Origin of the sequence: Brevibacterium sp. UCMA 11752 (assembly GCF_021532235.1) — a bacterium.
Classification (GTDB): domain Bacteria; phylum Actinomycetota; class Actinomycetes; order Actinomycetales; family Brevibacteriaceae; genus Brevibacterium; species Brevibacterium antiquum.
Map to the genome: position 1 here is coordinate 977,349 of NZ_JACBOS010000003.1, position 115,343 is coordinate 1,092,691.

The following is a 115,343-nucleotide window of genomic DNA, read 5'->3' on the forward strand; positions in this document are numbered from 1 at the left end:
AGGACAACCAGCTTCCCGGCGCTCGGCAGCGCCGGGATCCCAGCCGGAGCTGTCGCGGCATCGGCTGGCCCGTCATTCTCGTTCTCGAGGCGCATCTGGTCCAGGGCATCGAAGAGTCTGCTGAGGTCGGGGGACTTGCCGATGCCGATGAGGGCGACGATCGTCGTGGCCGTCGCCATCTCGGCGAAGATGTCGAAGTCCTCGGTCAGACGTTTGCGCACGGCATGGCCGTCGAGTCCTGTCGAGGTGATGTCGATGGGCAGGCGGAAGGGGTCGATGTCGACGACATCGGCATGATTCATGAAGTCCCCGGAGAGCAGATTGTAATGCTCGGAGCCCTCGATCCGGGCACGGATCTGGCGGATGTTCTCCAGTGAATCCGAGATCGCGACATGTGAGTTCACGAGATCGCGGCGGGCGATGTCGATCGATGCCATCAGGTGGGCGTTTTCACTGGTCGAGGCCGTCATCATGAATGCACGGGCCAAGGCCGGCTCGAGACGGTTCGCAAATTCGGTATCGCCGAGGTGGAGCAGAGCTGACTGCGTGAACGATCCGGCAAGTTTGTGGGTACTCATGATCACGATGTCGGCGCCCAGCGTAACCGGGGATTCCGGCAGGTCGGGATGGAATCCGAAGTGCGCGCCCCATGCGGCGTCGATGATGAGGGCGGCTCCGGCTTCGTGAGCGACCTCGGCCAGTGCCCTGACATCGGCGACGGCACCGAAGTAGCTGGGCGTCACGAGGTAGACGGCGCTGACCTTTTCGGGGTGTGAGGCGATGGCTTGACGCAGTGAGTCCGGGGTGACTCCGTGGGCGATGCCGTTGACCTCGTCGACGTTGGGATAGACGAAACCGGGGTTGAGACCGGCCAGCACGATGCCGTCGATGAAGCTCGAATGGGCGCTGCGCTGGGTGACGACTCCCGTACCCAGGGTGCCGATCGCCAGTGCTGCCATACGATTGCCCTGCGAGGAGCCGTTGGTGAGGAACCAGGTGCGCCGTGCGCCCCAGGCCTCGGCGGCCAGCTGCAGGGCTTCGTCCTTCGGGGTGTCGACACCGAGGTCGATGCCGTCGAAGAGCGGGGGGATGTCCAGGGAGAGGGTGTGCTCGCCGAAGAACTCGGCCTGACCTGCAGAGATTCCCGTGGTGATGCCGCCGTGTCCGGGGGTGGACAAGAACAGCGAGTCACGTGCTGCCGCCGCCTGCAGCGCATCGGCATAGGGCGCGTGGGTCGTCGCGTTCCCCGGGAATGCCGGATGATCTGAGACGGAGGTCATGGGGGAATCCTGGTGCACGGTCATGAATCCAGATTAGGGAACGGACCCTTGCCGGGAGAATACCAAGTTTCCTAAACTGATGAATACCCAGTATTGATCTATTGCTCGGAGAATGATGGAAACTCTCGATACCAAAGGTCTCTCGGCACTGCGTGCGATCGCCGAGACAGGCTCGGTCGCAGCGGCGGCGACCACACTGGGGTGGAGTCAACCCACGGTGAACCATCATCTGCGCAATCTGGAGAGGACTCTGGGGTCGACGCTGATCGAGAGGAGTCCGCGCGGATCGCATCCGACGGTTGTGGGCAACCTCGTCGTCTCCCGAGCGATCGAGATCCTGGGACTGTGCGACCGCCTCGGCGACGAGGTGGCTCTGCGGCGCGAGGCCCAGGCCGTCCCGGTCAGGATCGGGGCTGTGCCGACGGTCGGTGCGCGAGTGATTCCGAAGCTGCACAACCAGCTGCAGAGACGACCGCGCTGGCAGGCCCACGACGAGATGGCCGCCGTGAACCCGGTCCCTGCAGAGACGACCACCGCTGCCCTCGACGTGACCATGGATGAGCATGCGAAGCTCGTCGCCAGGCTGGAGGCCGGAGACCTCGATCTGGCGCTGCTCGTCTCGACCGACATCGACAGAACCTGGATTCCCTCGACCCTGACCGCGAGGCACCTGTATTCGGAGCAGCTCTTCCTCTGCGTGCCGAAGTCCGTGGGCCCGATCGCCCTCGACGCCCACGGCATGCCCGACCTCACCTCACTCGTGTCCCAGACGTGGGCGTTCAGCATCGATCCCGGTGATGCCATCGACGAGGTGGTCAGGTCGTTCTGTGTCGCCGCCGGGTTCGAGCCTCGGGTGGGGATGAGGATGGATGACTATGCGGCGATCATTCGCATGATCGCAGCGGGGCTGGCGGTCGCGGTGATCCCTGATTCCTCTGTGCCGGAGGACCCGACGGTCGAGATCATCCCGATGCCGATGGACGCCTGCCGCCGCGACGTGCTCCTCGTGTCCCGTGCCCGGGCGGAGTCGAGTAAGAAGGTCTCGCGGCATGACCCGATCGTCGCCGCCCACAACGCCGCCATCGCCGAGGTGGTCGCCGACGTCGGGGTCGTCACCGCGCAGTGGCGGTGACGATCGTTGTGTGGTTGTGACTGGTCAGTGCGGCTGCCAGGCGTCTTCGATCGCGACCCTCTCGGTCACCTCGGCGGGCAGGGACTTTGAGGCCAGTGCCTCGATGGTCACCTGTTCGAGGACGTCGCGCAGGGCGAACCTGGCCGCGATCCACACCTGCTGGAGGGACTCGGCGGCATCGTCGTACTCGACGGCTTCCGGGCGCTGCCCGTAGATCGAGACCAGGGGGCCGTCGACGGCCCGGATGACGTCGGCGATGGTGGTGGCGCTCGCTGGCTTCGTCAGTTTCCAGCCCCCGGATTTGCCGCGGACGGAGGCCACGATCTCGACTCTGCGCAGGTCGGCGAGGATTGCCTGGAGGAATCCCTTGGGGATGCCCTGTCGCTTTCCCAGTTCGTCGGCGCTGATGGGTCCACCGTCGCTGACGTTGGCGATCTCGATCAGGGCGCGCAGCGCATAGTCGGATTTCGTGGTGACCCGCATGCCGTCATAGTAACAGCGGGTTCAGCTTCAGCTGCCCGCGGCGACCTCGACCGCGGCCTCCTGGGCGGCTTCTGCGCGCCGAGTTCTGCGCTCGTTCCGTACAGCCTGAACGATGAGGGCGATCCAGACGGCCGCGAGCACCACGAGGATGGTCGAGACGGTGGCGGTCGAGGCGCCGAGCGCCAGGGCGATGGTGCGTGCGTTGGTGAGGATGATGATTCCACCGGCTGCGATAGCGAGGACCCGAGCAGGCAGGATCTTGACCAGCCAGGCGGCGAAGGGGGCGGCGATGATTCCGCCGATCAGCAGGGCCGCCGCGATGGACCACTCGATGCCCGAGGAGCCGAGGGCGAACAGGAACCCGAGCGAGCCGCCGACCGCGACGACGAATTCGCTGGTGTCGATCGAGCCGACGACCTTGCGCGGCTCGAGCCGGCCAGAGGACAGGAGCGTGGTGGTTCCGACTGGCCCCCAGCCGCCTCCGCCGATGGAGTCGAGCGCACCGCCGATGAGACCGACGGGGACGAGGAGCTTCGGGCCCGGACGTCCCTTGAAGGTGGGGCGGCGGCCGCCGAGGGCGAGGAAGCGCCAGATCACATAGACGCCGAGGAGCAGCAGAATGCCCGAGATCCACGGAGTGGCCGCGTCACCGCTGAGGCCGGCGAGGAACGTGGCGCCGGCGAAGGCTCCGATGAAGCCGGGTACCGCGAGGATCGAGACCGTCTTCCAGTCGACATTGCCGAACTTGTGGTGCGAGATCCCCGAGACCAGCGAGGTGCCGATCTCGGAGAAGTGCACCGCCGCCGAGGCGGTCGCCGGGGCGATCCCGGCCGCGAGCAGCAGGGTTGTCGACGTCACCCCATAGGCCATGCCGAGGGAGCCGTCGATGAGTTGGGCAAGGAGCCCGACGAGTCCGAGGACGATGAGTTGGCGCATAGTGGTGACCTTTCAGCATGCCGACGATTGTTGAGCAATTCGATCGATGCCAACAATACCCACTAAGTCCATCGGATTACTAGACTATGAATTTCTGTGACGTTTCCGGACCTTTCGCGTCACAGTGCCAAGACCGCCGGAACGGTGAGGACGGCGACGTAGTACCCCATGAACTGGACGCCGGCGTGCATGCCGATCATGCGATTGAACAGGCCGCCGACCAGGCCCACGGTGATGGTCACACCGAGCGCGAGCAGCCCGCCTTCGTAGAGGCAGATGACGCAGATCAGCGCGGCGAAGCCTGCGATGATCGCCTCGTGGGAGACCGATTTCATCACCCAGGTAGCAGCGCGGTGGGCGTTTCTCATCACGAACGGATAGGCCACTGCAATCGCGATGACTGCGGCGATGACCGAGAAGAGGGCGAACTCACCGGTCGACAGCAGATCGTGCAGGTTGTTCGTCTCACCTGTCTCCGCGTCAAGGGTGTAGACGGGCGGAGCGTTGAACAGTGGTGCTGCCGGGCCCGCGGCCATGGGTGAGAGCGGAAGCCCGATGGCGATCAGCGGGATCAGGGTCTCGGCGATGTAGGTCGACTCGGTGGTTCCGTTTCTCACGGACACGACCGTTGTCAGCCGATGGAAGCCGTTCTTGATCCGGCTGCCGGCGATCTCACCCATGAGCACTGCCATGGCGACGGGTGAGAAGACGAAGGTTGCGCTGGTGATGACGGCCGAACCGCTGGTGTAGGCCAACTGCTTCCGGTCCAGGACTGTGAAAGGGTTCGGCAACCTTGCACCACCAGCAGGTCGGACGTCGGGAGCGAGGTCGAACTCCCGCTTGCCTGTCTGCGTCATCGATCGACGCCCTGCGGGAGACAGAGCAGAGAACAGATCATAGATGAGCGGGCCGGTCGCAATGCCCAGGAAGAAGGAGGTTGTGAAGGTCGCATCCTTCTGTTCGAGGATGAATGCCTGCAGCCCGACGATGATGAGGACGAAGGGAACCAGTGCGACGACTGCCGCCAGCTTTCCCTTCGAGGTATACGCGACGAGAATGGCCGCCACGATGAAGATCCACGGTGCTGCGGCACCGATGGCCTCAGCGAACGGAGTGAGGACCAGGGCGAAGAGAATCGACAGCGGAATCGCGATGATCACCGAGATGACGCCGCCCGAGATGGCCTTCTGCAGGGCGATATGAGGCACTCCGAGAGAACGGAGCAGCTGCGCTTCTCGCAGCATCGGCACTGCAGTGGTGTCGCCGGGTATCCCCAACAGCGTTGTGGGCACGGCGTGAGAGATGTGTTTGGAGATGATGGCTGCGAGGAAGAATGCGATGACACCGGCTGGAGGGACGCCGATGAGGATGACGAGCAGTGCCAGGGGTGCGACGATCGCTGTCTCGTCGGTGCCTGAGATGAGGCCGATTCCGGTGAAGAGCACTGCAGCCAGCAGAGCCATGCCGATTGCCCACAGGATCGGTTCGATGAGGTCCGCGCTCACAGCTGTGCACCCTTCGCTCGGTTCTCATGATTCTCGACCAGGGCGTCGAAGAGCCCGAGCGCTCGGATCTCCTCCTGCACTGCCGGTTTGAGATCGCGAGGGTCACCTAGGTCTCCGTACTCTTCGACGACTTCGTCGATGACTTCCTGCCGGTTGCGCGTGTCAGCCTCTGATTCAGTGATCACTCGTTTGGGTTTGAACAGGATTCCGGCGATCACGGCACCGACGATGCAGCCCACGATCCCGATCAGGAGGGCATAGGAGTGCCCCAGTTCCGGATCGCCGGTGGTCGTGAAGAAGTGGTCGGAGATGAGGAACGCCGGTACCGCCACCCCGATTCCGATGGCAATGCTGCCGACAAGGTGTTTCGAGTCGACGGTGTCATTCCAGACTTCGAGCAGCTGTGGCATCTTCGCCTACCTTCTGTTGATGAACGGTCTGTTGATGAATGGTGGTGCTACTGATTGACGATGGCCGCCGAGGTGGCCGAGGCCAGTGGCTTGTCGAGCTGCTGACCCAGCCACTGGCTTGTCTCTGCGACCGCGCGGATGTCGACTCCGGTCGAGATTCCCAGGCCCTGAAGCATCCACAGGAGATCCTCGGTTGCCAGGTTACCGGTCGCCGAACCCGCGAACGGGCAGCCTCCGACTCCACCGGCAGAAGCATCGAACTCACTCACTCCGAGCTGGAGGGCGGCGAAGACGTTTGCCAGCGCCTGACCGTAGGTGTTGTGAGTGTGCAGCGCGATCGCGTCGACGGGGACGCCGCTGTCGATCAGTGCCTGCAGGACAGCAGTCACGTGCCCAGGTGTTGCGGTGCCGATCGTATCTCCGAGCGAGATCGACGAGCAGCCGGCCTCCAGCAGCTGCGCAGCCGCGGTGACCACGCGTTGCGGATCCACTGGACCTTCCCAGGGATCGCCGAAGACCATGGACAGATACCCGCGGGCGTGCATCCCCGCCGAGGTGGCCGCCGCTGCCACATCAAGGTTGCGTGCCGTGGTCACCTCGAGGCTGTCGCCGAGGTTGGCCCGAGAGAACGATTCCGTGACACTGGCGAAGACGGCGACGTCCTTGGCCCCGGCCGCCTTGGCATCGTCGAGTCCGCGTCGGTTGGGAACGAGGACCGGATAGGAGATGTCCGAGTCGAGGTCGAGCTCGTCGAGAACTGAGCGGGTGTCGGCCATCTGCGGAACGGCCTTGGGGGACACGAAGCTGCCTGCTTCGATGCTTCTCAGACCGGCACCTGCCAGTCGGGAGATGAGCTGCGCACGCGTCTCGGCGGGCAGAGTGACTGATTCGGCTTGGAGGCCGTCGCGTGCGCTGACCTCGTAGACCCTGACCTGGGTCGGCAGCGTGTCATGGGTGAACACCTGAGGGAGTGAGTTCATCATTTCGATCCACCTGAGCGAAGCTCGGCGAGGATGGCCTGAACTCGGTCGAAGCGGAAGGCCTTCTCGTCGATGAGCCTCTTGACGATGGCCTTGGATTCCTCGGCAGTGGCGCCGGCAGACACGGCGAGGTTCTTCGCATGCAGCGACATGTGACCGCGCTGGACACCTTCGGTGGCAAGGACTCGCAGGGCCGCCAGATTCTGCGCCAGACCGGCGGCGACGATGATTTCGGCCAGATCCTTCGCCGTGCTCACCTCGGCGATCTGGAGTGCGGTGCGGGCCGCAGGGTGGACCTTCGTGGCACCACCCACGAGGCCGACGGGCATCGGCATCTCGAGGTTGCCGACGAGGTTGCCCTCGGCATTCTTCTCGAACGTGGACAGTGAGGTGTAACGACCGTCTATGAGGGCATGCGAATGGGCCCCGGCTTCCACGGCGCGAGTGTCATTGCCGGTGGCCAGGACAACGGCGGAGATGCCGTTCATGATGCCTTTGTTGTGTGTGGCGGCTCGGTACGGGTCGGCTGCGGCCAACTCATAGGCGTGGAGGATGTTGTCGACGACCTCGGCGCCTCCCAGCAGCTCCTTGTCGAAGACCGCGCGTGCTCGGCTCAGACGCAGATCGGCCTTATTCGTCAGGATTCGCAGGAGTGCGTCACCTTCGGCGATCGCCGCGAGGCTGCTTGAGACGGCCTCTGCCATGGTATTGACCGCATTGGCCCCCATGGCGTCGCGGACGTCGACGTGGAGGTGGACGACGACGTAGGTTGCCGACTTCGCCTCGACGAGGCGAACATCGAGGCCTTTGACGCCTCCGCCGACCTCGACGAGCTTAGGATCCTGAGCATTGGCCAGGTCGATGATCTCGTCCTGGCGTTCGAAGATGCGAGACCGGGCGGCATGGGGGTCTGCCACATTGATGAGCTGGATCTGCGCCTGCATGATCGGCTGAGTCGAGCTGGTGAAGAACCCACCCTGGGGGCGTGCCATTCGGGCGGCGTTGCTGGCGGCGGCGATGACCGAAGCCTCTTCGGTGGCCATGGGTACGAGGACATCTGTGCCGTTGATCGTGAAGTTGGTGGCGGTTCCCAAGGGCAGGGAGAAGACGCCGAAGACGTTCTCACTCAGGTTCGCGGCCTGTTCGGGGCCGAATGCAGTCGCATCGATCTGGGCGAACACCTCGGTGCCGAGCCCGGTTGCCTCGGCTACTGCCGTGCGACGATCGTTGACCGACATATTGCGGAAGTCGGCGATACGACTGTTCTCTGCCATTGTGTGTCTCCTGTCGAGTCTTCTTCGAGTCTGTCTTCTTCGAGTCTGCATCTGCCGACTGCGGCTGCCGAAAGCAGCCGAGCAGAGCCGGTCATATCGTTCGCGCAGAGTAATTCCGCGCAGGGTTCAGTCAAACACTTCGGGACTCGATCGCCTATGGCCGTTATGGCCATTGATATCTCCAGCCACTGGCTGGATCGGCCAGGGTAGGTGGCTCGTGCCTGGCTGCATTCAGATCTTCTGCTGGAGCTGATCCAGACGGAGTGCGACGTGGAGGCGGAACGCATATTCGGGTGCACGCCAATCGTTGTCGAGTACCGTGTCGATGCGCTCCAGTCGCAGCTTGACGGTGTTGACGTGAACCGAGAGAGCGGCGGCGGTGCGGCTGATGCTGCTGCTGTGGTCGAAGTATGTGCGCAGTGTCGTGACCAGATCGGCGGATTGTCTCCGGTCCCATCGTCGGAGGGGGCCGAGCATGCGCTCCATGAACTGTCCGACGTGTTCGGGGGTCGAGCCGAACATGGCTGTGTAGGGAGCGAAGTCCTCGGCAGGACACACGCCTCTGGTGATCGAGAGTGAATTGAGGACACGCACGCACGACCACAGCTCGTCCTCTGCGGTGCGCAGCTCCGAACGCTGAAAACCTGTGTCGGAGACGACGACCAGGCAGTTGCGCAGGACTTCTGAGGCTGTGAGCAGCTCTTCCAGCTGTGTCCGGGTTCGATGAGCCGAACGGGGCAGCAGCACTGTCAGCCCAGGGGAGCGCTGGGTCATGAGAATCCGCGGCTCGATCCGAGTCAGGTACGAGCCGATGCGGTCGAAGTCGTTGGGACCGGCTTGGACCACTATCAGCTGCCAGGGGCCGAGGAGGGTGAAGTTGCTGGAGCGTGCTCGCGCTCGCAGCTCGTCCAGACTTCTGGTGTCGGCGATCAGATCGACGGCCAGTTCGCCGCGCACACGGTTCTCGGCGTCGGCACGTGAGAGCTCGTTCATCTGGATGAGGGCCAGGGACTGTGCGGCCTGAGCGACGATGCTGTGGTCGCCGTCTTTCGGGTCGTTGTGGAAGCGCACGAACAGTCCGCTGTGCTGACGTCTGTTCGACGCCACCGAAGCGGCGATGAGCCGCTTGGCCTGAGCAATCTGTACGCTGCGCCCGGTGCGGCGACTGGTGTCTATGGCCGCATGGATGTCTTCTCGACTCAGGTCGAATTCGGCGAGGAACCCCTCGTCCGCTGGGAATTCGGGGGAGTCGAGGCTCCAGTTGTCGACGATGAGCACCTCGGCGCGGAGAGTTTCGGCGATGACGTTGGTGACGGCTGCTGCACCGTGGCCCTGCAGCACCAACTGGGTCAGCTGCTCTTCGACCTCGACGAGGCGCTGCAGGGTATTCGCTTTGGCCGCAGCCAGTTCTTCTGCGGCAGCTGACAGTGCGGCCGCCTCGGCGAGTTCGCCCATGAGTCGTGCGGTCTTGAGAATGACCGAGGCATGGTCTGCCAGGGCGGAGAGCAGAGTGATCTCATCTGCTCCGAAGTCATGGGGGTAGCGATTCGCCGCGAACAGGGCACCGAGTACTTCACCGTCGACGACCATCGGCACTCCGAGGAGCGACTCCATGCCTTCGGCCTTGACCGCTGAGTCCACACGCCGCTCATGAGGCAGCTGGGTCAGGTCATAGTCCGAGGTCCAGTGGGCGGCTCGGTCGCGGACGACCCGGCCTGCAAGTCCGACTCCCGGGGGCACCCGGAGAGCTGGGAGCTGGAGCGAGATCGCCCCGCGACTGGCTCTGACGTTGAGCTCGTCGGTTTCGGGGTTGTATTCGGAGAGGTAGGCGATGTCGCAGCCGATCAGCGACTTAGCTCGGTCGACGAGCTTCTGCAGAAGGCGCTTGGTGTCTCTGACCTGGATGAGCTCAGAGGCGCTTTCGAGCAGCGCGGCGCGTTCATGGTCCTTCTGGCGCCAGCGAACCATGGTGGTGGACAGATCCAGCAGCGAGTCGATGAGGGCCGACTGCCGCCCGAGTTCTGATTCCAACGAGCTGCGATCGACGGGGTTGCCCCGCGCGATCAGGTTGACTGCCTCTGCGACGGATTCCACCGCTACTGTCTCTGGCCCCGCGTCGCGCTCCGTCATGGGCCCATTATCTCAGCCTGGGTCACCAGATCACGTGCCCCGGCAACCTCACCCCGCTGCGGGGGACATCTCCTTGACGGTCGGCAGTTCGCAGGTGCTGCTCGCCTTCTGCTGGTACCCGGAGAGGAACTCGCCGAGGCGGTTGATCGATTCGTCCAGCACCTCGACGGAGGGCAGGGTGACGAGCCGGAAGTGGTCCGGGCGTGACCAGTTGAAGGCCGAGCCGTGGGAGACGAGGATCTTCTGCTCGCGCAGCAGATCGAGCGCGAACTGTTCATCATCGACGATGTCGAATTTCTCCACGTCGAGCTTCGCGAACATGTAGAGCGCGCCGCTGGCGCGATGCGCGGACACGCCGTCGATGGAGTTCAGCCCCTCGTGGGCCAGGTTCATCTGAGCACCGAGGCGACCCTGCGGAAGAACGAGGTCGTCAATCGACTGCTTGCCGCCCAGAGCCGCTTGGATCGCGTGCTGGGCCGGAACATTCGCGCACATGCGCATATTGGCCAGGAGCTTGATTCCCTCAAGGTAGCTCTTGGCCTCGGACAGCGGTCCGGTGATGGCCAGCCAGCCCGCCCGATAGCCGGCGATTCGATAGGCCTTCGAGAGTCCGGAGTAGGTCAGGCACAGCACATCGTCGCCGGTGAGAGTGGCCATGTTGACCATCTCGACATCGTCGTAGGTGATCTTCTCGTAGATCTCGTCGGCGAAGATGATGAGGTTGTGGCGACGTGCGATGTCGACGATCTTCTTCAGGGTCTCACGCGAATAGACGGCGCCGGTGGGGTTGTTCGGGTTGATGACGACGATGCCGCGGGTGTTCTCGGTGATCTTGGATTCGAGATCCTCGAGGTCGGGCTGCCAGGCTGTGGCTTCGTCACACAGGTAGTGCTTAGGCGTGCCGCCGGAGAGAGCGACCGATGCCGTCCACAGGGGGTAGTCCGGGCTGGGAACGAGGATCTCGTCGCCGGGGTTGCACAGCGCCTGCAGGGACAGGGTGATGAGTTCGCTGACTCCGTTGCCCAGGAACACCTCGGAGGTGTCCAGATTGTGGATGCCGCGGGTCTCGTAGTACTGGACCACGGCCCGGCGCCCGGAGAGGATTCCGCGCGAATCGGAATAGCCCTGCGCAACGGGAAGCTGCTTGACCATGTCATGGACGATCGCCTCGGGGGCTTCGAATCCGAAGGGGGCGGGGTTGCCGATGTTGAGCTTGAGGATGGTGTGGCCCTTGGCCTCCATCGCCTCGGCCTCTTCGAGGACGGGTCCCCGAATGTCATAGAGGACGTTGGCCAATTTCGACGACTGCCTGTACATGGGAACCGTGAGAACCTTTCGATGCGACGTTTGCTGATACCGCTACTACCACGCTATGGCCCTCGCCGAGGTGGTTCTGACCAATCAGAGGCCCGTTTCGTGAACCTTTGACGAGGTTTTCGGATTGTTTCCCAGACCTTTCGTCACACGGGTCACTTGATGTGGGCCGGTATCGAGGGGCGAATCCTCATACCTGCTGCCGGTCGCTGCGCAGCATGCCGAAGATGAGCGTGTCCGTCCATTCGCCCTTTGACCACCAGTCCTGCCGCAGGTGAGCCTCCTGTCGCATGCCGATGCGTGAAGCCATCCTCGCCGAGGCGGTGTTTCTGGCATCCATCTGAGCGACGACTCGATGGAGGCGATCGTGGGCGAAGGCGGCATTGAGCATGGCGATGGCGGCTTCGGTGGCGAATCCGTGGCCACTGGCCGCGGGATTGAGCACCCAGCCGATCTCGGCCTTTTCCGATGACTCTCCGTCGAACCAGATCGCGATGTCGCCGATGACGACCGAGCCTTCGATGCCCTCGAGCCCGTCCGCGGTTTCGATGACCAGTGCGAGTGCGCGAGCCTCGGTGTCCAGGCCGGTTCTCGGAATGCGCTTGGACACCTCGGTCCGCGCCACCTCGGCGGTCCACGGCTCGCAGAGGAGGAACCGCGCGACGTCTTCGCGGGAGTAGATGGGCAGCAGTGCCTCGGCGTCGGAGTCCCGATACGCACGCAGGTGCAGTCGGTCGGTGGACAGCGGCAGAGACAGCTCCTGCAGAGTCATGTCAATAACGAAATCACGTGTCTCGGGTGTGCGCAAGATTCGTTGGGCGTCAGAGAGCCCTTGGCAAGGTTTTCACATCGGTGACAAATGGCATCATCAGGCCCGACCGGCTGTGAGCCCTCCCCGCTAAGCTGAGGAGCATGGTCGAGTCAGAATCCGGGCCCCGCAGCAGGGGGCGTCCGCGGAAGGGGCAGAGCGGGGACACCCGGGCGATGATCGCCGAGGCGGCCGCCGCCGAATTCTCCGAAAAGGGATATGAGACGGCGAGCATGCGCGGCATCGCCCGCCGCGCCGAAGTCGATCCGGCGCTCGTCCACCACTATTTCGATACGAAAGCTGCCCTGTTCGCCGACGTCGTCAAGCTCCCGGTCCGGCCCGACAAGATCATCGCTGCTGCCCTCGATGCTCCACTTCCCGAGCTCGGTGCTTCGATTGCCCGCACGGTGCTGCTCGCGTGGGAGGACCCGAAGGTCAAACCCGTGGGTGTGACGATTCTGCGCTCGGTCGTCAACGGATCGGCGGCCGGAAAACTCGTCCGTCAGTTCCTCCTGCGCGAACTCATGTCCGCGATTGCCCAGCGCCTCGAGGATGTGGGCATTGAGGCCGTGTCGGCGCAGCAACGGGCCTCGATGGTGCTTTCTCAGATAGCCGGGGTGCTCATACTCAGGCATGTCGTCATGGCCGAACCCCTTGCCTCCAGCCCGATCGAGGAGGTCATTGCTCACGTCGTTCCTGCGGTGCAGGGTCATATCGAGGGACTCCGGGCAGGGCGCTGACAACGCAGATGGCCCTTGACGTGGGTGAGGTAGAGGCGTCTAATTCATCGTATGATGAATAATGCGATCGAGACGCACGGTCTGCGAATTTCTCGGGGTCGAACCACAGTCATCGACGGCCTCGATCTCAGGGTGCCCGGCGGAGCGATCGTCGGTCTGCTCGGCCCCAGCGGCAGCGGCAAGACGACTCTCATGCGGGCCGTCGTCGGGGTGCAGATCCTGGCCGGCGGATCGGTGAATGTCTTCGGTCAGAGCGCGGGGAGCGCATCGCTTCGGCACCGAGTCGGCTATATGACCCAGCAGGCCAGCATCTATGACGATCTGTCCGTGCGGCAGAACCTCCGGTACTTCGCTCGCGTTCAGGGTGCTCCTCGTTCGGACGTCGAAAGGGTCATCGATCGCACGGATCTGTCCGGGCAGGCCGATCGCTTGGCCAGGACCCTCTCCGGCGGGCAGGCCAGCCGGGTCTCACTGGCGGCAGCGATGCTCGGCTCGCCGGACCTCCTCGTACTCGACGAACCCACCGTCGGCCTCGACCCTGTGCTGCGTGGGGATCTGTGGGCTATCTTCCGCAGACTCGCCGAGGATGGGACGACTCTCCTCGTGTCGAGTCACGTGATGGACGAGGCGACTCGCTGCGATCGACTCCTGCTCATGCGCGAGGGCGATCTCATCGCGGACACGACCCCAGAGCAGCTTCTGACGACCACTGGTGCCGACACAGCCGAAGGCGCGTTTCTGCGGATCATCGAGTCCCACGACTCTGGACCGAGTCACTCGATCGGCGGTCGCGGTGGCCGTCTTGCCTCGCGATCAGGACGTCTGTCTCCCACACGTCTGCTTGCCGTGGGGAAGGGCCGGGTTCAGCGGAAGAAGGGGCCACAATGACTCCGATGCGAACCCTGGCCACAGCCGGACGCGTGCTGCTCCAAATCCGCAATGACCCACGCACCATCGCTCTGCTCCTCGTCGTACCCAGCCTCCTCATCGGGCTCGTGGCCTGGATCTTCGATGAGACCGAGGTATTCGCGACAATCGGCCCCGCGATGCTCGCGCTCTTTCCCTTCATCGTGATGTTCCTCGTCACGAGCATCTCCACTCTGCGCGAACGCCGCAGCGGCACGCTCGAACGGTTGCTGTCGATGCCCTTGGGCCGCGGTGACTTCATCCTCGGCTACACGCTCGCCTTCGGGATCCTCGCCGTGGTCCAGACTGCTGTCGCCGTCGCCTATGCCACGCTGGTGTGCGGTCTCGAGATCGAGGGATCCGTATGGATGCTCTTCGTCGTCGCGATCGCTGATGCTCTGTTGGGTACGTCGCTGGGACTGCTCGCAAGCGCCTTCGCCCGCACCGAATTCCAGGTTGTGCAGTTCATGCCGGCGCTCGTTTTTCCCCAGATCCTCCTCGGCGGCATCTTCCTGCCCCGTGATCAGCTGCCCGAGCTGCTCGAGACCATCGGCGATTGGTTGCCGCTCTCACACGCGATCGACGCGCTCACGGCAGTCGCGAGCGGCGATGAGGATTCCAGCTACATCTGGCTGCGCATCCTCTTCATCGGATGTTGGATTCTCGCCGCGATCATCATCGGCTCGCTGACGCTGCGACGGCGCACGCAGTAATGCGGGCGGAAATCACTTCGCAGCTGTGAGTCCCGCGATGCTCAGGCCGACTGCCGGTCGCTGCCGAGCATTCCGAACACGAGGGTGTCGGTCCATTCGGTCTCCAGCCCGATGCGGGGGATGCGCTTGGCGACCTCAGTTCGGGCCACCTCGGCGGTCCACGGTTCCAAGAGGAGGAATTCGGAGATGTCCTCACGTGACATCACGGGCAGCAGCGCCTCGGCGTCGGACTCTCGATACGCACGCAGGTGTAGGCGATCAGTGGTCGGTGGACCTGCCGCCGCAGATACCCGAACCGACAAAAGCACAGTGCAGGCGGTGGGCTTTTGCAGGTTCGGGTAGCTGCAGGCAGGGCACCCCCAATCAGCCCTTCGACCTGCTCAGTGCCTGCTTCCACGACACCTTCGGGCCAGACTGCAGAATGGAACGTTCGAAGATCCGGGTCGCCAGCAGCAGAGCCAGGATCGTGGTCACCGCAAGGATGAGGAGGGAGACCAGCGGCTCCCACCATTCGATCGTGCCGAGGAAGACGCGCATCGGGACCGCGACCGCTGCGGAGAAGGGGATGTATGACATCACCGCCATCACCGTCTCGTTGGATGAGAAGAGGATGACGGCCATATAGGGCAGGAAGATGAGCATCATGATCGGGCTGGACGTCGAGCCCAGGTCCTCCGTCCGGGAGACCATCGAAGCGGCCGCGGCGTAGAGGGAGGCGATCATGACGAAGCCGACGATGAAGAGCGGGATGAACCAGCCGATCGGTTCCGTGACCTTGCCGAGCACCAGGTCGTTTCCGCTGATGGCGGCCCCGAGGAGGACGGAGAGCGCAGTCAGGCCTATCTGTGCGAAGGCGAGGATCGAACACGCGAGAACCTTGCCGAACATCAGCACCCTCGCCGAGGTGGAGGCGAGCAGGATCTCTACGATCCGTGACTGCTTCTCCTCCACCACTGAGGAGGCGATGGTTGTCCCGAAGGTCACCGCCGACATGAAGAACACGAGCCCGAGGCCCAACCCGATCAGGTACGTGAGCCCCGGATCCGGAGCGTGCGGGTCGAGGAGTTCAACGGTGGGCACCTGACTGAGAGCGCCGGTCAGCGACTCGGGTGCGGAGCGTTCGGCGATGACGGTGACACCGACAGGGGACGCAGGGTCTTCGACGACGGCGGCCGCGACCTCTTCGGATGTCACCATGGTCCTCGCCTCATCCGTGCTGTCGACGGAGACGAGTTCGATCCCGTCGATTCCTTCAACAGCCTGCGCTCCCGCCGAGGTGACCGCCACCTTGTCCGTGGAGGAGAACAGTGAGGGCAGTGACCCGGAGACTGCCACGAGCGCTCCGAAGAGGACGATGCTCAGCAGCGTCGAGACCATGAAGGCCTTGGACTTCAGGCGGACCATGACCTCTCGTTCGATGACGAGACCGATGGCGGTGGTGAAGCTGGCACGCTGTGTCTGTGCTGTCGTCGCCAATCCGGATTTCTTGGGGGCGTTCGTGGCGGCAGAGCTCGTGTCGACGGAGTTCGAATCCTGTTGGGTGCTCATGCCTGCGTGACCTCCTGGAAGAGTCGGTTGAGAGCGACGGCGTGCGGGCCGAATGACTTCACTGAGGACACGGTGATGGCCTGGTGCAGGACCGCCTCGGCGATATCGGCGTTCGGTGCGGCGAAGCGCACCCAGTTGCCGTCGAATTCGACGACTCGGATGTCGGGGATCTCGCGCACCCAGCCCATGTCCGAATCGGTCTGCAGAATCCACTCAGGTGTGCTGCGCTGACGCCGCAGCTCATCGGCGGTGCCGCCCGCAACAAGCCGGCCGCCGTCGATGATGACGAGGTCGTCGACGAGGCGTTCGACCAGGTCGAGCTGGTGGCTGGAGAAGAGGACGGGTGCACCGGTGTCGGCGAAATCCTTGAGGACCTCGAGGGTGCGTTCGACGGCGACCGGGTCGAGTCCGGAGAAAGGCTCGTCGAGCACGAGGGCGCGCGGGCGGTGGATGAGCGCGGCAGCGATCTGGACCTTCTGCTGGTTGCCCAGGCTGACGGCCTCGAGGTTGTCGCTGGGTCTGCCGCCCAGGTCAAGCTGCTCGAGGAGTTCCAGTCCGCGACGACGGGCCGAATGGCGGCTGAGACCGTGGAAGCGCGCGAGGTAGATGAGCTGATCGATGATCGGCATCTTCGGGTAGAGGCCCCGCTCCTCGGGCATGTACCCGATCGCACTGCGATGTGCGGCGGTGATGGTTTCGCCGTCGACGGTGATGCGACCGGAGTCGGCAGCGAGTACGCCGAGGATGATGCGCATGGTCGTCGTCTTGCCGGATCCGTTGGAGCCCACGAATCCTGTCATCCTGCCCGAGCCGATGCTGAAGGACAGGTCGTGGAGAACCTGCTTGTCGCCGAAGCTGCGTGAAATCGAGTCCAAGGTGATCATGACTCAAACCTATGCGGTGCCGCGCCGATGCGAATCCGTCGTTCGGGCTATTTCGGCATCGGCAGTGTGGGGGAGGTCGAATTCTGACCCTGGGAAGAAGTCTGACACTGGGAATGAGACCTTTCAGCTCCCGACGAGTCCGTTCTCGTAGGCGAAGATGACGACGTGGATGCGGTCGCGGATGTCGAGCTTGGTCAGCAGGTTGGAGACATGTGTCTTGACGGTGGCCTCGCCGACGAAGAGCGTTCCTGCGATTTCGGAATTGCTCAGCCCCTTGGCCACGAGGTGGAGGACCTCGAGTTCCCGGTCGGTGAGGAGTTCCAGTTCGGGAGCTGCCGAGGTGGTGGTGACGGTGCTGCGGACGGAGCGTTCGATGACGCGTCGGGTCACCTCGGGAGACAGGAGCCCATCGCCGCCCGCCAGCGCGGTGACCGCGTCGATGAGCTGCTCCGCCTCGGCGGTCTTGAGCAGGAATCCGCTGGCACCAGCGGCCAGCGCCTGGAACAGGAAATCGTCGCGGTCGAAGGTGGTGAGCATGAGGACAGCGCCGGCCGCTCCTCGGCGCACGATCTCCGCGGTGGATTCGAGCCCGTCCATGACAGGCATCTGGACGTCCATGCAGATCACATCCGGCGCGAGCTCGAGCGCACGGTCGATCGCGACCTGACCGTTTTCAGCCTCCCCGACGACAACGATGCCGTCCTCGCTCTCGAGGATCGTGCGGAAGCCGGTGCGGACCATCGACTGGTCGTCGACGAGGAGGACTCGGATCACGGTTCAGGCCTTTGCTGTGGAGTCGGTGATGGAGGAAGCAGCTGGGTGCTCGGCGACGTCGGCATCGGGGTCGGCGAGGCTCCGAGGGTAGGGGATCTGTGCCCGTACAAGCCAGCCGCCACGGGACTTCGGACCGGCTTCGAGGGAGCCGCCCATGGCGCTCATCCGTTCGCGCATGCCGATGATGCCGAGGCCCAGGCCCGGTTGCTTCGCCGGAGGTTCGGAGTCGGGGTGCGATTCCTCGTGGAGCCCGCCGGGAGACCGGGTGTCGCTGATCTCGACTTCGAGATTGCTGGTGCCGTACCGCAGGCGGACATCCACCTCCGCGTGCGATCCCGCATAACGACGACAGTTGGTCAGGGACTCCTGGATCACCCGGTAGATCGACATCTCCGTGATCGGCGTCAGCGGTCTCGGCTCACCGATCGTGACAACGTCGACCTGCTGTCCCGATCGACGTGAGGCGTCGACGAGTTCGGGAATGTCGCCGAGGCCGGGGTTGCCCTTCGTGTTGTGCTCACCGGTGCTCGCGTCGTCCGTGTCCCGGAGGGTGTAGACGAGCGCACGCAGTTCATCGACGGTTTCTCGGGTGGAGGACTCGATGGTCTTGAGGGATTCTCGGGCCTTGTCGGGGTTCTTCTCGAGGCTGCGACGGGCGGCTGCGGCGTGGATGCCGACGCCGGTGATGTGGTGGGCGATGCCATCGTGGAGTTCACGAGCGATGCGCACCCGCTCAAGATCGAGAGCTTGGCTGGTCAGCTGCCGCTCTTGGGCGCGGACCTCTTCATTGGCTGCCCGGAGTTCAGACATGAGCTGTCGCTGCTTCCATGCCCGGTTGCCGAAGAGCCAGGCGCCGCCGAAGAATGCGACGTTGATGAGGAAGTTGACTCCCGAAGCTGCTGCGAATTGAAGGACTGTCATATCGCCCACCGCACCGAACTGCATGATCATCGACACGAACATATAGACGAATATCGCCACGCAGAGGAGGAGCCGGGAGACGAATGCTCTTCGGCGGTCAACCTGCCATGCGCCCACAGAGTACACGCCCATGAAGAGGATGAATTGCGCGGCTTGCGGCTCCATGGCACCGAGGACCTGGGCGGTGACGAAGACGACGGCCTGCGCCCAGGCGACCCAACTCGGGTATCGCCGCCGGAGGAACAGAGGAGCTGTGACGAGGATCGAACTCAGGCACAGTACCCACAGCGGAGCCTTGAAGGGCCATTGGCCAGTTGCCGAATAGAGCACTGCGAAGACGATCGACAGGGCGGCCAAGGCGATGACGATGTACCAATCGCCCCGCGTCGGCCTCAACGATGTCGCACTCTCTGTCATCACTCCAGCTTAGACAGCCGCACGTGCCAGCGGTATCCGTCGCTGTGGGGAACTGGTGCGTGCAGTCTCCGGCGCGGGGTGGAGGCGTGGCTGGTCAAGTTCGCTCGCCGATGCCTCCAAGCACCTCGGCGAAGGCCCTTGGCGTCTGCGGGACGCCTCCATGCCTACAGGCCGATCGCCACGATCGGATCGGTGGTCGGCTGGTCCGAACCGCCCTTGGGTTCCACAGTGACGCCGAACAGACTTCCTTTGGCGAAAGGCTCATCGGCGATGGTCACCGGTGCTTTCGTCATCAGCCCCACACTCTCGGGGCCCGCATCGCCGATCACCCACATCTGCAGGGATTTTCCTGATGGAGAGACTTCGACGTCGCGAGGACTGAGGCGAATGAGCTGTTCCTTCTCGGACGAGACCACAGTGACCGATCCGCCCTCGGGCAGCTCTGCAGTGCTGGTTTTCAGATCGCCGGCTTCCATGAGACGAGCGGAGTCGTCGAGCTGTTGTTGAGCAGCTGCCAGGTCGTCTTCCAGCTCGTTCTGCTTCTGCCAGGAACTCACTCCGACACCGGCGGCGACGATGACAGCGGCAGCGGCGGCAGCCATCGACACCCAGGGGCGGCGCTTCCGACGGTGTTCGGCCAGGTCGGCGGGCGGTGGCACGTCCGAGGACGGCTGGCTGTCTGTCTGCGATGCGGGTTGAGCCGGGGCGTTGAGCTGAGTCGGTGCAGAGGACTGAGCCTGCTGCTGTTCAGACTCAGCCTGATCCAAGCCCTGTGGGTTTGCGGCCGCATCCTCTTGAGCATGTGTGCTCGGGATGGCGAGAATAGCGTTCCGGGTGGCTGCGCTGATGGGTTCTGGGGCATCTGTGGCTGACGATTCAGACGCTTCTGCCTCGGATTCGGCCATGAGCGCCATGGTGTCGGCATATGCTGCGACCTCGGAACGGAAATCGGTGTCTGTGTCTGCGAGAGTCTGTGCCTCGGCAAGCTCAGCTTCGCTGAGTCCGCCCAGAGCCAGTCCGGCAGCCAGATAGTCACGATCGGTGTTCATCGACTTACCTCCAACTCTTCTCGCAGTTTCTTCATTCCGTCTCTTATTCGTGACTTGATGGTACCGAGGGGCACCTTGAGATTCTCTGAGATCTCAGCGTGGGTCAGGCCCTGGTAGAAGGCCATGACGATCGGTTGTGCCTGGTGATCGGGAAGGATCTGCAACGCCGTGACGGTTCTGTCTGCCTCGGATCGATCGATGACCGTCTGCTCGACCTGCTCCCCCTCTTCCGCCGACGACCTCAGGCCATCGGCGTAGTCGCGATTCTGCTGGGCCTGGACACTGCGTACGCAGTCGATTGCCCTTCTGCGGCACAGCGTGATCAGCCATGCCCTGCCAGTCCCGCGTTGCGGGTCGAACCCGGAGCACCGGGTCCACACTTCGGTGAAGCACTCCTGGAGCACCTCCTCGGCGAGCGATTGACTTCTCACGATCCGCAGGATCACGGCCATCAGGATTCGGGATTGTGCCACGAAGAGTTCCTCGAATGCGGACCTGTCACCGGTGGCGATCCTGAGCAGTTGGTCGCTGCTTGGGTCTGTTGCTGCGGTGATGGTGCCGTCTGACGCTCGGGCATTATTTCCCGGTGGCCCATAGGCTGGAGCCGAAGGATCATCTGAACTCATTGACCAATCATGTCATTTGATTGGCTTCTGTTCTTCAGTTGTCCACACATCGCGTGAAAAAGGTGGTGGCCAAGGACCGATCCGATTCGTTGGAGTCGGTCCTTGGCCATTGCCCCGTGAAGCCCAGATGTCACTTAGAGGGCATCATCACACTGTCGACCATGTACACGGTGGCGTTCGAGGTTGCGACTCCGCCGCAGACCAGGCCGGCATCGTCGAACTTGAGGTCGTCACCTTCGCCGGAGATCGTGACCTTCGAGCCTTCGACGGTCTCGTGCTCACCGGCGATCTCGTCGGGGGCCAGTTTTCCTGGGATGACGTGATAGGTGAGAACCTTGGTCAGCATGTCCGAATCCTTGGCCAGCGCATCCAGGTCGTCCTTGGGTACGTCGCCGAAGGCATCATCGGTGGGTGCGATGACGGTGAACTCGTCTCCATTGAGAGTGTCGACGAGGTCGACGTCGGGATTGAGCTTGCCCGAAACGGCCTTGGTCAGGGTCTTGAGCATCGGGTTGTTCGATGCCGCTGTGGCGACAGGATCCTGTGCCATTCCTTCGACCGATCCGCCGCCCTTGGGATTGGCCTCGGCGTAGGCGGCACAGTCCGGTCCGACGAGATCCCCGCCGGCCATGGCGTCGTCGCCCGACTCTTCCGATGCAGCAGGGCTTTCTGCAGTATCACTGGACTTGGTCTCGGTATCACCGGACTCGGAGTCGGAGCCCATGTCCGAGCAGCCGCTCAGAGCCATAAGACCGATCGCGCCAGCGGCCAGGATGGTGGTGGTGCGAGTGCGAAGCAGCGTTTTCATCGTTCTTCTCCTAATTGAGGTGGTGCATCAACGGTGGTGCGTATCAGCGCACAGCTTTGAAGTTGCCTTCATTGCTCGCTGTGTACCTGGTATTCGCAGCCCGTCTGGTTCTGGATGGGTGAAACTCAAAGATTCTGAGGAATTCTTTTTCACGGAGTCCTCTGTGATCTCCTCTGACCTGCGCAGATCGGCCCCAGTCTCCGCTTGAATGGAGAGTCTGGGGCCGTGGCGGTGTGGTCAGGTTCGTGACTGCGGATCGTTCTACTCGACACTGAACTGGATGTGGTGGTGACCGGTCGCGGAGTTGGGAATGGACTTCCTGCGCTTCGGAGTCTGGACGTTTCCGTCCTGATCGATCGCACGAACCGTGACGGTATGTAATCCGGAATCGACGTCGCTGAACCCCGTCTTCCACTGGCGCCAGGTATCGATGTTGACCTCGTCGCCGAGCTCTGCCGAGGTCCATTCACCGTCGTCGAGTTTCACATCGACTCGCTTGATGCCGCTGCGCTGCGCCCATGCCGTGCCAGCGACGGCCACATCACCGGCAGGCACCTTGGCCAACGGCTTCGGCACTTCGACCCTGGACGCGACGAGGATGGGCGCCTTGGCATCCCACCCCCGATCAGTCCAATAGGCGGTCTTCTCATCGAATCGAGTGACTTCGAGTTCGGTGACCCACTTGGTGGCTGAGACGAAACCGTAGAGTCCGGGAACGACGAGGCGGGCGGGGAAGCCGTGTTCGGGAGGAAGCGGACTGCCGTTCATTCCGACAGCCAGCAGGGAATCCCGGCCATCGGTGAGGGCTTCGATCGGTGTCGAGGCCGAAAACCCGTCGATCGAATGGGAAAGCACCATGTCTGCATCCTTGTTCGGATTCGCCCGGCGCAGCAGCTCACGCACCGGGTAACCCAACCAGGTGGCGTTGCCGACGAGGTCACCCCCGACGGGATTGGAGACGCAGGTGAGCGTGAGGTGGTGCTCGTCGAGAGGAAGGTCGAGCAGATCATCCATCGTCAAGGTCACCTCCGATTCGACCATCCCGTGGATCCTCAGCGACCATTCCTCGGGATCGATGACCGGAGGAGCCAACGCCGTGTCGATGCGATAGAAATCCTTGGGGTCCGTGACGAAGGGCGCAAGGCCCTTGACATCGGGATGCGCCGAGGTGGGGATCGGGGGAGCCTTCTTGGCAGGTGATGGCAGCACCAGTTTGGCCACCGCGGCTCCCGCATCCAGAGTCAATGCGGCCACAGTCTGTCCGGCCGCCATCGCAGCGGCGCCCACTGTCCCGATGATGCCGGTGATGATGAAGAAACGGCGACGAGACGGCTCTGAAGCCGGCATCTCGGTCGAGTCGGATGAGGAAGGTTCGGGCACAGACGAGCCAGTGGGACGGGCAGCTGCAGGGAACCTCCGGGGGGCTGCGGGAGCCGTCCCTTTCTCAGAGCGGCTCATTCCAAAGCTCATAAGGAGACGGAAGACGGCCAGGCCCAGTGCGAGCCCGATGAGCGTCGGGATGATGTCGACGACACTGGACTCGGGGCGGATGAGAATGACGATGATGGGAACCAGCCCGGCCACGCACAGCAGCGCCGTCGCCAGACGGAGCCGGTGAGAGGCCAGCCATCCGATGAGCCCTCCGAGCACCAGCGCGCCGAGACCTGTGGTGACAATGAGGAAGAGCTTGTCATTGGTGCCGAAGAGGTCGATGACAGGTTTGACGAGACCGGTCGGTGCCAGCGGAATGATCGTCTGACCCAATGCCAGCAGGGGGGCCGCCGGTGGACCGAACGCGCGGGCGATCAGGTCGGCGGCACCGAACAGGACAAGGGTGGCGACGATCCCAGCGAGGGCGGCGCGAAATGGTCTTCTCATGTACAGGTATTCGGAGCGGATGACGGTCCGGATGGGCGATCAGGACGCGAAGATTCGCTCCTGGGGTGCGTCTCGTTCACGAAATTGTCAGTTAACTTGCCGTCACGCTGACGTAGCATGGTGCAATGACTGAGAACCCAGGATACGCCGAGCCGCAGGCGCCAAGCGGAGACTCGGATGAACCAAGAAGCGCAAGTGCCCCCATCTATACGGCCAAGGTCGAGAACCTCGGCGGGACCTCGGGTGAAGTGCGAGTCGAAGATGGTATGACACTGTCGACGGCACCGACCTCTCATACCGATCAGGGCAGCAATCCGGAGCAGTTCCTTGCCATGGCCTGGAGCACCTGTCTCGGTGAGACACTCAAGGTTGTGTTGGCAGTTAACGACGTTGAAGCACAGTCCCGCGTTCGCGTTGAGGTCGACCTGCACGGTGAGTCCAACGCCGGGTTCCACTTCGTGCCCAGGGCCTATATCTCCATCGATGGTGTCTCTGCCGCAGACGCGGAGAAGTACGCGGGGCGGGCCCATGCCCGGTGCCCGATCTCGAAATTGCTCAAGGGGCAGGGCAGTCCAAGCGTCGAGATAGAGGAATACAAGAACCCGGACAACTTCCAGCTCAGCTGAGTCCGATTCCTGTACGGACGAGCACGGCACGCTCCACCTCGGCGCACTGATACTACAGTGGTGACCAGGCGCCGAGGTTGGAGAACCGGCGTCGGCAATGCTGACCGCAGGCCGATCGGCATTGGGTGCGCCGTTGATGGGCCGGAAGGGAAGTAAGTCGTGGACGTACAGGAAGCAGTCTTTCTCGCTCTCGACCTCACCGGAACCTTCGTCTTCGCGGTATCCGGAGTTCTGCTGGCCGCCAGACGCGGCTTCGACATCACTGGAGGCTTGGTCCTCGGGACGATGACCGGCATCGGTGGTGGCATGATCCGTGACGTCCTCCTCGATCGAGTGCCGAACGCGCTCGGTCAGCCGATCTACCTGGCCCCGCCCCTCATCGCCACCCTGCTCATCTACCTCATCGGCAAGCACGTCTCGCGGGCCCGGATCTGGATCGTGACCTTCGACGCGATCGGACTCGCCATCTTCAGTGTCACCGGTACGACGATCGCCCTCGGCGCCGGTGCGACCTATCCGGCGGCCCTGCTCATGGGGGCGCTCACGGCGTGCGGCGGCGGCCTCATGCGCGATGCTGTGGCCAGTGAGGATCCGGCGATCTTCACCGGCACCGACCTCTACCTGATCCCCGCCCTCTTCGGAGCCGGTGTCACACTCATCGCCGATGCGACGGGCATCCTCAACAACGTGGTGTCCCTGATCGTCGCCGGGCTCGCGTTCACCTTCCGAATGCTGGCCTGGAGGCTGCAGTGGCGGGTACCGCAGCCGATGCGGCAGTGGTCGTATCGGGAGACCGAACGGAAGATGAAGAGGCTGCCCTCGGTGTTCCGGAAGCCCGACTGAGGGCGCAGAGCCACCACAGATATAGACGCTGACCATCCTGCCTGCAAAGATGAGCTCATGAGCGAGAAGACAACGCAGAGTTGGACCGAGGATCCGGAGCCGCTGCTGCGGGCAGGCGAAGGATTTCGACTCGATGATGTTGATCCGCGTTCGACCCCGGGCTACGAAGGCAACAAGAAGTCCGGACGCAAGGACCTCAAAACCTGCATTCCTGAGCTCGATGACCTCCAGGAGCGACTCTTCGCAGCCCACCATGATGAGGAATCGGGGCCAGCGGTCCTCCTCGTCCTCCAAGCGATGGACACGGCAGGCAAGGGCGGAATCGTGCGCCACGTCGTCGGCTCCGTTGATCCGCAGGGCGTGGAGCTCGCTGCGTTCAAGGCGCCGACGAAGGAGGAGCTCTCCCATGATTTCCTGTGGCGCATCCGGCCACGCGTGCCGGGCCCCGGAATGATCGGCGTCTTCGATCGCTCCCACTACGAAGACGTGCTCATCGGCAAAGTCCGTGAGCTTGCCGATGGCAAAGAGATTGAGCGTCGTTACACAGCCATCAACACTTTCGAGGCAGAACTCGCCGAGGCGGGTGTGCGCATCATCAAGGTCATGCTCCACATCTCCCCGGATGAGCAGAAGGACCGGCTGATGGAGCGCCTGGACCGCCCGGATAAATACTGGAAGTACAACCCGGGTGACGTCGATGAACGTCTCCTGTGGCCCGACTATATGAAGGCTTATCAGGCGGTGTTCGAGCGCACCTCGACCGAGGCGGCTCCTTGGTACGTCGTCCCTGCTGACCGCAAATGGTACGCACGACTGGCGATCCAGCAGCTCCTGCTGAACGCGCTGCGGAACATCGACCCCCAGTGGCCGGCCGCGGACTTCGATATCGACGTCGAACGGGAACGGCTGGCCGAGAGCTGAGGCACGGGTTCTGGGAGCCCTCGGGCGCGGTGAGGCTCAGCTGCGGCCGGAGGTCAGTCGCGGCGGATGCTGAAGTCGACCTTCGTCTCCTGCTCGACCGTGCGGGAGACCGTGCAGTACTTGTCATGGGAGAGGCCGACGAGCCTCTCGATGCGAGAATCGGCCTTGCGACCCTCCTCGTCGTCGGGAAAGGCGAGGTCGAAGTCGAGGTGGACGTTGTCCACTCGGGAGGCACCGTCCTCGTCGATCTTGTCGGCCACGGCCGAGACGTCGAAGCGCGTCGGCTCCGTGTGCCTGCTGGTCACAGTGTCGACATCGATGGACGAACACCCGGCGACGGCTGCGAGCAGCAGCTCCACGGGTGTCATCAGGCCCTCACCGCGGCCGAATTCGATGCTCGCCCCACTCGGTGCGGTGGCCCGGTAGTGGTTCTCGGCGAGCCTGGTCAGTTCGATGCTGCGGGTGTCTTCACTCATGAACCCATGATGCCAGGAATCACGGCGCAGTGAAGTCGACCTCTGCTGATTCCTGCACTCGGGCACTGCGTCCGGGGCCCGATTCGAAGCCCCAGTAGAGATTCGTGTGGGAGACGACCATGTCCGGCGGCGGGGCACCCCAGTCACTGAGGTCCTCGGTCGTGTGGGCGTCCGAGACCAAGGTGACGTCGTATCCGCGGGCGAATCCGCCGTGGATCGTCGACCGGATGCATGCGTCGGACTGCGCACCTGTGACGACGAGGTGCCCGATGTCCTTGGCCGCGAGGACCTCCTCGAAGTCCGTGTCCTCGAAGGTGTTGCCATGGGTCTTCTCGACGATCGCCTCGCCCACTGCAGGCGTGAGCGCGTCGACGATCTGCCATTGCGGCGAATCCGGTGGCAGTTCCCCTGAAGAGTGTCTGACCCAGATGACTTCGGCCTCGGTGTCGCGGGCGCGCTGAACGAGATCGGAGATCGTTGCGATCACCTCGTCGGCATGCCAGTTCTCGGCGAAGACGCCGTTCTGGACATCGACGACGATGAGCGCGGTCCTCGGACGAGTGGACGCGAGCGATGTATCTCCGGCGGCGGCAACTGTGGACATGTGATCCTCCTTGATCACCTCGATTCTCCACCAAGGGGACATGCCCGCTCAAGGGCAGAGCCGCCTCGGCGAATAGGAATCGGGTTCCACGGTGCGGAAGCGGAAGGGGCGCCTGTGCACGTGGTGCCAGAATGGGCGGGTGAACGAGACACGAGACGGTTCGGCCGAGAACACCCCCAGTCCCCGCCGCTTCGGCGTGCTGCGCAGCTGGGCGACGGCTCCGTACCTGGTGGGAACGGGTCTGGCGATGATGGGCGACAACATCGAGCACGTCATCACGTACTGGGTGCTGTGGCAGAAGTTCGAGTCCCCGGCGCTCGTGGGATTCCAGCTCATCAGCCATTGGCTGCCGTTCCTCCTGCTCTCGGTCTACGCAGGATCCCTGGCCGAACGATTCGACTGCCGGCGCCTGATTCAGATCGGACAGGTCATGTTCATGGTCGTGTCCCTGTGCTGGGGCATCCTCTTCCTCACCGATTCGCTCCAGCTGTGGCAGGCATGCGTGCTGCTCGTCATCCACGGCCTGGCCGGATGCCTGTGGGGACCGGCCGAGCAGATGATGCTGCATGACTTCGTCGACCGCAAGGAGCTGCCGAGCGCGGTGCGAATGAATGCGACCTTCCGCAGCCTCGGTATCCTGTTCGGGCCCGTCGTCGGTTCGGCACTTCTGCTCGCTTTCGGCCCGACATGGGGCATCTTCATCAATATCGTCTTCTACCTTCCGCTGACGATCTTCCTGATGCGCACACCCTTCACCGGGCACATCAGGAGCGGGAGTCCGAACAAGACGCGTACGACTCTGGTGCAGTCGCTGCGAGTGCTCGTCGACGTTCGACACAACCGCTCCATCATCGGCATGCTGCTGCTGGCCGCACTGGCCTCGATCACGATCGGCGCCGTGCTGCAGACGGCGATGCCGGTCTTCGGCGGCCTCCTGACAGGCCCCGGCGGAGACAGTGACTTCACGTACGGGCTGCTGCTCTTCGCACTCGGCGCCGGCGGTGTGCTCGGCGGGTTCTTCCTCGAGGCCACGGGCTGGGTGCGACCGACCCCGGCGGCGGCAGCGATCGCCGCAGCCGGACTCGGTGCCAGCTCGATCGTCTTCGCGCTGACCTCGCACCTGTGGCTGGCGCTGACCGTCCTCGTGCTTGCGGGGGTCTGTAAGATCACCGCCGAGTCGACCGAGATGGCCATCATCCAACTCGAGGCGCCGCCCGAGATCCGCGGACGCGTCATCGGCTCCTACTCGATGTTCGGTCCCGGAATGCAGACGTTCTCCGGCGTGACCGTCGGCGTGCTCGGTACGATCGCGACGATCCCGCAGGCCGTGACGATCGGCGGCGCGGTCCTGGCGATCGGCGCAGTGGGAATCGGCGCATATGCGGTGGCCGGACGCGAGCGCCCGGTCGGCTGACCGCGCTTGCAGCAGGCCGAAGTTCAGGCGAGGAGCGGGACGGACTGAGCTCCGAGCTCCGAGCCTCGAGCCTCAGGTGACGGCGCCGCGGACCTTGTGCGCAGGAGCGTCCCAGATTCGGTTGTCGAGAATGTCGCGCAGGGCCTCGACCGTGTCCCAGACGTCGGTGAAGCCGAGGTAGAGCGGAGTCAGTCCGAACCGCAGAACCGAGGGTTCGCGATAGTCGCCGATGATTCCGCGCTCGATGAGCGCACTCATGATGGCGAAGCCCTCGGGGTGGGTGATCGAGACCTGTGAGCCTCGATGATCGTGCTCACGCGGGGTGACAAGCTCGACCGGGTGAGCGGCCAGGCGAGATTCGACGAGCTCGATGAAGAGATCGGACAGCTGCAGGGACTTCTGCCGCACCGCGGCCATATCGACCCTGCCGGCGATGTCGAGGCCCAGCTCGGCCACCGCCAGTGAGACGACGCCCTGCGTGCCGGTCAGGTAGCGGCGAATGCCAGCGGCCGGAGCATAGTCCGGCGACATCTCGAAGGGCCTCGCATGCCCCCACCAGCCCGAGAGCGGCTGCGTGAACCGGTTCTGCAGTGCCTCACAGACCCAGATGAAAGCGGGAGAGCCCGGCCCACCGTTGAGGAACTTGTAGGTGCACCCGATGGCCATGTCCGCACTCGACCCGGCCAGGTCGATCTCCAGGGCGCCTGCCGAATGGCACAGGTCCCAGATCACCATGGCCCCGCCGTCATGGATCGCCGAGGTGGTTGTGGCCATGTCGAAGAGCCGGCCGGTGCGGTAGTTCACGTGGGTGAGGACGACGAGAGCCACCTCGTCGGTCATCGTGTTCGGGAACCCGGCGGTCACCTCGGCGTCATCGACGAGACGCACCTCGTATCCGGCATCCAGCTGCTCGGCCAGGCCTTGAAGCATGTAGATGTCGGAGGGAAAGTTCTCTCGCTGAGTGAGGATGACCCGACGCTCGGGTGCATCTGCGGCCTGCATCTTCAGTGCGGCCGAGGCGGCCTTGAACAGGTTGATGGAGGTGGTGTCCGTGACGACGGTGCTGCCGGTCCCACCGCCGATGATGTCCGCAACCTTCTCGCCCAGCGTCGCCGGCAGATCGAACCACCCCGCGGTGTTCCAGGAGCGGATGAGCCCTGTGCCCCATTCGTCGGCGATGACCTCCTGAGCACGCTCGGCCGCGCCCTTCGTCCGCGGGCCGAGTGAGTTCCCGTCGAGGTAGATCGTGTCCGAGGGGAGGATGAACTCGTCCTTGAAGCCGCGCAGCGGATCCTCGGCATCGAGGCGTTCGCAGTCGGTGCGATCATGTGGGGCGCTGTGTTCGGGGCTCGTCATTGGTCACCTTCGTCGGAGCGTGCATGGGGCCGGTGCTGCTGGTTGCGGATCTCCTCACAGAATACTCAGATCACGGATATCATCGAACACATCCGAACAGAAGACGGAAACTGGGAGCGATTCTTGTGGTGAATTCGGAATTGATCATCGATCATCGTTCTGAAGCGAACGATTCCCACCTCGCCGAGGTGGACCTTGCGATTCTGCGCGAGCTCAGCTCCGATGCCCGGATCTCCAACAAGGATCTCGCCGCCCGAGTGGGATTGGCTCCGTCGACATGTTCGGGGCGCGTCAGTGCTCTGAGGTCGCGGGGGATCATCCGAGGATTTCATGCCCAGATCGACTTCGAAGCGCTCGGTCTGCACGTGTTCGGAATGATCTCGGTGCGGATGTCCCCGGTCGGGCGGTCGAAGATGAGCGACGTCATCGCTGGACTTCTCCGGGCACCAGAGACCCTCGACGTCTTCCAAGTCTCGGGGGAGCGAGACCTGCTTGTGCACATCGCCACCGCCCATCCGACCGGGTTGAATTCCTTCATCGCAGAGCATCTCTCAGATCCGAGGATCGCCCATACTCAGACGAGCCTCGTGTTCGGGCATCACTGCCCCTGAAGCACAGCAGCACCGTTCCTGAGACGAAAAGTCTCTGCTGTTGAGCACTGGCTATGCTGTGAGCGTGGAACCGGCAACCTGGACCTTCATCATCCTAGGTGCGGCGATGATCGCCTTCATCTCTTCAAAGGTGCCGCTTGCCGTCGTCGCCGGAGGCGTGGTCCTCGCACTGTGGGCCACCGGCGTGCGCAGCCTGCCCGAAGTGTTCGAGGGCTTCGCTGATCCGACCGTGGTCTTCATCGTCTCGCTGTTCATCGTCATCGAGTCGCTCGAGGCGTCGGGAATCACCGCCTGGCTCGCGAACTTCGTGGTCAACCGAGCCGGCACCAGCAGAACACGTCTGGTCCTCGTCATCGGCGTCGCCGCTGGGGTGCTCGGCGCGTTCATCAGCGTCAGCGGAACGGTCGGTGCCCTGCTCCCCGTGGTCGTCATCGTGACGAAGAAGGCGGGAATGCTGCCGTCGAAGATGCTCATTCCGCTCGCCTTCCTCGCCAGCGGCGGTTCGGTGCTCACACTCACCGCATCGCCGGTGAATATCGTCGTCTCACAGGCAGCCAGCGATCACGGAGGGCGCCAGTTCGGCTATTTCGAATTCGCCCTGGCTGGCATTCCTCTGGTCGTCATCACGATTCTCATCGTCCTCCTCGCCGGCGATCGGCTGCTTCCCGACAGAAGCCCGGAGTCGATTGCCTCACCGGATCCGACCGCCCATGCGAAGCGCCTCCGCGAGGACTATCGAATGGATGTGAGCGCTGGCGCGCTGTACACCGTCGAAGAGGGTGTCGCCGAGGTGCTCGTTGCTCCCCACTCCTCCCTGATCGGCCGTCATGTGCTGCCCGGCATGACCACACCAGATGACGGACTCGTCGTCCTCGGCGTTCGTCGTGGGGACCACGCCGGTCCGTTGGTGCGCGAGTCGGAGGAGACCGAGGAAGCGGAGGAGAGGTTCGAGCTTCGGGCGGGTGACGCCGTGCTCGTGCAGGGACCGTGGGCGGCGCTCGAACGGTATGCGGCTTCGCAGGATGTCATCGCGGTGACTCCGCCGCAGTCGCTGCAGCGTGCCGTGCCTCTGAGCCGGAAGTACAAGCGCACCCTCTTCATCTTCGCGGCGATGATACTGCTGCTGGTCACCGGGGTTGTGCCGACGGCGATCGCCACCATGCTCGCGGCCGGGGCACTGATCGTCACGAAGGTGGTGAGACTGCCGACGGTGTACAGGGCCGTTCCGTGGAGCATTGTCATCCTGGTCGGAGGAATGATTCCCCTGTCCCGTGCATTCGTCGACACCGGTTCCGCCGATATCGTCGCCGATCTCGTCCTGGGCAACCTCGGTGCGGCGTCGCCGTATCTGGCGCTCCTCGTCATCTGCGTGATCTCCATGGTGCTCGGACAATTCATGTCGAACCTGGCCACTGTGCTGGTCATGCTGCCGATCGCGATCGCCATTGCCGGGAGCACCGGGGCGAGCATCCAACCCTTCATGATGGGCTTGGCCGTATGCGGGGCAGCCTCCTTCATCACCCCGGTGGCGACTGCCGGCAACCTCATCGTCATGCGGGCCGGTGGTTACCATTTCGGCGACTACTGGAAACTGGGAGTGCCGCTGATGGTCGTCTATCTGGGGATCGCCGTCCTCTATGTCCCCCTCATCTGGCCCTTCTAGTTCGTTCGTCCTTGCCAGCCGATGTGTCGATATGCGTCGTCGTATGGCGGGGGTATGACGGTCTGAGTCGGAATCTGACGAGGGCGCTCCGGGAGATCGGTTGGGCTTCCTAGTCTGGGGACCACTCAATCGAAGGAGACGTCCCATGACCGTCACAACCGCCACCACCGCAGACTCCGCCGGTACCGCAGACTCCACCGCTGGTTCGACCGTCGCAATCAGACCCGAGGATCGGGCCGAGCGCCTCACCGCGGCTGGGCAGGCCTGGAACGAACGGATCGCCGCCTCGGCGAAGAACGCACAGCTGAACTTCTCCGCCAAGGGCAGCGCTCAGGGCTCCGTGTCCTCGGTCATCACGGCTGGAAAGCACACCTTCACCGTCGACGAGCCGGCGCCTTTGGCCGGTGACGATGTCGCACCGAATCCCGTGGAATATGCACTCGGTGCCCTCATCTCCTGCCAGATCGTCGTCTATCGGCTCTACGCGCACAACCTGGGACTGACGATCGAGAGCCTCGACGTCAGTGCAGAAGGCGACCTGGACGTCCGGGGGCTCTTCGGTGCCGATGACTCGGTGCGACCAGGACTCTCCGCAGTCCGTGTTGCCGTGGACATCACGGGTCCCGATAGCGATGACGCCTACCAGGAGCTGCAGAAGACCGTCGACGCTCACTGCCCCGTCTTCGACATCTTCACGAACCCGACGCCCATCGACGTCACCGTGACGAAGAAGAACTGAGCGCCACGACAGCTGATTCCACGTCAGCGGGTTGCCTTCCGACGAGGAACGCCCCAGATCTTCGTCAATTTTCCGACCACCGACCTCAATCGGGCGAAAGAGTTCTATGCCCCTCTGGGGGCCGAAGTCGTCCCCGAGTTCACCGATAAGCCGATCGCCGATCCGCATTCGACCGCGCAAGTGCTCACCGCTTTGAGCCGTGAGTCACGTGAAGATGTTGATGCCACGCGGGCAAAGGTTCTCGACGGTGGTGGCTCGGAGAACAAGGAACCGCAGGACAGGGCTGATCCCAGTTGCCGATAGCCGTCTGGCGGTCGTCAGGATCAGCCGGTGCTGGACTCCAGGACCTCGAGAACCCCGGGTCCATAGCGTTCGAGCTTCTTCAGGCCCACACCGCTGACCTGGCCGAGTTCGCTGATCGAGTTCGGTTTGGCTTCGACGATTCCGTACAGGGTGGCATCGGGGAACACGACGTAGGCGGGGACGCTCTGCTCTTTCGCCTGATCGGCACGCCAAGACCGCAGAGCCTCGAACAGGGCTGTGTCCGCGGTCCCGAGTTCGACTTCGGGGCCGCCTCGGCGCTTGGCTCCTGCTTTCTTGGATCCGGACTTCTTGACGGGGTCCACACGCAGAGACACTTCCACTTCGCTGCGCAGAACCGGGCCGGCGTCCTCACCGACGACGAGCACGCCGTAATCGCCGTGGGACTCCAGGAGACCGCGGGCGAGGACCTGGCGGACCACAGTCTTCCACTGCGCTTCACTGAGGTCTTCGCCGATTCCCCAGACACTGAGGCTTTCGTGATCGGCCGCGCGGGAGCGCTCATTGTCGTTGCCGCGCAGGACGTCGATGACCTGGCCCGAGCCGAACTTCTGGCCGCGTTCACGGTCGAGGCGGATGACGGCCGAGAGGAGTTTCTGTACCGCCACCGTTGCGTCCCAGGTCACTGGGGCAGTGATGCAGGTGTCGCAGTTGCCGCAGGGATCTGATTCCTCGTCGAAGTAGCGCAGCAGCTGCACGCGCCTGCAATCGACGGTCTCGCACAGGGCCAGCATGGAGTCGAGGTGCGACATCGCGCGCCGTTGGTAGGTGCGATCGCCGTCGCCCGACTCGATGAGCCGGCGTTGGGAGACGACATCGCCGAGACCGTAGACCATCCACGCATCGGCCGGCAGCCCGTCACGTCCGGCGCGACCGGTCTCCTGGTAGTAGCCTTCGACGCTGCGCGGCAGGTCGAGGTGGGCGACGAAGCGGACATCGGGTTTGTCGATACCCATGCCGAAGGCGATCGTCGCGACCATGACCACGCCGTCCTCGCGGAGGAACCTGGCCTGATGATCGGCGCGCACTTCGGACGGCAGCCCTGCGTGATAGGGCAGGGCGTTGATTCCTCGGGCCATGAGCGCCTCGGAGAGCTGTTCGACACCGCGCCGGGACAGACAGTAGACGATGCCCGAGTCACCGGAATGTTCGGTGGTGATGAAGTTGATGAGCTGAGAGCGGCCAGATTGCTTCGGCTCGATGCGATAGGTGATGTTCGGGCGGTCGAAGCTGGCGACGAAATGCTGGGCATCGCCGAGGTGAAGTCGCTCGGTGAGTTCGGCATGCGTGGCGGGAGTGGCCGTGGCGGTGAGTGCGATGCGTGGAACGTCAGGGAACCGTTCGGCCAGCACTCCCAAGCCCAAGTAGTCGCTGCGGAAGTCGTGGCCCCACTGTGAAACGCAGTGGGCTTCGTCGATTGCGAACAAAGCGACCTGTGCACGTTCGAGCAGCGCCATTGTGCGCGGCAGGACGAGGCGTTCAGGTGCCAGGTAGAGCAGATCGAGTTCACCGGCAAGGAGTGCGCGCTCGACGTTCTGCGCTTCCTCGAAGTCGAGGGTCGAGTTGAGGTAAGCCGCCCGCACACCAAGGTTCTCCAGGGCGGCGACCTGATCAGCCATGAGCGCGATCAGCGGAGAGATCACGACGCCAGCGCCGGGCCTGACGAGGCTCGGTATCTGATAGCAGAGAGACTTTCCACCGCCGGTGGGCATGAGCACGACCGCGTCACCACCGCCCACGATCTGATCAACGACCGCTTGCTGCTGACCCCGAAACTCGTCATAGCCGAAGACATCGTGGAGGACGTCGAGCGGGGAGGTTGTGGGTGCCGAGGTCATGCGCTCCAGCCTAGTGGACGGTGCTGACTCGGCCGAACTTCGTACGCGGAGCCCACGTGTGGTGTCGGTGCTTCGTCAGTGACAACAAGGTTGTGGGAACACACGGGTACAGAGGAAGTGGATGTGCACGGGTATGGACGCCGTGGGTAAACACGGGCATAGAGGACCACGCGCTGCAACGACGACTCTGACCACAGGCAAAGGAGGCCTTCACGGACATTCTTTGGGGTGGCCTGAGGACGTGTGGTGGGCGTCACGTCGAGTTTTCCGGTTTCGAGTTGCACGCACTGGTCGGCCTGGTCTAGAGTTGTATCTCGTTGCCCCGCAGAAAACGAACTCTTCGAGAACAGTTTTCACCCGGTATGACCAGCACAAACACAGTTTGAGCAGGTTGTTCACAGGTTGCGGATGGCAACGACAATTGAAACTGACACCCCCGGTGTACGCCGCCATTTTGTGATGGTGTGTGGTGACGGGTGAGTGTGTGTGGTTTGAGAATCCAATAGCGTATTTGTTTGAACAGATAGTGATGCCAGAAACATTTATTTTTCTGGTAAGACAATCACATGTTCACACACAAGTCACGGCCCCCTCACCGGGGTGGTGACGCCAGCGTGTGTGGACATGATTTTTTTAAGCTGACCGCGGTCACCCCGTGACCGTAGTGTTGGCTGTCTTGCTGGGATTCATTCGTAACATAATTTTTTTATGGAGAGTTTGATCCTGGCTCAGGACGAACGCTGGCTGCGTGCTTAACACATGCAAGTCGAACGCTGAAGCCCGCAGCTTGCTGTGGGTGGATGAGTGGCGAACGGGTGAGTAACACGTGAGTAACCTGCCCCCGACTTCGGGATAAGCCCGGGAAACTGGGTCTAATACCGGATATGACCAATACTCGCATGAGTGTTGGTGGAAAGTTTTTTCGGTTGGGGATGGGCTCGCGGCCTATCAGTTTGTTGGTGAGGTAATGGCTCACCAAGACGACGACGGGTAGCCGGCCTGAGAGGGCGACCGGCCACACTGGGACTGAGACACGGCCCAGACTCCTACGGGAGGCAGCAGTGGGGAATATTGCACAATGGGGGAAACCCTGATGCAGCGACGCAGCGTGCGGGATGACGGCCTTCGGGTTGTAAACCGCTTTCAGCAGGGAAGAAGCCCCTTGGGGTGACGGTACCTGCAGAAGAAGTACCGGCTAACTACGTGCCAGCAGCCGCGGTAATACGTAGGGTACAAGCGTTGTCCGGAATTATTGGGCGTAAAGAGCTCGTAGGTGGTTGGTCACGTCTGCTGTGGAAACGCAACGCTTAACGTTGCGCGTGCAGTGGGTACGGGCTGACTAGAGTGCAGTAGGGGAGTCTGGAATTCCTGGTGTAGCGGTGAAATGCGCAGATATCAGGAGGAACACCGGTGGCGAAGGCGGGACTCTGGGCTGTAACTGACACTGAGGAGCGAAAGCATGGGGAGCGAACAGGATTAGATACCCTGGTAGTCCATGCCGTAAACGTTGGGCACTAGGTGTGGGGGACATTCCACGTTCTCCGCGCCGTAGCTAACGCATTAAGTGCCCCGCCTGGGGAGTACGGTCGCAAGGCTAAAACTCAAAGGAATTGACGGGGGCCCGCACAAGCGGCGGAGCATGCGGATTAATTCGATGCAACGCGAAGAACCTTACCAAGGCTTGACATACACCAGACCGTCCTGGAAACAGGTCCTCCTCTTTGAGGTTGGTGTACAGGTGGTGCATGGTTGTCGTCAGCTCGTGTCGTGAGATGTTGGGTTAAGTCCCGCAACGAGCGCAACCCTCGTTCTATGTTGCCAGCACGTGATGGTGGGAACTCATAGGAGACTGCCGGGGTCAACTCGGAGGAAGGTGGGGATGACGTCAAATCATCATGCCCTTTATGTCTTGGGCTTCACGCATGCTACAATGGCTGGTACAGAGAGATGCGAGACCGCGAGGTTTTAGCGAATCCCTTAAAGCCAGTCTCAGTTCGGATCGTAGTCTGCAATTCGACTACGTGAAGTCGGAGTCGCTAGTAATCGCAGATCAGCAACGCTGCGGTGAATACGTTCCCGGGCCTTGTACACACCGCCCGTCAAGTCACGAAAGTCGGTAACACCCGAAGCCGGTGGCCCAACCCTTGTGGAGGGGGCCGTCTAAGGTGGGACTGGCAATTGGGACTAAGTCGTAACAAGGTAGCCGTACCGGAAGGTGCGGCTGGATCACCTCCTTTCTAAGGAGCACACATCAGAACCCCAACGCAGCGTCCATTCGTGATGCTGGTTGGGTAGCTCAAGGGTGGAACATCCCTATCTGGCTCGTCCACACAGCGGTCTTCGGGGTATGTGCCTCGTGTGAGCGTGTTGGTGGGTGGATATGAATGAATACGTTATTGGGTCCTGGAATCACAGGCCCCACACAAACACAGTCTTTGTGGTTGTGAGTGTGTGGTGTGGTGGTTTCATCTAACGGACCGACCCAGACCATAGTCACAGCGCTTCGTCGTTGTGGGTGTGGGTGGTGTTTGGTAGTGGTTTGAGAATCGTATAGTGGACGCGAGCATCAACAACACACCAGTGGTGTGTTGTTATGTAATGTGATTTTTCTTGTGAAATCCGAAAGTGTTTTTTTCGCGCACACAATCATCGACCATGAAAGTGGTTGGTATGAGTGTGTAAGAGCGCATGGTGGATGCCTTGGCATCAGGAGCCGATGAAGGACGTGGAAATCTGCGATAAGCCTCGGGGAGCCGATAAACGGGCTGTGATCCGAGGGTCTCCGAATGGGGAAACCCCGCCACATGAGAGTGTGGTGACCCGCATCTGAATATATAGGATGTGTGGAGGGAACGCGGGGAAGTGAAACATCTCAGTACCCGTAGGAAGAGAAAATAAAATATGATTCCGGGAGTAGTGGCGAGCGAAACTGGAAGAGCCTAAACCGTGTCAGTGTCAAGCGTGCTGGTGTTGCTGACGTGGTGTTGTGGGGTATGCGTGTCTCACCCAGCATGGTGGGGACGTTGATGTGTGTTGCGTGTAGTCGAAGCTGGTGGGAAACAGTACCGCAGTGGGTGAGAGTCCCGTAGACGAAACATGTGACCCCGACGTTGTGCATAACCCCGAGTAGCACGGTACTCGTGGAATGTCGTGTGAATCTGCCAGGACCACCTGGTAAGGCTAAATACTTCCTGATGACCGATAGCGGATAGTACCGTGAGGGAATGGTGAAAAGTACCCCGGGAGGGGAGTGAAATAGTACCTGAAACCATGTGCTTACAATCCGTCAGAGCCTCCTTGTTGGGGTGATGGCGTGCCTTTTGAAGAATGAGCCTGCGAGTTAGCGGTGCGTGGCGAGGTTAACCCGAGAGGGGTAGTCGTAGCGAAAGCGAGTCCGAATAGGGCGTATGAGTCGCGTGTCCTAGACCCGAAGCGGAGTGATCTAGCCATGGGCAGGGTGAAGCGTGTGTAAGAGCGCGTGGAGGCCCGCACCCACTTCAGTTGAAAATGGAGGGGATGACCTGTGGTTAGGGGTGAAAGGCCAATCAAACTCTGTGATAGCTGGTTCTCCCCGAAATGCATTTAGGTGCAGCGTTGCGTGGTTCTTGCCGGAGGTAGAGCTACTGGATGGCTGATGGGCCCCACCGGGTTACTGACGTCAACTAAACTCCGAATGCCGGTAAGGTTCAGCGTGGCAGTGAGACAGTGGGGGATAAGCTTCATTGTCGAGAGGGAAACAGCCCAGACCATCAACTAAGGCCCCTAAGCGTGTGCTAAGTGGGAAAGGATGTTCAGTTGCGAAGACAACCAGGAGGTTGGCTTAGAAGCAGCCATCCTTGAAAGAGTGCGTAATAGCTCACTGGTCAAGTGATTGAGCGCCGATAATGTAGCGGGGCTAAGTACACCGCCGAAGTTGTGGCAGCACCCCTGAAGCCGTAATGGTGGGGTGTTGGGTAGGGGAGCGTCGTGCTGGCAGTGAAGTCGCCGTGTGAACGAGTGGTGGAGCCGGTACGAGTGAGAATGCAGGCATGAGTAGCGAAAGACGGGTGAGAAACCCGTCCACCGGATGACCAAGGGTTCCAGGGCTAGGCTAATCCGCCCTGGGTAAGTCGGGACCTAAGGCGAGGCCGACAGGCGTAGTCGATGGACAACCAGTTGATATTCTGGTACCGACATTCAACCGTCAATACCAAAACACACGATACTAACTTTCTGGCTCGTCCTTTGCGTCTTCGGATGTGATGTTGGCGAGTTGGCAAGGACCTGAGTGTGGAGTCGGTAAGCGCGAGGTGTGACGCAGGAAGGTAGCCAGGCCACGCGATGGTAGTCGTGGTCTAAGGTCGTAGCACGTGGGGGTAGGTAAATCCGTCCCCACATTGAGTGTGAGAGCTGATGGGCGCCCCACTTTTGGTGGGGTGATCTGGTGATCCTATGCTGCCGAGAAAAGCATCGGCGTGAGGTTGTGTGTTGCCCGTACCCTATAACCGACACAGGTGGTCAGGTAGAGAATACTAAGGTGATCGAGAGAATCGTGGTTAAGGAACTCGGCAAAATGCCCCCGTAACTTCGGGAGAAGGGGGACCATCCCGGTGAACAGGACTTGCTCCTGGATGTGCTGGTGGTGGTCGCAGAGGCCAGAGAGAAGCGACTGTTTATTAAAAACACAGGTCCGTGCGAAGATGTAAGTCGATGTATACGGACTGACGCCTGCCCGGTGCTGGAAGGTTAAGAGGACTCGTTAACCCTTTAGGGGGTGAAGCGGAGAATTTAAGCCCCAGTAAACGGCGGTGGTAACTATAACCATCCTAAGGTAGCGAAATTCCTTGTCGGGTAAGTTCCGACCTGCACGAATGGCGTAACGACTTCTCTGCTGTCTCAACCACGAACTCGGCGAAATTGCATTACGAGTAAAGATGCTCGTTACGCGCAGCAGGACGGAAAGACCCCGAGACCTTCACTATAGTTTGGTATTGGGATTCGGTGTGGTTTGTGTAGGATAGGTGGGAGACTGTGAGGCCTCAACGCTAGTTGGGGTGGAGTCGTCAAGTGAAATACCACTCTGACTATACTGGATTTCTTAACTTCGGACCCTGATCGGGTTCAGGGACAGTGCCTGATGGGTAGTTTAACTGGGGCGGTTGCCTCCTAAAGAGTAACGGAGGCGCCCAAAGGTTCCCTCAGCCTGGTTGGCAATCAGGTGTCGAGTGTAAGTGCACAAGGGAGCTTGACTGTGAGACGGACGTGTCGAGCAGGAGCGAAAGCTGGGACTAGTGACCCGGCCATGGCTTGTGGAAGCGTGGTCGCTCAACGGATAAAAGGTACCTCGGGGATAACAGGCTGATCTTGCCCAAGAGTCCATATCGACGGCATGGTTTGGCACCTCGATGTCGGCTCGTCGCATCCTGGGGCTGTAGTCGGTCCCAAGGGTTGGGCTGTTCGCCCATTAAAGCGGTACGCGAGCTGGGTTTAGAACGTCGTGAGACAGTTCGGTCCCTATCCGCTGCGTGCGTAGGAAATTTGTGGAGGCCTGTCCTTAGTACGAGAGGACCGGGACGGACGAACCTCTGGTGTGCCAGTTGTACCGCCAGGTGCATGGCTGGTTGGCTACGTTCGGGAAGGATAACCGCTGAAAGCATCTAAGCGGGAAGCCTGCTTCGAGATGAGATTTCCAACCCCATTTTGGGGGTGAGGTGTCCTATAGATTATGGGTTTGATAGGCCGGGTATGGAAGCACTGTGAGGTGTGGAGTTGACTGGTACTAATACGCCGATCACTCATACAACCCTTTTGTTGGTTGGTGTGTGCGAGTAACGTTTACGGGTTTTATAAGACTTAACGGGTCATGTTGCATGATGGTGTTCGCGTTCGCTGTACGGTTCTTGGACCGCTACTACACTCTTCGAGCTTGGCTCAGGGGTGGTGGTGGTTTGTTGGTTTTGCGGTGGTGATAGTGGTGGGGAAACGCCCGGTTAACCGTTCCGATCCCGGTAGCTAAGCCCATTCGCGCTGATGGTACTGCAACTTGGTGGTTGTGGGAGAGTAAGTGACTGCCGCAATATTCTTAAGAGTCTGGGGTCATTCCACTTTCGGTGGGGTGGCCCCTTTCTCGTATTCATGGCCTTGTGTGTTTTCATGTGCGTGGGGTTGTGTTGGGGGTTGTCTCGTGTGTTGCGGGATGACCCCTTTTCATATTCACTGGCCCCATTGGGGTGTCCGGCAGGTGACAGATGGACCTTCACAGCCAGGGAGACACGGAACGTCCGTCCCTTGTCATTGCTGTGTCAGCTCCTCGCGTTACCCTGGAGGCCGAACTACCGAGCCGCGGGCTCATGGGCATGAAACTGAGGAGCAGAGTGGAAACGAACAGGCGCGCGATCATCAAGTCAGCAAGTCTGGTGGGCGGAGTCGCAGTCGTCGGCACCTCTGTAGGGCTCACCTCGGCGTGCACCTCGGAGGAGCCGGGCGACTCACAGTCCGACTCCGGCGCAGATGCCACCGTTGAGGCCAGCGAGGTTCCTGTCGGATCCGGAACCGTCGTCGATGAAACCTATGTCATCACCCAGCCGAAGGAGGGCGAGTTTCACGCCTTCTCTTCCGTCTGCACACACCAGGGCTGCCAGGTTCGCACCGTGACCGAAAAGGAGATCGTGTGCCCGTGTCATTCCTCGAGGTTCTCGACCACTTCAGGTGAGGTGACCGGCGGTCCCGCGACCGAGCCACTCGCCGAATATTCGGTGTCTGAAACCGGCGGGAAGCTGACGATCTCCGGCAGTTCCTGAACCGAGCGCACCTCACCTCTTGCGAGCGGCATCTTCGGTGATTTCGGTATTGCACGTTGCCGACCGTCCTAGCTCAGCAGCAATCCCGGTACCACCAGGGCACCGGAGACGGCGAGTGTGAGGACGCTCGAGACGCTGAGATTGGCGATCTCCGACCGATGCGTCTTCTCATTCGCTGCCCTCCACGAGAGGGTCGGCCACACTGTTGCCGCCAGATACACAGCGAAGACATAGCCGCCGAGGCTGAGCATCCAGACGTAGAAGAACCACGAGTTCCAGCCGCCGAAGTCGGCGATGAGCCGGACGAGCAGCAGCATGGCGACGGCAACGAGAAGATTGCTCAGCAGCATTGTTCGGGTTGTCGCTCGAGTCGCCCGGATAGCGGCGAAGGATCCCCACGCGACGACGACTGCGCTGGCGATCTGAGAGAAGAGTTCGGGATTCATGATCGATCTCCTGCCGACGAGATCAGATCGGCGGCATCGTCGACCCAGTTCGCCGAGTCGACGAGGACGACGATCCCCTCGTCCGATTCGGGGTCGAAACCGAAGTAGGACCGGTACCCGCCGGTCCCGCCGTTGTGCCAGGTGAGATTCGGACTGCGATCCTTCGTTGTGAACCAGGCCCAGCCGATGCGGTTGCCCTCGTCGTAGTCTTCGCGAGGTTCGATCGCCTCGGCGCCTGGAGCTGTCCCATCCATCGTCGCTCGCAGCCAGATGCTCATATCGTGCACTGTCGACCTGGCGGCGCCTGACGGGGCCGTCCCGCCCAGCGTCCAGGGAGCAGCCGGAAGCCCGGAGGCTGTGTACCCGTGGGGCAGTCCCTGCGCCGATTCGGGCACGTACGTGTTGTCCATCCCCAAGGGCTCGGTGATCCGGTCGCGAACGAGATCTCCGTAGCTGGATCCGGTGACCGTCGCGAGGGCCTGGCCGAGGATCCCGAAGGCGAAGTTCGAGTACTCCGTCTTCTTCTCACCCACGTCTGCATCCTTGAGCGAGCCGACGAGGTCCCTCGCGGACCCGCGATAGGGGTCGGTGTGGAGGTATCTCGAAATTAGGCTCGCAAGGCCGTCTCCGAAGTCCAGCGCCGGCTCCTGCTTGGGCAGACCCGAACGCTGCGTGGCGATCGAAGTCAGGGTCACCTCGGCGACATCACCTTCGAGATCGGGCCACACATCGCCAAGTCGGGTGTCCTCGTCGATCTCACCCCGCTCGATGGCGTCGGCGAAGAGCGCAGCTGTGAAGGTCTTCGTGATCGACCCGATCTCGAACTCGGTCTTCTCGTCAGCACCGACCCCACCCCAGGTGACCTCATCGCCGTTGACCTTCGCGGCCGCAACATGGTGCCAGTGCGCGCTGCCGAGGGTCTCTTCGACCTGTTTGACCAGACCGGCGTTGCCGGTGGTCTGGCCTTGGAATCCGCGCGGGAACGGTGTGATGACCACGAGGAGAGCCGCAGTGATCACAGCGGCGATGATTGCAGTGAGCCGTCGCTGAGGTATGGCCGGAATCCCGTGCGGGGGCGGGGTGCTCGTGTGCGAGGCGTTGGTACTGGTATCCATGTGCTGTCCTGTTCGACGGTCAGTGCGGTGTCAGTGGGTACCGATCAGGATGAGTGTGAGCAGGGGGATGATCTTCTGACCAGGGACCCTCCAGTGCCCGCGCCGAGAATTCTCGAGCCAGCCGGCCCCGGCGAGAGCGTGGACGTGGTGGTAGATCTGGCCGGTTGTGCCGAATCGGTCATCCTGGCCGAGCTGGGACACCGTGGTCGTGCCCTCGTAGACCGCCTGCAGGAGCTCAAGCCGGACGGGGTGTCCCAGTGCTGCCAGGGCAGGGGCCGCCTCGGCGAAGTTGAGGACTTCGAGTGCAGCCGAGGGCAGACCCATCTGCCAGGAGACCGGGGACTCGGCGCCGGGTGGGGTGGTGTGGCCGGTGTAGACGACACCACCCTCGTCTCCCGCATGGTCGAGGAGGCCGTTGAGAGCCCAGAAAGTATCGTCCTCGGCAGCTCGGGCCGGTCGTTGGCTTGGGGCAGAGTCGGATGCTGCCGCGGCAGGAGCAGCGGGTGCGACCGCAGCATTCTCCAGGTCGGCGACCTTGCGCTCGAGTTCTGCCAGACGAGCCTCGACTGGGCTCCTTGAATCATCCTTCGGTGGGGTGCTCATAGCCTCAGAATACAATTGATACGTAATTACGTAAAGACATGAATTGCTAGTGGCGAGCCCGGTACCAGACAGACTCAGGTGAGAGACCTAAACTGGTGGTGTGATGAGTACCGACGAACCGCGCACCGAGTCCACGCAACCGCGACCTGAAGCACTGCCCCAGGCCATCTCCGAGTCGAAAGCGCTCGGTGCTCCGATGGTCGTCCGCGGAATCCTCGGCGTCGCCTTCGGCTTCGCGACGGTCTTCTGGCCACGTGATGCGGCAAGCCCCAAGCACCTGTCGATGGGCGTCGACATCGTCGACATCCTGTCCATCAGCTACCTCGTGCTCTTCGCTCTCGCCCTTGTCTACCAAGCACTCCGCTCGCCGCTGAGCGTGCGCACAGCGGTCTACGGCCAAGCTGTCATCACGATCCCCGCGATCGTGTTCCTGTTCCTTGCAGACCAGCCCGCGGAACTGCGCGCGGCAATGAGCATCTGGGCCCTGCTCCACGGACTCATCGAGCTGTACAACTACCGTCAGCTCAAGTCCCACCCGATGGCCTCGGACTTCCTCATCGCGGCGGCCTGCCATGTGCTGCTCGGCGTGATCCTCATCTTCGGAGACGGATTCGGTGCGCTGTGGATCCTCGGCTTCACCGGTGTGGCCACGCTCATCGCCGGCGTCATCTTCATCATCGGCGGCTACTCGCGCATCAGCAAAGCCAAGCAGATCGCAGCCGGCGGCGAATCATTCGTCGATGGCCTCCCCGCAGCCGAGACTGATGATCCAACTGCTCCCGACACACCAGACACTCCCGACACACCAGACGCTCCTGACGACAAGAACTGACGATCGCGGCGCAGCCGCCGACAACCACGTCACCCGACGCCCCCAGCCGAACTCGAGAAGACCGAGGTGAGATGAGTACCGTCGAGCACGACTACGAGAATCTTTCCCCACTGACTCCCATCGCCGCCTCCGTCAGCTCCTCGGGCCTCCTGGGCGACCTAGCCGAAGCCAGCCGCGAACTCTCCCCGGAGCTCTTCCGCCGACTCTTCGAAGTCTCACGGTCACCCTCACTCCTCATCGCCACCGACTACGACGGCACCATTGCGCCGATCGTCGACCTCCCCGGCCAGGCCTTCCCGCTGGACTCCTCGGTCGACTCACTGCGCGCGCTCGCTCTGCTCCCGTCCACCTCGGCGGGGGTGATCTCCGGTCGCAGCCTCCGCGATCTCGCGGCGATGTCACGGCTGCCCCGGGAGGTCCACCTCTTCGGCTCCCACGGCGGAGAGACGGACACCGTCGCCATCGACACCCTCGACCCAGAGCAGCGCACGGCTCTCGACGGCCTCCGGCGAGACCTGTTCCAGACGCTGCCGACCACGATCATCGAACACAAGACCACCGGCGCGGCTGTCCACCTGCGCGGGCTCGACGAGGCAGAACGCCACAAGGTCGAATCTGCGGTGGATGAACTCGTCGACACTCATACGATCTTCCCGACTCGGGGCAAACAGGTCATCGACCTCTCGGTCGTCCCGTCGTCGAAGGCCGAGGCGCTGACCCGCCTGCGGGAGCAGACCGGGGCAGAGGTGGTCGTGTTCATCGGCGATGACACCGCGGACGAATTCGCCCTCGAAACGCTGGGGGAGGCTGACCTGGGGCTCAAGGTGGGCCGCGACCCTGCAGAGACGCACGCGGACTTCCCGATCACCTCCCCGGAGGAGGTCTCCGTCGTCCTCGCCGCGATCTACGAGCTGCGCAAATCCTGGCTGTTCGGCAGGCGCGCGACCCCGATCCACCGGCACAGTCTGCTGGGCAACGGGCAGTCGACGGCACTGGTCGACCCTTTCGGCAGCATCTGCTGGATGCCGCACCCGCTGCCGCACTCCTCGTCGATGTTCTCTGAAATCCTCGGCGCCGAGGCTGCCGGATTCTTCGCCGTCGACACCGAAGCCGGCACCGCCCCGCTGACACAGCGCTATCTCACCCACTCCACACTCCTGGAGACCCGCTGGCCGGGCCTGAATTGCATCGACTACCTCGCCCCGGTCGACGCCAACAGCGACGACACCATCGTCGTGCGCGTGCTCACCGGCGACACCGCCGCCAGGATCCGCTTCGCCCCACGACTGGACTACGCCACCGTGCCGACGCGCATGATCCGCAGCCATGACGGCGTGCAGCTGCTCGGCACCTCCGAGCCCATCTCCCTGATCGCGCCCGGGCTCGACTTCGAGATCAGTGAGACCGGACAGTCACACACCGCCGAGGCGGTTGTCGTGCCCTCTGACATGCCAGGTGGCGTCGTGGTCCTCGTTCTGGCCTGCGGCACCGGCACCGGCGATGCCCGCTACATGGCCACCGGCGGTGAGCACCATGTGCGCGAGCGCGCCCTGAACTTCTGGACCAACTGGGTCGACACCCTCAACATCCCCAGCCACCACCGCGAAGAGGTCATCCGCTCGGCGGTGACCCTGCGCGCGCTGTGCCACGAACCGACAGGAGGGGTGCTCGCGGCACCGACGACCTCCCTGCCCGAGGGCATCGGCGGCGTGCGCAACTGGGACTACCGCTACACTTGGCTGCGCGACGGATCGATGACCGTGCGCGCGCTGCTCTCCCTCGGGTCCACCGGTGAAGCCGAAGGATTCCTGTCCTGGCTGACGGGAATCCTGACCCGTACAGTGTCCCCCGAGCAACTCCACCCGCTCTACGCCGTCGACGGCTCAGCCCTGACCACCGAGGCGGTGCTGGCCCACCTGCCCGGATACGCGGGGTCCCGTCCTGTTCGGGTGGGCAACGCGGCCGAACACCAGGTCCAACTCGACGTCTTCGGCCCGGTCACCGAGCTCCTCAACGAACTCAGCGAGCACCTCGGCGATCTTCCGGATTCGTATTGGACACTGACGTGTCAGATGGTCGAAGCCGTGAGCAAACGGTGGTTCGAAGCCGATCACGGGATCTGGGAGGCCAGACGGCCGCCGAAGCACAACGTCTACACGCGTGTGATGTGCTGGGTGACCGTCGATCGGGCGCTGCAGATCGCCGAGCGCTTCGGCCGCGAACTTCCCGGTGCCTGGCGGCAGCTGCGCGAGGAGATCGCCCACGATGTGCTCGAGAACGGGTACAACGAAGAGGTCGGGGCCTTCACCGTTGCCTACGGTGAGACCGACCTCGACTCGGCGTGCCTGTTCGTGGGGCTCTCCGGTCTGCTGCCGGCCGACGACCCTCGCTTCGTCTCGACCGTCGATGCCATCGAGCGCGACCTGCGAGTGGGTCCGACGGTCTTCCGCTACCGCTACGACGATGGGCTGCCCGGTCTTGAGGGCGGCTTCCACATCTGCACGACCTGGCTCATCGAGGCCTTCATCAAGGTCGGACGCATCGACGACGCGTGGGACCTGTTCCGTCAGCTGGACAACCTGCTGGGGCCCACCGGACTGCTGGCCGAGGAATACGACCCGGTCGCGGAGATGCACCTGGGCAATCACCCGCAGGCCTACTCTCACCTGGGCTACATCCGCGTCGCGCAGATGCTCGACGCCTACCGCCCCAGCTGAGCACGGCATACGGTCACCGGCATCCGGCAACCGAGAAACGGGGCGAGTGTCAATACACGGGTGCAAGCGTGTATTTCTCGGCATGCAACTCGTGCCTCGCCGCAGGTGGCGTAGCCTCACTCGACGAGGAGGGTGACCACCTCGGCGATGCACGCGGGTCGCTCTTCGCCTTCGATCTCGATGACGTGCTTGAGGATGACTTGGGTGCCCTTGTCGCCGGGAATGACCTCGTTGACGCTGACTGTGCCGCGCAAGCGGGAGCCCACCGGCACCGGCTGAGCGAAGCGGACCTTGTTGAGGCCGTAGTTGACGCGGATGGACACGCCCTCGATGGTGAAGATTTCGGACGAGAACTTCGGAATCAGGGACAGGGTGAAGAAGCCGTGGACGATCGTCGAACCGTAGGGGCCCTCTGCCGCGCGCTGTTCGTCGATGTGGATCCACTGGTGATCGTCGGTGACATCGGCGAAGGTGTTGATCGCGGCCTGGTCGATCGTCGTCCACTCGGACGAGCCCAACTCGGTGCCGACGAGCGAGGTGATCTCAGCGATTCCATTGAGTGTGCGCATTCTTGGTTCTCCTTTGATCCGTGACGGTCGTGCATGATGGTCGTCAGTGGCGAGCGTCTTGCGTGTTCTTAGCGGACATTCGATTGAAGGAATGTCAGTACTTGGCACCTTACTTGTTCGCCTCGCACTTGGCACCGGTGTGTCCGGGATTCGGTAAGGACTCGCGATGGTGTGTCCGGATTTCGGTTAGGTTGGTGGCATGGAACCACTGACTCAGCCGCTCTCGCCCCGGTGGGTCGACCGGCCGGCAGACTACCGACACTTCGAATCAGCCTACTTCGTCGGTCATGGCAGCGAGACTTTCGACCGCTGCACGGAGGAGCTCCTGCATTGGGAGGTGAAGATCCGCAGCGGATTCGACATCGGTGTGCAGGCTTCGGAGGACGAAACGGGGTCTTTGAGCGCCGACACGGGGTCCTTGAGTGCGGACACAGGGTCTTTGAGTGCGGGCACAGGCGCCCCGCGGGTTCGCGCCGGTCAGGAGCCGACGATCTTCGTGCGGCTCGGGCCGTTCCGCTTGCCGGAGCCGGCACGCGTCATCGAGGTATTCGAGTCCGAGACACGACGTGGCTTCACCTACGGGACGAAACCCGGGCACCCGATCACCGGCGAGGAGTCATTCATCCTCATCCACGCTGACGATGATCGAGTCTTTCTCGTGCTGCGCTCCGTCTCACGAGCGGGAATGGGGATCTGGCGCTTCGGCGAACCCTTCGTCCGCCTCGCCCAAATCATCTACCGCAGGCGATACTCCCGCGCCCTGCGAGGATGAGGACCGCTATTCCCGCGGAGACGAGGCCCACGCAGCCTGGGCAACCGCCACTGTGCGTACCGTCATTGTTGGCTCGCGTTCGAAATTTCCCACGAAATCGCACGCAACTCCACAATGACGCAACTCCACAATCACGCAACTGCGCAATCACGCAACTCCACAATGACGCAACTCCACAATCACGCAACTGCGCAATCACGCAACTGCGCAACCACGCACCGACTGCTGCCTTCCAGAAGCTGTCCAACAGTGGCCAATCGGTGCCGTGGGCCCTGCGAAGCTGCCCTGCTGAGACCTCAGGCAGATTCGAGATACTGCTGGAGTGCTGAGTCCTGGGCCTCGGGGTCCGGGAAGATCGCCTCGGTGCGGGCACCGCCGGTGATCGGATCATTGCTGAAGATCAGGCGAATGCCCAGCAGACGGGCCTGCCCCTGTGCGATGACGAGTCCCAGGCCCATGCCGCCGCCACCGGCGGAGACGAAGCGGGTCGGGCCGGTGTTGACGATGTCGGGTGGGTAGCCGGACCCGGAGTCGGTGATCGTGATGCTCCGGGTGCTCGTCTCCAGGCGGATCGGGTCCCCGCCGTGCTTGATCGCGTTGACGAGCAGGTTGGTGATGATGCGTTCGAACCGCCGGACATCGGTGACCAGCGTCGAATTCAGAGCCGCGAACTGGGTGTCGATCTCGTGGCCGCCCAGAGCGCCGGAGGCCGTCATCGTGCCCAGCAGCGACTGGACCGTCTGGTCGATGTTGACGCGGGTGAACTCGGGATTCGCGCGACCCGCATCGAGGCGCGAGACTTCGAGCAGGTCTTCGACGAGAACCTGCATGCGCTTCACCCGATCCTTGACGAGCTCGGCAGGACGCGAATCCTCTTCGAGGAGGTTGGCCGCGTTGACGAGGCCGGTCAGCGGTGTCCGCATCTCGTGCGCCAGGTCCGCGGTGAAGCGCTGCTCGGAGTCGATGCGCTCAGTCAGTCGCGTCACGGCTGTGTCGACCGCCGAGGCGAAGGCCGCGACCTCCTGGTCAGTGTCGTCGACGACATCGGCGATCCTGATGCTCGTATCTCCGGCTGCGATCTTCCGTGCGGCCTGGGCGCCCAGAGTCAGCCTGCGTGAGATGCGCCCAGCCACGATGGAGCCGACTCCGCCGACGACCAGCGAGGAGCCGATCATTCCCACCAGCAGAGCCTGGTCGATGCGGCCGATGAGCTCCTGGCTGTCCTTGGTCGAAGCGCGCACGGAGATCACCACGGTGTGGGAGCCGACCTCCATCGGGGCGGCCGCCCACACGATCTCCTCACCGTCGACCTCGGAGCGCATCGTCACGCTCTGGTCCTTGAGCGCCTGGGCGCGCGCATCCTTCGGCAGGTCGGGGTCGTCGATGCGGGCGTTGAGGGTGAGCACTCCGGTTTCGGAGAAGATGGCGACGGAGTTCGCGAGCTGCTCGGTCACGGTCGAGCGCATGCGGTCATCCTCGGCGCGGGCCGCGGACTGGCGCAGCACGATGGAGCAGGAGAGCACGGCGATGATGACCGAGGCAACGATGAGAAGGGAGATCTTCCAGCGCAGTGACATGGAATCAGCCCGCGAAGCGGTATCCGAATCCGCGGACGGTCTCGATCATGTTGGCGCCGATCTTCTTCCGCAGGCGCTGGATATGGACGTCGACGACACGGGAGTCACCGGCCCATTCATAGCCCCAGACGGTGAAGGCGATCTTCTCACGGGAGTAGACGTGCTCGGGCTGTTCGGTCAGAAGCAGGAGGACTCGCAGCTCGGTGGGGGTGAGGTGGACTTCCTCGCCGTCGATCTCCACGGTCAGGCGACCAGTGTCGAGGACCAGGGAACCCAGCCGCGTCCGGAACGGGCCGAGCTCGCGGTCGGACTCGGCGCTGCCGTTGCTGTTCGCGCCCATACCCTTGTAGCCGCCCTGGCTGTAGCCGCCCTGGCCGGAGCCCGACTGCATGGCCGGGGAGCTGTCAGGGCGGGGAGGAACGGTGACATCGCCGCCGATCATCTGCTCGTTGCCGCTGTCGCTCATGTCCCCAGAGGTGAACTTTCCGCCCGCGCCCAGGAACGTGTCATCGGACTCGAGCTGGGCCTTGAGGCGTTCGCGGGTGTCCATGCCTGGGCTGGCTCCGAGCACCTCGGGGATTCCGTCCCCGGTGATCATGCCGCCGGGGCCGATCACGGTTTCGTGCTCCTCGTCCATCTCGGTGGTCGGGGAATAGCCGAGTTTGTCGGTGCCGGTGGTGATGAAGCGGCGGACGACAGCGCGGATGCGGGCGTTGAGCACCTGCATGTCGAACGGCTTGGTGAGATAGTCGTCGGCTCCGGCTTCGAGCGCCTGGACGATGTCGATCGCATCCGAGCGTGCGGAGATGATGATGATGGGAATGGTGGACCGCTCACGCACGGCCCGGCAGATGGATGCGCCGTTCATTGTGGGCAGCATGAGGTCGAGGAGCAGAACGTCGGCACCATGTGCAGCGACGAACTCGTACCCCTCACGACCGTCGGCGAATGCCGACACCGTGTAATCGAACCGTTCCAGGCCGATCTGGGTCGTCTCCCGGATGACCTCGTCATCCTCAACCAGAACAATATGCATTACGTTTCTCCATTAAGCCGCGTGAAGCGTTGACCCGGTTCAAACCTACCTTCATGCAGGCGGAAGACCTGCACCGACCAACCCGAAGGGCAGCAGGCATCGTCACCGTCGGCGTACATCGCCTCCTGCACCACCAGTGTCCCATTCTTACCTGGGCTGAGTTTCAGCTGGTTGCCGGTGGCGATCAGTTCAAGGCGTGGTTCGCCGTCCTTTTCGCTGATGACGGCGCCCGCAACGATCTCGCTCTTCTGCTGCGGATTGGCCACGGTGACGAGTTGGAACCTCTTATCGTCACTGAGGAAGGGCGTTGAGAATTTGAGGCATTCCTTGCAGTCGGCGACGACCTGCGCAGACTCTGTCGCCTTCCCCGTCACTGCGATTCCCGAAGCGTCGACGATGAGCTTGCGGATCTCCTTGAGCGAGAAGGGCTCGTCGGGTGGGCCCGAATCTTTGTTGGCAGGTTCGAACATTGAGGGGGATGTCTCACCTTCAGGTTCGACCCGCAATCCCCTGTCCGGACCGCATGCGGCCATGCCTGCCAGTGTGAGCGTCGCAAGGACGGTTGCGATCACTGTTCTGCTGATTGTGCGCGGGCGCGACTTCTGACCAGGGGTGACCTGGTTCGGGCTGAGCGCGCGCGACACCTCATCAGAGGGGCGCCGAATGGGGTTGGGCACGTAGACATTTTTGCTTGTTCTGCTCGGGTAGTCCACCTGAGCCGCGTTTCGGGCGAATCAGGAACGGTTGATTGCTCACCTCTTCTCCTGGCTGCTGAGCGACCTCGGTGCACCGATTCTCAGCTGAGGTCGGTACGCTGGGGGCATGGCAGCATCGAAGTCTGAGAAGAAGTCCACAAGCACCGTGTCCTACAAGGATGCGTTCAAAGTGGGGCTCGTCTGCGGCATCGCCGTTCTGATCCTGTCGATCATCGTCACCCGCGCCTGGCAGGACGGGACCGCGTTCGGATTCGCCTTCGTCTATGCTGGTGCCGCGTTCGTCCTGGTCAGCGCCTGCGCCTGCATTCTCAATTGGGTGATGCGCAATGACACCCAGAATGACGATCAGACCTACCCGATCCTCAAATGAGCACAGCGGTCCTCACGTAGCCCCTGCCAGCAGACATGACCCACGGTCAGCAGACATGACCCACGGTCAGCAGACATGACCCACGGTCAGCAGACATGACCCCATCCCAGCAGACATGACCCCTGTCGGCTGAGGCCCACCTCGGTGACGTAGGCTTTTTCCATGGAGATCTGGAACACAGAACTGACACCGTTGTCCTTCCTGCGCCGCTCTGCCGACGTCTTTCCCGACAAGCGCGCCGTGGTCTACAACGACCAGGAGATGACCTACCGCGAATTCGCCGCGGCCGTGGAGACCCGGGCGCATGCTCTGCGCGCAGCGGGCATCAAGCCCGGCGACCGAGTCGCCTACCTTATGCCCAACCTTCCAGAGGCACTCATCGCCGAATTCGCCGTGCCGCTGGCCGGTGCCGTGCTGGTGCCGATCAACACCCGGCTGGCCCCCGAAGAGGTCCGCTACATCTGCAACCACAGCCAGGCGAAGCTGCTGGTCGTGGACACGCAGCTGTGGCCCAGCGTCGCCCCCGTCATCGATGGCCTCGACACCGTCGAGCGCATCGTCGACGTCGAGGACACGACTATAGATTCCTCCGCCGAGGCGGTCCGCCCGGATTCGTCCTCACCCGTCGTGACCGGCCTGGACGAGTTCCTGTCCGGCGCCGAAGCTGACACCGAGGCACTCAGCTGGAGCGTCGAGGACGAGCGCGCGACGCTGTCGATCAACTACACCTCCGGCACGACAGGACGGCCCAAGGGTGTGATGTACACGCACCGGGGCGCCTATCTCAACGCTCTCGGCGAGGTCATCCACTCCGAACACGACGAGAAGAGCGTGTACCTGTGGACTCTGCCCATGTTCCACTGCAACGGCTGGTGCACGGGCTGGGCGCTGACCGCAGCCGGCGGCACCCAGGTGTGCCTGCGCGAGGTGCGCGGAGACGTGATCTGGGATCTCATCGATCGTCACACGGTCACCCACCTCAACGGTGCCCCGACCGTGATGAGCACGGTCATCAACGCCGAGCAGGCCCATTCCCTCGACCGGGCAGTGACAGCAACGATGGCAGGCGCCGCACCGAGCCCGACCCTCATCTGGCAGATGGAGGCACTGAACTTCGAGATCGTGCACGTCTACGGCCTCACGGAGACCTACGGCCCGTACACGGTGTGCGAGTGGCAGGATTCGTGGGATTCACTGGATGACAAGTCCCGAGCCAGGCTCCGCGCACGACAGGGTGTCGGCATGGTCCAGGCCGAACAGGCCCGCATCGTCGCCCTCGAGTCAGGTGACGAGCTCGTCGACGTTCCGGCCGACGGGCAGACGATCGGAGAGATCGTCATGCGCGGCAACAACGTGATGAAGGGCTACTTCCGCGATGAAGACGCCACCGCGAAGGCCTTCGCGGGCGGCTGGTTCCACTCCGGTGATTTGGGCGTGATGCACGAGGACGGCTACATCGAACTGCGTGATCGGTCGAAGGACATCATCGTCTCCGGCGGAGAGAACATCTCGACCGTCGAGATCGAACAGGCGATCTCCTCGCACCCGGCAGTCCTCGAAGTCGCAGTCATCGGAGTCCCCGACGACAAATGGGGCGAACGGCCGAAGGCATTCATCATCGTGCGTGAGGGACAGCCGGTCACCGAAGCAGAGGTCATCGACCATGTGCGCACGCAGATCGCGAAGTACAAGGCCCCGCGCGAGGTCGAAGTCGTCGAGGCCCTGCCCAAGACCTCGACCGGAAAGATCCAGAAGTTCGAACTCCGCAACCAGGAGTGGGGCGACCGGCCCTCACGAATCCAGGGCTGACGAGTGAGGGCCCTCGCCGCGGCGAACCGCGGCGAGGGCCCTCCGGGCGGGAAGTCCTACCTGAACTTCAGCAGCCGCAGGCTGTTGAGGACGACGAAGACCGAGGAGAACGCCATCGCGGCGCCGGCGATCATCGGGCTCAGCAGTCCGAACGCCGCGATCGGAACGGCAGCCGTGTTGTAGGCGAAGGCCCAGAACAGGTTGCCCTTGATCAGCCCCAGAGTCTTCCGGGACAGGCGGATCGCCTGCGGGATCTGACGCGGATCCGAGGCCACCATGGTGATGTCCGACGCCGCCATAGCCGCATCGGTGCCCGATCCCATCGCGATGCCCAGGTCGGCACCGGCCAGGGCCGCGGCGTCGTTGATGCCGTCACCGACCATGGCCACCGCCTGCCCCTGAGCCTGCAGCTCATTGACCACGGCGATCTTGCCTTCGGGGCGGACATCGGCACGGATCTCGGTGATGGAGAGCTTGCCCGCGACCACCTCGGCGGCTTGGGAATTGTCCCCGGTGAGGAGGACAGTGCTGATGCCGAGCGAGTGCAGTTCAAAGATCGCCTCGGCGGCACCGGCCTTGATCTCATCGGCGACGAAGGTCAGGCCCCGGAAGTCAGAGTCGATGGCCAGGGCGACGATCGTGGCGCCGGTGGGCACATCCGCGGCCGAGAACGAGACGTCGATCCCGCGCTCCCGGAGCAGATCCGGGCGCCCAGCGAGCACCTCGGCGCCATCGATTGTGGCCCGCAGTCCACCGCCGGGAATGTTCTCGAAATCATCCACCGCCGAGGCGGCCGATCGTTCCTGAGGCGTGCTCGCCTGCGCGATCGCCTGGGTGGCCGGCTGCGCCGCGACGATCGCGCGGGCCACGGGATGCTCGCTCTGTGACTCCAGTCGAGCCAGAACCGCGAAGTCCTCGTCACTGAGCTGAGTCGCCTGCAGGGACATGACGCCCGTGGTCAGGGTGCCCGTCTTGTCGAGGACGACCGTGTCGATCGAACGAGTCGACTCGAGTGCTTCGGGCCCGGAGACGAGGATGCCCAGTTGGGAACCGCGTCCGGACGAGACGGCCAGCGCAGTCGGCGTGGCCAGACCCAGCGCACAGGGGCAGGCGATGATGAGGACGGTCAGGGCTGCGTGCAGGCCCATCGCCCAGCCTCCGGTGATCAGTCCCCAGGCCAGGAGCGTGAGGGCGCTGATCGCGAAGACGATCGGCACGAACACCGCAGAGATCCGGTCGGCCAGGCGCTGGACGGCCGGTTTGCCCGTCTGCGCACGGCTGACCAGATCGGCCATGGCCGCCAGGGTCGTATCGGATCCTATTCGGGTGGCTCGGACCTCGAGCACACCCGAGGTGTTGATCGTGGCGCCGGTGACCGAGTCGCCGAGCCCGACCTCGACGGGAACGGATTCGCCGGTGAGCATGGCCTCATCGATTGCGGAGTGGCCGGCGATCACCTCGCCGTCGGTGGCGATCTTCTCGCCCGGACGGACGATGAAGACATCGTCGACGGTGAGCTCGTCGATCGGGACCTGGACTTCCGCCCGAGTGCCGTCGCTGCGATCGCGCAGCACGCTCGCGGATCTGGCACCCAGTCCCAGCAGCGCCTTGAGGGCGGCGGTGGCGCGGTTCTTCGCCCGGTCCTCGGTGAGCTTGCCGATGAGCAGGAACACTGTGATCGCGGCCGCGGCTTCGAACCACACGTGATAGTCGCCGGGGATCTGCCAGCCGTGACCCTCGGCCACCGCCCGACCCAAGGTGATGTAGGAGTAGAGGCTGGCGACGATGATTCCGACGCTGACCAGGGTGTCCATGGTCGTGGACCTGCCCCGTGCGGCCTTGAACGCTGCCGAGTGGAACGGCCACGCGCCCCAGGTCACCACGGGCAGGGCGAGGATCGCGACGATCCACTGCCAGCCGGGGAAGTGCCAGCTCATGACCATCGACACGGCCACGACCGGCACTGCGAGAATCAGGGATCCGAGGAACCGAGGCCGCAGATGCCTGGGATCGTAGTCGACGATCTCAGGTCCGCTCGCCGAGGTGGTCTTGACCGTGGCGCCGTAGCCGGCTTTCTCCACGGCGGCAGTGAGGTCCGCATCGGTGAGCTCGGATTCGACGACCACGTGCGCGGAATTGAGTGGGAGATTGACCTCCGCGCTGACTCCGTCCAACCGTGTCAGCTTCTTCTCGATGCGCGCCGAGCACGATGCGCAGGTCATTCCCGTGATGTCGAGATCGACCTCGCGTGACATCACTTCACCTCATAGCCGGCTTCATCGACGGCGGCGCTGATCGCACTGTCGTCGAGGTCCCTTTCGGAAGTGATGGTCACAGGGGAGTCCCCGCCGGCACTGAGTTCGACGGCGACGTCGGTGACTCCGGGCAGCGCCCCGAGCTCTTCCTTCACGGCTGCTTCGCAGTGGCCGCAGGTCATTCCGGTGACGTTGATGGTGGTTGTCGTCATGATGTGTCTCCTGTCTTCGCACGTCAACACCGGCAGGTTCGCCGATGATGTCGCCTCAGCTCTTGATGAGCCGGGCAATAGCGGCTGAAGCCTCTTCGATCTTCTTGCGGGCGGCGTCGTCATCCCCTGAGGATGCGGCGTCGACCACGCAATGAGCGATGTGCTCTTCTAAGAGGTTGATGGAGACCGCGTGCAGCGCGGCCGTTGCTGCGGAGACCTGGGTCAGGATGTCGATGCAGTACTTGTCGTCATCGATCATCTTTCCGATCCCACGGACCTGACCTTCGATCCGTTTCATCCGCTTCGCAAGGGCGTCCTTCTGCGGGGTATATCCATGGTGCTCAGTCATGACGATACTCTATACCCCCGTAGGGTATTGGTCAAGTACCGGGACTCCGCGCGCGCTCTGACATGGAGAGCCTCGGCCATTGTGCAATTGGTCTCACCGTGGGCACCGGGCGTCGCCTAGCTCCTACAATCGAATCATGCGTGTTGCCAGACTGTATCGATTCCCCGTCAAGGGGTTCCCTGCCGAAGAGATCTCAGAGGCGGATGTGCGCACGAAGCGAGGCATCATCGGCGACCGGGTCGCCGCATTCACCAACGGCAGCCTCGACGTCCCCGACGACAGCTGGCACAGATACTCTGCGTTCACCGTGCTCAAGAACAACACCGACCTGCAGAGATGGCAGGTGGCACTCGACCTCGCCGAGGTGCCTGAGGTGTCTGCGGCGACGGTGACCCTGACATCCCCGACCCAGGAGTCCACGACCTTCCGCACCGATGACCGGGACTCAAGGGCTGCCTCGGCGGACTTCCTCTCTGCCCGCATACCCCCGCAGGGTGACTTCCCTCGCGCACTGAGCGTCGCGGATCAGGGGATGTTCGACTCCAAGGCCTCGGGAATCTCGCTCATCAACCCGGCCACGGTCTCGGCGATCTCCCAGACCGCCGAGGGGCAGGCGGCCCTGGCGCCGGACGAAACCGAACTCGACCCGCTGCGCTTCCGCGGCAATGTCCTCGTCGAGGGACTCGCTCCCTTCGAGGAGTTCGCGCTCATCGGCAAGATCGTCCGCCTCGGCGGGGTGCGCCTGGCCATCACCCAGGCGATCGAACGCTGCCCGGCGACCACGGTCAACCCTGCCACCACCGAGGTTGACGTCAACGTCCCCCGGGTCCTGGCCTCGGCGTGCGGACACCTGCACTGCGGCATCTACGGCCGCATCCTCGAATCCGGCCTGGTCAGCACCGGTGATCAGATCGAGATCGAAGGCGAGGCCCCACGTGAGCTCGTCAAGACCGCGCGGACCCCGCGCTTCATGACGGTGCTGGGCAGCCAGCAGATCTGCAACGACATCGTCGAGGTCTCACTGCGCGATGACCAGGGCTGGATCCGCGAATTCGACGAACCCGGCACCAATCTGCGTGTCCACCTCGAACTGGGCGAACCGTTCTGGCGGACCTATACGATCACGGACGTGTCCGATGACATCGTCCGGGTCGCGGTGCGCACCCAGGGCAAGGGCTCCCGAGCGGTCGCAGAGCTCGCCGCCGGAGAGTCCATCCTCGCCTCCGGGCCGCACGGAACCATGACCGCCGACAGGGTCTTCGGCGGCACGACCGCGCTGGTCACGGCGGGCATCGGAATCACGCCGAGCCTCGGACTGATGCGCGGGGCGGAACTGTCCGGCACGGACAAGATCAGGCTCTTCCACGTCGACCGCGACCACCGGACGGCCTGCCTCTGGGACCGCCTGCAGAAGCGGGCCGAGTCTCGGGCGGTCCCGGTCGAGGCCCACCATCGTGACACCGCGAGCCAGGGCAGGCCGGGTCACGCAGACCTCGTCGACTGGCTGGCAGGCTGTGACAACGTCATGGTCTGCGGACCCGCCGATTTCACCCGCGCAGTGCTCGACGCCAGCGCCGAAGCCGGAGTCCCGGCAGTGCACCAGGAGATCTTCGCCTCTCCGCACACCGGCATGAGTGAGGTCATCGCCCAGTGCTCGCCCGCCGAGGTGACCCTGGAGAACTCGGGGACCAGCTTCCTCTGGGAGCCGCAGCAGGGGACCTTGCTCGAAGCACTGGAAGCACGCGGACTGCGTGCCGACAGCTCCTGCCGGGGCGGCTCGTGTGGAACCTGCGCCGTGTCCTTGGCCGCCGGGTCAGTCATCTACCCGGTGGAGCCCGCCGCGCGGATCACCGCCGACGAGGTGCTCGTGTGCTCCGCCGTCCCCTCCGGGCCCATCAGCCTCGGGATCTGATGGGCACCAGGATCTGAACAGCCTCGAGATCTGATGGGCACCAGCCTCGAACACTGATCGACTCGAGCTCCAGCCTCGGACACTGATCGGCCTCAGTCTCGGCGCAGTGGGTGGCAGAATGGAGCCATGCCTAAGGATCCGCGTGCCACATTGTCAGGAGGACTGACAAGACCAGTGGGACGTGTCAGCCGACGAATGAAGCTCGGTGTGGCCGGACGCATCATGTTCGCGAACTCGATCATGCTCGTGGGCATCATGGTGCTGACCACGAGCCTCCTCTACATCCAGCTCTCCCAGCTGAACCAGAAGCGCGAACAGGACCTGCTGCGCTCTGCGGCTGACAATATGTCGATCTCGCTGAGCCTCGTCGGGTCCGGTGAGACCAGTTCGGCCGATTTCATCGACCAGGACTCGCATGACAACGTCGAGACGATGCTCGGCAATGTCGTGAGCGAATACGACTTCGATGTGGCCGCAGTCGTCCCCATCGACTACCTTGTCACCTCTCCGTCCTTGGGTTCATCGAACCGGCAGGAGCGCAACGAAGCGAATATCGTGTCCTCGAACTCGGGCGATGTGCCCGATGACTCCATCGATCAGCTCGCCGCAGCAGTCGACGGTTCGCAGGTCTCCGACGGTGAGTCCATCGTCCGCTTCCTCGACGACGGCGGTCCCGGCGGGGGCACGATGTACGTCATCAGTCCGGTCTTCGCGAAACACCTCGGCGTCGATGAAGTCGGACCCAACACCGTCGTCGGTGCCGTCATCGTCGGCAACTCCGCCGATTCGGTGCGCGAGGGCTTCTTGGCCCAGAGTAACTGGCTCATCGGCATCGCCATCACGACTCTGGTCCTGGGCATCGCCGCCTCCTGGGCGACCTCCCGCGGCCTGCGCCGAGTCACCGGCGACTACGGGGCCACGGAGCTTCGCAACATGCTCGAGTTCTACTCTTCGGTGCTCAAGGCCGTATCTGAAGGCCTGCTGCTCGTCGACCGCTCGACGGGCATCGTCCTCATCAACGCCGATGCACGCGAACTCCTGGGGCTTCCCTCTGCCGGCGGGGGCTCCACAGGTGAGGAGATCCCAGGCACCGACGACCCAGTCGGGGCGACCTCGCCGATCGGCGGCATCGCGCTGCGTGACCTCCATCTGCCCGATGCCCTCATCGATCTGCTCTCGTCTGGTCGGTGGGCCCGCGATGAGATCCACTACACCGACGATCGGGTGCTCGTCGTCAACCAGCAGCCCACCGACGCCGTCAGCGACACCTGGGTCGTGACGATGCGCGACCACACCGAACTCGCCGAACTCTCCGGTGAACTCGTCTCCGTCCGATCGTTCTCCGACTCACTGCGCGCACAGACCCATGAATACGCGAACCGACTCCATATGGTCGTCTCCCTGCTGGAGACCGGACATGTCGACGAGGCGATCGATTTCGCGGCCAAGGACCTCGATGACCTCAACCGGGTCACCGGCGATGGCCAGATGAGCTTCGACCACCCCGTGCTCTCCGCGCTGCTGCTGTCGAAGATCGCCCAAGCCGCCGAGGTGGGCATCGACATGACGGTGGACACGGCGGGACTCTCGGGCCGCCTCGGCGGGGACGACCGTGACCTGGCGACCATCCTCGGCAACCTCATCGACAACGCATTCGACGCCCTGAGCAGGCAGGACGTGCTGTCTGAGCACAAGCGAGTGCATGTGCACCTGAGCGGGGCAGGCGGGGCAGGCGGCTTCACGATCGAGGTCAGCGACGATGGTCCGGGCATCGACGAAGAATACGTCGACGCGATCTTCGAGCGGGGCTGGTCGACCAAGCACGACGGCGTTGAGACCGACAAGGGACTCGGCCGTCAGGAGACCGGCACCCGTGGGGTCGGACTGTCACTGGTCGTCCAGGCGATCCGGCGCCTCGGCGGGGCCGTGGATGTGCAGGGCCGAGGTGAGGACTGCGACGATTTCCAGGGTGCTGTGCTCACGGTGTGGCTGCCCGACGGTGAGTACTTCGATCCCGGTGCGCTCGGCCAGACATCCGGGCACCCCGCCTCGGGTGCTGCGGCATCGAACCAGCCGCGGACGGGAAATCCGCCCACGGGACCGATCCAGATCGTGCGCGACGACCGCGACTGAGCTGCCGGCGGCCCGGCAGTCCGGCAGTCTGAGCTGCTCAGCGCGTGGCCGCCAGTGCTGGAAGACGTCCCAATGAATGAAACATTTCCGCGCCATCGCGTGGATCCGGCTTAGGCTGTGCAGGAATGCCGGGCTGGTGGCCACGTGTCAGCTGCTGAAGCGAAAACGAGTGGAGGAACTATGGACCAGGACATCGTCGTTTGCGAACCGCTGCGCACCGCGATCGGAGGATTCGGAGGACAGTTCCGCGACATCCCCGCCCACGAGCTCTCTGCAACCGTCGTCCGTGAGCTCATGTCCAGGACCGGACTCGATCCCGAACTCGTTGCCGACGTCATCATGGGGCAGGGCTACTCCACCTCCGAGGCACCCGCCATCGGCCGTGTTACCGCGCTCGATGCCGGCTTGCCCGTCACGGTTCCCGGTCGCCAGGTCGATCGCCGCTGCGGTTCGGGGCTGCAGGCCGTCATCGACGCCGCGATGATGGTCGGCTCGGGCAATGGCGACTTCGTCATCGCCGGTGGCGTCGAGTCGATGTCCCACGCACCCTTCTACAACGACACCATCCGTTGGGGAGTCCGCGGCGGCAACGCCGAATTCACCGACTCCCTGGGACGTGGTCGTACGACGCCAGGCGGGAAGAATTACCCCGTCGAAGGCGGCATGCTCGAGACCGCAGAGAACCTGCGCCGCGAGTACTCGATCGGCCGCGAAGAGCAGGACGAACTCGCATACATCTCACACCAGCGTGCAGGCGCAGCCGCCAAGGACGGACGCTTCGCCGAAGAGATCGTGCCGGTGACGATCCCCGGCACCCGCAAAGTCGCCGAACACCAGGTCGACGCCGATGAGCACATCCGTCCCGACACCAGCATCGACAAGCTCGCCAAGCTGCGCCCCATCCTGGGCAAGGGTGATGACCAGGCGACGGTCACCGCAGGAAACGCTTCGGGGCAGAACGACGGAGCTGCAGCGAGCATCGTCACTAACCGCGCCGCCGCCGAGGCGCAGGGGCTCAAGCCGCTCGGCCGTCTGGTCAGCTGGGCAGTGGCCGGCGTGCCGCCGAAGACCATGGGCATCGGCCCCGTCCCGGCCACCGCCAAGGCACTCGAGAAGGCCGGGCTGAGCTTGGCCGACATCGACCTCATCGAACTCAACGAGGCCTTCGCCGCCCAGGCGCTGTCGGTGACCCGCGAATGGAGCTTCGGCAAGGACGACTTCGACCGCCTCAACGTCAACGGCTCCGGAATCTCCCTGGGCCACCCGGTCGGTGCGACCGGCGGCCGGATCCTGGCGACGATGCTGCGCGAGATGGAGCGCCGCGACGCTCGCTACGGACTCGAGACCATGTGCATCGGCGGAGGCCAGGGCATCGCCGCAATCTTCGAGCGCGCCTGAGGCTCTGCCGCCGCCAGCGGCGTTCGGCACCGTCAACAGTCGGTAAATGGTGGTCGCCGAACGGCCAATATTCGACCACCATCTACCGACTGTTCGCTGAATAGCAGGCTGAGAGCTCACTCTGTCGGCTCCACTGCTCCTCCGGGCCATCCAGGCGGCGTTCCAGTCCTGTGTCACGGATGTGCCCAGGCTGTAACACGAACAGGGGCAGACCCGCAATGGCGACGGTTAGACTGGCGGCATGTCAGATACAACTGCGCCTGAGTCGAGCATCGGTGTGCTCGTGGTTGAGGACGAGGCAGTCGCCGCCCGAGCCCACGCGAAGTACATCGAGCGCATCGACGGCTATCACCTCGCCGGCGTGGCGAAGAACGCCACTCAGGCGATGGCTGCTCTGACCGGAAAGATCTACGGTCTCAATGCGGACTGCATCAACCTCGTCCTCCTCGACATGAACCTCCCCGATGGCCACGGACTGCAGGTCTGCCGGGCCATCCGCGGTCATCGCGTCGACGTCGACATCATCGCCGTCACCGCGGCCCGGGACATGCAGATCGTGCAGGAGGCACTGTCCTACGGTGTTGCCCAATACATCATCAAACCGTTCACCTTCCCGGTCTTCAAGTCCAAACTCGAGGCATACTCCTCCTTCCGCAACAGCCTCGGCGGGGACAGCACCGAGGGTGAGGTCACCCAGACCGACGTCGACACCGCAATCGCAGCACTGCGCACCCACACGGTGACTGCGACTGCCAAGGGCGTCCCGGATGCCGTGCAGTCCGAAGTGAAATCCGTCCTCGACGCCAAACCCGGACAGTCCGCCGCCGAGGTGGCCGAGGGGCTCGGTGTCTCCCGAGTGACCGCACGTCGGTACTTGGAGGCCATGGCCGACGCGGGCATGCTCGCCCGCCGACCCCGGTACGGAGCGGCCGGCCGGCCGGTGCTCGAATACACCGTCGTCACCGAGGACGCCTGAACCACCCCCTCGACACCCGGACCTCGATCCCCACCACCCTCGGAGCCCGGATTCGTACCCCGCGCGTTCACCCAAACGCGTGTTCACCCGCCTGCTAGTTCACCCACCCGCTCGCGCACCCGCCAAGTGGACTTACCGAGTGAGTGCATCGATGATTGACCTATGACAAAGAAGTCCACAACCTGGCTGTCCATCGCAATCGTCGTCGTGCTGCTGGTCGGCGCGGGCACCTTCGCCTTCTTCGCACTGCCCCTCAAAGCAGAGACCGCAGCCGAAGACGCCACCGCCGACCTCAACAGCGGGACCATCGAATCGAGTGTCTGGTCGGATGAGAAGACGGCGAAGAAGCTGCACGAACTGGTCCTCGGAACTGTCGCTCAGAGCATGAAGAAGCGCTCAGTCGAGCTCACAGGCACCGAGAAGCACGGTGACGACGTGATCGCGACACTGAAGTGGACATGGACGAACCAGGATGGAGAGCCCTGGGAATACAGCTCCGAGCTTCCTCTGCACAAGAAGGGTCTGCTCTGGTCAGCCGAGCTCACCCCCACGGTGCTTCACCCGGACCTCGACGACGGCCGAGTCCTCGTCTCGCAGAAGAGTCCCGGCGAACGCGGTGCGATCCTCGGTGAGGACGAGAAAGAGCTGATGGCCGAGGGGCCCGTCGTCGATATCGGCATCCACCCGGCCAAACTCAACGAAGCCGGGCGCGGCAACAGCGAAGGTGGCCAGGACACTCTCACCACGCTTCAGGACGAACTCGATATCGATCTCAAGGCGCTCAAGGAGCGCATCGACAAGGCCGAACCCGAGCAGTTCGTTCCCGTCATCACCTTGCGCGAGAGCGACTACAAAAAGGTCAAGGACACGATTCACTCCCTGCCCGGCACCGTCTTCAACTCGCACACTCAGCCGCTGAGCCGGAAGAAGGGATTCGCGGGTCCGACGCTGGGAACGGCCGGAGCCGCCAGCGCCGAGGAGGTCGAGGCCTCGGACGGAAAGCTCACCGGCGAGTCCGTCGTGGGCAAAAGCGGAATCCAGAAGGCCTTCGACGAAGACCTGAGCGGGCCAGGCAGCGAAGCGATCTACATCGCGGACGCCGAGAAGGACAGCGGCGACGAAGGCGCCGGCGAAGGCAGCGATTCCGACGAAGGCAAGGCCGCCGAGCCCGTGCTGATCCACGAATTCCCCGATCATGACGGCGAGGACATCACCACGACACTCAATGTCGGCGTGCAGGAGGCCGCAGACGAAGCGGCCGCGACAGGCAAGAAGCCCACGGCTCTCGTAGCGATCCGGCCCAGCGACGGTCACATCATCGCTGTGGCCAACCAAGATCCCGAAGGTGCCGCCTGGGACCGGGCACTGACAGGGCAGTACGCGCCCGGGTCGGTGTTCAAGGTCGCCTCGGGCCTCGCCCTGCTGGAGTCAGGAGTCGACGCGAAGACGACTCTCGACTGCCCGAAGACCACGACGGTTGATGGAAAGAGCTTCAAGAACGCCGAAGACCATGTCCTGGGCGAGGTGGCCTTCGAAGATGACTTCGCCGAATCCTGCAACACCGCGTTCGTCAATGCCGCGGAGAAGGTCTCGGCCTCGGACGTGGCGAAGGCGGCGTCGAGCCTGGGCATGGACGACGTTGATCTCGGAGTCGATGCGAAGATGGCGAGCATTCCCAGCGAAGACGACGCGGTGACGCACGCGGCGCAGATGATCGGTCAGGGCAAGGTCAATTCCAGCCCTCTCGCGGTGGCGGTGATGGCCGCCTCCGTGGCCGCAGGAGACACGGTCGATCCGCTCCTCATCGTCTCTGGCGAAAGCGAGGATGAGAGCGGCGGTGAAAGCGAGACGAAGAGCAGCCAGGCGATCGACGCCGATGCCGTCACGACGATGCAGAAGCTCATGCGCCGCGCCGTCACCGACGGGACCGCCGATGCGCTGAAGGACGTCCCCGGCGAACCGGTCCACGGCAAGACCGGCACCGCCGAATACGGTGGAGAGACCCCTCCGCGCACCCACTCCTGGTTCGCCGGGTATCAGGGCGATGTGGCCGTGGCCGTCCTCGTCGAGGACGGCGGATTCGGCGCCGAGGCGGCTGTGCCGGTGGCGAAGACGTTCTTCACAGAGCTCAACTGAGGAAGGACCTCACCCGAGCTGCCCAGAGGAAGGACCTCACTTCATCCGCAGGGCACGCATGACCTCGAAGGCCGTCGTCAACGTGCGAGCGAACCGAGACTGATCGATCGGGCCGAATGGGGCGATGGGAACCAGATTCTGCTCGGCGATGCTGTGCGTGTGCATGAACTGGTAGAGACCCTCAACGCCATGCCGATGGCCCATTCCTGAAGCCTTGACGCCGCCGGCAGGGGAATCGATCGACCCCCAGGCGGCGACGTATGCCTCATTGACATTGACCATCCCGGATTCGAGCTGCCGAGCTGTTTCGATCCCACGGGACTGGGAGTAGACGCTGGCATTGAGGCCGTATTCGGAAGCGTTGGCCCGTTTGATCGCCTCCGCGTCACTTCCCACCGGATACACGGCGACGACGGGCCCGAAGGTCTCCTCAGCAAACAGCTCGGCGTCCTCGGTGACATCGGTGAGCACGGTCGGCGAGTAGAAGTACGGGCCCAGCTCTGGGACCGGGTGGCCTCCTGCGATGATCTGAGCACCGCTGGCTCGTGCCTGTTCGACGTGCTCGCTGACCCGGGCAAGCTGCTTCGGTCCAGCCAAAGTCCCCATTCCGGGCCCATACGCGTAGTCGGCGCTGAGTTCGAGGTTCCGGGTCGCCTCGGCGAAATGGGCACAGAACTCGGGGTAGAGATCCTCATGGACATAGATGCGCTCGATGGACAGGCAGAGCTGACCGCCCGAGGAGAAGCACCCGCGAACCGCCCCATCCACGGCCGAGGGAAGATCGGCATCGGAGAGGATGAGCATCGGGTTCTTTCCGCCGAGTTCAAGGGCGGTCGGGAGCAGACGTCGAGCAGCCTCGGCGGCAATGGAGCGTCCCGCAGCGGTCGAGCCAGTGAAGGAGATCCCATCGGCACCGTCCATCAGGGCAGGGCCCACCTCTCTGCTGGGTCCGGGAACCAGCTGCCAGGCCTCCGCAGGCAGGCCGCAGGCAATGGCCAGACGACGCATGATGATGGCCGTCAGGGTTGTCTGGCTGTCAGGTTTGTGCACCACCGCGTTGCCGGCGGCCAGAGCCGCAAGAAGGTCGGTCGCGCCCAAAGTCAGCGGATAGTTCCAGGGGGTGATGAATCCGACGACGCCCAGGGGAGTGCGGGTGACCTCTGTGCGCGTGAGGACGGGAACGGCACCGCGGCGACGCTCCGGCCGCAGACGGGCGGGAGCAGTCACGCCATAGTGACGGCACACATTGTACGTATCGAGAACCTCGTCATAGGCGTGGATGCGGGCTTTGCCGGTCTCGTATTGGATGATGTCGAGGAGGAGATCCTCGTGCCGGCGCAATGCGGAATGCAGGCGCAGCAGCACTCGGGCGCGGTGCTCGGGGGACCGTGCGGCCCAGGCCTCGCCGGCGATGCGCGCAGTGGCATAGGCCCGTTCGATATCAGCCGGGGTGTTGATGGAGAAGCGGGGGAGTTCGAGGCCGGTGAACGGGTCGGGGCTGACCATGGGATCGCCGCTGCCCGACGCCTCGGCGTAGGGATCGCTGTCGAGGAATTCGCGGAGCCGATCGGTGACATGGGTGATTTGGTCCGAGGGGGTGGCGGTGCTGGTGGAGTTCGTGTGCATCATGCCTCCGTGTCGTCAGCGAATGGGTGGAATGCGGCCTGTGGAACCACTAACTTACGCTACAGTATCTTCATGGTCTCACGTGAACTGCGTCACGCCCTGAGTGGGGTCGAGGTCCCCGTCGCTGTGATCGATCTGGAGGCGTTCGACGCGAATGTCACCGCCTTGGCCCAGCGCGCTCAGGGCCTGCCGATCCGCGTCGCCACGAAGTCACTGCGCACTCCCGCTGCGATCGACCGCGCGCTCGCCCAACAGGGCTACTCGGGTGTCTTCGCCTATTCTCTGCCGGAGGCGCTGGTTCTGCACGCCCGCGGAGTCCGTGACATCCTCGTCGGCTATCCCACCGTGGACCGGCGCAGCCTCACCCAGATGTTCGCCGAGGCGGGGGCTGCGCAGAACATCACCCTGATGATCGACTGTCCCACCCATCTCGACATCATCGACAGTGCCCGCAAGGCTGCGGCTGCAGGCGGGACTGAGGTGGCCGGCAGCAGTGCGGCCAGCAGCGACGTGGCGGCCAGCAGCGACGTGGCGGCCGACATCGCGGCACAGACGGTGCGTGTGTGCCTCGACATCGATGCCTCGTACCGCCTCAGCGAGGGGGTGCTCGGCAGTCGGATCCACATCGGGGCCAGGCGCTCGCCGATCCGAGATTCGGCCTCGGCCGTCGATCTTGCCGAACATGTCATCGCTCGACCCGGCGCCGACCTCGTCGGGCTGATGTCCTACGAAGGACAGATCGCTGGGACCGCTGACGCTGGGGCAACGGTCAGGCAGGTGATGGTGCGCGCCATGCAGAAGCGCTCGAAAGCAGAGCTGAGGGTGAGGCGCTCAGGCGTCATCGACGCGGTACGTGAACTGACCAAGCTCGAATTCGTCAACGGCGGCGGCACCGGGTCCTTCGAGTCCAGTGCTGCCGAAGGCACGCTGACGGAACTGGCAGCCGGCTCAGGGCTCTTCTCCCCTGGACTCTTCGACGGCTACACCCACTTCCACCATGAGCCTGCCGCCTACTTCGCCACCCCCGTGGTGCGCCGGCCAGGACCCGGCTGGGTCACGGTGTTCAAGGGCGGTTTCATCGCCTCCGGCGTGCCCGGAGCGGACCGTGTCCCGACGATCGCCTGGCCGCAGGGACTTGACTACGCGGGCCTCGAAGGCGCGGGTGAAGTCCAGACCCCGCTCACCGGTCCCGGCACCGAGGACCTTCGCATCGGCGACCTGGTCTGGTTCCGGCATGCGAAGGCCGGTGAGCTCGCCGAGCACTTCAACGAATTCCTCGTCGTCTCCGGTTCGCAGGTCATCGACACCTGGTCGACCTACCGCGGACACGGGTGGGCGCTGTGAGCGGGGGCGCGATGAATGCTCGACGGCTGTTCCGGAACTGGTCCGGCCACGTCCACGCTCATCCGCACACCTTCCTCCGGCCCACCTCGGCGGGGGCGCTGGCCGAGGTCCTGACATCCGCGGCCGACGCCGGTCACCGTGTCCGACCAGTCGGTGCCGGGCACTCATTCACCCCCGTCGCCGCAGGTGACGACGTCATGATCAACCTCGACCACCTCAGCGGAATCATCACCGTCGACGAGGCGAGCGGGCGGGTGCGCTTCCACGCCGGCACCCGGCTGCGCGATATCCCGGCTCTGCTCGCGCCGTTCGGACTGGCCCTGGCCAACCAGGGCGACGTCAACCCGCAGGCGCTTGCCGGAGCGATCTCGACGAGCACGCACGGGACCGGGCTCGGCTTCACCGGATTCGCCGGAACTGTCACCGGTCTCTCGCTGATGGGCCCCGACGGTGCCGTCCGCAACCTGTCCGCGACGAGCGAGCCGGAGATCTTCGACCTGGCCCGCGTCGGGCTCGGCGTGCTGGGTATCGTCACGGAGATCGAGCTGCAGTGCGTGCCGGCCTTCGACCTCATCGCCGAGGAGCTCGTGACTGATTTTGACGAACTGCTGGCCGACCTCGCCCCGCGGATGCATGCGGCCGACCATTTCGAGTTCTACTGGTTCCCGCACACCGATACCGCTCTGACCAAGACGAACACCAGAGTCGGTCTGGGTGAGATCGGCCCGGGCCGCCTCGCCGAGGCGGGGGTGCGCAACCGGATACTCAACCTTTTGGACAAGGAGGTCGTGGAGAACGGTGCTCTGCGTCTTGCCGTCGAGCTCGGCGCCGCAGTGCCCAAACTGGTGCCGCACATCAGCCGGCTCGCCCAATCCGCGGTCTCGGACCGGACGTACCGGGCACCTGGATACGACGTCTTCGTGACACCTCGGCGGGTGCGGTTCAACGAGATGGAGTACGCGGTCCCCTTCGCATCCGGCGCCGAGGTGATCCGGGAGATCCGTGCCGCCATCGAGTCGAGAGGGTGGATGATCTCGTTCCCGATCGAGGTCCGATCTGCGGCGGCCGACGACGTTCCACTGTCGACGGCCTACGGGCGAGAGACGATGTACATCGCCGTGCACCGGTTCGTGAAGGAAGACTTCGCCGAGTACTTCCGTGTTGTCGAACAGATCTGCAGGCGCCATGGGGGTCGCCCGCACTGGGGCAAGATCCACAGTCTGGGCGCCGGTGATCTGCGTGAGCTCTATCCACGTTTCGAGGACTTCTGTGAGCTGCGGAGCCGGCTGGATCCGCAGGCGATGTTCGGAAACCGATTCACCGACTCCCTGTTCGGGCTGGACTCGCGCGCGGGCTGAGAATTTCCAAGCAACCTGACCACAGGGGCTCACCAGCAGTAAGGTGGGCAGGAGAATCTCGACGATCAGCCCTGGCCGCTGCCGTCGAGGGCTCAGGCCGCAGCATTTCCTAAGAAATGGAATCGTCGATGTCAGATTTCGAACCGCAGGCCCCATCGGACCCCGCAGCAAGCTCCAGCCCGCAGCAAGAGAAAGGGCGCCGCCGGTCCATGCTGGTCGCGGCCTTCGGCACCGTCGTCGAGTGGTACGACTTCTCGATCTTCTTCTACGTCGCGACCATTCTGACCACGGAATTCTTCGGTGACCAGACCGATTCGCTGCTGCTGACCCTCGGGGTCGGTGCCGCCGGATTCCTGTTCAGACCCCTCGGTGCCATGGTCTTCGGGCACCTCGGTGACAGAGTCGGCCGTAAGTCCGCACTGGTTGTCTCCGCTGTGCTCATGGCCGTCGCGATGCTCGGGATCGCCGTCATGCCCACCTACGACGCCATCGGCATCTGGGCCGGTGTCGGAATGGTCTTCTTCCGCTGCCTGTCCGGATTCTCCGTCGGTGCCGAATACACCGGAATCATGGTCTTCCTGATGGAATCGGCCGGCAGCAAGCGGCGCGGACTCGCCGCCAGTTGGGCCGCCGCCAACAGTGAGGTCGGAGCCCTGCTCGCTGTCGGCTCCGGCGCACTGCTGGCCAATACGCTCTCGGCCGAGGCAATGAGCTCCTGGGGCTGGAGAATCCTCTTCATCCTCGGTGCTCTGCTCGCTGCACTGATGGTTCCGCTGCGGCGAATGATGGAGGAGACAGACACCTTCAAACGACTGCAGGCCGCGGAGAAGAAGAAGCCCGCCGTCAAGCACACCCGGTCCCCGCTGCTCATCGCCTTCATCCAGCAGCCCCGCGCAATCCTCGTCGCGTTCCTCATCTCCTCGATCGGTTCGGTCAGCTACTTCCTCAACATCACCTACGTGCCGACCTATATCGAAGAGGTCTCGCAGGTGAAGAACTCCGGGTCCCTGGCACTGGGCACGATCGCCGCCGTCGTCGCGATCGTCATCACCCCGTTCTTCGGCATCGCCTCGGACCGGTTCGGACGGAAGAGGACTTTGGCCGTGCTGATGGTCGTCTTCATCCTCACCACCATCCCCGCATACGCGCTGTTGGCCGACGGGAACTCCGGGATCGCGATCTTCGGCGTGGCATTCCTTGCCGTACCTGCCGCCGGCTGGAGTGCTGTGGCGGCGGCCATGGTTCCCGAGCAGTTCACCGGCACCAGCCGCTTCTCCGGAATGGCCATCGGCTACAACGTGGCCACGGTCCTCTTCGGCGGACTCTCGCCGCTGATTGCGACCGCACTGATGTCCTCCACCGGTCTGACGCTGGCACCGGCGATCTATGCAACCGTCATCGTCGTGGTGGCAGGCGTTCCGACGCTGTTCCTGGCGCGCAATATGGCGGGCAGGCCTTTGGCAGAGGTCGATCGCGACAAGGATCTCGTCCCGGCGTGAGGTCAGTTCTGGGGGAGTCGATCCAGCAGCCAGGAGATGATCTCGGGCCAGGCTCTTTCGGCGACCGAGCGTCTCAGCAGGCCGTGATGACCGATTCGGGAGACCTCGAGTTCCTGCGGTGTGAAGGTGCGTCGTTCCACCTCGGCGAGGCGGGCATGGTCGAGGAGTGCGTCGACCTGCGCCGGTGATGCCCAGTTGTCGTCGCTGGTCCCGATAGCGAGCACCGGGGTGCGCAGGCGGGCCATCCGAGTGGAGGCTGCCAGGCTCGGATCGTCGAAGAAGTAGTCGGACATGCGCACCCACCGGCCCCATTCGAGCATGGCTGCGGTGGGGATGTCCTCGCCGAGGCCGAGACGTCTGCCGGGTGCGTAACCGACGAGCGGACTGACCAGGGGGCCGAGTACCCGGAGGATGAGACCGACCCGCAGTCGTTCGGCCAGTGGGTTGATGTCGCGCAGTGCCGCTCGCGCGGTGGCCACGGTGACGATCCCGTGCAGGTCTTCGGCGGCGTTTCCCAACAGCAGGGCATGACCGCCGAGGCTGTGCCCGAGAGCGACCTTCGGCAGTTGAGGGAATTCGTTCGCGGCCCAGGCGGAGACAGCATTCGCGTCCTGCTGCATCCAATCGCGCATCCGCAGCCGGGCGTGTTCTCGTGCCGGACCGGATGCCGCAACACCTCGCACATCGTAGGTGAGCACGGCCAGGCCGCGTGTGACTGCATAGTCGGCGAAATTCGTGTAGAAGCGGGCCGGCGTCGCCGTGGCGGAATGGATCGTGAGGAGCCCGACCGGGGGTTCCTGAGGCATCAGCAGTGTGCCGACGATGCAGCTCTGACGGCCGGATTCGCTGCCGTCGGGACTTCCGTCACCGGCGGCACCGGCGTGCGGACTGCCGGTGACCGGAATGCGCACGGAACTCATCATTGTGCTCGTCATGAGCACAAGGTTAGTGAAGATCAACCATATTATCTACCGTTCGGTAACAGTGAGTTCCGTGCACCGGGATCAGCCCTGTGTGCGGGCCCTCCAGTCGGCGACCTCTGATTCGGCCAGCTGCGCGGCGACGCCGACGTAGGTGGCCGGAGTCAGTGCGGTCAGCGCTTCGGTCTCTGCCTCGGGCAGTCCGAGACCCGCGACGAAGGACTGCAGGTCGGCCTGATCGATGCGCTTTCCCCGGGTGAGCTCCTTGAGCTTCTCGTAGGGGCTGTCCATGCCGGGTACGCCCTGCAGTCCGGCGGCGCGCATGACCGACTGGATTGCCTCTCCGAGGACTTCCCAGTTGGAGTCGAGGTCGGCGGCCAGGGCCTCTTCGTTGATCGCGAGCCGTTCGAGGCCCTTGACCAGGTTGTTCAGCGCCAGCACCGAATGTCCGTAGGCCACGCCGATGTTGCGCTGCGAGGTCGAGTCCGTGAGGTCCCTCTGCATCCGCGAGGTCACCAGGGTCGACGCGAGCGAGTCGAGCAGCGCGCAGGAGAGTTCGAGGTTCGCCTCAGCGTTCTCAAAGCGGATCGGGTTGACCTTGTGCGGCATCGTTGAGGATCCGGTGGAGCCGGCGACGGGAATCTGCTTGAAGTAGTTCATCGAGATGTAGGTCCACATGTCCGTCGCCAGGTTGTGGGCGATGCGGTTGAACCGTGCGATATCGGCGAAGAGCTCCGCATCCCAGTCGTGTGATTCGATCTGCGTGGTCAGCGGGTTGAAGGTCAGCCCCAGGCTGCCTTCGACGAAGGTCTTGGCCAGCTTCGGCCAATCCGCACCGGGCACGGCGGCCAGATGAGCCGAGTAGGTGCCGGTCGCGCCGTTGATCTTGCCGAGGAACTCGTTGCCTTCGATCCGCTCGTACTGGCGGCGCAGGCGGTGGATGAAGACCGCAAGCTCCTTGCCCATCGTCGTCGGCGTCGCCGGCTGGCCGTGGGTGTGGGAGAGCATCGGGACCTCGGCCAGCGCCGAGGCGGTGTCTGCCAATGAGTCGATGAGCGCCTTCGCACGGGGCAGCCACACATCGACGGTGGCGCCCTTGATGCCGAGAGCCCACGACAGATTGTTGATGTCCTCCGAGGTGCAGCAGAAGTGGACGAGCTCGCTGAGGTCCTCGGCTCCGAGGTCGACTAGCGCTTCTTTGATTGTGTACTCGACGGCCTTGACGTCGTGAACCGTGACGGCTTCATGGGCGGCGAGGGTGGCGATCGTCTCGGCATCGAAGTTCTGGGCGAAGGCACGCAGCCCGATGACCTCATCCTCGGTGAGGCGACGCACGCCCTCGATCACGGTGTTCTGCGCGAGGTGGATGAACCACTCGACCTCGACGATGATCCGGTTGCGGTTCAAGGCCGCCTCGGAGAGGTGATCGACGAGGTCAGCGGTGTCTTTGCGGTAGCGGCCATCGAGTGGTCCGAGAGCAATGGCGGGCGAGATGTCAGCAAGCGAAACGGTCGGCATGGCCCCATTTTCTCATGAGCCGGGCAAGGACGCGGAACCGACCACCAGGCGGTCGTTCCGAGGTCTGAGGTCCATGGTGCGACTCGTGCTCATGCAGCTGTGGATTCGGTCGTGACTTCGACGCCGGAGCCCTGTGGAGCGTCGACTGGTTTCCACAGGACGAAGTGAAGCGCTTCCGGTAGAAGATGCCGATTCGTACGGTGAAGGCCGACACCAATTCGGAGAGGAGGACGGCAGTGATCACCGATGAGCTGGCACTCAACCGGGACGGGTGGAGGCGGCGAGCAGACGAGCTGCGCAGCTTGGCGCAGACCTGTCGGACGGTAGAAGGGTGGGATTCCCCGGCAGGGCGGATGCTCACCGATCGTCTGCTGACATGTTCGGACTCGATCAGCATCCTCGCGGAGAGGGCCGACAAGCTCGCCGAAGCCTACGACCTGCACCTGCAGGTCGTCTCAGTGGGAGGTCGGATCCAGATATGAGCGGCAGGGTGAAGGCATCGGCACGGGTGGGCGCGTTCGCCGCTGGGCCGGGCAGGTCTGCCGTCGGGTCTGGTGGGTCTGGAGTGTCTGCCGTCGGGTCGGGCGGCAGGTGGTTCGCCGTCGACATCGCACGGATCATGGGACTGCCCGAGCGGTTGAGAACTCTCTGGCCCCACGAGCTGATGCCACGTACGGAGGCTGCCGAAACCACCTCGGCGGGGGTGAGGGCAATGGGCGTGACTCCGGACGCCGGAAGGGAGATCACGGAAACTGTGATGCTGGGGGAATCTGCAGGCAGGGACTCAAAACGTGGGCCCGATGTGCTCACTGCCTGGCTGACCGGGTTCACTGCCGAGCTCAATCTCACCCGTTCCCGGATCACCATCGTCATCAGCTCCGGGGATGAGACTGCCCATCTCGAGGTCTCTTTGTGTGATGACATCTGCCTGGCCATTCTGGTGCTGCACGGTGAGGGGTTCGAGGAGTTCGAAGGCTTCGAACTCCTCAGACGCCTCGAGCCCTCCGAGCTCGGTCGGGTCACCGAGGAACTGTGCTCTCTGGTTGAGAAGGACTGTGTGCTCACCCTGACCTATCTCAGCGAGGCCGAAGTCGCTGGGATGGAGTTCCTGCACAGGGTTGACGGGACCTGGGCCCGACCGACATTGGAACGCGATGGTGAGACGATCACAGTGGGGCCCGAACGCAGCCTCGAAGCCAATGCTGTACGAGTCCTGCTTGCGGCGACTCTGACGAGGCTGCAGACGACGACTGGCCGCCGGCCATGATCGCGACCCGAACTGCTGGCGGCCCGCAGCTGAAGATCGATGACCGGGCAGATTCCAGCGGAGACGATCTGCAGCGCATCTGCGGCTCCATCGGTGATCTGACCGCGGAAGGATCACTGGCCGACTTCGACCTGGCCACGCTCCTGACGCAGGTCCCCGCTCCGCTCACAGCGCTCAATCTCGACGCCGCCCGGATCGTCTACCTCCACCAGTCGGCGCGCGTGCTCATCGAACTCGAAGCCACCGTCCTCGCCGTCAGAGCCGCAGCCCTCGCCTACAGGCAGGCTGAGAAGGGCATCAGCGACACATTCGGCGGACTCCTCGACTATTTCGGATACGTCACCGGTCGCGTCATCGCGATCACTCTGCCCGTACTCATCCCGATCGGCATCGCGGTCGGGGCACCGATCTACCTGGGGGTGAAGTTACTCGACGCCACAGGCCTCGACGATGTCGTGGCCAAACACTTCGGCATCGACCTGAGGCAGACGAAGGCGGCGGCCAAGGAAGCCTTCGTAGCCCTGGTGTTCGAGAACTCCGATGCCTCCGGGGCCATCATCGAACACGTGCTGCCTGGAATCGTCGTCGGCTTCATGGGGCTGCCGCCGATGGTCCTGGCCGCCGAGGGGGACCACGCGCTGTGGCCACACGACTCTCCATCGATGACGGCGTGGATCCTGGGAGGTGCGAACATGTTCGGACTGCTCCTGCCCTCAGACGTGGAGGTGTGGAGAGCCAAGGGAATCACCCCGGCCGATGACGAACCGCCGCGCGACCTCGAGGACCTCTACGGCAGGGAGGCAGACCGCCACCGCGGCGCCGAATCCGGGCAGGTGCGGATCGAAGAGATCACATCGCCCGACGGGACCACCCGCTATATCGTCTACGTTCCCGCAACGACCGACTGGTCGCCCGAGCCCGGGCAGAACACCACCGATCTGACGACGAATGTGCAGGCGATGGCCGGCAACGACACCGTCATGGCGGAGATGGTCCGCCAGGCCATCGTCGATGCGAATATCGGTTCTGATGCCGAGGTCATGCTGGTGGGGTATTCGCAGGGTGGAATCACTGCCGGTTCCCTGGCCGCCGACCCGGCGTTCTTGGCCGATGTGAATGTCACCGCGCTCGTGACCGTGGGCGCTCCGATTTCAGACTTTCCTGTTGACGAGGGCATCGACGTTCTCTCGATCGAGCACGAACAGGACCTGGTGCCCGACCTCGACGGCAACGAGAACCCAGCCGAAGACCATTGGTCGACGATCACAGTCGACTACGATCCCGAGCAGCTGCGCCAGGCTCCGAACCTGAAGGGCAAGACCGATGCCGAACTCGATGAACTGTTCTCCTCCGCCGGGGCAGCGCATTCCTCGGCCGCCTACACCGCCTCGATCGGGCTGATGCTCGCAGGCGGCCATGCCGGTCTCAACCGGTTCACCGCGAAGAACTCAGGATTCTTCACCGGGGATCTCAAGCAGACGAGGGACTACCAGGGCAAACGCAGATGAACATGCCGCTGGCTGGGAGGGGGCCAGCGGCGACGAAGGGTGGGCACGGGACCCGGGGACCGCCTCGGCGATACTGAAGCCCCACCTCGGCGAAACCGGAGCCCACCTCGGCGCGGTAAGGCTCTGAAGTGCTCGGACGTGCGTTTGTCGGACGTTGGAGCAACTCTGCGACCATCGACAATTCGACATGGAAGCCTTTGGACGTGGACCACACGCCCGAATTTCGCATCCTAGGCTGAACCCGACCATAACAATTGGCGCTCGACGCACGTTGCCGATGTGGCATGCGGTCGGTGGATTCGGTATCGTGGTATCACCTGTGAATCACATCACTCGAGGGCGAGAACTCACACCAGAGGTCCCGTCCTCAGGACACCGTCCGCCACTGGTCACCTCCGGTGCGCTTGGACCTTGAACAAAGGAGAACTGGAATGACCTCCAACATTTCAGTGGGAACCGGGACTGCCCACAGTCAGTCATCGGAACCTCGGATGATCCAGATGCTCACCGAAGACGGCAATCGCGTCGAATCCGGTGAATATGACGCCTTCGCAGCAGAACTCACCGATGAGGATCTGCGCGGCTTCTACCGGGACATGGTCCTGGTGCGTCGCATCGATGCTGAGGGTGCGGCCCTGCAGCGCCAAGGACAGCTCGGCCTCTGGGCGCCGATGTTCGGTCAGGAAGCAGCCCAGATCGGAATGGGACGGGCGGCTCGGCCCCAAGACTTCGTCTTCCCCACCTACCGTGAGCACGGCCTCGCCTACACCCGCGGAGTCGAACCCGAAACCCTCCTCGGCATGTTCCGCGGCCAGGACCACGGCGGCTGGGACCCTCAGGAACACCGTTTCCACACGTACACGATCGTCATCGGTTCGCAGACCCTGCACGCCACCGGCTACGCCATGGGCGTGTCCATGGACGGCGACGTCGGCACCGGCGACCTGGAACGCGACACTGTGGCCATCGCCTGCTTCGGCGACGGAGCCACCTCACAGGGCGACGTCTCAGAAGCACTCACCTTCGCCGGAGCCTTCCACGCACCCGTGCTGTTCTTCTGCCAGAACAACCAGTGGGCCATCTCCGAACCCACCCACGTCCAGTCGGCGGCACCGCTGTGCAAGCGCGGCGAAGGATTCGGTGTACCCGGCCTGCGCGTCGACGGCAACGACATCATCGCGATGTACGCCGTGGCCCGGGCCAGCCTGGACTCGGTTCGCGCCGGCAACGGCCCAATGCTCATCGAAGCCTTCACCTACCGTCGCGGTGCCCACACCACGGCCGATGACCCGACGAAGTACCGTGATCGGGCAGAGGAAGAGATCTGGGAGGATCGCGACCCGCTCAAGCGGCTCAAGGCCTACCTCGACAACCACACCGAGACCGCAGACGAATTCTTCGCCGAGGTGGACGCCGAGGCTGATACTCTCGCCGCGCGCATCCGCCACAACTGCATGACCATGGAAGATCCCGATCCCGTCGAGATGTTCGCCCATGTCACCTCCGAACCTCACCCCCTCGTCGATGAGGAACGTGCGGAATTCCTCGCATACCAGGCCTCATTCGCCGATGCAGGTGAGGCCTGATGGAGAAACTTCCCCTGTCAAAGGCCATTACGGCCGGAATGCGCAAAGCCATGGAGGACGACCCGAAGGTCGTCCTCATCGGTGAGGACATCGGAAAGCTCGGCGGCGTCTTCCGCGTCACCGAGGGTCTGCAGAAGGACTTCGGTCCGCAGCGGGTCATCGATGCGCCGCTGGCCGAATCCGGAATCGTGGGAACCTCGATCGGCATGACGCTGCGCGGCTACCGCCCGGTCATCGAAATCCAGTTCGACGCATTCATCTTCCCGGCTTACGACCAGATCGTGACCCAGGTGGCCAAGCTCTACAACCGCACCCTGGGCAAAGAGAGAGTGCCGATCGTCATCCGTGTGCCCTACGGCGGCGGCATCGGTTCGCCCGAGCACCACTCGGAGAGCCCCGAGACGGTCTTCGCCCACCACGCAGGACTGCGCCTGGTCTCACCGTCGAACGCCCACGACGCCTACTGGATGATGCAGGAAGCGATCAAGAGCGACGACCCGGTGATGTTCTTCGAACCCAAGCGCCGCTACTGGCTGCGCGGAGATGTCGACACCGCGAACCGAGGCAGCCTGGGAATGCACGACGCCCGTGTCCTCTCCGAGGGCACCGACGTCACCCTGGTGGCCTACGGCCCGCTGATGCCCACGGCCAAGGACGTCGTCGCAGCCGCGGCCGACGAAGGCAAGAGCGTCGAACTCATCGACCTGCGCAGCCTGAGCCCGATCGACTTCGCCACGATTGAGAAGTCCGTGCAGAAGACCGGTCGCCTGGTCGTAGCGCATGAGGCGCCGAAGTTCCTGGGGCTCGGCTCCGAGATCGCGGCACGCCTGTCCGAGCGTTGCTTCTTCAACCTCGAAGCTCCGGTCATCCGAGTCGGTGGCTATCACACGCCGTACCCCGGCTCGCGGATGGAAGAGCACTATCTGCCTGACCTGGATCGCATCTTCGATGGTGTCGACCAGGCACTGGCCTACTGACTCAAGGAGAGTTGATATGTCTTTTGAATTTTCTCTTCCTGATGTCGGTGAGGGTCTGACAGAGGCCGACCTCGTGTCGTGGAAGGTCGCCGTCGGCGACACAGTCACCGTCAATCAGATCCTCGTCGAGATCGAGACGGCCAAGTCTCTGGTCGAACTGCCGAGCCCACAGGCCGGACCGATCGAGGCTCTGCTGGTCGATGAGGGCCAGACCATCGAGGTCGGAACACCGATTATCCGCTTCGGCGGCGGCGATCCTGCCGGCGCCTCCGAGCCCGCAGGAGCATCGTCACCTGCAGCAGGAGATGCACAGGCCTCGAGCGAAAGCGCAGGCGAAGCCGAAGGCGGCGCCACCCTGGTCGGCTACGGTGCCAAAGCAGCCTCGTCGAAACGCCGCCCCCGCAAGGGTGCAGGTGTTCCGGCACCGGCAAGCTCGGCCGCAGCACCAGAAGCTCCGGCGCCTGCGGCCCCGGCGCCCGCTGCGCCGGCGGCCCCTGCAGTGCCAGCGGCTCCGGCTGCTCCAGTTGCAGCGGCACCGGCTGAGGCCACGGCACCGGCAACCGCCTCGGCGGGCAAACCGCTGGCCAAGCCTCCCGTGCGCAAGCTCGCAAAGGATCTCGGCATCGACCTGGCTGCGGTCGTTCCGACCGGTTCCCGCGGTGAAGTCACCCGAGACGACGTCAAGGCCGCGGCCAGCGGCACCGGCGCGGCAGCCACCGCAGCGACAGGCTCGAACGTCGGGGGCGCAACCGCCTCGGCGGGGGCCGGCTCCGCTGACGGACTCGAAGAGCGGATCCCGTTCAAGGGCGTGGCGAAGATGATGGCCAAGGCCATGGTCGACTCCGCGTTCACGATGCCGCACGTCACCGAGTTCCTCGACGTCGACGTGACCGAGACGATGGCCTTCGTGCGTAAGCTCAAGTCCACGAAGTTCCTGGGCGAGGACATCAAGGTCTCTCCCTTGCTGCTCGTGGCCAAGGCGGTGGCCTGGGCTGTTGCCCGCAACCCGCGGATCAACTCGTGCCTCGAAGGCGAAGAGATCGTCGTCAAGAAGTACGTCAATCTCGGCATCGCCGCAGCCACCCCGCGTGGTCTGATCGTGCCGAACATCAAGGGTGCACACACGATGGGCCTGACCGATCTGGCTCAGGGCATTCAGGATCTGACTGCGCTGGCTCGTTCGGGCAAGACGCCTCCGGCCGACCAGTCAGGTGGCACGATCACCATCACGAACGTCGGCGTCTTCGGCGTCGACGCGGGCACTCCGATCATCAACCCGGGCGAAGCCGCGATCCTGGCCTTCGGGCAGATCCGGAAGAAGCCCTGGGTCGTCGGTGACGAGATCGTTCCACGTGACATCACGACGCTGTCGGTGAGTGCTGACCATCGTGTCGTCGATGGCGAGATCATCTCGAAGTTCCTCGCCGACGTCGGTCGCGGACTCGAGGATCCGACGCTGCTGCTGGCCTGAGAGGGCTGTGCTAGGGCAAGGACAGGTATGAAAGCCGCCTACGTCAATCACCTCGGCGAGGTCGACGAAATTCGGTACGGTGACCTCCCGGACCCCGCCCCGGGTCCCACCGACTATCTCGTCGAGGTGGCTGCGGCCAGCCTGAACCCCGTGGACACCCTGGTGCGCTCCGGACGGTTCCCCACCCTGGCCCCTCTGCCCTTCATCCTGGGCAGGGACCTGGTGGGGACCGTTGTCAGCGCGCCTGTGGGCGGGACTCTCCTGCTTGGTGAGACCGTGTGGTGCAGCAGTCTGGGCTACGACGGACGGCAGGGCACTTACTCCGACTACGCCGTCGTCCCCGCCGACCGGCTCTACCCGGCACCACCATCGGTGCATGCTGGGCCGGATAGGGCCGGCGGCGACGTCCATCGGCTCGTGGCGCTGGCCCACCCGGCGACGACTGCGTGGTTGGGGTGGTTCGAACACGGACGACTCGCCCCGGGCCAGAACGTCTTTGTGGGCGGGGGAGCAGGCAACGTCGGCACTGCCGCGATCCAATTGGCAGCGGCCCTCGGAACCACGATCATCGCCAGCAGCCACCCGCGTGACTTCGACGCGGTCAGAGCCGCCGGCGCCGAGGTTGTCTTTGACTACCGAGACCCTGACCTTGCAGAGGCCTGTGCGAAAGCGGTCCCGGAAGGGTTTGACCTGGTCTGGGACACCTCAGGGCACCACGACGGGCAATTTCTTGCTGCTGCGACTGCACCCGGCGGCCGAATCCTGGTCACCGCTGCCGCTGACGCGTCCACACCGCTGCCCTTGGGGCGGCTCTATACGAAAGATGTGTCGCTCATCGGCTTCGTCATGTCTCGTGCGAGTGCGGATCAGCTGGCCCGGGCGGCGAAGGGGCTGATGCCCGTCCTCGAGCCGGGGGCGCCAGGTGCATTGACGACTGCCGTCACTCAGGTGCTGGACTTGAGCGAGGCTGCCCGGGCCCACCGCATGATGGAAGCCGGCGAGGTTCGCGGTCGAATCGTGATTGCGGCCTGAGCCGAACGTCGGTGCCCAGGCGCCGTGTTCAGAGCCAGAGTCCTGTCCCGGAGCCCTACTTGTCGAGGTAGGCACTGTTGTCGGTGGGGCTTCCGTGGGTGACCAGACGTTTTGCGAGGCAGTGGTTGCGGTCCAAGCCCCAGGAGCGGCACTGATCGAGTGCGGGTTCGGGATCGCTGTAGGGGGTGTCGATGACGGTCACCCAGTAGTTGTCGTCCTTGTAGGAATCCCAGTCGCCGCTGCGGATGAGGATCGCACCCGGGTACTTGACGCGGTTGGCCTCGAACTCGTCGACGATGTCCTGTGCACTCCACGTCTTACCGTCGGCCTCCAGGCCGACGTCTTTCGCACTGACCTGCGTCACCCACTGCCCCTCGAGGTCATCGGCCTTCTCAGTGCCCTCCTTCGTGTAGGCCGACAGTGCCTCCTTCGGACTCGCTGTCGGCTGCACCAGGGTCTGGGAAGGGGAAGGAGAGGCAGATCCGGTCTCTTCGCCGCCGAAGTCGACGGGCACCGTTCCCGTCGACGGTGCCAGCCAGCGCACTCCGAAGTAGGCCAGGAGCGCGAGAATCATGACGATGGCGATGATGACGACGGTGATCTTGGCCCCGTTGCCCTTCTTCGGGGCCGGAGCCGGTTGGAGCGGGATCTGCCCGGAAGCCGGACCATCGGAGCCGTGTTCGGTGTGTCCCGAGTGTGCGGGCTGGTCACCCTTGTAACCGGAGCCCTCAGTCTGCCTGCGCGTACCGGTCTGACCCCGTTGTCCTGTCGCTGATGCTCCGGGGGAGCTCTGAGATTGTTCCTGGAATGGGGAAGCGCCCGCGGGGGCGAAGACATTGCGCGTGCGACTTTTGGATACGGGTACGTCGCCGGTGTGCTTCTCGAGATATTCGTAATAGGTCGAGTTGTCGAAGTCGGCAGCACTCTGGGCGGACTCGTGGCCCGGCGACGGGGTCGGACTGGCGCGTTCCGATTGGTCCTTCTGCCAGTCATCACTGGTCGCTGGACGGATTCGCGGCCTCGGTGGAACGTCGCTCATCGGTCCTCCTGAGTGCCAGATGTGGTGGCAATCATCTTCTTACCTTGGCACGTCATCGGCACGTGTTCAACACGAGCCAGAGCAGGATGCGTTGTCTGCTGGATGGCGCGCGCGAACATGCGTGCGAGATGAGTGTCAGATGGGAAGCGGCGTTGGGCCCGCGAATCCGGGCGCAGTGCGTTCTGAGGTCCTCAGCGGCAGCACGTCCAATGAGGTTCTGCGACACTGTTTCAGTGAATTTGCGGTGAGGGCCTGTTTCTCTCTAAGATTGTTATCTGTTGTGTCGTAGCAGTTCGATCACCGATTGATCTGCTCAGGCCAACATGGTGCTCACCCACCGCTGCACTCCAGCTTCGGCCAATCTCTCACAGGCTACGGCTTCAGCGCTGGTGAGACATCTCGCCCGAACGGGCAAACCTGTTTTGGCGTACACAATTTTCATTGCGAACGCCTCATGCCGGGCAGCAGCCTGGTCAGCGGTCGGACACCAGTCCGGCCGAGCAGCATTCGTGAAAATTTGTTGATGTCTTCCGACATCGGCGCAAGCGAGCGTGGATCCCACGCAGACCTGCTTGTTTCGAGAGTCGGTAACTTGTGAACTGGAGGAGAGTCATGGCAGCAAACTGCCAAGTAACCGGGGCCGTCCCTGGTTTCGGACACAATGTGTCCCACTCGAAACGAACCACCAAGCGTCGTTTCAACCCGAATATTCAGAAAAAGCGCTACTACGTTCCGTCTCTGCGTCGCAGCATCACCCTTAACCTGTCCGCCAAGGGCATCAAGGTGATCGATGTGCGCGGAATTGACGCCGTCGTCGGCGAACTCATTGCCAAGGGAGTGAAGCTCTGATGGCTAAAGCACAGGACATTCGTCCCATCATCAAGCTCAAGTCGACCGCTGGCTCCGGGTTCACCTATGTGACCCGCAAGAACCGCCGCAACAACCCGGATCGCATGGTACTCAAGAAGTATGATCCAGTTGTTCGCAAGCACGTCGATTTCCGAGAGGAGCGCTGAGCGCATATGGCTAAGAAGTCAAAGATCGCACGCGACAAGCAGCGTCGCGTCATTGTTGAGCGCTACGCGGAGCGTCGTGCGACGCTCAAGCGCCAGCTGACACACCCAGACAGCACCGACGAGCAGCGTGAAGAAGCACGCCTCGGACTGCAGAAGCTTCCTCGCGATGCCTCACCAGTGCGTGTGCGCAACCGCGACCAGGTGGATGGCCGTCCACGCGGCTACCTCCGCAAGTTCGGTCTCTCCCGTGTTCGCTTCCGCGAAATGGCACATAACGGCGAGTTGCCCGGCATCACGAAGTCAAGCTGGTAATCTCGAGGAAGTTCGTTATCGGAAAAACGGACCGGTAACCGACCGACTTGTCCTAAGGAGGACACTTTTATGGCTAAGAACCGCAGTGAGCTCGTAGCAGAAGTTGCAGAGAATTCCGGACTGACCCAGAAGCAGGTCTCGGACGTTCTTGACGGTGTCTTCGATGTCTTCTCAGACGTCGTCGGAAAGGGCGAAAAGCTCACCATCCCCGGATGGCTGTCTGTCGAGCGCACCGAACGTGCCGCTCGCAAGGGACGCAACCCGCAGACCGGTGAGGAGATCCAGATCAAGGCCGGCTACTCCGTGAAGCTGTCCGCTGGTTCGAAGCTGAAAGCTGCCGCTGGCAGCCCTAACTGAGCCTCGCGCATCAGCGTGGAATGACCCGGACCAATTGGTCCGGGTCATTTCTTGTCTCCTCGCCGAGATCCCGACCACGTCCGCGCCTCGCAATTGGCTCGGTCTCAGGCTCCGGCGATATCCTTGAACCATGAATGAAGCGGCGGTCTGCCACCAGTGAGCACTCAAGTCTTCGAATCGGTCACCCGATTCGCGTCTCGCGCGGCTGTTCCCCTCGTCGTCATCGGCGGCCTCGGTGTGGGTATGGCCGCGATGCTCTTCACCGGAGCAGCGGAGTCAACACTCCTCAACGACCCCGGCCCCTACGTGCGATTCGGTCTTCCGGCCGCGAAGTTCTTCTTCAACATTTCGATGGCACTGACTCTGGGCGCACTGATGTTCGCCCTCCTCATCCTGCCCCGCACACAGGGGCGAAGCCGGAACAGGAAGACGAGCCCCGCGGCCGCGAAGTCGGGCACTGCCGATGAGCTCCCATTCAATGCGCTCTGGGAGAAGACCCTGAAGATCGCCGAGGTGGCATCGGTGGTCTGGACGATCTCTGCAGTGGCCGTCCTCGTCCTCACCTTCGCCGACACCGTCGGCGCACAGGCCTACCTGGACTTCTCCAATCAGCTCGGTGTGTTCCTGACCCAGATCGCCTTCGGTCAGCTCTGGACACTCATCGTCGTCCTCATCGCCGTCGCCTCGACTCTGTGCTTCGGCACACGCAGCTACCTCGGCATCGCGGCGGCGGGCGTGCTCGGCGTCGGCGTGATGATCCCGTTGGCACTGATGGGACACTCCGCTGAAGCCTCCGGACACACCCAGGCCGTCAACAGCATCGGTCTGCACCTGCTGGGCGTGACCATCTGGTTGGGCGGCCTCTTCGTCATCGCACTCCTGGGCTCGGACCTTGCCCGCTCCAACCACCTGCGCAGTGCGATCGAACGCTATTCCTCGTTCGCACTCATCGCCTTCGCCCTCGTTGCCTTCTCCGGCGTGGTGAACTCGCTGTTGCGCGTGCACAGCCTCGCTGACGTCATGACTCCCTACGGGCAGGTGATCGTGGCGAAGGCCTTCGCCACGATTCTGCTCGGTCTCATCGGGTTCTGGCACCGTCAGTTCGTCATCCGCCGTCTGGGCACCGCAGCCTCGGCGACCAGGGAATTCTGGCGGCTCATCATCGTCGAGTTCGTCATCTTCGGCGCCACGATGGGCCTCGCGGTCGCTCTGTCGCGGTCCCAGCCCCCGGTCTCGCAGGAGCCGGTGGGTGACCCGTCGCCGGCTGAGATCCTCACCGGCGAGCCGCTTCCTCCGCCGCCGAGCTTTGCCCGATACTTCACCGAGTGGTCCCTGGACCCGCTGTGGGTCGTCGTGGCCGTGGGTCTGGCCACGGCCTACATCGTCGGCTTCGTCAATCTCCGGCGCCGAGGTGATTCCTGGCCGGTCCATCGCCTGATCTGCTGGTTGCTCGGCATGATCTTCCTCGTCTACGTCACCTCCGGCGGCGCCAGGGTCTACGGTGAGATCCAGTTCTCCGGACACATGATCCAGCACATGCTCCTGATCATGGTGGTGCCTCTGCCGATGGTGCTCGGTGCACCCATCACCATGCTCATGCGTGGAACGAAGGCTCGTACGGACGGTTCGCGTGGGATCCGCGAGTGGGTGCTGTGGCTCGTCCACACCCCGTATATGCGCTTCTTCGCGAACCCGATCTTCGCCAGCGTGAATTTCGCCGGTTCCCTCGTCATCTTCTACTACTCGGGCGTGATGAAGTACGCGCTCGAATGGCACCTCGGCCACGAGCTGATGATCATCCACTTCCTCGGCGCGGGCTATCTGTTCGCCCAGGCTCTCATCGGCATCGATCCCGGCGTGGAACGCCCGGGATATCCGCTGCGACTGCTCATGCTGCTCATCACGATGGCCTTCCATGCGTTCTTCGGGATCTCGATCATGAGCTCCGAAGTCCTCATCGAGGGCGACTGGTTCGGCAACATCGGCGCCGACTGGGGCTATTCGGCGATCGAAGACCAGCAGACGGGCGGCGGAATCGCCTGGGGCATCGGCGAATTCCCCACCCTGTTCATTGCGATCATGGTGGCCTTCCAGTGGTCGAAGTCCTCGGATCGAGAGGCTAAGCGCATCGACCGCAGCGAAGCGCGCACCGACGATGCGGAACTTCGCGCCTACAACGACATGCTCGCCAACATGGCCCAGCGCGACGCGAACAGTGGTCAGAGGAGCAGATGACTGCACACCTCGTGTGCGGGAATGTGCACAGATAATTCCCGGATTCGAGCCCCTTCTGCACCCAATCGCCTGCCGGATGGCGCAGACTGTTGCATGGATCATATTCATCCACAGCGTCACGCAACCCGCGCCGATGACGTGGACCTGAAGCCGCATTGCAGGGGCTTGCAGGTTCACCTCCGCACGGGTCGAGACGCCACAGCGAGTCGATCCGCGCATTCAACGGTGATGCGGATCGTGGAAATCAAGGAGAGTCATGAGTTCTTCGAACAATGCCGAGAGGAAGACGATACGCGCACAACTGCGCAAGGTCGTCGCCGCTTCGATGGCAGGAACCGTCGTCGAGTGGTACGAGTTCTTCCTCTACGGTTCGGCCGCCACCCTGGTGTTCAACCACATTCTGTTCCCACCGTCGGACGACCCTCTGACACCGATCCTGGCGGGCTTCGCCACCTACGCGGTCGGCTTCATCGCTCGACCCATCGGCGGCATCGTCTTCGGCCACTTCGGTGACAAATACGGACGCAAGAAGCTGCTGCAGCTGTCGATCGTCCTTGTCGGTGCGGCCACATTCCTCATGGGATGCCTGCCGACCTTCGACCAGATCGGGCCCTTCGCCCCGATTCTTCTGGTTCTTCTGCGGGTCGTCCAAGGGTTCGCAGTCGGCGGCGAATGGGGCGGAGCTGTTCTCCTCGTCGCCGAACACGCACCGAACAAGGAACGCGGCTTCTGGTCGTCCTTCCCGCAGTCAGGCGTGCCCTTGGGCAACCTGCTCGCGACCGGCGTGCTCTTCGTCCTCACTTCAACACTGACCGAAGAGCACTTCCTGTCGTGGGGTTGGCGTGTGGCCTTCTGGCTCTCAGCCATCATCGTGCTCATCGGCTACTACATCCGCACCCGTGTCTCCGACGCTCCGATCTTCGAACAGGTCCAGGCTGAGGAGATCGAAGAGGGCGTGGACTACGGAATCAAGGCCGTCTTCAAGCGCTACCCGCGTGAGGTCTTCGCCGCGATGGGCCTGCGCTTCGTCGAGAATATCCACTACTACCTCGTTGTGACCTTCTCAATCACCTACCTGGCGATCGCGGTCAAGATCGAAGCCGCAGAGATCCTCGGGCTCCTTCTCGGAGCCCACGCGATCCACGCCGTGCTCGTGCCCCTCGTTGGGGCGATGGCGGACAAGGTCGGGCGCAAGCTGCCATACGGCATCGGAATCGTGCTCACCGCTTCGTGGGGCTTCTTCGCCTTCCCGATGTACGACACCGGCAGCGGCGTGATGATCTTCCTCGCCTTGCTGCTGGGGCTCATCTTCCATGCACTGATGTATGCCGGACAGCCGGCGATCATGTCAGAGATGTTCCCTACCCGCATGCGCAACTCGGGTGTCTCGACCGGATACCAGGTCACGGCGATTGTGGCCGGATCGTTCGCTCCGATCATCGCCACTGCGCTGCTGCAGAAGTTCGACTCCTCGGTGCCGATCGCGTTCTACCTCCTAGCTGCCGCCATCATCTCGATGGTCGCGCTTCTGTTCACAAAGGAGACGAAGGGCATCGATCTGCGTTCACTGGACCAGGTGGACAAGGACCGCCGTCACGCGGTGAAGCGCTGATACTCACACCTCAGCACTCGAACGCACACCAGTGAGTTCGGAATTCGGGCGGTGCCGATGATCGTCGGCACTGCCCGAATTCATGACAGCGGACAACACAACAGCGGACAACACCGTCGAATTACGTCACGATCGAAGGGACTGCAATGGTCGATCTCAACAAGAAGCGCGCCCTGGTCACTGGGGGAGCCTCCGGTCTCGGCAAGGCGATGTGCGAAGCCTTCGCCGCAGCCGGAGCACACGTCATCGTCGCCGACGTCAACGCAGAATCTGCGGAAGCCGTAGCCAGCGACATCGGAGGAGAGGCGTGGGCGGTCAACCTCGCAGACACCTCGGCGCTGGATGGAGTCGACCTCGACGTCGACATCCTGGTCAACAACGCGGGCATCCAGCGGATCCACCCGATCACGGAATTCCCGCTCGACGAATGGCGACTCATCAACACGCTCATGCTCGAAGCGCCGTTCGTGCTGACCAAGGCAGCGCTGCCCGCGATGTACGCCAAGGGGTGGGGCAGAGTCATCAACCTCTCCTCGATCCACGGGCTGCGCGCCTCGGCAAACAAATCAGCTTACGTGGCGGCCAAGCACGGGCTCATGGGATTGACGAAGACGACCGCCTTGGAAGCCGGTCTGCACGGTGTGACCTGCAACGCGATCAACCCTGGTTATGTGATGACACCGATGGTCAAGGGTCAGATCGCCGATCAGGCGAAGACGAACGGCATCACCGAGGACGAGGTTCTCGAACAGGTCTTCCTCGGACATTCTGCCGTGCCGAAGCTTGCTGACCCCGGCGACATCGCCGCTCTGGCACTGTTCCTGGCCAGCGATGCTGCCGCCGTCATCAACGGCAGCGCACACAGTGTCGACGGTGGTTGGTCCGCCGCCTGAGGCCTGCGGAGGACTGAGATGCCGTGCAGAACCAGGCTCGGGGCAGCGTGAGTGCAGGCCCGATTCAGAGGACCTCGAGGACGCTGCGGACTCCTGCGTTGCGCAGGGATTCGTGGCGGACCGAGGCCCAGTAAGAGACCGGTTTCGAGAATTCCTCGGGCAGCACCTGCACGAGGCGACTGTTGCCCACGGCGAGGAAGTCGGGCAGGATCCCGATCCCGACTCCGTTCGACGTGGCGAGCACGTGCGCATGCACCGAGGTGGAGCGGAAGAACCCCTTGCCGCGCGGCAGCGCATTGCCCGCCTCGTCGAGGTCATCGACCTGGAGCGAGTTCTCGATGTAGTAGATGAGCCGGTGCTCGGCAAGATCATCAAGCGTCGTCGGCATCGTGTGGGACGCCAGGTACTCACGGGAGGCGTAGAGCTGGAGCCGATAGTCGCGGATGTGCTTCGCGACGCTGCGTGGTGCGTCCGGCCTGCCGACGACGACCTCGATATCGACACCCGAACGGTACTGCCGGGCCCGCTGCGTGGCAGTGATGAGTTCGAACTGCAGACCGGGATGGCTGCGTTGCAGCTGGGTCAGGGCCGGGACCGCGAATTCAAGGGCGAAGGCCTGCGGGCAGGCCAAACGGATTGTCCCTGACAGGGCGGAGCTGGCGTGGGCGTCGATGCGTCCCAGGGCAGACTCGATGTCCTCGGCCACGGGAAGCAGGTGACGTCCGGCAGCACTGAGCTCCCAGCCGTCGGGTGAGGCCACGAGCATGCGCTCGCCGTAGGCCTTCTCCAGGGCGGCGATGCGTCGGGAGACCGTCGTGTGGTTGAGGCCCAGGCTGTGCGCAGCGGCCGTGAACTTGCCCAGCCGAGCCACGGCAAGCAGCGTCAGCAGATCTTCGGGAGAGATCTGCGAACCGGATCCGCCTGGTGCATATGAAGCCATAGTGCTTCCATCCTATCTGCGTGCACGCACATATCTGGTGCGGAATATGTGATTCCGCGCGACAGGTGTTGGCCGAGCGACTGGCGTAATGTGAGTGGGAACACTGCAGCAGCTGCGGTACAGACACAGCAACATTTGAAGAACATGATGCGAGGAGGCATTTTATGTCGACAATTGGATGGGTCGGCCTGGGAAACATGGGTCGTCCGATGACAGCGAACCTGGTCAAGGCCGGTCACACTGTGAATGGCTTCGATCTCGTCGAGATCGCCGTCGAAGAGGCGGCCAAGCACGGGGTGAATCCTGTGAAGTCCATCGCCGAGGCGGTCGCCGGAGCCGACATCGTGTTCACGATGCTGCCCAAAGGTGAGCACGCCCGCGCCGTCTACCTCGAGGCCGACGGCGTGTTGGCCCACGCAGATACCAAGACACTCCTCGTGGACTCGTCAACGATCGACTTCGACTCCGCCCGCGCACTGCATGCAGAAGCGGCCAAAGCCGGCTTCCGTTTCGTCGACGGTCCCGTGTCCGGCGGCGTCACCGGTGCCGAGGCAGGCACGCTGACCTTCATGCTCGGCGGCACCGATGAGGAAGTGGCCGAGGCGAAGACGTTCATCGAGCCGATGGCCGGCAACATGTTCCACGCCGGTGGCGAAGCCGCGGGTCAGGCTGCCAAGATCGTCAACAACATGATGCTTTCGATCAGCCTGCAGGGTGTCGTCGAAGGGGCCGTGCTCGCTGATCGCTTCGGTCTCGACCCGAAGGTCTTCTATGACATCGCGACGGTCTCCTCCGGAGATTCCTGGCCTCTGCGCACCTGGTATCCGGTGCCGGGCGTGACGAAGACCGCGGCTTCGAACAACTCCTTCAAGCCCGGATTCGCCACGGCTCTCATGCACAAAGACGTCGGCCTCGCCCTCGCAGGCGCGGAGACTCAAGGTCTCGACCTGCCTGCAGCGCAGCTCGTCCACGCTCAGCTGCAGAAGCTCGTCGACGCGGGCCTCGAAGGGCTCGACACCTCGGCGCTGATCAAGAACATCGACGCCAAGGCCGAGGGCCTCCCCGAATAAGGACGCGCGGGCGATCCAGACACAATGCGGCTGCGATGGGCGCCGTTGCCATGGCAACAGCGACGGGCGCGGCAGCTGACAGCCTCGTTCCGCCGCACAGACACCAACGGTTGGTCAGTTCACTTCGATCCACGGGCGAACGTCGAAGTGAACTTACCAACCGTTTGCTGTGCACCAGGATGCGGTGCCCGCGACATCCGACTTCGACGGGTAGGACCTGCAACTCCGACGGGTAGGGCCTGCGTCTCCGATGGGTACGACCTGCAACTTCGACGGGTACATGTAAGACTTGAAGCATGAGTTCCCCAGGCACACCTGAATCACAGAACGCACCAGAATCATTGGCACCTGACGCCATCGCCTCCATCAGAGACAACCTCGACGAGGTGGCCACTCGTGCGGCGACCGCCGCCGAGGCGAGCGGTCGGACGAGTGATGATGTGAAGGTTCTGCTCGCGACCAAGACTCAACCGGCGGCGAAGATCCGAGTGGCCCTCGAACATGGGTTCACCCTCATCGGGGAGAACAAGGTGCAGGAGCTGGTCGGCAAGGCAGACGACTTGGCCGATCTGGACCATGAAGCCCACCTCATCGGTCCTCTGCAGAAGAACAAGGTCAATCACACCCTGCGCCATGCGCACTGCATCCAATCCGTCGACAATCTGGAACTGGCGGCGAAGATCAACAACCGTCTTGAGGTCCTCGACCAGACTGTGGACTTCTTCGTACAGGTCAACACCTCCCGGGAAGATTCGAAGTCCGGGATCGCGCCCGAGGAGACGGAGGCGCTCATCTCTGAACTCCGGGACCACACGCGGATGCGACTGCGTGGTCTGATGACGATCGGTCTGCCCGGACGTACACCGGAAGAGATCCGTCCCAGCTATGCTGACCTGCGAGAACTCAGCGAGAAGCTCATCGCCTCGGGTGCTATGTCAACCGACGCCACTGAGCTGTCCATGGGCATGAGCAACGACTTCGAGCTCGCAATCGCCGAGGGTGCGACCATGGTCCGCGTCGGTTCCAGTGTGTTCGGCGCCCGCGATTACACCTGAGGCAAGCAATGACCACACCTGAGGCAAGCGGCGACCACTCCTGAGACACCCACGGCTGACCGTCACGTTCGAGGACTGGGGCTTTGGTCACATGATGACACCAGGCCTCCCACCGCGGCGGTGAATCTGTGAAGATGGAGCTATGAACACCAGTCCGCAGGAATCCCAAGCGTCCGCGGCGCCTGCCGCCGCGCAGTCCCAGCAGGTCAAGGTGCGCGCACCCGAGCTCATCGGCCGCAGGTGGATGAACTCCGGCGGCAAGGAGCTGAGCCTGGCCGATCTACGCGGCAAGGTGATTCTGCTCGATTTCTGGACCTTCTGCTGCATCAACTGCCTCCACGTGCTCGACGAGCTGCGTCCGCTCGAGGAGAAGTACGCACAAGAGCTCGTCATCATCGGCGTCCACTCGCCGAAGTTCGAGTTCGAACGCACCGTCGAAGCCGTTGATCAGGCAGTCGAACGCTACCAGGTCGAACACCTCGTCCTCGACGATCCCGACCTCGTCACCTGGCAGGCATACACCGCCCGTGCCTGGCCCACGCTGGCCGTCATCGACCCAGAGGGCTACCTGGTCGCGACCCTGTCGGGCGAAGGTCACGGTGCCGGCCTCGGTGAGATCATCGAAGGACTCATCGAGGAGCACTCGGCGAAGGGCACACTGCACTCCGGCGACGGGCCCTACGTGCCGCCGCCAGCACCGGAGACCGAGCTGTTCTACCCCGGCAAGGTCACCCCATTGCCATCGGGCAATCTCCTCGTCGCCGATTCGGGACACCACAGCCTCGTCGAATACGATCCTTCGGGCCAGGAAATCATCCGGCGCATCGGCACCGGCGAACGCGGCGCAGGCGACGGCGATTTCGCGCAGGCGTCCTTCAGCGAACCCGGCGGCATCACCGTCCTTCCCGGGGACGTGGCGGCGAAGGTCGGCTACCACCTCGTCGTCGCCGACACCGTCAACCACACCTTGCGCGGCATCAACCTCGAGACCGAAACCGTGACGACGATCGCCGGCACCGGAGCTCAGCACATGGTCGGCGCGATCGACAACGTGGTCGGCACCCACGGCGAACTCGGCCGCTACGACGGCCCCGCCCTCGACGTGAAGCTGTCCTCACCGTGGGACGTCCTCTACGTCCCCTCCACCGCCGAGGTTGTTGTGGCGATGGCGGGCAATCACACCATCTGGTCGTTCAACCCCGAAGCCGGGTCGATCCGGCTGCTCTCGGGCACCATGAACGAGGGCCTGGCCGACGGTGATGCGGACAGCGCATGGTTCGCGCAGACATCGGGCCTCGACCTCACCTCCGATGGCGAGGTGCTCATCGCCGACTCGGAGACCTCGGCGATCCGACGTCTCGACCCGAACACCGGAACCGTGTCCACGCTCGTCGGTGAAGGACTCTTCGACTTCGGCTTCCGTGACGGTCCCGCCGCAGAGGCCAGACTGCAGCACCCCCTGGGAGTGCGGAGCCTGCCGGACGGATCGATCGCGATCGCCGACACCTACAACGGGGCGATCCGCCGCTATGACTTCACCACGAACGAGGTTTCGACTCTGGCCCGCGGCCTCCGCGAACCATCCGACATCTTCGTCCTCGACGCTTCCGGCTCCGCGCCGGCCGAGCTCCTCATCGTCGAATCAGCCTCGCACGCCCTGACCAGAGTGAAGCTGCCCAAGAACGCCCAACGAGTCGACGAGGGTGCGCTGACCAGCAAGCGCCCCTCGACCGAGATCTCCTCGGGCCCAGTGGCAGTGTCCGTGAGCTTCACTGTTCCAGCAGGTCAGAAACTTGATGACCGGTGGGGAGACCCCACGTATCTGCAGGTCTCGTCGACACCACCGGAGCTGATCGTCTCCGGCGACGGCGGCGCAGAAGGACTGAAGCGCGACATCGTCATCAACCCCGAACTCAAGTCAGGGGTCCTGCACGTGACCGCACGAGCCGCCGCCTGCGACGGCGAACCAGGCGGAGAGATCCCCCTGCACGCCGCGTGCCACCTCTACCAGCAGGACTGGGGCATTCCAGTCGACCTCGTCGCCGCAGCTCCGGCCGAACTCACCCTCGACCTCCGCGGAGCCTAAGGCCCGCCGCAGCCTGCTCGTCTTTGTGGACTTACGTTCAAAAATCGCGAACTTCTCGCACGCAAGTCCACAATGACGCGGGGCTCAGTTGCGACGGCTGCTCCGCGGGGCTCAGTTGCGACGGCTGCTGCGCGGGGCTCAGTTGCGACGGCTGCTGCGCGGGGCCTGAAGGACCAGTGGAGCCGTCGTAACAGCCCCGGGGCAGCTATTTCACGGTCACGTCGCCGAGGCGGCGGGGATCGAAGCGGACCTGCGAGGACTTGACGACGACGGAACCTCCCATTTCGAAGGAGAGCGTCTCGTCGAAGTCGTGCTCGGCCGCCGTGACGATGTCGCGATAGCGTCCCTGGATGCGCACCTCGACCGTGGACGGGGTCAGCTCGAGATCGTTGCCCGAGGCGGTCAGGCTGACCTCTGGTTCGCGAGCCAGTGACCACTTCACATCGCCGAGGATCTCGTTGTCCGTCTCGTAGCCGAACACGCAGTCCGAGGGGTAGAGGGTCTTCGACTTCACACATTTCGCCAGATGCTCGGTGACCTGCTCATCGACCGACTGCTCCAGCTTCGCCGTGGGCTCGGGCGAGAGCGCGATCTGGGCGGTGTCGGTCGGGGCGATCACCTCGGCGCGTTCGGGCTTCGACTTGAGGTAGGTCGCATCGAAGCCGACGAGGTAGGTGGCCGGGAACAGCACGGGTACCGTTCCGGCGGCGACTCCGTAGCCGTTGACCGTGGCCGTCGACGACCCCTCGACTTGCAGGTCGAGGGTCGGCCATTCCTTCTGCTCGATCGCCCACCGGTCGAACAGTCCTGCAGTCGCCGGCAGCTTGACCATCGACAGATCCACGGTCTGCGTCTGTGAGGACAGAACATAGCTCAGCGAGACCTTCGCATGGTCGCCGTCCATCGATACCGTCGTCGCCTCAGCGTCGCGCGGCAGGTCAGGGGCGGCAGAGAGCACATCATGATTGAGCGCCAGAGTCGACGATGGGGTGGGAGAGGCGAGATAGGAGAACGCACGCTCGGCGTTGGCGTCCTCGATCGCGGAAATATAGGCTTCAGCGGCGCGGGCAGGAGTGTAGACGGTGAGGTTGAGGAGGGGAACTGCTGCCACGGTGAGGACGATGACCAGGAGCGCCGCAATCAGAAGCTTGCGCGAAGTTCGCATTGCTTCTCCTGATTCGGTGGGGGATGAAGGAATTTCAGTGTAATGCCAATTGCCCGCCACCCGGCTCTATGAACGGCGAGGACGCGCGGGCGGGGGAGTCGGACGCGCGCCGGTGGGGTCATTCCACCGAGTACGCGTGCAGCGCCTGGGTGTCGACCTCGACGAAGACGTGGGTGCCGACCTTGACGTTGGCACGCAGGGCGGGGATTGACTCGCCGAGGCTGGGGTGGAGCACGCCGAATCCGCTCTCGCTGTCGGACACGCCAGCCAGATCCGCCAGGTCCACGTCGAGGGCGAGTCCCATCTCGGTGTCGACCGGCGACAGCTTCGCCTGCAGACAGGAGCCGTGATCGCGCAGTCCGATGACGACGGCTTCGAAAACCGTCGCCGAGGTGAACGCCGGGTCGTGTTCGTCCAAGGACAGGAGAGCACTGCGCCACCCGAGAGTGACGAAGACCTTCCCGTCGAGTTCGGTCCGAGCCTTCACCGCAGAGTGCCCGATCGACAGCCAGCCCTTGCGTGCCAGCCCGGAGTAGACGTTGACCCTGCTGAGTTCGGCCGGCAGGGAGCCCCTGGGCTCCGTGACGACCTGTTCCAAAGTGCCGAACGAGACGAGCTCGCCTTTTTCGATGTCGGCCACCCCCGCCTCGGCGACGGTGAAGTCGGTCAGTGTATTCGAGGTGAAGACGATCCCGCGGCCGTGCGCTGCGGCCAGATCGGCCAGACGACCGCGTAGGCCGGCGCGCACATGTCCGGGGACGGAAGCGAAGGGATCGATGAAGGTCAACCACGGCAAGCCGCTCGCCCAGGCCACGGCCAGGCCGAGTCTCGCACGCTCAGCGGCACCAAGTTCGCCGAACCGGCGCCTCAGGACGTCAGGGTTGACCCCGAACTCCGTGCACGCCAGAGCCAATGCCGCCTCCCCAGATCCGGCATTGGCTTCGCGAAGATATGTTCTGACCCACCTGCGCACACGTGTGAGACCAGACCGGAGCCCGGTCGGGAACCGCGGCGGAGGTGCGACGTCGGAGCGCGCAGCAACGGACAGCACCACCTCAGTGGTGCTGTCCGTGCTGCCCATGAGACCGAGCATTGTCCCTGCTCGGAGACGACCAAGATCGATCTGGTGTCTGCCGAGGTGCAGCCCCGCTAGGGACAATTCATCGTTCAACGGATCTTAGAACTCCGCAGGATCGTCGGAGGCGGTCATCCGCCGACGAGTGATGACGACGGCTGCGGCACCGACGACGAGGAGTCCGACCCCGAGTGCCAGTCCGGTCATCTCGGCACCGGTGCGGGGCAGGTCACTGCCGCTGTCGCTGCCGTTCTCCCTGCCCTCATCGACCGAGGTGCCGTTGGTGACGACGGTGAAGCTGCCGCCCTGTGCCTTGTCGAAGCTGTCGGCCTGGGCTGTGACGTTGTACGTTCCCAGCACAGCCTTGACCTTCGCCTGCACGCCGAAGGTCGCCTTGCCCTCGGAATCGGCTTCCTTGGTCATCGTGTAGCGATCGACCTTGCCCTGAGCATGCTCGACCGTGATCGTGATCTTCTCACCTGGCTGTGCGCCGGTGATGCCGAGCTTGATGCCCTCATTGAGGAAGTCTTCGGAGCTGATCTCGGTCGGGTCGATGATGAGCGCCTGGGTCGCGGTTGCCGCGGCCTTCTTCTCACCGTCATCGGTGCCGGGGCTGGCCGGAGCGGTCGTCTCCGACGGAGCGTCCGACTCCGGAGCTTCGGACCCGGCCTCGGTGGGAGCAGGAGCCTCCGACTTGTCTTCGGTCTCCGTCGGCTCGGGTGTCTCGGACTCCTTCTCGGTCGGCTCGGGAGTCTGAGTTTCGGTCTCCGTGGGCTTGGGAGCCTCGGATTCCGTCTCCGTCGGTTCCGGAGTCTTCGTCTCGGTCTCGGTCGGCTTCGGAGCAGCGGGCTGCCGGGCTTCCTTGGTCTCCGTGGGCTCTTCCGACTTGGTCTCGGTCGGAGTCGATGTCTCGGTCGGAGCCGACGTTTCGGATGGCTCATCGGTCGCGGTCTCGGACGGTTCTGGGGCCGGTCCGGTTGCAGGTGAGCAACCGGAGCCCTTGGCGTCCTCGTCGATGTCCGAGTCACTGGCCACGACCTCGAAGGAGACCTTCGAGGAGTCCTTCTCGGTCTTCTCATCGGTGAGGTAGAGCGAGTATTCGCCGGAAGGAACCTTGGCGTTGTCCGTGACGGAGAAGAAGTAGGTGCCGGACACCTTGCCCTTGTCGTCGACGGTCAGCTTGGTCTCCGGCGAGTACTTGGACCCGTCGGTACCGACGACCGTGACGGTCGCCTTGCTGTCGGGGGTGAATCCGGTACCGGAGAATCCGATGCCCTTTTTGCGATCCGCGATATCGGCCCGGGTGACCTGTGCCGCAGACAGTGTCGCCTGCGGGTCCGAACTGTCGGGAACCTTGGAATCTGGGTCGTTTGACTGCTGTGCACCTTCATGTGCACAGAGCGGGCCTGCCGGCACCGGAGCGGACTCTGTCGCTGCGAACGCGGGAGCGCCAGCAAGACCTGTCAATGCAACGGCTACTGCGGGGGCAAGCACAAGACGCGAGGTCTTCACAGTAATGCCTTTCGTTCGTTGTCAACCCACGAAAGACGATGGACTCCCGGCATTCCTTGGCTTAAGAAGAGGAAGGCACCATCGTGCGCGGGTTCGTACAGCTCCTAACTCTAAGGCATTCACGATCGGCTGTGGGGAGACACACGGGAGAAAACCAGCAAAAACACCACCGATCGTTATCAAGTCGTTACCAAACTCCGGTGTGTCGCGGAGTCTGTGAGCAATTTCGCCCCTTCGTGAGTGCTGCTCACTGCACTCCTGAGCCCTGGGCGACTACCATCGGATACGTGACTCTCCTTTCCGATCGCGACATTCGCGCCGAGCTCGACTCCGGACGCATCGCCCTCGACCCCTATGACCCTTCTCTGATCCAGCCAGCCAGCGTTGACGTGTGCCTGGATCGCTACTTCCGTCTGTTCGACAACCACAAATACCCGGTCATCGACCCGAGTCTCGATCAGCCCGAACTCACCCGCTTCGTCGAAGCAGCGCCAGGAGAGCCGTTCGTGCTGCATCCGGGCGAATTCGTGCTCGCCTCCACGCACGAGCTCGTCACACTGCCCGACGATGTGGCCGCGCGGCTGGAGGGCAAGTCGTCACTAGGACGCCTTGGGCTGCTGACCCATTCCACGGCAGGCTTCATCGATCCCGGGTTCAACGGTCATGTGACTCTCGAGCTTTCGAACGTCGCGACTCTGCCCATCACCCTGTGGCCGGGAATGAAGATCGGTCAGCTCTGCTTCTTCCGCCTCAGCTCGGTTGCGCTCAACCCCTACGGTTCGCAGGCCACCGGCAACCGCTATCAGGGGCAGCAGGGCCCCACGGCATCCCGTTCTCACCTCAACTTCTACCGGAGGGACATGTGACCACCCGCCGAGAGCTGCGGATGCAGCGGGAAGCCGCCGAGCGTGTCAGCGACACGGATGTCTCGGCGGACCTGCGCGGCTTTCATCTGCTTCTCCTCGACGAAGGGGTCGAGGTCTCCGATGTGCTCGCGCTCGTGCACAACAGGCTTCCCGACCTCGCGCCCCGCCTGGATGAAAGAGGCCAACTGAAGCTGAGTCGACACTCGCGTCTGAGTGAGGGAGTCGACCTCGATGCTGTCGCGATCGCCGCGCTCGAGGTTCCCGACTGGGCTCATCACGCAGTAGTCATCGACTGCCCTCGAGACCGCGAACCGGTCCCGCCGCCGGACTGGTTCAGCGACGCAGACGGACTCCATGAGGCGTTCCCGGCAGGGCTGCCCGACCGGGAAGAGGAGCGGATGCTCAGCCTCATCCTGGGCGTCGCATCACGCCTGCACACCGGTGTCCGCCTCGCGGATGAAGCGGGCCTGCCGACTCGGGTCATCGTGCCCGACCCGGAGGCGAAGATCGACCTCTATCTCTACTCGTCCTATTGGCTCGAGCCCGACGTGGCGCTGTCGCTCGTCCGCAAGCACGCTCCGCACGCCTTCCAGCAGGCGCTGCCGACACCCGACGAGGCAGTCCTGGCTCAGGCCACGATCGACGATCCCCTCTTCGATCCCTCGGCACCGGTCATCCTCGACGGCTATTCGCTCCTCGTCCCTCTCGGGGAGATCAGCGAGAAGGCAGGCATGATTGAGATTCGCGTATCGGAGGCTGACTGGGTGCCGCCGATCATCGGCAAGCATCTTCAGATGCCGCTGATCGAGTACCACGTGCACTGGATGGATACCGAGTCGAAGCGCTTCCAACCGGTCCAGACCCGTCGTTTCCGGCGAATGCGCAACAAGGTGGCCGGCCTCGTCGACAGCATCGGAGCAGAACTGCTCATCGGCTGTGACGGCACCGGCTTGGATGAGATGGGCTTCCTCGTCACGAGCAGCCAGCTCCGCAGCTGACGCAGGTTCCGGCTCGCCGCCCCCAGCTCGCCGCCCGCAGCCAAGTCGACTTCGCCGGCAGTGAACGTTCTGAATCGCGCAGAATTCGCGCAGAACCTGTGACAAATGGGCTTGGAACGGGCGTGGAATCTGAACAGAATGTGTTCATAATGACTGTTGCGACCGGCCTCGTTGATTGGGAGATACGCGGGGTGTCGTGAGAAAATACTGTTGAGCACTACATTCTGGCAAATCTTATATATGACGGAGGTGTCCGCCGGTGATAGTCATGACAGGAGCCTTTTTCGGGGCTGCTGTCATTGCGTACCCACTGGTCAGACGCCTCGGTCGCAACGGGTTCTTCTTCCTTGCGCTGGTGCCGTTCGCCGCGCTGATCTTCAGCCTGGCCCAGGTCCCCGATATCTTCGGGTCCGCAGGTTCGCCCTTGGTCGAGAGCATGAACTGGCTGCCGGCACTCGGCCTCGAGGGGATCTTCCGCCTCGACGAACTCTCCTGGATCATGAGTCTTCTGGTCACAGGCGTCGGTGCCCTCGTCTTCGTCTACTGTGCCCGCTACTTCCCGCCCGATGAGCCCGGCCTGGCCCGGTTCGCCGCAGTCTTCATGGCCTTCGCCGGAATGATGTACGGGCTCGTCGTCGCCGATGAGCTCCTCATGCTCTACCTGTTCTGGGAAGGCACCACGGTCTTCTCCTACCTCCTCATCGGCCATAGCCAATCCCGCCGTCGCTCGCGCCAGGCCGCACTGCAGGCCCTCATCGTCACCACGGCCGGCGGGCTGGCCATGCTCGTGGGCATGATCCTGCTGATGGCCGCGACCGGAACAGGCCAGATTTCCACACTCATGGAACGCGCCAGTCTCGGTCTGGACACCGGGCCCGTCATCGTCACGGCCGTGATCCTCATCCTCGTCGGTGCGGTCTCGAAGTCCGCGCTGATTCCCTTCCACTTCTGGCTCCCCGGCGCCATGGCAGCACCGACCCCGGTCAGCGCCTACCTGCACGCGGCGGCGATGGTCAAGGCCGGGATCTACCTCATCCTGCGTCTGGCACCGGGTTACCACGCACTGCCCGGATGGTCGGAGACCCTGCTCACGCTGGGTCTGCTCACGATGTTCATCGGCGGCTGGCAGGCCCTGAAGCAGACCGACCTCAAACTTCTGCTCGCCTTCGGCACGGTCTCCCAGCTCGGGTTCCTGACGACGATGGCCTCCTTCGGCACACCCGACATCACCAAGGCCGCGCTGGCGATGCTCATCGCGCACGCCCTGTTCAAGGCCTGCCTGTTCCTGTGCGTGGGCATCATCGACCATCGTGCCGGCACACGTGACCTGACGAAGCTCTCCGGAGGCTGGAAGGCATTCCCCGTCGTGGCCGTCTGCGCCACGATTGCCGCAGCCTCGATGTCCGGCCTGCCGCCGCTGCTGGGCTTCGTGGCCAAGGAGGCGGTCTATTCGACCCTGCTGGCCTCTGGGGACAAGGCATCGATCATTGCGCTGATCGGCGTCATGATCGGGTCGATGCTCACCGTGGCCTACTCGGCACGCTTCGTCTGGGGCGCGTTCTCGAGCAAAGCGGGCGTCGACGACATCGCCCGCCGCGATGAGAAGATCACGCTCATCATCTCCCCGGTCATGCTCACCGTGCTCACCGTGGCGTTGGGGCCGGCCGCCGGGCTCATCGACGGCTACTTCGGAGCCTGGACCTCGACGCTGCCGGTCATCGACCCCGGCGACGGCGACTACCACCTGGCCCTGTGGCACGGGCTCGAACCTGCACTGGCCCTGTCCGCGATCACGATCGCCGTCGGCCTGGGCCTCTTCTTCCTCCGCGACTCGTTTGCCAAGGTCCAGTCGACGCTGCCCTCGGGCCTGGACTTCCACGACCTCTACAGCAAGCTGATCAGCTGGATGGAGAGGTTGGCTCTGTGGGTCACCTCCCGCACCCAGCGCGGTTCGCTGCCGTTCTACCAGAGCGTGATCTACCTCGTCCTCGTGGCAGGCATCGGTCTGGCCGTGATCTCGAACGACACCTGGAACATCGATTTCAAACTCTTCGACACCCCGCTCGACTTCATCATCGCAGCGGTCCTCATCATCGTCGCGGTCGCAGCCACCCGCGCAAAGAAGCGTTTCACCGCCGTGGTCGTCACCGGAATCTCGGGCTATGCGATGGTCGCCTACTTCGCCTTCGTCGGGGCTCCGGACCTGGCCCTGACCCAGGTCCTCGTCGAGACCATCACCATCGTCGTCTTCGTCCTCGTCCTGCGCCGACTCCCGGCTCGGATCGGTCAGAGCACCGGACGCTTCACCCCGGCCTGGCGCGCCATCATCGGCGCCGCAGTCGGCGTGACCATGATGGTGGTCGTGCTCATCGCCGCCGGTGTGCGCATCAGCGACCCAGTCTCCGTGGACTTCGGTCAGCTCGCCTACGAACTCGGCCACGGTAAGAACATCGTCAACGTGACTCTCGTCGACATCCGCGTCTGGGACACCCTCGGTGAGATCTCGGTCCTCGTCGCTGCCGGCACCGGCATCGCCGGACTGATCTTCGTCCGCGGCCGTGAAGGACACCTCCACCGCTTCGTGTCCCGCCGTGACGGCACCGAGCTGCAGGGGCGGGTGCGCTTCCAGCCCGTCGCCGAGGAGATCGGGAACTTCCACGCCTCTCAGCGCGAGGACGTGACACAGCGGCGAGTCTCCTGGCTCATCGCCGGACGCACACTGGCCCCACGCAACCGATCCATCATCCTCGAAGTCACCGCCCGCCTCGTCTTCCACGCTGTCCTCATCTTCTCCCTCTACCTCCTCTTCGCCGGCCACAACGAACCCGGCGGCGGCTTCGCCGGTGGCCTCGTGGCCGGTCTGGCACTGGTCGTGCGCTACCTCGCCGGCGGTAAATTCGAACTCGCCGAGGCGGCCCGATTCACCCCCTCGGGCATGTTGGGGACCGGAATGATCATGGCCGTGCTCACCGGCGTCTCCGGGTGGATCTGGGGCGACACCGTGTTCAAATCCGTCTATCTCGAGGGCGACATTCCGGTGCTCGGGCACCTGTCGTTTGGAACCTCGACGTTCTTCGACATCGGCGTCTACCTCATCGTCGTCGGCCTCATGCTCGACATCCTCAGATCATTGGGCGCCGAGGTGGACCTGCACCAGGAGCGCGATGAGATGGTGCTGACCAACCGACTCAACCAGTCGTACAACCTTTCGGAGAACTTCAGCGCCGAGGCCGAGCACGATGCGGTCTCCTCGATCCTCGACCGTGTCAACCACCTCGACGTGGACAACGGCGCGGAAGGGGGACGGCTATGACTGTGCCCTTCATCATGGTGCTGGCGATGGGATTCCTCTTCGCCTGTGGCATCTACCTCATGCTCGAACGCTCCCTGACCCGTGTGCTGCTGGGCTTCATCCTCCTGGGCAACGGAGTCAACCTCCTCATCATCCTCACCGCAGGCAGGGGAGCTCCGCCGCTGACTGACGGGAAGAACCTGTCCACGGAGGGCATGTCGGATCCGCTGCCACAGGCGCTCATCCTCACGGCCATCGTCATCACGTTCGCGGTCACAGCGTTCCTGCTGGCCATGATCTACCGCTCCTGGCGATTGGTTCGCGCCGATTCGCTGCAGGACGACACCGCCGACCTGCAGGTGGCGATCACGAAGATGATCGACTCCGAGGCGGAGGCGAGCACGGACTACGACGACACCGAGTTCGGTGATGAGGCCGAAAGTCCGATCACCGGAGCCATCGACCTCGACGACGACGGCAAGCCCCACGAACGTGAAGACAACGAGGTCAGCGCGGACAGGGCCGAGAACAGCGCGGGCAAGGGCAGGGCCGGGGCCACCTCGGCGAACAAGGACGGCAGAGGTTCCGAAGGAACCGAGACGGAGGAGAAGAAATGATGGATCTCCTTCCCGTGCTTGTGCCGCTGCCCGTCCTCCTGCCCCTCCTCGGTGCAGGCTTGGCACTGGTCCTGTCGAAGCACTCGCGGGCACAGAACATCGTGTCGATTCTGATCCTCAGCGCGGTCATGATCATCTCCCTCATCATGCTCTTCGGCGTCGACGCCCACGGCCCGCAGGTCGTGGCGATCGGCGGGTGGGAGCCGCCCGCAGGGATCGTGCTCGTCGCCGACAGGCTCTCCTCGCTCATGCTCGTCGTATCCTCCCTGGTCATCTTGTGCGTGCTCGTCTACGCGCTCAACCAGGACGCCAACGACGATTCGAACGAGACCCCGATCTCCGTGTTCAACCCCAGCTATCTGGTGCTGTGCGCGGGTGTCGCCAACGCCTTCCTCGCCGGTGACCTCTTCAACCTCTACGTCGGCTTCGAGATGTTCCTCGTCGCCTCCTATGTGCTGCTGACACTGGGTGCCACGGCCGAGCGGATCCGGGCGGGCGTGACCTACGTCGTCGTCTCGCTCGTGTCCTCGATCATCTTCCTGGCAGCGATCGGCGTCATCTACTCGGCGACCGGAACAGTGAACATGGCCCAGCTGTCCGAGCGGCTGAGTGAACTGCCGCCTGATGTGCAGATGATCCTGCATGTCCTCCTGCTCATCGGCTTCGGCATCAAGGCTGCGATCTTCCCGCTGTCCTTCTGGCTGCCCGACTCCTATCCGACTGCTCCAGCTCCGGTCACGGCTGTGTTCGCGGGGCTGCTGACGAAGGTCGGCATCTATGCGATCATCCGCACCGAGACGCTGCTGTTCGCCGAGTCCTCTCTGCGAGTGCCTCTCCTGATAGCAGCAGCATTGACGATGGTGGTCGGAATCTTAGGCGCGATCGCCCAGTCGGAGATCAAGAGGATCGTGTCCTTCACCCTCGTATCCCACATCGGCTACATGCTCTTCGGTGTGGCGCTGGGGACCACTGTGGGGCTCTCTGCCGCCATCTACTACACGGTCCACCACATCATCGTCCAGACCGCGCTGTTCCTGGCCATAGGAATGGTGGAAATGCGAGGTGGGTCGACCTCGACCAGGTCTTTGGGTGGGCTCATGGTGCTCTCACCGGCGCTGTCGATCGTCTTCTTCATCCCTGCCCTCAACCTCTCCGGCATCCCGCCGTTCTCCGGGTTCATCGGCAAGGTCGCCCTCTTCGCCGCCGGCTTCTCCGACCACGACTGGCTCGCAGTCAGCCTCATCGTCGCCGGCACCGTGACCAGCCTGCTGACCCTCTACGTCATCGGGCGTACCTTCAACCTGGCCTTCTGGCGTGACCCCGCGGATGCGGAGGAGCCGAATGAAGAGCTCGTCGCAGAATTCGCCGAACGCAAGAAGGCCAAGCTCGCGGGCAAGCCCTGGAAATCGCAGATCGGCGTTCCGGGATCGATGTTCGCCGCCACCACCGTGGTCGTGGTTGCGTCGATCGTCCTCACGGTCTTCGCAGCCCCACTGTGGGATATGTCGGACCGTGCCGCGGAGAACCTGCAGTCGCCTGTCAACTATGTGACGACCGTGCTGGGCGGTGATGACTCATGAGCCCGAACAGGCCACCTCGGATGACGAAGGGACGAAGCTTCGTCCAGCAGCTCGTGCTGGTGTTCTTCCTCGTGGTGCTGTGGGTGATGCTCTGGGATGCGGTGTCGCTCATGCACATCATCACAGGTGTCGTCCTCTCCCTCGTCGTGACCCGCGTGTTCTATCTGCCGCCGGTGGTGCTCTCCGGCAGGTTCAACATCATCCACGCCCTCAACTACGGACTGTGGTTCCTCTATTCGCTCATCATCGCCTCCGTCGAGGTGGCTTGGTACGCATTCCGGCCCCGCGCGGTGGGCGCCGGATCGGTCATCGCCTGCGACCTGCGCACGAGTTCGGACCTTCTGATGACGCTCGTCGCCGACACCGCCAGCCTCATTCCCGGATCGATCATCGTCGACAGCGACCGGGCGCTGGGCGTCCTCTATCTGCATGTTCTCGACTGCGATTCCGAGGAGAAGGTCCTCAACGCGAAAGAGCTGGTCTACCATATCGAAGAGCTGCTCATCAAAGCTCTCGGCTCCCACCGTGACCTCGCTGCACTGAAGATCAACCCTGATCCGCTGGCCGACGAACGCGGAGGTGACCGATGAGCCAGATCGTCCTCGACACCCTCGTGGTCATGGTCTCGGTGCTGCTGGCCTCCTCGGCGATCATCGCCCTCTATCGCATCGTCCGTGGGCCCTCGATCCTCGATCGCATGATCGCCACCGACGTCGTGCTGGCCTCCATCATGTGCGGTTTGGGCGGGTTCATGGCCCTGTCCGGTCGCACGGACCTCCTGCCTGTGCTCATCGTGCTGGCGATGCTCGGGTTCGTGGGCTCCGTCAGCGTCTCCCGGTACGTGTCCAAGTCCGATTCCATGACCCCCGGCGCCGAGGTGGGCTCACTCAGTGACTTCTCCAGCTCGGACTGGCACATGCCCAAGGAATCAGCCGATGGCGCCGAGGGTCACCGTGACACCGAGAACCGCCAGCAGGCACAATCCCAGGTCGGTGAGGAGTGGCCCGATGACGTGGCCCGCGGAATCTCCGATGTCGCCGACGGGCCCGATGCGATCACCGTGCAGGAAGACGAAGAGCCAGTGACCGTGGGACTCGACCAGGGAACCGACCCCGGTGCCGTTGCCGACCCCAGCGCCGAACCCAGCGTCGATCCCGACGCCGACCCGGAGGCGCAGGGCGAGGGGATGGGAACGGGACCCGACTCGGGGCCCGGGGACTCCGACGACGGTGAGCGCACCGGACCGGAACCAGATGACGACGAAGGGGGACGCCGATGATCCTCGACATCATCTCTGCGGTGCTCATCCTCCTCGGCGGGGTGCTGTCGCTGGCTGCCGCGCTGGGTCTGCTGCGCTTCGGCGATCTCCTCTCACGCATGCACGCGAGTGCAAAGCCCCAGATCCTGGGGCTGCTGATGGTGGCTGTCGCGATTGCGATCCAGTACCCGGCATGGTCGACGGTGACGACGTTGGCGATCGTCATCTCGTTCCAGCTCGTCACGATCCCCGTGGCCACGCACATGGTCGGACGCGCCGGTTATCGCACCAAGCACCTGCGTCGTTCTATGCTGTACCGAGATGAGCTCGCCGAGGCGGTCGATCGGGCAGAGGCCAGAGAAGCCGCGTGGGAACGCAGAAAAGGAATCGGAACGGACCACAATGACGGTTGACACTCAGCACGAACCCCAGCCCTTGGTGCTGGTCGCCGATGACGAACCCGATGTCCTCGGCGCCGTCGTCCCCTTCCTCGAACGATCCGGTTTTCGGGTGCTCGCCGCCAGCGATGGCTTGCTGGCCCTCGACGAGATCCACCGGCACAATCCCGATGTCTGCGTCCTGGACGTGCTCATGCCCGGTGCCGATGGCAGACAGGTTCTGCGACGGCTGCGCCAGGAGGAGAACTGGGTCCCGGTTCTGCTGCTGACCCAGGTCGGAGAGGCCGTCGAGCGGGCGATGGCGCTCGAAGAGGGTGCCGACGACTACCTGAACAAGCCCTTCGACCCGCACGAGCTCGTGGCGCGCATCCGCGCGGTGCTGCGTCGGACCCGGACAGACGGGCCTCCCTTGGCCACTGCTCCGGTGCTGGCTTCGAGCTTCGGTCTGCGCGTCGATCGTGTGGGCAGGCGCGCCTGGATGGGCAATCGCGAACTTGTCATCACGCCCAAGGGCTTCACCCTGTTGGAATACCTCATGGTCCACAAGGACGAACTCATCGAACGGTCCCGTCTGCTTGAGATCCTGTGGGGCTTCGAAGAGGCCGTGGGCACACGTGCGGTGGATTCCCGTGTGGCCGAACTGCGCCGAGTCCTCGGGGAGGACGCCGCCGAACCTCGATGGATCGCCACCGTGCAGGGGCGGGGCTACAGATTCGTCGGTGAGGTCCGAGGCGAAGATGGTCAGAGATCCCCATGACGAACTTTCTGGTCTTCGAGATCCAGATCTGGCTGTTCCTGCTCCTGCTGTTCCTCGTGCTGGCAGGTTTGGCCGTCGGTGCCTTCTTCGCCTGGAGGTATCTGCGCAGACGTGAGGCCGCGTTGAAGGAGTCGATTGAGACGGCGGCGAGTGAGGACTCCCTGGCCAAACGCAATCGGATGCTCATCCGACTCGATCACGAGCTGAAGAATCCGCTGACCGCGCTGCGCACCTCGGCCGCGAGCATCCGCGACGTCGTCCGCGAGGGCGGCTCGATCAGTGAAGTCGAATCCTCAGCCAAACAGGTCGACATCTCCTCGCGCCGGGTCGCGCGACTCCTCGCAGACCTGCGCAAACTCGCCGACGTCGAGACCCGCATCATCGAATACTCCCGAGTCGATCTCGATCGGCTCATCCACCAGGCCGTCGAGGATGCATCGACGGCACCCGGCGCCGAAGACCGCATGATCGTGGCCACGGTCGCCCGTGCCCCCTGGCGTCTGCCCGACGTCGCCGGTGAGGAAGATCTGCTGCTCACAGCGATCCTCAATCTATTGGGCAATGCGCTCAAATACTCCTCTCAGGCCGAAGTCGTCGAACTGCGTGCCAATGAGCAGATCATCGACAGCCACCGCTGGGTCGTCGTCGAGGTGGCCGACACCGGCAGCGGCATTCCGCTGACCGAGCAGGAGCAGGTGTGGGACGAACTCTCACGCGGCTCGCGCGTTCGGGCAGTGGCTGGTTCCGGCATGGGACTGTCACTGGTGCGGGCGATTGTGACCCGTCACGGCGGTTCGGTGCAGCTGTTCAGCCAAGAAGGTGTGGGCACCTCGGTGCGTATGGTTCTGCCGGTCCTCGGCGACGCCGCGCAGGTGACGGTGCCGCCGATGGCCGATCAGGTCGGGCACGCCGCGGCCGGATCTCATCCGGTCCAGCCGGTGCAGCTTCCCGACTCGGGGCCGTCTCTCGGATTCCTGCCTCCTCGGCAGCCCAATGAGGCGGAGCTTCAGGGACGGATCCTGGGCACACCGCGAAGAACCTCGAAGCGACGCCTCGAGCGAGTCGACGGCAACCTCGTCCACCGGTCGACCGGAGAATCCCTGGGCGGCGGTTTCCCACCGGACTCTGGTCAGCACTCCCAGTTCAAGCCCGGCCCCGGCGTGGGCCGGACACCCGGAAACCCACAGGCAGCGCCGCAGTCTGGGCCGCAGCCTGGACCCCAGTCGGGGCCGGAGCAGGGTGCTGGCGGCCCGCAGTCGGGCCCGGTGCAGGCCTATGGAAGCCAGCCCGGTCCGCAGCAGTATTACGGCAGCCAGCCCGGGGGGCAGTTCGGCAGCCAGCCTGGACCGCAGCAAGCCTGGCAGCAGCAGCCGCCGCAGCCTCAGCAGCCACCGGCGCAGCCGCCTCAGACACAGCATCCGGATTCGGGACAGCAGCCACGCAGCCGCCGTGAGCTGCGGTCGAGGGACGAACGGTGATGACCCGCGCTGCGAAGGTGCGAACAGTCGTGGCAGGAGCGGCACTGTGCAGTCTTGCCCTCAGCGGTTGCTCGGCTCTGCAGATCCGCACCGCAGAACGGGACTCCGGTCCCGTCCGTGTGGCAGTGCAGAAGAAGGCCGGCGAGAACCCCACCACGGCACCTCCTGACGACGGAATCCCCGAGGGGATGAAGGAAGTCTCGGTCAACCTCGGCGCCGAATGCCCCGTCGACGTCAGCGTTGCGATGACAGATGACTGGGCCCAGGGATCGGCCACCGACGATTTCCACTCCTTTTCCCGCGGATCCTCCGTCGCCGACAGCGACACGATCCTCATCACCTGCAGCAAGGGCTACGACGAGTCTCCGCAGTCAGTCGTCGATGCGAAGAAGAAATACACGTTCGCGGAGCCGGACTCCTCGGTGATCTCTCAGCGCACGGGCAGCCTCGCGGCCGGATCCTACTGGTCTTACCAAGGTGTGCTCGGTCCGACGGAGATCTTCGCGATCAACCAGGAGCCGACAGTCATGTACGGGACCCGGATCGGATACCAGACAAATGGGCGCCTCGTCGACATCGGCGTCGAGATGCGCGCTCTCGAAACGGACACGGACGCGGCAGAGGAGTTCAAGCAGATGCTGCCCACGGTCACCATCGACGGCGCGAAGGTTCCCGCCCCGAGATTCAAATAGCAGTTTGCGGGCCCGAACATCGGCGATGATCCTAGGATGGTTCTATGACGATCAACGACGCTGTGACTGCTCTCCTCGATGCCCGCCGACTGCAAGGCCTCCTGACGAACCAGACCGGCCGTGTCATCGCCCAGTATTCCTTCCTCAACGACGAGGGCAGCAGCTACCTCTCCCACCTGGCAGATATCAGCGGTGAACGACCGCACCGAATCACCCGCGGCGATCAGTCCATCGGCCCGGCCGCCATCGGCGACTCGGGCACCGTCTACTTCGCGGCCAAGCGCACCGGCGAAGACGGCAAGGATGCCGAAAGCCCCAGCCTCTGGGCGCTGCCGGAGACCGGGGAAGCACGCAAGCTCGCCGATCATGACGGCGGATTCTCCCGAATCGAGGTCAAAGGCCACTCCATGATCGTGCAGTTCCCCGTCCACACCTGGGCTGCGAACGAGGACGAACACCAAGAATACAGTCAGGAACGCAGGAAATCGAAGGTCAGCGGAATCCTCCACACGGGTTTCCCCATCCGCCACTGGGATCATGACCTGGGCCCGGGACAGGAGACTCTCGCGGTCGCAGACCTGACCGAGATCACCGACGAATTCGACGAGGACCTCACCCCCGACGCTGCCGAATCCGAAACGACCACGTCCGACGGTGCCACGTCCAAAACCCCGACCGCCGAGGCCACCAGCTTCAGCGAAGATTCGACCACAGCCGCATCCACCGGACTCACTTTTCGCTATCTGCCGCTGCCGTCGGGACGACTCGTCGACTGGGCCGTTGACGAGGAAGCACAGTTCGTTCTCGTCCAGGTCGAGAAGCCGATCTCGGGTCAGCTCGAGGCCAGCGAGATCTGGCAGATCGACCTGCACAAACACAGTGCACCCCGCCTGCTGGTCGAGGCTGCCGCCGACCACGGTTTCGGCATCGACGCGATCAGCCCCAACGGGACCCATGCCCTGGTCACCCGCGAGCAGTTCTGGACGTCGAAGACGAACCTGTCCGCGACGCTCATGCTCCTCAACCTTGACACAGGGTCATTGGAGACAGTCTGGCCCGAAGCCGATCACTGGTTCGACCCCGTCTGGGCCGACGATTCGACGATCGTGGCAACCGCTGACGACCACGGACGCGGCAGTGTCTTCATCGGTGATGTCAACGACGAACAGCCTCGGCGTCTGGTGGGCGGTCCGGGGCAGAAATATGCCTTTGCAGGACTGCAGGTGCAGGGAATCACGGTCGTGGCGACCGCCTCGGCGATCGATGTCGCACCACTGCCCATCGCCATCGACCTGATCTCGGGTCAGATCAGCGAGCTTGCCAACCCGGCGAACGCCATCGACGGAGCAGGCTCCCTCACCGAGGTGGCCGCCGTTGGTGACGACGGCACCGAGGTGAGAGCCTGGTTGGCTCTGCCCGACGGGGAAGGTCCGTTCCCACTCGTCGTATTCGCCCACGGCGGGCCCTGGGGATCCTGGAACTCCTGGACGTATCGGTGGAACCCAGGACCGTTCGCGGCCGCCGGATATGCGGTGCTGCTGCCGGATCCGGCGATCTCCACCGGCTACGGCCAGTCGATGATCGACCGCGGTCAGCAGGAACTGGGCGGGGCACCCTTCACGGACATCCTCGCACTCACGGATGCGGCCATCGAACGCCCCGACATCGATGCCGAGCGCACCGCTCTGGCCGGCGGTTCCTACGGCGGGTACATGGCGAACTGGGTGGCCGGGCACACCAGCGAACGGTTCAGATGCATCATCACGCACGCCTCCCTGTGGAACACGACGTCGATGGGACGGACCACGGACAACGCCTCATGGGACGTGGCCATGCGGAAGCAGTCGGGGACGTATTCGCCGCACCTGTTCGCCGACCGGATCGAGGTGCCGATGCTCGTCATCCACGGTGACAAGGACTACCGGGTGCCCATCGGGCAGGGGCAGGAACTCTGGTACGACCTGCTGTCCCGGTCGAAGACACCGCTGGACGAGGAGGGGCACACTCAGCATCGCTTCCTGTACTTCCCCGACGAAGGTCACTGGGTGGCCGGTCGCGGCAATGCCGAGGTCTGGTATCGCACGGTCCTGGCGTTCCTCGACAGGCACGTCCTCGACGTCGACGCCCAACGTGCCCGCACCCTAGGGTGAAGGGGGACTCCGCAACGATGACGACCGACAACGACCGGGTGAATAGGGCGAGGTCCGCGGACACGATCATCCACAACGCCATCATCCTCGACGGCGATCCGGCTGGTTTCACCGTGGAAACGGCCGATGACTGGCTTGCCGAGGCCGGGGGAGTCGTCATTGCACGCGGCCGCGGTTCGGGCTGGCAGGACCTGAGCACCTCGGCGAGAGTGAGGACCATCGATGCCGAAGGCGCGTACCTGGCCCCCGGTTATGTCGACATCCACTGCCATGGGGCCGGCGGCTCAAGCGCCGAGGACGGGAATGACGGACTCGACGAGGTGCTCGCCGTCCACCGCCGGCACGGAACCCGGGCGCTCGCCCTGTCCTTCGTCTCGGACACGATCGAGGGTCTCTGTGACTCCCTGACGACCGGAGCCCGGCTCGTGAGGGAGAAGCCTAGTGTGCTCGGACTGCATGCCGAAGGTCCGTTCCTGTCCCCGGACTTCAAGGGTGCCCACGCACCCGAAGTGCTCACGGTTCCCACCCCCGAAGCGGTCGAATCGATCCTGACGGCTGCTGACGGAACGCTGGCCCAGATCACGATCGCCCCCGAACTGCCCGGTGCGCTCGACGCGATCTCACGGTTCACCTCGGCGGGGGTGAGAGTGGCCATCGGGCACACCGCAGCCGGATACGAGGAAGCGGCCCGTGCCTTCGACGCGGGCGCGAGCATCCTCACCCACACGTTCAACGCTATGCCCGGCATCCACCACCGGGCGCCCGGGCCGATCCTCGCCGCGGTCGAGGCAGGACACGTCACGCTCGAACTCATCAACGACGGAGTGCACGTGGCGACTGCTGCTGCAAGGATGCTGACGAGCCTGGTGCCCGACAGGGTCGCGCTGATCACCGATGCCATGGCCGCGACAGGGATGGCCGACGGGCGATACATGCTCGGATCTCTGCCGGTGCAGGTGGAGGATTCCGTGGCGCGACTGCTGGGCGAGGACGGTTCGACCGGGTCCATTGCCGGCTCCACCCTGACCATGGAAGATGCAGTGGTGAGAGCAGTCACCGAGGTGGGCATGACTCCACTTGAGGCGGTCCGGGCCGCGAGCCTGGTGCCGCTGCGGGCACTGGGGGTCATCGCCGAGGATGAGCTCAGTCTGCTGCGCGTGGGAATGCCCTCCGAGCACCTGCTGCTGAACGCGGACATGAGCATCCGAACAGAGAACATGGCACGATAGGAGACATGGATGCCCTGCTCCTCATAGACACCGACGACGCCAGTTACATCTCCGACGACAACGCCGAGATCTTAGTCGACATCGTCGGCCGTACTCGCACCGTCGGCGGTGTCCTCATCTTCGCCTCGACGAAGGACGAACTCTTCGACGTCGCCGATGAGGAGCTGTCCATCTTCGTGCCCGACGAAGAGGACCTCGTGCTGCGTTCGGAGAAGCCTGACGTCTTCGACGGCATCCGAGACCTGGCCCCCGGCCTCCACGACATGGGCATTGACCGCATCGTCATCGCCGGCGGGGACGTGAGCACAGTCGCGTCCTTCGACGCTGTGGATACAGCCGATGTCGATGTCGATGACGATGCGGATGTCGCTGACGACGCGGGTGCCCCGGTCGACGCGGATGCTCCGGACGTCGTAGGCAACAGGGCTGGTGCGGATGACGCAGGCGCTTCTGACGGCACCGGCGCCGGCGATCTGCCGGGATCGGTTCGTGCCTCCGCGATGGCCGCTCTCGTCTGCAACTTCGATGTCATCGTCCTCTCCGACGCGGTGATCGACCCCGAAGGCCAACCTGTGACCTGGCTGGACTCGGCCGAAGAAGCTGGAGCCATGATCAAGAAGACCGCTGACACCTGGCTGAGGATGTAACCTCTCTGGCGTCGCGGGTACTCTTGGTTCTACACTGTGTAGAAGATTTGAGTCTCCTGAGGCTCAGCCACGGTGCCATCTGCGCGAGCAGCCCAAAGAGAGGAGAGGCATGACCGGGTCGAACAAGTCGGTTCGTGCTCTCTTCGCCGCGCTCATGACGACTCTGCTGGCCGTGCTGATGCACGTCGGCGCCGGCGGCACGACCTCGTTCGTCGGCATCGTGATCGTCTTCGTCTTCGCCTCATGGGCCGCAATGATCCTCGCCGGGCGTCGGCTCGGATATCTGGCATTGGGATCACTGCTCGGCTTGGGCCAGATCCTCATGCACCTGTCGATGGGGTGGTTCACCGCCGCACCCGCTTCCACCGGTGCAACGACGACCGGAACGGCCACGGGCCACCAGCACATGAACCACGGGACCGGTGCTCTCGACTTGGGCCAGGCTGGGTCGATGTCCCATCCGATGTCGCACATGGCCGGTGACGGCTCGAGTGCGAGCCTGGCCATGGTGCTTGCTCACATCGCAGCGGTCATCGTCACCGCAGTGGCTCTCAAACGCGGCGAAGACATCATTCTCACCATCCTGCAGCTGGCGCTGGGACCGGTCGCCACCGCACTCCGGTCACTCGCCGAGGCGGTCGGCGTACTGGCCGAATTCCCGACCCGACTCGTCCAGGGCGAGTTCCACCTGCCGCAGGCCATCACCTCTGCCGTCGTCGGCCCGAACTACCGACGCGGACCGCCCGCTCTCGTCTGAATTCAGAACCTCACCATCGGCGGAAACCCCGCCGACCCACACATCATTGGTGACAGCCGTGCACCGTCGCAGACGAGCCGTACCGTGTGCCCGATCGAGCCCATGCGACTAATCGCGCCCATGCGTCCGATCGCGTCCGCGTCTGATCGCGTCCGCGTCGACGCTAGTCGCGACCTGTGTCCGGCTGCACCGACAAGCTGAAAGTGCAGACGAAATGCGAAAGAACACCACTGTGATGGCCACCATGTCAGTTGCCTTCATGATCGGCCTCAGCGCTTGCAACCAGAGCCAGGCCAGCGAGCCCGAAGAGACGAGCAGCTCCCAGGTCAGCGTCGAATCCCTGAGTCTCGACAACGCCTGGGTCAAGGCCGCCGACGACGGCATGACCGCTGTATTCGGAGAACTCAAGAACAACAGCGACAAGGACATCAACCTCGTCGCCGCGAAATACGATGACGCCGACCAGGTCCAACTCCACGAGACTCTCGAAGACAACTCGGGAGGCATGTCG

At 63.7% G+C, this 115,343-nt stretch carries 98 protein-coding genes, 3 rRNA genes and 1 pseudogene (2 of these 102 cut by a window edge); 61 read left to right on the forward strand and 41 right to left on the reverse strand.

The genetic code is table 11. The features are described from left to right. On the reverse strand, window positions 1-1,280 hold the 5' portion of the coding sequence (locus HU144_RS04410) for an aminotransferase class I/II-fold pyridoxal phosphate-dependent enzyme (protein WP_235350295.1). The gene continues 235 nt to the left of window position 1, outside the view; only the first 1,280 of its 1,515 coding nucleotides appear in the window; it begins with the start codon at window positions 1,278-1,280; its stop codon lies beyond the left edge, outside the window. 115 nt (window positions 1,281-1,395) lie between these two features. Here HU144_RS04410 and HU144_RS04415 point away from each other — a divergent pair, with 115 nt between their 5' ends. Continuing rightward, the gene (locus HU144_RS04415) at window positions 1,396-2,412 is read left to right on the forward strand and encodes a LysR family transcriptional regulator (protein ID WP_235350296.1); all 1,017 of its coding nucleotides are present in this window, start codon (window positions 1,396-1,398) and stop codon (window positions 2,410-2,412) included. Between the two features lie 24 nt (window positions 2,413-2,436). Here HU144_RS04415 and HU144_RS04420 read toward each other — a convergent pair whose 3' ends face one another. From HU144_RS04420 to HU144_RS04460, 9 genes are all read right to left on the reverse strand, one after another. Next, window positions 2,437-2,895 carry an RrF2 family transcriptional regulator gene (locus tag HU144_RS04420; RefSeq protein ID WP_143924003.1) on the reverse strand — a complete coding sequence of 153 codons (459 nt, stop codon included), beginning with the start codon at window positions 2,893-2,895 and terminating at the stop codon, window positions 2,437-2,439. Window positions 2,896-2,922: 27 nt separating this feature from the next. After that, window positions 2,923-3,831 (reverse strand): sulfite exporter TauE/SafE family protein, encoded by a 909-nt coding sequence (locus tag HU144_RS04425; RefSeq protein WP_235350297.1) that lies wholly within the window; start codon window positions 3,829-3,831, stop codon window positions 2,923-2,925. 119 nt (window positions 3,832-3,950) lie between these two features. Beyond that, complete coding sequence (locus tag HU144_RS04430) at window positions 3,951-5,336, reverse strand: tripartite tricarboxylate transporter permease (RefSeq protein WP_235350298.1); 1,386 nt, start codon at window positions 5,334-5,336, stop codon at window positions 3,951-3,953. Then, window positions 5,333-5,746, reverse strand: coding sequence for a hypothetical protein (locus tag HU144_RS04435; protein ID WP_235350299.1), 414 nt, complete (start codon window positions 5,744-5,746; stop codon window positions 5,333-5,335). The genes HU144_RS04430 and HU144_RS04435 overlap by 4 nt, the downstream gene beginning before the upstream one ends. Window positions 5,747-5,793: 47 nt before the next feature. Further along, the gene (locus HU144_RS04440) at window positions 5,794-6,729 is read right to left on the reverse strand and encodes a hydroxymethylglutaryl-CoA lyase (protein WP_328284273.1); all 936 of its coding nucleotides are present in this window, start codon (window positions 6,727-6,729) and stop codon (window positions 5,794-5,796) included. Next, complete coding sequence (locus HU144_RS04445) at window positions 6,726-8,051, reverse strand: hydroxymethylglutaryl-CoA reductase, degradative (protein WP_268825806.1); 1,326 nt, start codon at window positions 8,049-8,051, stop codon at window positions 6,726-6,728. The genes HU144_RS04440 and HU144_RS04445 overlap by 4 nt, the downstream gene beginning before the upstream one ends. Before the next feature lie 180 nt (window positions 8,052-8,231). Then, window positions 8,232-10,130 carry a helix-turn-helix domain-containing protein gene (locus HU144_RS04450; protein ID WP_235350301.1) on the reverse strand — a complete coding sequence of 633 codons (1,899 nt, stop codon included), beginning with the start codon at window positions 10,128-10,130 and terminating at the stop codon, window positions 8,232-8,234. A gap of 48 nt (window positions 10,131-10,178) precedes the next feature. Next, a complete protein-coding gene (locus HU144_RS04455) occupies window positions 10,179-11,447 on the reverse strand; it encodes a pyridoxal phosphate-dependent aminotransferase (protein ID WP_235350302.1) in 1,269 nt (422 codons plus the stop codon). A gap of 187 nt (window positions 11,448-11,634) precedes the next feature. Continuing rightward, the gene (locus HU144_RS04460) at window positions 11,635-12,216 is read right to left on the reverse strand and encodes a GNAT family N-acetyltransferase (protein WP_235350303.1); all 582 of its coding nucleotides are present in this window, start codon (window positions 12,214-12,216) and stop codon (window positions 11,635-11,637) included. A 140-nt stretch (window positions 12,217-12,356) separates the two neighbouring features. Between HU144_RS04460 and HU144_RS04465 the strand changes: the two genes are divergently transcribed. From HU144_RS04465 to HU144_RS04475, 3 genes are read left to right on the forward strand one after another with little or no spacing between them, the layout of a single operon-like run. Next, on the forward strand, window positions 12,357-12,992 hold the full coding sequence (locus HU144_RS04465; RefSeq protein WP_235350304.1) for a TetR/AcrR family transcriptional regulator: 636 nt from the start codon (window positions 12,357-12,359) through the stop codon (window positions 12,990-12,992). A 51-nt stretch (window positions 12,993-13,043) separates the two neighbouring features. Further along, entirely contained in the window at window positions 13,044-13,880 is an 837-nt protein-coding gene (locus HU144_RS04470) for an ABC transporter ATP-binding protein (protein WP_235350305.1), read from the forward strand. After that, the gene (locus tag HU144_RS04475; protein ID WP_235350306.1) at window positions 13,877-14,611 is read left to right on the forward strand and encodes an ABC transporter permease; all 735 of its coding nucleotides are present in this window, start codon (window positions 13,877-13,879) and stop codon (window positions 14,609-14,611) included. Before HU144_RS04470 ends, HU144_RS04475 begins: the two co-directional genes overlap by 4 nt. A gap of 41 nt (window positions 14,612-14,652) precedes the next feature. Here the strand turns inward: HU144_RS04475 and HU144_RS04480 are convergent, their stop codons facing one another. The 9 genes from HU144_RS04480 to HU144_RS04520 all read right to left on the reverse strand — a co-directional run bounded on the left by HU144_RS04480 (window position 14,653) and on the right by HU144_RS04520 (window position 23,516). After that, complete coding sequence (locus HU144_RS04480; protein ID WP_235350307.1) at window positions 14,653-14,913, reverse strand: GNAT family N-acetyltransferase; 261 nt, start codon at window positions 14,911-14,913, stop codon at window positions 14,653-14,655. 61 nt (window positions 14,914-14,974) lie between these two features. Next, window positions 14,975-16,159 (reverse strand): ABC transporter permease, encoded by a 1,185-nt coding sequence (locus HU144_RS04485; protein ID WP_235350308.1) that lies wholly within the window; start codon window positions 16,157-16,159, stop codon window positions 14,975-14,977. Then, the gene (locus HU144_RS04490) at window positions 16,156-17,043 is read right to left on the reverse strand and encodes an ABC transporter ATP-binding protein (RefSeq protein ID WP_143923988.1); all 888 of its coding nucleotides are present in this window, start codon (window positions 17,041-17,043) and stop codon (window positions 16,156-16,158) included. The genes HU144_RS04485 and HU144_RS04490 overlap by 4 nt, the downstream gene beginning before the upstream one ends. 123 nt (window positions 17,044-17,166) lie before the next feature. Then, window positions 17,167-17,817: a response regulator gene (locus tag HU144_RS04495; RefSeq protein WP_101557467.1), complete on the reverse strand. Its 651-nt coding sequence runs from the start codon at window positions 17,815-17,817 to the stop codon at window positions 17,167-17,169. Between the two features lie 3 nt (window positions 17,818-17,820). Then, on the reverse strand, window positions 17,821-19,155 hold the full coding sequence (locus HU144_RS04500; RefSeq protein WP_235350309.1) for a histidine kinase: 1,335 nt from the start codon (window positions 19,153-19,155) through the stop codon (window positions 17,821-17,823). A 164-nt stretch (window positions 19,156-19,319) separates the two neighbouring features. After that, window positions 19,320-20,204 carry an anti-sigma factor gene (locus HU144_RS04505; RefSeq protein ID WP_235350310.1) on the reverse strand — a complete coding sequence of 295 codons (885 nt, stop codon included), beginning with the start codon at window positions 20,202-20,204 and terminating at the stop codon, window positions 19,320-19,322. Then, entirely contained in the window at window positions 20,201-20,830 is a 630-nt protein-coding gene (locus HU144_RS04510; protein ID WP_235350311.1) for a sigma-70 family RNA polymerase sigma factor, read from the reverse strand. The genes HU144_RS04505 and HU144_RS04510 overlap by 4 nt, the downstream gene beginning before the upstream one ends. A gap of 130 nt (window positions 20,831-20,960) precedes the next feature. After that, the gene (locus tag HU144_RS04515; protein ID WP_235350312.1) at window positions 20,961-21,638 is read right to left on the reverse strand and encodes a fasciclin domain-containing protein; all 678 of its coding nucleotides are present in this window, start codon (window positions 21,636-21,638) and stop codon (window positions 20,961-20,963) included. A 261-nt stretch (window positions 21,639-21,899) separates the two neighbouring features. Next, window positions 21,900-23,516, reverse strand: a complete 1,617-nt coding sequence (locus HU144_RS04520; protein WP_235350313.1) for a molybdopterin-dependent oxidoreductase — start codon at window positions 23,514-23,516, stop codon at window positions 21,900-21,902. Between the two features lie 125 nt (window positions 23,517-23,641). Here HU144_RS04520 and HU144_RS04525 point away from each other — a divergent pair, with 125 nt between their 5' ends. From HU144_RS04525 to HU144_RS04535, 3 genes are all read left to right on the forward strand, one after another. Continuing rightward, on the forward strand, window positions 23,642-24,142 hold the full coding sequence (locus HU144_RS04525) for an OsmC family protein (RefSeq protein ID WP_096146109.1): 501 nt from the start codon (window positions 23,642-23,644) through the stop codon (window positions 24,140-24,142). A 159-nt stretch (window positions 24,143-24,301) separates the two neighbouring features. After that, window positions 24,302-24,985: a trimeric intracellular cation channel family protein gene (locus HU144_RS04530; protein WP_235350314.1), complete on the forward strand. Its 684-nt coding sequence runs from the start codon at window positions 24,302-24,304 to the stop codon at window positions 24,983-24,985. Between the two features lie 57 nt (window positions 24,986-25,042). Next, a complete protein-coding gene (locus HU144_RS04535; RefSeq protein ID WP_096168481.1) occupies window positions 25,043-25,906 on the forward strand; it encodes a PPK2 family polyphosphate kinase in 864 nt (287 codons plus the stop codon). Between the two features lie 53 nt (window positions 25,907-25,959). Here the strand turns inward: HU144_RS04535 and HU144_RS04540 are convergent, their stop codons facing one another. Next, complete coding sequence (locus tag HU144_RS04540) at window positions 25,960-26,382, reverse strand: OsmC family protein (RefSeq protein ID WP_101557472.1); 423 nt, start codon at window positions 26,380-26,382, stop codon at window positions 25,960-25,962. Window positions 26,383-26,401: 19 nt separating this feature from the next. After that, complete coding sequence (locus HU144_RS04545) at window positions 26,402-26,986, reverse strand: isochorismatase family protein (RefSeq protein ID WP_235350315.1); 585 nt, start codon at window positions 26,984-26,986, stop codon at window positions 26,402-26,404. Between the two features lie 139 nt (window positions 26,987-27,125). Here HU144_RS04545 and HU144_RS04550 point away from each other — a divergent pair, with 139 nt between their 5' ends. Next, window positions 27,126-28,400 carry an MFS transporter gene (locus HU144_RS04550; protein ID WP_235350316.1) on the forward strand — a complete coding sequence of 425 codons (1,275 nt, stop codon included), beginning with the start codon at window positions 27,126-27,128 and terminating at the stop codon, window positions 28,398-28,400. Between the two features lie 72 nt (window positions 28,401-28,472). Here the strand turns inward: HU144_RS04550 and kynU are convergent, their stop codons facing one another. Beyond that, window positions 28,473-29,756 carry a kynureninase gene (gene kynU / locus HU144_RS04555; RefSeq protein WP_235350317.1) on the reverse strand — a complete coding sequence of 428 codons (1,284 nt, stop codon included), beginning with the start codon at window positions 29,754-29,756 and terminating at the stop codon, window positions 28,473-28,475. 128 nt (window positions 29,757-29,884) lie between these two features. Between kynU and HU144_RS04560 the strand changes: the two genes are divergently transcribed. The 3 genes from HU144_RS04560 to HU144_RS04570 all read left to right on the forward strand — a co-directional run bounded on the left by HU144_RS04560 (window position 29,885) and on the right by HU144_RS04570 (window position 32,769). Then, on the forward strand, window positions 29,885-30,367 hold the full coding sequence (locus tag HU144_RS04560; RefSeq protein WP_235350318.1) for an Lrp/AsnC family transcriptional regulator: 483 nt from the start codon (window positions 29,885-29,887) through the stop codon (window positions 30,365-30,367). 64 nt (window positions 30,368-30,431) lie between these two features. Then, on the forward strand, window positions 30,432-32,030 hold the full coding sequence (locus HU144_RS04565; protein WP_235350319.1) for an SLC13 family permease: 1,599 nt from the start codon (window positions 30,432-30,434) through the stop codon (window positions 32,028-32,030). Window positions 32,031-32,175: 145 nt separating this feature from the next. Then, window positions 32,176-32,769, forward strand: coding sequence for an OsmC family protein (locus tag HU144_RS04570; protein WP_235350320.1), 594 nt, complete (start codon window positions 32,176-32,178; stop codon window positions 32,767-32,769). A gap of 323 nt (window positions 32,770-33,092) precedes the next feature. Here the strand turns inward: HU144_RS04570 and recQ are convergent, their stop codons facing one another. Then, entirely contained in the window at window positions 33,093-34,928 is a 1,836-nt protein-coding gene (gene recQ / locus HU144_RS04575) for a DNA helicase RecQ (RefSeq protein ID WP_235350321.1), read from the reverse strand. Between the two features lie 705 nt (window positions 34,929-35,633). Here recQ and HU144_RS04580 point away from each other — a divergent pair. The 4 genes from HU144_RS04580 (at window position 35,634) to HU144_RS04595 (ending at window position 41,707) form a co-directional block, all read left to right on the forward strand. Next, window positions 35,634-37,165, forward strand: a 16S ribosomal RNA gene (locus tag HU144_RS04580). Between the two features lie 431 nt (window positions 37,166-37,596). Beyond that, window positions 37,597-40,710 (forward strand): 23S ribosomal RNA (locus HU144_RS04585). A 155-nt stretch (window positions 40,711-40,865) separates the two neighbouring features. Further along, window positions 40,866-40,984 (forward strand): 5S ribosomal RNA (rrf, locus tag HU144_RS04590). The 16S, 23S and 5S rRNA genes sit together here, the layout of an rRNA operon. Window positions 40,985-41,281: 297 nt before the next feature. Next, on the forward strand, window positions 41,282-41,707 hold the full coding sequence (locus HU144_RS04595) for a QcrA and Rieske domain-containing protein (protein WP_235350322.1): 426 nt from the start codon (window positions 41,282-41,284) through the stop codon (window positions 41,705-41,707). Between the two features lie 68 nt (window positions 41,708-41,775). On the opposite strand, the gene HU144_RS04600 is transcribed toward HU144_RS04595, so the two are convergent. Genes HU144_RS04600 through HU144_RS04610 form a run of 3 tightly spaced genes read right to left on the reverse strand, consistent with a single transcriptional unit; the run spans window position 41,776 to window position 43,871 of the window. Beyond that, the gene (locus tag HU144_RS04600) at window positions 41,776-42,153 is read right to left on the reverse strand and encodes a hypothetical protein (protein WP_235350323.1); all 378 of its coding nucleotides are present in this window, start codon (window positions 42,151-42,153) and stop codon (window positions 41,776-41,778) included. Next, window positions 42,150-43,268, reverse strand: coding sequence for a serine hydrolase domain-containing protein (locus HU144_RS04605; RefSeq protein WP_235350324.1), 1,119 nt, complete (start codon window positions 43,266-43,268; stop codon window positions 42,150-42,152). Before HU144_RS04605 ends, HU144_RS04600 begins: the two co-directional genes overlap by 4 nt. A gap of 30 nt (window positions 43,269-43,298) precedes the next feature. After that, the gene (locus HU144_RS04610; RefSeq protein WP_235350325.1) at window positions 43,299-43,871 is read right to left on the reverse strand and encodes a helix-turn-helix domain-containing protein; all 573 of its coding nucleotides are present in this window, start codon (window positions 43,869-43,871) and stop codon (window positions 43,299-43,301) included. Window positions 43,872-43,974: 103 nt separating this feature from the next. Here HU144_RS04610 and HU144_RS04615 point away from each other — a divergent pair, with 103 nt between their 5' ends. Together HU144_RS04615 and otsB are read left to right on the forward strand one after the other, a co-directional pair. Beyond that, window positions 43,975-44,703 (forward strand): hypothetical protein, encoded by a 729-nt coding sequence (locus HU144_RS04615; protein WP_235350326.1) that lies wholly within the window; start codon window positions 43,975-43,977, stop codon window positions 44,701-44,703. Between the two features lie 71 nt (window positions 44,704-44,774). After that, entirely contained in the window at window positions 44,775-47,420 is a 2,646-nt protein-coding gene (gene otsB, locus HU144_RS04620) for a trehalose-phosphatase (protein ID WP_235350327.1), read from the forward strand. Window positions 47,421-47,536: 116 nt separating this feature from the next. On the opposite strand, the gene HU144_RS04625 is transcribed toward otsB, so the two are convergent. After that, on the reverse strand, window positions 47,537-47,989 hold the full coding sequence (locus HU144_RS04625) for a MaoC family dehydratase (protein WP_235350328.1): 453 nt from the start codon (window positions 47,987-47,989) through the stop codon (window positions 47,537-47,539). Between the two features lie 199 nt (window positions 47,990-48,188). Between HU144_RS04625 and HU144_RS04630 the strand changes: the two genes are divergently transcribed. Continuing rightward, complete coding sequence (locus HU144_RS04630) at window positions 48,189-48,761, forward strand: DUF1990 family protein (RefSeq protein ID WP_235350329.1); 573 nt, start codon at window positions 48,189-48,191, stop codon at window positions 48,759-48,761. A gap of 296 nt (window positions 48,762-49,057) precedes the next feature. Here the strand turns inward: HU144_RS04630 and HU144_RS04635 are convergent, their stop codons facing one another. Genes HU144_RS04635 through HU144_RS04650 form a run of 3 tightly spaced genes read right to left on the reverse strand, consistent with a single transcriptional unit; the run spans window position 49,058 to window position 52,051 of the window. Next, on the reverse strand, window positions 49,058-50,338 hold the full coding sequence (locus HU144_RS04635) for a sensor histidine kinase (protein ID WP_198395714.1): 1,281 nt from the start codon (window positions 50,336-50,338) through the stop codon (window positions 49,058-49,060). Between the two features lie 4 nt (window positions 50,339-50,342). Beyond that, window positions 50,343-51,374, reverse strand: a complete 1,032-nt coding sequence (locus HU144_RS19365; protein WP_328284274.1) for a response regulator transcription factor — start codon at window positions 51,372-51,374, stop codon at window positions 50,343-50,345. Then, a complete protein-coding gene (locus tag HU144_RS04650) occupies window positions 51,374-52,051 on the reverse strand; it encodes a hypothetical protein (RefSeq protein WP_235350330.1) in 678 nt (225 codons plus the stop codon). Before HU144_RS04650 ends, HU144_RS19365 begins: the two co-directional genes overlap by 1 nt. Before the next feature lie 145 nt (window positions 52,052-52,196). Here HU144_RS04650 and HU144_RS04655 point away from each other — a divergent pair, with 145 nt between their 5' ends. Both HU144_RS04655 and HU144_RS04660 read left to right on the forward strand, forming a co-directional pair. Further along, window positions 52,197-52,460 (forward strand): hypothetical protein, encoded by a 264-nt coding sequence (locus HU144_RS04655; protein WP_235350331.1) that lies wholly within the window; start codon window positions 52,197-52,199, stop codon window positions 52,458-52,460. A gap of 162 nt (window positions 52,461-52,622) precedes the next feature. Next, entirely contained in the window at window positions 52,623-54,269 is a 1,647-nt protein-coding gene (locus HU144_RS04660; protein WP_235350332.1) for a long-chain-fatty-acid--CoA ligase, read from the forward strand. A gap of 56 nt (window positions 54,270-54,325) precedes the next feature. Here the strand turns inward: HU144_RS04660 and HU144_RS04665 are convergent, their stop codons facing one another. From HU144_RS04665 to HU144_RS04675, 3 genes are read right to left on the reverse strand one after another with little or no spacing between them, the layout of a single operon-like run. After that, window positions 54,326-56,524 carry a heavy metal translocating P-type ATPase gene (locus HU144_RS04665; protein WP_235350333.1) on the reverse strand — a complete coding sequence of 733 codons (2,199 nt, stop codon included), beginning with the start codon at window positions 56,522-56,524 and terminating at the stop codon, window positions 54,326-54,328. Continuing rightward, on the reverse strand, window positions 56,524-56,736 hold the full coding sequence (locus HU144_RS04670) for a heavy-metal-associated domain-containing protein (RefSeq protein ID WP_235350334.1): 213 nt from the start codon (window positions 56,734-56,736) through the stop codon (window positions 56,524-56,526). The genes HU144_RS04665 and HU144_RS04670 overlap by 1 nt, the downstream gene beginning before the upstream one ends. Window positions 56,737-56,791: 55 nt before the next feature. Then, on the reverse strand, window positions 56,792-57,085 hold the full coding sequence (locus HU144_RS04675; RefSeq protein WP_009882215.1) for a metal-sensitive transcriptional regulator: 294 nt from the start codon (window positions 57,083-57,085) through the stop codon (window positions 56,792-56,794). Window positions 57,086-57,221: 136 nt separating this feature from the next. On the opposite strand from HU144_RS04675, the gene HU144_RS04680 reads away from it, so the two are divergent. From HU144_RS04680 to HU144_RS04700, 5 genes are all read left to right on the forward strand, one after another. Further along, window positions 57,222-58,997 (forward strand): MOSC domain-containing protein, encoded by a 1,776-nt coding sequence (locus HU144_RS04680; RefSeq protein WP_235350335.1) that lies wholly within the window; start codon window positions 57,222-57,224, stop codon window positions 58,995-58,997. A gap of 126 nt (window positions 58,998-59,123) precedes the next feature. Beyond that, on the forward strand, window positions 59,124-61,130 hold the full coding sequence (locus HU144_RS04685) for a sensor histidine kinase (RefSeq protein WP_235350336.1): 2,007 nt from the start codon (window positions 59,124-59,126) through the stop codon (window positions 61,128-61,130). Between the two features lie 180 nt (window positions 61,131-61,310). Beyond that, window positions 61,311-62,528 (forward strand): acetyl-CoA C-acetyltransferase, encoded by a 1,218-nt coding sequence (locus tag HU144_RS04690; protein WP_235350337.1) that lies wholly within the window; start codon window positions 61,311-61,313, stop codon window positions 62,526-62,528. 241 nt (window positions 62,529-62,769) lie between these two features. Next, entirely contained in the window at window positions 62,770-63,504 is a 735-nt protein-coding gene (locus tag HU144_RS04695) for a response regulator (RefSeq protein ID WP_198395724.1), read from the forward strand. Window positions 63,505-63,666: 162 nt separating this feature from the next. Next, window positions 63,667-65,640 carry a penicillin-binding transpeptidase domain-containing protein gene (locus HU144_RS04700; protein ID WP_235350338.1) on the forward strand — a complete coding sequence of 658 codons (1,974 nt, stop codon included), beginning with the start codon at window positions 63,667-63,669 and terminating at the stop codon, window positions 65,638-65,640. Window positions 65,641-65,676: 36 nt separating this feature from the next. Here HU144_RS04700 and HU144_RS04705 read toward each other — a convergent pair whose 3' ends face one another. Further along, window positions 65,677-67,269 (reverse strand): succinic semialdehyde dehydrogenase, encoded by a 1,593-nt coding sequence (locus HU144_RS04705; RefSeq protein WP_235350339.1) that lies wholly within the window; start codon window positions 67,267-67,269, stop codon window positions 65,677-65,679. Window positions 67,270-67,338: 69 nt separating this feature from the next. Between HU144_RS04705 and HU144_RS04710 the strand changes: the two genes are divergently transcribed. The 3 genes from HU144_RS04710 (at window position 67,339) to HU144_RS04720 (ending at window position 71,467) form a co-directional block, all read left to right on the forward strand. After that, window positions 67,339-68,610 (forward strand): amino acid deaminase/aldolase, encoded by a 1,272-nt coding sequence (locus HU144_RS04710; protein WP_235350340.1) that lies wholly within the window; start codon window positions 67,339-67,341, stop codon window positions 68,608-68,610. Between the two features lie 11 nt (window positions 68,611-68,621). Continuing rightward, on the forward strand, window positions 68,622-69,968 hold the full coding sequence (locus HU144_RS04715) for a D-arabinono-1,4-lactone oxidase (protein WP_235350341.1): 1,347 nt from the start codon (window positions 68,622-68,624) through the stop codon (window positions 69,966-69,968). Between the two features lie 128 nt (window positions 69,969-70,096). Beyond that, entirely contained in the window at window positions 70,097-71,467 is a 1,371-nt protein-coding gene (locus HU144_RS04720; RefSeq protein ID WP_235350342.1) for an MFS transporter, read from the forward strand. Between the two features lie 2 nt (window positions 71,468-71,469). Here the strand turns inward: HU144_RS04720 and HU144_RS04725 are convergent, their stop codons facing one another. Next, complete coding sequence (locus HU144_RS04725) at window positions 71,470-72,402, reverse strand: alpha/beta hydrolase family protein (RefSeq protein WP_235350343.1); 933 nt, start codon at window positions 72,400-72,402, stop codon at window positions 71,470-71,472. A gap of 69 nt (window positions 72,403-72,471) precedes the next feature. Next, a complete protein-coding gene (gene purB / locus HU144_RS04730) occupies window positions 72,472-73,905 on the reverse strand; it encodes an adenylosuccinate lyase (protein WP_235350344.1) in 1,434 nt (477 codons plus the stop codon). A 236-nt stretch (window positions 73,906-74,141) separates the two neighbouring features. Here purB and HU144_RS04735 point away from each other — a divergent pair, with 236 nt between their 5' ends. The 7 genes from HU144_RS04735 (at window position 74,142) to HU144_RS04765 (ending at window position 81,746) form a co-directional block, all read left to right on the forward strand. Continuing rightward, a complete protein-coding gene (locus HU144_RS04735) occupies window positions 74,142-74,387 on the forward strand; it encodes a hypothetical protein (RefSeq protein WP_235350345.1) in 246 nt (81 codons plus the stop codon). Beyond that, window positions 74,384-75,172 (forward strand): hypothetical protein, encoded by a 789-nt coding sequence (locus HU144_RS04740; protein WP_235350346.1) that lies wholly within the window; start codon window positions 74,384-74,386, stop codon window positions 75,170-75,172. The genes HU144_RS04735 and HU144_RS04740 overlap by 4 nt, the downstream gene beginning before the upstream one ends. Continuing rightward, window positions 75,169-76,680, forward strand: coding sequence for a hypothetical protein (locus HU144_RS04745; protein WP_235350347.1), 1,512 nt, complete (start codon window positions 75,169-75,171; stop codon window positions 76,678-76,680). The genes HU144_RS04740 and HU144_RS04745 overlap by 4 nt, the downstream gene beginning before the upstream one ends. A 431-nt stretch (window positions 76,681-77,111) precedes the next feature. Continuing rightward, window positions 77,112-78,266, forward strand: coding sequence for a pyruvate dehydrogenase (acetyl-transferring) E1 component subunit alpha (gene pdhA / locus HU144_RS04750; RefSeq protein WP_198395733.1), 1,155 nt, complete (start codon window positions 77,112-77,114; stop codon window positions 78,264-78,266). Beyond that, window positions 78,266-79,243: an alpha-ketoacid dehydrogenase subunit beta gene (locus tag HU144_RS04755; RefSeq protein ID WP_235350348.1), complete on the forward strand. Its 978-nt coding sequence runs from the start codon at window positions 78,266-78,268 to the stop codon at window positions 79,241-79,243. Before pdhA ends, HU144_RS04755 begins: the two co-directional genes overlap by 1 nt. Window positions 79,244-79,259: 16 nt before the next feature. Beyond that, window positions 79,260-80,714 (forward strand): dihydrolipoamide acetyltransferase family protein, encoded by a 1,455-nt coding sequence (locus HU144_RS04760; protein ID WP_235350349.1) that lies wholly within the window; start codon window positions 79,260-79,262, stop codon window positions 80,712-80,714. Between the two features lie 27 nt (window positions 80,715-80,741). Beyond that, the gene (locus HU144_RS04765; protein WP_235350350.1) at window positions 80,742-81,746 is read left to right on the forward strand and encodes an NADPH:quinone reductase; all 1,005 of its coding nucleotides are present in this window, start codon (window positions 80,742-80,744) and stop codon (window positions 81,744-81,746) included. Window positions 81,747-81,801: 55 nt separating this feature from the next. Here HU144_RS04765 and HU144_RS04770 read toward each other — a convergent pair whose 3' ends face one another. Further along, window positions 81,802-82,785 (reverse strand): protein kinase, encoded by a 984-nt coding sequence (locus tag HU144_RS04770; protein WP_235350351.1) that lies wholly within the window; start codon window positions 82,783-82,785, stop codon window positions 81,802-81,804. A 612-nt stretch (window positions 82,786-83,397) separates the two neighbouring features. Between HU144_RS04770 and rpmB the strand changes: the two genes are divergently transcribed. The 7 genes from rpmB (at window position 83,398) to HU144_RS04805 (ending at window position 89,210) form a co-directional block, all read left to right on the forward strand. Beyond that, window positions 83,398-83,634, forward strand: a complete 237-nt coding sequence (gene rpmB / locus HU144_RS04775; RefSeq protein ID WP_198395738.1) for a 50S ribosomal protein L28 — start codon at window positions 83,398-83,400, stop codon at window positions 83,632-83,634. After that, on the forward strand, window positions 83,634-83,801 hold the full coding sequence (rpmG, locus tag HU144_RS04780) for a 50S ribosomal protein L33 (protein ID WP_143923870.1): 168 nt from the start codon (window positions 83,634-83,636) through the stop codon (window positions 83,799-83,801). Before rpmB ends, rpmG begins: the two co-directional genes overlap by 1 nt. 6 nt (window positions 83,802-83,807) lie before the next feature. Beyond that, window positions 83,808-84,113 (forward strand): 30S ribosomal protein S14, encoded by a 306-nt coding sequence (gene rpsN, locus HU144_RS04785; RefSeq protein ID WP_009882241.1) that lies wholly within the window; start codon window positions 83,808-83,810, stop codon window positions 84,111-84,113. Between the two features lie 69 nt (window positions 84,114-84,182). Next, a complete protein-coding gene (locus tag HU144_RS04790; protein ID WP_009882243.1) occupies window positions 84,183-84,470 on the forward strand; it encodes an HU family DNA-binding protein in 288 nt (95 codons plus the stop codon). Between the two features lie 156 nt (window positions 84,471-84,626). Then, window positions 84,627-86,705 (forward strand): cytochrome c oxidase assembly protein, encoded by a 2,079-nt coding sequence (locus HU144_RS04795; protein WP_235350352.1) that lies wholly within the window; start codon window positions 84,627-84,629, stop codon window positions 86,703-86,705. Window positions 86,706-86,961: 256 nt separating this feature from the next. Then, a complete protein-coding gene (locus tag HU144_RS04800; RefSeq protein WP_232488165.1) occupies window positions 86,962-88,317 on the forward strand; it encodes an MFS transporter in 1,356 nt (451 codons plus the stop codon). Between the two features lie 146 nt (window positions 88,318-88,463). Next, window positions 88,464-89,210 carry a 3-hydroxybutyrate dehydrogenase gene (locus HU144_RS04805; protein WP_235350353.1) on the forward strand — a complete coding sequence of 249 codons (747 nt, stop codon included), beginning with the start codon at window positions 88,464-88,466 and terminating at the stop codon, window positions 89,208-89,210. A 64-nt stretch (window positions 89,211-89,274) separates the two neighbouring features. Here HU144_RS04805 and HU144_RS04810 read toward each other — a convergent pair whose 3' ends face one another. Beyond that, a complete protein-coding gene (locus HU144_RS04810; protein WP_198395741.1) occupies window positions 89,275-90,150 on the reverse strand; it encodes a LysR family transcriptional regulator in 876 nt (291 codons plus the stop codon). 161 nt (window positions 90,151-90,311) lie between these two features. Here HU144_RS04810 and mmsB point away from each other — a divergent pair. The 3 genes and pseudogenes from mmsB to HU144_RS04825 form a co-directional block, all read left to right on the forward strand. Next, window positions 90,312-91,220 (forward strand): annotated as a pseudogene (gene mmsB / locus HU144_RS04815) (3-hydroxyisobutyrate dehydrogenase); the annotation flags it as partial. 296 nt (window positions 91,221-91,516) lie between these two features. Further along, complete coding sequence (locus HU144_RS04820; protein ID WP_235350355.1) at window positions 91,517-92,275, forward strand: YggS family pyridoxal phosphate-dependent enzyme; 759 nt, start codon at window positions 91,517-91,519, stop codon at window positions 92,273-92,275. A gap of 142 nt (window positions 92,276-92,417) precedes the next feature. Then, a complete protein-coding gene (locus tag HU144_RS04825) occupies window positions 92,418-94,361 on the forward strand; it encodes an NHL domain-containing thioredoxin family protein (protein ID WP_235350356.1) in 1,944 nt (647 codons plus the stop codon). A gap of 205 nt (window positions 94,362-94,566) precedes the next feature. Here HU144_RS04825 and HU144_RS04830 read toward each other — a convergent pair whose 3' ends face one another. From HU144_RS04830 to HU144_RS19370, 3 genes are all read right to left on the reverse strand, one after another. Then, entirely contained in the window at window positions 94,567-95,526 is a 960-nt protein-coding gene (locus tag HU144_RS04830; RefSeq protein WP_235350357.1) for a hypothetical protein, read from the reverse strand. 118 nt (window positions 95,527-95,644) lie between these two features. After that, window positions 95,645-96,607 (reverse strand): ABC transporter, encoded by a 963-nt coding sequence (locus HU144_RS04835; protein ID WP_235350358.1) that lies wholly within the window; start codon window positions 96,605-96,607, stop codon window positions 95,645-95,647. Between the two features lie 96 nt (window positions 96,608-96,703). Next, on the reverse strand, window positions 96,704-98,113 hold the full coding sequence (locus HU144_RS19370) for an LPXTG cell wall anchor domain-containing protein (protein ID WP_235350359.1): 1,410 nt from the start codon (window positions 98,111-98,113) through the stop codon (window positions 96,704-96,706). Between the two features lie 287 nt (window positions 98,114-98,400). Between HU144_RS19370 and dcd the strand changes: the two genes are divergently transcribed. The 16 genes from dcd to HU144_RS04920 form a co-directional block, all read left to right on the forward strand. Then, the gene (gene dcd, locus HU144_RS04845; RefSeq protein ID WP_096168264.1) at window positions 98,401-98,979 is read left to right on the forward strand and encodes a dCTP deaminase; all 579 of its coding nucleotides are present in this window, start codon (window positions 98,401-98,403) and stop codon (window positions 98,977-98,979) included. Next, on the forward strand, window positions 98,976-99,977 hold the full coding sequence (locus HU144_RS04850; protein WP_235350360.1) for a hypothetical protein: 1,002 nt from the start codon (window positions 98,976-98,978) through the stop codon (window positions 99,975-99,977). The genes dcd and HU144_RS04850 overlap by 4 nt, the downstream gene beginning before the upstream one ends. A gap of 268 nt (window positions 99,978-100,245) precedes the next feature. Beyond that, entirely contained in the window at window positions 100,246-103,290 is a 3,045-nt protein-coding gene (locus HU144_RS04855; RefSeq protein WP_235350361.1) for a Na+/H+ antiporter subunit A, read from the forward strand. Further along, window positions 103,287-103,886, forward strand: coding sequence for a Na(+)/H(+) antiporter subunit C (locus HU144_RS04860; protein WP_096157732.1), 600 nt, complete (start codon window positions 103,287-103,289; stop codon window positions 103,884-103,886). The genes HU144_RS04855 and HU144_RS04860 overlap by 4 nt, the downstream gene beginning before the upstream one ends. Further along, the gene (locus HU144_RS04865) at window positions 103,883-105,466 is read left to right on the forward strand and encodes a Na+/H+ antiporter subunit D (protein WP_235350362.1); all 1,584 of its coding nucleotides are present in this window, start codon (window positions 103,883-103,885) and stop codon (window positions 105,464-105,466) included. The genes HU144_RS04860 and HU144_RS04865 overlap by 4 nt, the downstream gene beginning before the upstream one ends. Further along, window positions 105,463-106,056 carry a Na+/H+ antiporter subunit E gene (locus HU144_RS04870; protein ID WP_235350363.1) on the forward strand — a complete coding sequence of 198 codons (594 nt, stop codon included), beginning with the start codon at window positions 105,463-105,465 and terminating at the stop codon, window positions 106,054-106,056. Before HU144_RS04865 ends, HU144_RS04870 begins: the two co-directional genes overlap by 4 nt. Beyond that, entirely contained in the window at window positions 106,053-106,745 is a 693-nt protein-coding gene (locus HU144_RS04875) for a monovalent cation/H+ antiporter complex subunit F (RefSeq protein WP_235350364.1), read from the forward strand. Before HU144_RS04870 ends, HU144_RS04875 begins: the two co-directional genes overlap by 4 nt. Continuing rightward, window positions 106,742-107,137: a monovalent cation/H(+) antiporter subunit G gene (gene mnhG / locus HU144_RS04880; protein ID WP_198395755.1), complete on the forward strand. Its 396-nt coding sequence runs from the start codon at window positions 106,742-106,744 to the stop codon at window positions 107,135-107,137. Before HU144_RS04875 ends, mnhG begins: the two co-directional genes overlap by 4 nt. Next, window positions 107,127-107,879, forward strand: a complete 753-nt coding sequence (locus HU144_RS04885) for a response regulator transcription factor (protein WP_235350365.1) — start codon at window positions 107,127-107,129, stop codon at window positions 107,877-107,879. The genes mnhG and HU144_RS04885 overlap by 11 nt, the downstream gene beginning before the upstream one ends. Further along, a complete protein-coding gene (locus HU144_RS04890) occupies window positions 107,876-109,357 on the forward strand; it encodes a sensor histidine kinase (RefSeq protein ID WP_235350366.1) in 1,482 nt (493 codons plus the stop codon). Before HU144_RS04885 ends, HU144_RS04890 begins: the two co-directional genes overlap by 4 nt. Next, complete coding sequence (locus HU144_RS04895) at window positions 109,357-110,049, forward strand: hypothetical protein (RefSeq protein ID WP_235350367.1); 693 nt, start codon at window positions 109,357-109,359, stop codon at window positions 110,047-110,049. Before HU144_RS04890 ends, HU144_RS04895 begins: the two co-directional genes overlap by 1 nt. A 44-nt stretch (window positions 110,050-110,093) precedes the next feature. Then, the gene (locus tag HU144_RS04900) at window positions 110,094-112,199 is read left to right on the forward strand and encodes a S9 family peptidase (RefSeq protein WP_235350368.1); all 2,106 of its coding nucleotides are present in this window, start codon (window positions 110,094-110,096) and stop codon (window positions 112,197-112,199) included. A gap of 17 nt (window positions 112,200-112,216) precedes the next feature. Continuing rightward, window positions 112,217-113,428, forward strand: a complete 1,212-nt coding sequence (locus tag HU144_RS04905; RefSeq protein WP_235350369.1) for an N-acetylglucosamine-6-phosphate deacetylase — start codon at window positions 112,217-112,219, stop codon at window positions 113,426-113,428. A 5-nt stretch (window positions 113,429-113,433) separates the two neighbouring features. Beyond that, window positions 113,434-114,075: a hypothetical protein gene (locus HU144_RS04910; RefSeq protein ID WP_235350370.1), complete on the forward strand. Its 642-nt coding sequence runs from the start codon at window positions 113,434-113,436 to the stop codon at window positions 114,073-114,075. Between the two features lie 109 nt (window positions 114,076-114,184). Then, on the forward strand, window positions 114,185-114,832 hold the full coding sequence (locus HU144_RS04915) for a hypothetical protein (protein WP_235350371.1): 648 nt from the start codon (window positions 114,185-114,187) through the stop codon (window positions 114,830-114,832). Between the two features lie 214 nt (window positions 114,833-115,046). Beyond that, window positions 115,047-115,343 carry the 5' end (the start) of a copper chaperone PCu(A)C gene (locus tag HU144_RS04920; RefSeq protein ID WP_235350372.1) on the forward strand. The gene runs 327 nt beyond the window's last position, so 297 of the gene's 624 nt are visible here — the first part of the coding sequence; the start codon lies at window positions 115,047-115,049; the stop codon falls past the right edge of the window.

Excerpts from the sequence above, each read along its gene's own strand:
- HU144_RS04415 (WP_235350296.1), top strand. The coding sequence starts at position 1,396 with ATGGAAACTCTCGATACCAAAGGTCTCTCGGCACTGCGTGCGATCGCC.
- HU144_RS04420 (WP_143924003.1), bottom strand. The coding sequence starts at position 2,895 with ATGCGGGTCACCACGAAATCCGACTATGCGCTGCGCGCCCTGATCGAG.
- HU144_RS04425 (WP_235350297.1), bottom strand. The coding sequence starts at position 3,831 with ATGCGCCAACTCATCGTCCTCGGACTCGTCGGGCTCCTTGCCCAACTC.
- HU144_RS04435 (WP_235350299.1), bottom strand. The coding sequence starts at position 5,746 with ATGCCACAGCTGCTCGAAGTCTGGAATGACACCGTCGACTCGAAACAC.
- HU144_RS04440 (WP_328284273.1), bottom strand. The coding sequence starts at position 6,729 with ATGATGAACTCACTCCCTCAGGTGTTCACCCATGACACGCTGCCGACC.
- HU144_RS04445 (WP_268825806.1), bottom strand. The coding sequence starts at position 8,051 with ATGCAGACTCGAAGAAGACAGACTCGAAGAAGACTCGACAGGAGACAC.
- HU144_RS04450 (WP_235350301.1), bottom strand. The coding sequence starts at position 10,130 with ATGACGGAGCGCGACGCGGGGCCAGAGACAGTAGCGGTGGAATCCGTC.
- HU144_RS04455 (WP_235350302.1), bottom strand. The coding sequence starts at position 11,447 with ATGTACAGGCAGTCGTCGAAATTGGCCAACGTCCTCTATGACATTCGG.
- HU144_RS04460 (WP_235350303.1), bottom strand. The coding sequence starts at position 12,216 with ATGACTCTGCAGGAGCTGTCTCTGCCGCTGTCCACCGACCGACTGCAC.
- HU144_RS04465 (WP_235350304.1), top strand. The coding sequence starts at position 12,357 with ATGGTCGAGTCAGAATCCGGGCCCCGCAGCAGGGGGCGTCCGCGGAAG.
- HU144_RS04470 (WP_235350305.1), top strand. The coding sequence starts at position 13,044 with ATGATGAATAATGCGATCGAGACGCACGGTCTGCGAATTTCTCGGGGT.
- HU144_RS04475 (WP_235350306.1), top strand. The coding sequence starts at position 13,877 with ATGACTCCGATGCGAACCCTGGCCACAGCCGGACGCGTGCTGCTCCAA.
- HU144_RS04485 (WP_235350308.1), bottom strand. The coding sequence starts at position 16,159 with ATGAGCACCCAACAGGATTCGAACTCCGTCGACACGAGCTCTGCCGCC.
- HU144_RS04490 (WP_143923988.1), bottom strand. The coding sequence starts at position 17,043 with ATGATCACCTTGGACTCGATTTCACGCAGCTTCGGCGACAAGCAGGTT.
- HU144_RS04500 (WP_235350309.1), bottom strand. The coding sequence starts at position 19,155 with ATGACAGAGAGTGCGACATCGTTGAGGCCGACGCGGGGCGATTGGTAC.
- HU144_RS04505 (WP_235350310.1), bottom strand. The coding sequence starts at position 20,204 with ATGAACACCGATCGTGACTATCTGGCTGCCGGACTGGCTCTGGGCGGA.
- HU144_RS04510 (WP_235350311.1), bottom strand. The coding sequence starts at position 20,830 with ATGAGTTCAGATGATCCTTCGGCTCCAGCCTATGGGCCACCGGGAAAT.
- HU144_RS04515 (WP_235350312.1), bottom strand. The coding sequence starts at position 21,638 with ATGAAAACGCTGCTTCGCACTCGCACCACCACCATCCTGGCCGCTGGC.
- HU144_RS04520 (WP_235350313.1), bottom strand. The coding sequence starts at position 23,516 with ATGAGAAGACCATTTCGCGCCGCCCTCGCTGGGATCGTCGCCACCCTT.
- HU144_RS04525 (WP_096146109.1), top strand. The coding sequence starts at position 23,642 with ATGACTGAGAACCCAGGATACGCCGAGCCGCAGGCGCCAAGCGGAGAC.
- HU144_RS04535 (WP_096168481.1), top strand. The coding sequence starts at position 25,043 with ATGAGCGAGAAGACAACGCAGAGTTGGACCGAGGATCCGGAGCCGCTG.
- HU144_RS04540 (WP_101557472.1), bottom strand. The coding sequence starts at position 26,382 with ATGAGTGAAGACACCCGCAGCATCGAACTGACCAGGCTCGCCGAGAAC.
- HU144_RS04545 (WP_235350315.1), bottom strand. The coding sequence starts at position 26,986 with ATGTCCACAGTTGCCGCCGCCGGAGATACATCGCTCGCGTCCACTCGT.
- kynU (WP_235350317.1), bottom strand. The coding sequence starts at position 29,756 with ATGACGAGCCCCGAACACAGCGCCCCACATGATCGCACCGACTGCGAA.
- HU144_RS04570 (WP_235350320.1), top strand. The coding sequence starts at position 32,176 with ATGACCGTCACAACCGCCACCACCGCAGACTCCGCCGGTACCGCAGAC.
- recQ (WP_235350321.1), bottom strand. The coding sequence starts at position 34,928 with ATGACCTCGGCACCCACAACCTCCCCGCTCGACGTCCTCCACGATGTC.
- HU144_RS04600 (WP_235350323.1), bottom strand. The coding sequence starts at position 42,153 with ATGAATCCCGAACTCTTCTCTCAGATCGCCAGCGCAGTCGTCGTCGCG.
- HU144_RS04605 (WP_235350324.1), bottom strand. The coding sequence starts at position 43,268 with ATGGATACCAGTACCAACGCCTCGCACACGAGCACCCCGCCCCCGCAC.
- HU144_RS04610 (WP_235350325.1), bottom strand. The coding sequence starts at position 43,871 with ATGAGCACCCCACCGAAGGATGATTCAAGGAGCCCAGTCGAGGCTCGT.
- HU144_RS04615 (WP_235350326.1), top strand. The coding sequence starts at position 43,975 with ATGAGTACCGACGAACCGCGCACCGAGTCCACGCAACCGCGACCTGAA.
- otsB (WP_235350327.1), top strand. The coding sequence starts at position 44,775 with ATGAGTACCGTCGAGCACGACTACGAGAATCTTTCCCCACTGACTCCC.
- HU144_RS04625 (WP_235350328.1), bottom strand. The coding sequence starts at position 47,989 with ATGCGCACACTCAATGGAATCGCTGAGATCACCTCGCTCGTCGGCACC.
- HU144_RS04630 (WP_235350329.1), top strand. The coding sequence starts at position 48,189 with ATGGAACCACTGACTCAGCCGCTCTCGCCCCGGTGGGTCGACCGGCCG.
- HU144_RS04635 (WP_198395714.1), bottom strand. The coding sequence starts at position 50,338 with ATGTCACTGCGCTGGAAGATCTCCCTTCTCATCGTTGCCTCGGTCATC.
- HU144_RS19365 (WP_328284274.1), bottom strand. The coding sequence starts at position 51,374 with ATGCATATTGTTCTGGTTGAGGATGACGAGGTCATCCGGGAGACGACC.
- HU144_RS04655 (WP_235350331.1), top strand. The coding sequence starts at position 52,197 with ATGGCAGCATCGAAGTCTGAGAAGAAGTCCACAAGCACCGTGTCCTAC.
- HU144_RS04660 (WP_235350332.1), top strand. The coding sequence starts at position 52,623 with ATGGAGATCTGGAACACAGAACTGACACCGTTGTCCTTCCTGCGCCGC.
- HU144_RS04665 (WP_235350333.1), bottom strand. The coding sequence starts at position 56,524 with ATGTCACGCGAGGTCGATCTCGACATCACGGGAATGACCTGCGCATCG.
- HU144_RS04670 (WP_235350334.1), bottom strand. The coding sequence starts at position 56,736 with ATGACGACAACCACCATCAACGTCACCGGAATGACCTGCGGCCACTGC.
- HU144_RS04675 (WP_009882215.1), bottom strand. The coding sequence starts at position 57,085 with ATGACTGAGCACCATGGATATACCCCGCAGAAGGACGCCCTTGCGAAG.
- HU144_RS04680 (WP_235350335.1), top strand. The coding sequence starts at position 57,222 with ATGCGTGTTGCCAGACTGTATCGATTCCCCGTCAAGGGGTTCCCTGCC.
- HU144_RS04685 (WP_235350336.1), top strand. The coding sequence starts at position 59,124 with ATGCCTAAGGATCCGCGTGCCACATTGTCAGGAGGACTGACAAGACCA.
- HU144_RS04690 (WP_235350337.1), top strand. The coding sequence starts at position 61,311 with ATGGACCAGGACATCGTCGTTTGCGAACCGCTGCGCACCGCGATCGGA.
- HU144_RS04695 (WP_198395724.1), top strand. The coding sequence starts at position 62,770 with ATGTCAGATACAACTGCGCCTGAGTCGAGCATCGGTGTGCTCGTGGTT.
- HU144_RS04700 (WP_235350338.1), top strand. The coding sequence starts at position 63,667 with ATGACAAAGAAGTCCACAACCTGGCTGTCCATCGCAATCGTCGTCGTG.
- HU144_RS04705 (WP_235350339.1), bottom strand. The coding sequence starts at position 67,269 with ATGATGCACACGAACTCCACCAGCACCGCCACCCCCTCGGACCAAATC.
- HU144_RS04710 (WP_235350340.1), top strand. The coding sequence starts at position 67,339 with ATGGTCTCACGTGAACTGCGTCACGCCCTGAGTGGGGTCGAGGTCCCC.
- HU144_RS04715 (WP_235350341.1), top strand. The coding sequence starts at position 68,622 with ATGAATGCTCGACGGCTGTTCCGGAACTGGTCCGGCCACGTCCACGCT.
- HU144_RS04720 (WP_235350342.1), top strand. The coding sequence starts at position 70,097 with ATGTCAGATTTCGAACCGCAGGCCCCATCGGACCCCGCAGCAAGCTCC.
- HU144_RS04725 (WP_235350343.1), bottom strand. The coding sequence starts at position 72,402 with ATGACGAGCACAATGATGAGTTCCGTGCGCATTCCGGTCACCGGCAGT.
- purB (WP_235350344.1), bottom strand. The coding sequence starts at position 73,905 with ATGCCGACCGTTTCGCTTGCTGACATCTCGCCCGCCATTGCTCTCGGA.
- HU144_RS04740 (WP_235350346.1), top strand. The coding sequence starts at position 74,384 with ATGAGCGGCAGGGTGAAGGCATCGGCACGGGTGGGCGCGTTCGCCGCT.
- HU144_RS04745 (WP_235350347.1), top strand. The coding sequence starts at position 75,169 with ATGATCGCGACCCGAACTGCTGGCGGCCCGCAGCTGAAGATCGATGAC.
- pdhA (WP_198395733.1), top strand. The coding sequence starts at position 77,112 with ATGACCTCCAACATTTCAGTGGGAACCGGGACTGCCCACAGTCAGTCA.
- HU144_RS04755 (WP_235350348.1), top strand. The coding sequence starts at position 78,266 with ATGGAGAAACTTCCCCTGTCAAAGGCCATTACGGCCGGAATGCGCAAA.
- HU144_RS04760 (WP_235350349.1), top strand. The coding sequence starts at position 79,260 with ATGTCTTTTGAATTTTCTCTTCCTGATGTCGGTGAGGGTCTGACAGAG.
- HU144_RS04765 (WP_235350350.1), top strand. The coding sequence starts at position 80,742 with ATGAAAGCCGCCTACGTCAATCACCTCGGCGAGGTCGACGAAATTCGG.
- HU144_RS04770 (WP_235350351.1), bottom strand. The coding sequence starts at position 82,785 with ATGAGCGACGTTCCACCGAGGCCGCGAATCCGTCCAGCGACCAGTGAT.
- rpmB (WP_198395738.1), top strand. The coding sequence starts at position 83,398 with ATGGCAGCAAACTGCCAAGTAACCGGGGCCGTCCCTGGTTTCGGACAC.
- rpmG (WP_143923870.1), top strand. The coding sequence starts at position 83,634 with ATGGCTAAAGCACAGGACATTCGTCCCATCATCAAGCTCAAGTCGACC.
- rpsN (WP_009882241.1), top strand. The coding sequence starts at position 83,808 with ATGGCTAAGAAGTCAAAGATCGCACGCGACAAGCAGCGTCGCGTCATT.
- HU144_RS04790 (WP_009882243.1), top strand. The coding sequence starts at position 84,183 with ATGGCTAAGAACCGCAGTGAGCTCGTAGCAGAAGTTGCAGAGAATTCC.
- HU144_RS04800 (WP_232488165.1), top strand. The coding sequence starts at position 86,962 with ATGAGTTCTTCGAACAATGCCGAGAGGAAGACGATACGCGCACAACTG.
- HU144_RS04805 (WP_235350353.1), top strand. The coding sequence starts at position 88,464 with ATGGTCGATCTCAACAAGAAGCGCGCCCTGGTCACTGGGGGAGCCTCC.
- HU144_RS04810 (WP_198395741.1), bottom strand. The coding sequence starts at position 90,150 with ATGGCTTCATATGCACCAGGCGGATCCGGTTCGCAGATCTCTCCCGAA.
- HU144_RS04820 (WP_235350355.1), top strand. The coding sequence starts at position 91,517 with ATGAGTTCCCCAGGCACACCTGAATCACAGAACGCACCAGAATCATTG.
- HU144_RS04825 (WP_235350356.1), top strand. The coding sequence starts at position 92,418 with ATGAACACCAGTCCGCAGGAATCCCAAGCGTCCGCGGCGCCTGCCGCC.
- HU144_RS04830 (WP_235350357.1), bottom strand. The coding sequence starts at position 95,526 with ATGCGAACTTCGCGCAAGCTTCTGATTGCGGCGCTCCTGGTCATCGTC.
- HU144_RS04835 (WP_235350358.1), bottom strand. The coding sequence starts at position 96,607 with ATGGGCAGCACGGACAGCACCACTGAGGTGGTGCTGTCCGTTGCTGCG.
- HU144_RS04855 (WP_235350361.1), top strand. The coding sequence starts at position 100,246 with ATGACAGGAGCCTTTTTCGGGGCTGCTGTCATTGCGTACCCACTGGTC.
- HU144_RS04860 (WP_096157732.1), top strand. The coding sequence starts at position 103,287 with ATGACTGTGCCCTTCATCATGGTGCTGGCGATGGGATTCCTCTTCGCC.
- HU144_RS04865 (WP_235350362.1), top strand. The coding sequence starts at position 103,883 with ATGATGGATCTCCTTCCCGTGCTTGTGCCGCTGCCCGTCCTCCTGCCC.
- HU144_RS04870 (WP_235350363.1), top strand. The coding sequence starts at position 105,463 with ATGAGCCCGAACAGGCCACCTCGGATGACGAAGGGACGAAGCTTCGTC.
- HU144_RS04875 (WP_235350364.1), top strand. The coding sequence starts at position 106,053 with ATGAGCCAGATCGTCCTCGACACCCTCGTGGTCATGGTCTCGGTGCTG.
- mnhG (WP_198395755.1), top strand. The coding sequence starts at position 106,742 with ATGATCCTCGACATCATCTCTGCGGTGCTCATCCTCCTCGGCGGGGTG.
- HU144_RS04885 (WP_235350365.1), top strand. The coding sequence starts at position 107,127 with ATGACGGTTGACACTCAGCACGAACCCCAGCCCTTGGTGCTGGTCGCC.
- HU144_RS04890 (WP_235350366.1), top strand. The coding sequence starts at position 107,876 with ATGACGAACTTTCTGGTCTTCGAGATCCAGATCTGGCTGTTCCTGCTC.
- HU144_RS04895 (WP_235350367.1), top strand. The coding sequence starts at position 109,357 with ATGACCCGCGCTGCGAAGGTGCGAACAGTCGTGGCAGGAGCGGCACTG.
- HU144_RS04900 (WP_235350368.1), top strand. The coding sequence starts at position 110,094 with ATGACGATCAACGACGCTGTGACTGCTCTCCTCGATGCCCGCCGACTG.
- HU144_RS04905 (WP_235350369.1), top strand. The coding sequence starts at position 112,217 with ATGACGACCGACAACGACCGGGTGAATAGGGCGAGGTCCGCGGACACG.
- HU144_RS04910 (WP_235350370.1), top strand. The coding sequence starts at position 113,434 with ATGGATGCCCTGCTCCTCATAGACACCGACGACGCCAGTTACATCTCC.
- HU144_RS04915 (WP_235350371.1), top strand. The coding sequence starts at position 114,185 with ATGACCGGGTCGAACAAGTCGGTTCGTGCTCTCTTCGCCGCGCTCATG.